Source organism: Caldicellulosiruptor bescii DSM 6725, from assembly GCF_000022325.1.
Lineage (GTDB): Bacteria > Bacillota > Thermoanaerobacteria > Caldicellulosiruptorales > Caldicellulosiruptoraceae > Caldicellulosiruptor > Caldicellulosiruptor bescii.
The window spans coordinates 625,515-740,857 of the sequence record NC_012034.1 but is presented as its reverse complement, the minus strand read 5'-3'; the positions used below and the strand labels follow the sequence as shown (position 1 = coordinate 740,857).

Below are 115,343 nucleotides of genomic sequence, written 5' to 3'. Positions count from 1 at the left end.
CTTTCATCATTGTCAACAACATACAGGTAATAAATCTCGTCTGGTTCAGGTTTCAAGCGTCTTAGCTCCTCTATTGTCTGCTCAACTGTGAAATGTGTCTTGAACGCGATAAAATCAGTTGTCATTATTGCACCAACACTGTTTTCTGGATATTCCATAAGTTCTTTGACTTCTTCTGATGCTTCCTTTTCCATTTCGTTTAGAAGCTCTTCTGCTCTTTCCTCTTTTATCTCGTCTAAAATATCTGCAACCTCATCAGCCGGCATTTTCTCAAGTACATCCGCTGCCTTTTCAACAGGAAGACTCTCTAAAACATTTCTCTGTGCTTCAACCTCAAGCTCTTCCAAAACATCTGCAGCCTTTTCCTCATCCAGAGTCGAAAATATATAAGCTTGCGTCTTTTTGTCAAGTTCTTCAATGATGTCTGCCAAATCCGAAGGATGCAAGGTGGCAAGCTTTGAATATGTGGTTGAAAGCTTTAAATCAAGCCTTGGCGATGCAAGCGGCTGTACATCGTCCCATAAAATAAGCCGCGAAGGAATGTTTTTACCAAGCGGTTTTAAGACTTTTTTCAGGGGCTTTGCAAGACCAAGCCTTCTCAAAAGTCCTTCAAGACCAATATCTACAGCTATTACATAAACACCTGTAGAAAGTACTGCAAGTCTTATATCATTTACCCTCACAACCTTTCTGCCGTTCATATCAACAATCTGCTTGTCAAGTATATGACGAACAAGCATAATGGTATCTTCTTTTTTCACATCGATTGGCTTTAAGTTCCTTGTTTCAATCACGTATTGCCCTTTTTCCTTGTAGATTATGAAAAACGAAAAATCAACAATTTGAGTTTGACCGCCACTTTTTACCTTTGCAGCAATTACTTTGGGTCTTATATAACTTGCATCAACAACCAAGTCTAAAAGCCTTCCCACAACCTTCTTTTCTTCTGAAAAGACCTTGTTGCCGATTACTCTGCTAAGATAAAAGCTTGTGACGTTTGGCATTTTAGCACCCCTCCTTTTTTGAATTTTTTTGTGTCATTTGGTGGAGGGGTGCTAAAAGCCTTTAAAATCTATTTGCAAGAAGGTGCATTTATCCCTTCATTTTTTCAAAACAGAGAAAAATTAGCACCCCTCCACATTCCAAAGTACAATTGCTTTTTGTTGTCCAATCCTGCTTACTCACAGGACCAGAATCCATCTTTTCTCTCAACTCCTTCTTTAAGAAGAATTTTTGCAATAGCAAAATTTTATACATTGATATTAGAAACAAAAAGTGCTTTCACCCAAAGCTTAAAAACGAGGTGAAAGCACACTTTACGCCCTTTTAAAGCTACCTCGTACAAGCTTTGGCACTACACGGCATAAAAAGCTGCATTAGGTTATGCCTTGGTTTCGGCAAAACCTGTTCACCAGCTCAGATTGTCTCCAATCTTTCGCGGCAGCAGCCTATATCCCTGTAGGAGCCTCGCCTACCGAGATATCTTGCAATATTTATTTTTTCAACTTCTATTTTAGCACAATTTTTTCATTTTTCAAGCCTTTTTCGGCAAAAATCATATGTTTTCTGGGCTATTTTTTTAAATTTCTTCAATTATCTCTTATTTTCTCTAATATAAAATCAAACATCTTGTTTTTTTCTATCACATCAGGATGCAAAATCGGTTTTGCAAGAAGACTTTTAATCCCTTCTGGGACCTCAACACCTGTCTTTGCATACAAAATCTCTACCGCTTCAAACGGGTCAATATTATTATATTCACCATCAAACAAAGCGTTCAAAACATCTTTTGCAAACTTGTAAGGATTTGCAGTTTGAAGTACAACCGTTTTTGTACTATCAAACGTCTGCTTCTGGTATTTTCTGTAAACATCAAACCCAACAGCAGAATGCGGGTCAATAAGATAGTCATACTCGCGGTAAATAATCTTTATACTACTTCTTGTCTGGTCATCTGTGGAAAAATCACCCCAGAAACTTTCCTGAATCTCTTTTAAAACTTCTTCTTCAACTTTGAAATACCCCTCACTTTTTAAATCCATCATGTATTTTTTTACTCTTTCTGATTCTTTTGTTATTAAATATAATAACCTTTCTAAATTACTTGCAACAAGAATATCCATTGAAGGTGAAATTGTTTTGTAAAACTCTCTTCTTCTATCATATAAGCCTGTCCTGACAAAATCAGCAACCACACTGTTTATGTTTGAAGCAACAATCAACTTATTTATAGGAACTCCCATAAGTTTAGCAATAAAACCTGCCAATATATTGCCAAAATTGCCTGTCGGAACAACAAAGTTTATCTTTTCACCTTCAGATATATCACCAGCTTTTAAAAGCACCAGATAGCTCCAGATATAGTATACAATCTGTGGAAGAAGCCTACCAAAATTTATTGAGTTCGCAGACGTAAAGAAAAACCCCAGATTTTCAATTTCATCTATGCATTTTTTGCTTGTGAAAATCTCTTTCACGCCAGATTGGGCATCGTCAAAATTGCCTTTTATCCCAGCAACAAAAGTGTTTCTGCCTTCCTGAGTTGTCATCTGTCTTTTCTGAACCTCTGACACACCCTCAGATGGATAAAACACAACTATCTTTGTTCTATCAACATCCTTAAACCCTTCCAAGGCAGCCTTGCCAGTATCGCCTGACGTTGCAACAAGTATGAGTGCCTGTTTGTAAAAACTTGGCATTGATTTTAGTAAAAGATGAGGTAGCACCTGTAAAGCAACATCTTTGAAAGCGTATGTCGGACCGTGCCAAAGTTCAAGTGCAAAAAGGCTACTGTCAAGCTTTTTTAAAACAACAACATCTTTTGTGTCAAACTTGCCATTACTATATGACTTGTCAATGCAATCAATAATCTCTTCATTTGTAAAATCAGTAAGATAGAGCTCAAATATATATTTTGCAAGATTTGCGTAAGATTCTATACTTTTTATCTTACTTAAGTCAAGATGAGGTATGAAAACAGGGGTGTAAAGTCCCCCATCCTCGGCTATCCCCCTGTAAATAGCCTCTTTTGCTTTAACCTCTTTATTACCTCTTGTACTTACATAACGCATTCATTTCACCTCAAGTCTTACTTTATTCTCTCTTTTTCAAGAAGTTTTTCATTTAGCTTGTACGATAGTACCATCAGACTGTCAATCAGATGTACATTCTCAACAACCACATCACCTTTTACTTCAATCTCTTTTGCAGTAAAATTCCAAATACCCTTAATCCCACCTTCAACCATTATATCTGCAACCTCTTGTGCAACATCTGCTGGCACACACAGAACACCTATGTCAACATCATTCTTTTTGATAAAATCTTTAAGCTTGTCAATATGTTCAATCTTTATATCGCGGATAGTTTTCCCTACCTTTTGGGGGTCAATGTCAAATAGCCCGATGAGCCTGAAACCCTTTTTATAAAAGTTAGCATAATTTGCCAATGCCTGTCCAAGGTTACCTACTCCCACAATAACCATTTTAAAATTTCTGTCAAGCCCCAAAATTTTTACAAGATTCTCATAAAGAACCTGTGTGCTGTAACCATATCCTTGCTGACCAAACCCGCCAAAATTGTTAAAATCTTGCCTTACCTGAGAGGCTGTATAACCCATTCTCTGGCTTAGTTCTGATGATGATATTCTCAAAACATCATGGTTTAAAAGGTCTTCAACATACCGAAGATACCTCGGCAACCTTCTTATAACCGCAAGTGAGATGTTCTTTTTTTTGAACAACTTTTCTCCCCCTTATCTTCTTTTGATATTTTTTTGACATACTTTTTCTAAATTAAAAGCCTGTTTCAATTTTAAAACAGGCTGTTATCTTCTTTTTCCGTCATATCGTTTATTATACTCGCTAAGCTTTTGATTACTATCTTTTAAAAACTTTGAAAGTTTTGCTTCAAAATCATCTTTAGACCTCTTTTTTTCATTTTCTCTTTTCGTTGTTTCATTTACTCTCTTTATTGACAGACTAATTTTACCATCTTCTTTTACATTAATAACCTTTACTTTAACAGTTTGATTTTCTTTCAAATACTTTTTAATATCTTCAACATACTCGTCTGCCACTTCTGAGATATGAACAAGCCCAACTTTCCCACTTGGAAGCTCAACAAACGCACCAAACTGTGTTATGCCCTTTACAATACCTTCTAATATTTGACCTCTTTTGATTGACACAAAATAGCCTCCTCTACTCCTTTTTCTTTTTGTTTTTATCTATGAACACAATCTCATCCTTGCCAACAAGACCAAGCTTTTCCCTGGCTACTTGCTGAATATAGTCTTTTGTACCAACATACTGCGCAAGTCTCCTTAGATATTCATTTTCTTTTTTGACTTTTTCTATCTGAGAAATAACTTCCCTCTGCTGAGCCTTTACCTGTTTTAAAATCATTTGCTGCTTAAAAACTGTAGTAGCAGAATATACAAAAAAGGCTATTACAAATATAAGCACAAAAATTCTCTTGAGAACTTTAAATAATTTTTTCACGGCTTGTCTTCCTTTTTGGAAACTCTCAAAAGTGTAGTTATATTCTATCACAATTCATCTTTTATTAAAAGATAAAACTTTGTTCACCTTTTTTAAAAATCCTTTATAAAGAGGCGAAATTGTATTTTTATAAACATAAATACCGCAAGCTACTGATAAAAAGGTGTACCATTTAAGAGTATAAAAATTTATAAACATAAGACCTGCTATTAATACTGCTGTGGACAAAATTGAAGATATAAAAAATAAGATTTCTCTGGTTCGGCGCTTCAATATTCTTTTAAAAAAGAATGAATCAAATACAATTCCTACTGCAAACCCAAGAAAAAAACAGCTTGTAAAATCAGAAATTTGACTAAATATGCTTTTTGGCAATCTTTCTCTCCTCTCATTTAAATAGTCGCGAAAACAGTCCTTTTTTTGTACTTTCACCATACTCAAGTGAATAAATCTGTCCTTCTATGAATACCTCACCTGTCTCTGTATTTATTTTATTTATTCTAAGGTCAAACCCTTTTATTACAAGCAACTCATCATTGACAATCAAGATGATATTGTTCTCATCAAAGCTCTCAACATCATCAACACCATTTATTGTTATCCTTTCTCTGTTTTCAATAAGCACACTGTGAATTTTAGATTTTAGATTTTTTCTTTCATCCATTACCATGTGGCATCCTTCAAAAATATTCTCAGCATCACAATAATTACTATATTTCTTCTGACAGAAAATTATGTCAAAACCTATTTTGAAAATCTTATTCCATCATTTCATACATTGAACTTGCCAGATTCTTTTGGACCTTTTCATCAACACTTGTCACTTTGCATTTGAAAACCCTGTCACCAAAGTGCACCTCAATGACATCTCCAACTTTAACATCTGTTGACGGTTTTGCTACTTTTCCGTTCACAAATACTCTTCCCGCTTCACATGCTTGCTGAGCCAAAGTCCTTCTTTTGATAATTCTCGACACTTTCAGATATTTGTCTATTCTCATTTTTTTAAGTCCCCACCTTCTTTAAAACCTTTTCGAAAAACGATAAAAGTAGTGAAAAATTTATGGCTGCAGCTAAAAAATGGCTGCAGCCAAATTAACAGCAAAAAACTTATATCCCTCTTTTTTATAAAACCCTATTTCGACCAAAAAAGTTACTTTGCAACAGCATCTTTCAACATCTTACCTGCTTTGAACACAGGTACCTTTGTTGCTGGAATCTTTATCTCTTCTTGAGTTTGAGGATTTCTACCAACTCTTTCTGCCCTCTCTCTTACCTCAAATGAACCAAAACCAACGAGCTGAACCTTTTCCCCCTTAGAGAGTGCCTCTGTTACTGCATCTACAAACGCATTTAGTGCCTTTTCAGCATCCTTCTTTGTAAGACCGCTCTTCTCCGCCATTGCCGAAATCAATTCAGTTTTGTTCATTCTTTCTTACCTCCTCGCGTATTTTGTGATATTCTAAATATTTCTATTCTATATTTATATCAAAAATCCTTCTTTTTTCAAGCCTTTTCTAAACTTTTTTTGCCTCTTCCCAAAATTTGTCCATATCTTCAAGGGTCATTTCATTCAATATTTTGCCTTGTTTGAAGGCACTTTCCTCTATATAAGAAAATCTGGTTATGAACTTCTTAACTGTTCTGTGCAAGGCTTCTTCAGGGTCAATATTAAAAAACCTTGCTATATTTACAACTGCAAAAAGAATATCTCCAATTTCCTCTTCTATTTTCTCCTTTTTTTCATTTTTCGACAGACACTCCTTTAACTCTTCAAGTTCTTCATATGCTTTATTTAGAGCACCTTCATAACTTTTCCAATCAAATCCCACTTTAGCTGCTTTTTCTTGAACCTTATAACTTCTCATAAGAGCTGGAAGATGTTTTGGAATTCTTTTCATGCTGTCTGTAACCGTTTCAACTTCTTTTTCATTGTTTTTGACTTTATCCCAGTTTAGAAGAACCTCTTCAGCGGTTGAAAAGTTGTCGCTACCGAATACATGTGTATGCCTTCTCTTCATCTTCTGGCAGATGTCATAAATAACCTCGTAGATATCAAATCTACCATTTTCCTGTGCAATTTTGGCATGAAACACTACCTGTAAAAGCAGGTCTCCAAGTTCCTCTTTAAGTTTTGTAAAGTCTTTCTCGTCTATGGCTTCAATAACCTCATATGTCTCTTCGATCAGGTACTTTTTAAGACTTTCATGTGTCTGCTGTTTATCCCACGGACATTTGCTCCTTAGTATGTCCATTATTTCTACAAGTTCCTCAAAACTTGCTTTCATCTTCCGATCTCTCCTACACCAGATTTTTATATGCTATATTATACCACTATTTTTAGAAAGAAGCTGTGATTTTTTGATAAGGTATTTTCTCTTAGTTGCAAGTCCTCCTCTTATATGCCTCTCTTGCTTATTTCTTTCTAATATAGTTCTTACCTGCCTGTAAAGCCCTTTGTCAATGTACATAAGCCTTCTCGTGAGGTCATTGTGAATTGTGGACTTTGACACACCCAGAGTCCTTGCAACCTTTCTCACTGTTGCATTGTACTTAATCATAATTTCTGCTGCCAAAATCACTCTTTTTTCAATATCCTCCTTCAATGTCTTGTCCTCCAGAACATTTCTCTTACTTAGGATTATATGCTATATTTCAAAGAAGCTTTCCCTACAAAAGAGTAATAGTCAAGTTTTTGTCAAACTTTATGTTTGAATTTTCAGAGCTTTTTTGATACTATATATTAAAATCTGTGTTAATATGGGTGATAAAATATGAATGAGATTGCTATAAAGCAAAACTTAGCACCAAATGTATGGCTCATGGGTATATACTCCCCACAGGTTGCAAAAAAGGCAAAACCTGGTCAGTTTGTTATCTTAAGAGTTACAGAAAACGGTGAAAGGATTCCTCTTACAATTGCAGATTTTGATAGAGAAAAAGGAGTTGTATACATTATCTTTCAAGTTGTTGGAAAGACAACCTCACTTTTGGCCCAGCTAAATATAGGTGACATGATTATTGATTTTGTTGGTCCGCTTGGCATACCATATGAGCACAGCCCGGAAGATAATGACTACCTCTTTATTGCAGGTGGACTTGGAATACCAGCAATATTTTCAAAAGTAAAGATGCTTCACAGTGAAGGCAAAAATATAGATATCATCATTGGAGGAAGGTCAAAAGAAAATGTCTTTTTTGAGGATGAGCTAAAAAAATATTGTAATAATCTCTACATCACCACAAACGACGGTTCCTATGGAAAAAAAGGATTTGTGACGGATATCTTGAATGAACTTTTAGAAAGTGGCAAAAGGTATGATGAAATATTCGCTGTAGGACCAGTTCCAATGATGAAGGCAGTTGTTGATATAACAAAAAGGTTTTCAATCAAGACTTTGGTAAGTCTCAATCCAATTATGGTGGATGGGACAGGAATGTGCGGCGGATGTAGAGTGAAGATTGGAAATGAAGTAAAGTTTGCCTGTGTTGATGGTCCTATTTTTAACGGATTTGAAGTTGACTTTGATGGACTTATGAAAAGAAATTCCTACTATCAAGATGTTGAAAACATTTCGTACAAGGAACACAAATGCAAAATTGGATTGGGGGAGTAGAGAAATTGGACGTATTGAAAAGAGTTCCAATTAAGGAACAGGAACCTATTGAGAGGATACACAACTTTGATGAAGTGTGCTTGGGCTATACACCTGATGAAGCTGCTATGGAGGCACAAAGATGTCTTGAGTGTAAAAATGCACCGTGTGTAAAAGGCTGTCCTGTTGAAGTCAAAATTCCTGAATTCATCCGGCTTATAAAGGAAAAAAAATTCAAAGAAAGCTACTTGAAAATACTTGAGACAAATCTTCTTCCTGCTATATGCGGACGGGTATGCCCACAGGAAACTCAGTGCGAACAGAACTGTGTTCGTGGAATAAAAGGTGAACCAATTGCTATTGGCAAACTTGAAAGGTTTGCGGCTGATTGGTTTAGACAAAACTGTGAATTTGAATTTTCAAAGCCCCAGCCAAACGGCAGAAAGGTTGCAATAATTGGCTCTGGTCCCGCAGGACTTTCATGTGCTTCATCCTTGGCAAAGATGGGATATGAAGTTACAATATTTGAAGCATTCCATAAGCTTGGCGGTGTTTTGTACTATGGAATACCTGAATTTAGACTTCCAAAGGAGGTTGTTGAGTGGGAGATTGAAAATCTAAAAAAGATGGGCGTTGAGTTTAGAACAAACATGATATTCGGCAAGACATTTGATTTAGAGGATTTAAAGCAGGAAGGATTTGATGCTGTATTTATAAGCTCTGGCGCTGGACTTCCAAATTTCCTGAATATTGAAGGTGAACTTTTAAACGGTATATACTCAGCAAATGAATTTTTAACAAGGATAAACCTCATGAAAGCATACAAGTTCCCTGAATATGACACACCAATCAAACTTGGCAAGAAGGTCGGTGTAATTGGTGGCGGTAACGTTGCAATGGACGCAGCAAGAGTTGCAAGACGGCTTGGAAGTGATGTTTATATCCTCTACCGAAGAACTGAGGCTGAGATGCCTGCAAGAAAAGAAGAGATTCTGCATGCAAAAGAAGAGGGGATAAAAATAGTTGAGCTTGTAAGTCCTGTGAGGTTCATAGGCGACGAGTCGGGTCATGTCAGAGCTTTAGAACTTGTAAAAATGAAGCTATCTGACCCGGATAGCTCTGGCAGACGAAGCGTAAAACCTGTAGACGGTTCAAACTTTGTGTTCGAAGCAGACAACTTCATTGTTGCAATTGGACAAAGTCCAAACCCACTTGTCAAAAAAGCTATACCTGACCTTGAGTTAAACCCCAATGGCTCTATCAAGGTAGATGAAAATCTTATGACAAACATTGAAGGTGTGTTTGCAGGAGGCGACATTGTCACAGGCGCAGCTACTGTCATTCTTGCAATGGGGATGGGAAAAAAGGCTGCAGAGAGTATTGACAGGTATTTAAATGCTAAAATGAATAGTGAATCTTAAACTTACAGCAATATGCAATAAAGGCTGCCTTCTTTATTTTTGAGTTGGCAGCCTTTATTATTAAATTTAGTATTTTGTAAGATATGAGTCAATCTCCCATTGATGTACTTTTGTTCTGTAATCATCCCATTCAAGCTTCTTTGCTTCTAAGTACTTTTCAAAGATGTGGTCTCCAAGTGTCTCTTTCATAAGAGCGCTGTTTTCAAACTCTTTGATTGCCTCTTCTAAGCTTCCTGGTAGGCTTCCAATTCCACGTTTTGCTCTTTCCTCTTCGCTCATTACGAAGATGTTTTCTTCAACTGGTTCTGGTGGCTCAATCTTGTTCTTAATGCCGTCAAGCCCAGCTGCTAAAACAGCTGCAAATGCAAGGTATGGATTTGCTGATGGATCAGGATTCCTTAGCTCAACCCTTGTTGCTTGCCCTCTTTTAGCTGGAACTCTTATAAGCGGGCTTCTGTTCTTTGGTGACCAAGCAATGTAAACTGGTGCTTCATACCCTGGTACTAATCTCTTGTATGAATTTACAAGTGGATTTGTAACAAGCGCAAACTCTCTCGCATGTTTCATAAGACCACCAATGAAATAATATGCCTCTTTTGAAAGCTGGAGCTTATCATTTGGGTCTAAAAATGCATTCATGCCGTCAGATACCCTTGCAAGAGACATATTTGTATGCATTCCAGAACCATTGATTCCAAATATCGGCTTTGGCATAAATGTTGCATGCAGACCATGTCTTTGTGCAATTGTCTTTACAACAAGCTTGAATGTCACAACATTGTCAGCTGTGTAAAGTGCGTCGTCGTATTTAAAGTCAATCTCATGCTGGCCAGGTGCAACTTCATGGTGAGATGCTTCTATCTCAAATCCCATCTCCTCTAAAGTCAATACCATGTCTCTTCTTGCATCCTCACCCAAATCAACTGGACCCAAATCGAAATATCCTGCATTGTCATGTGTTTGCAAAGTTGGATTTCCATTTTCATCTGTTAAGAACAAGAAAAATTCAAGCTCAGGCCCAACAAAAAACTTAAATCCCATTTCTTCAGCCTTTTTGAGCATCTTCTTTAACACACCGCGCGGACAGCCAGGGAACGGTGTTCCATCTGGAAGATAAACGTCGCAAATTAATCTTGCAACTCTATTTGGTGAAGGTCTCCATGGGAAGATTGTAAATGTGTTGAGGTCTGGTCTTAAATACATATCTGATTCCTGAATTCTTACAAAACCTTCAATTGACGAACCATCAAACATAATTTCATTGTTGAGAGCTGCTTCTAACTGATCAACTGTAATTGCAACATTCTTTAAAATCCCAAAAATATCGACAAACTGAAGCCTTATGAATTTTACATCTTGATCCTTGCATATGCGAATGATGTCTTCCTTGGTGTAATTCTTCATTACTAAATTCCCCTCCATTTAAAAATTTTTTATAATGCTTGTTAAATAAACAAAAAAGGACAAAGACGCCCACTTTAAACTTTAGGACGCCTTTGTCCTTTCAATTTTATTATATTATATTCTTCGAAAAAATGCAACTACATTTTTATAATCTTTCATACCTTATTTAAACAAGCTGTGGCTGAGCATCTTCAAAAACAAGTTTTCTGAACTCTTCGCCCGTGAGCTTTTCTTTTTCTAAAAGTGCATTTGCAACCTTGTGAAGCTTATCAATGTTCTGTTTTAGTATCTCTTCGGCCTTTTTATAAGCCTCTTCAATAATGCTTTTTATCTCCCTGTCTATTTCAGCAGCAACTTCCTCTGAGTAGTTCCTTGCAAGCGCAAGGTCTCTTCCTAAGAACACTTCTTCCTGCTCTGTTCCGAAGGTCATAGGACCAAGTTTGTCAGACATTCCATATTTTGTTACCATGTCCCTTGCAATCTTGGTTGCTCTTTTTATATCAGATGCTGCACCTGTTGATACATCTTCCAAAACAAGCTTTTCTGCAACTCTTCCACCAAGAAGGGTTACAATCTCTCTCATCATATCAGATTTTGATGCGTAGAACTTATCTTCCTTTGGAAGATACATAGTGTACCCACCGGCATACCCTCTTGGTATAATTGAAACCTCATGAACAGGTTCAGAATCAGGAATCATAGTTCTAACAATTGCATGCCCTGCTTCATGATATGCAGTAAGCTTCTTTTCTTTTTCAGTATAAACTCTGCTTCTTTTTTCAGGCCCCATCAACACCTTTGCTACAGCTTCCTGAACCTCTTCCATGTTAATCTGTCTTTTACCCTTCCTTGCTGCCAAAAGTGCAGCCTCATTCAAAAGATTTTCAAGGTCAGCACCAGTAAACCCAGCTGTTATCTTTGCTATTTGAGATAAATCAACATCTTCACCCAGAGGCTTGTTTCGTGCATGGACTTTTAAAATCTCTTCTCTTGCCTTTGCGTCTGGAACATTTACAACAATCTGCCTGTCAAATCTGCCAGGTCGCAAAAGTGCAGGGTCCAATATGTCAGGTCTGTTTGTTGCCGCCATTACAATTATTCCTTCATTTGTTCCAAACCCGTCCATCTCAACAAGAAGTTGGTTTAAAGTCTGTTCTCTTTCGTCATGACCTCCGCCAAGCCCTGCTCCCCTGTGACGACCAACTGCGTCAATCTCATCTATAAACACAACACATGGAGCATTTCTCTTTGCTTGGTCAAAAAGGTCTCTCACTCTTGCTGCGCCAACACCAACAAACATCTCAACAAAGTCAGAACCCGATATGCTGAAAAATGGAACTCCTGCCTCGCCTGCAACTGCTTTTGCTAAAAGGGTTTTACCTGTTCCAGGCGGTCCGACAAGCAAAATCCCTTTTGGAATTCTCGCACCAAGTTCGATATACTTTCTTGGATTTTTGAGAAAATCAATAACCTCTTTGAGTTCTTCTTTTTCTTCATCTGCACCTGCAACGTCTGCAAATGTGACCTTCTTTTTGAGGTCCTGGATTGTCTTTGCACGCGATTTTGTAAACGACATTATCTTGCTGCCGCCACCCTGGGTCTGCTGTAGCATGAATATCCATACAAAAATCATCAGTCCTGCAAATATAAGCATTGGCAAAAAGGTCGAAAGCCACCATGGAACCTGCGGTGGTTCTTTTGTCACTATTTGAATCTTCTTTGCCTGAATGGCTGGCTGTATCTGGTCTAAAAACTTATCTGGAGATGGTACAAACACATTGTCAAACTTGGTGCCGTCTGCATACTGTCCAGACACATTGTTATAGCTCAAAACAATCCTTGTCACCTTGCCATCGTTTATATCGTTTATAAGCTCTGAATAAATTACCTCTCTTCTTTCGCTCAAATTTGAAAAGAACTGATTGTACGAAAGCCCTCCACTAAAAATATCTACAAGTAACAAAATCACAAGAGCAATCAGAATATAAATTGTTGCAGTTTTAAATAGGTTCCTCAATTGTAAATAGGCACTCCCTTCAAGTATTCTAAAATTAAATTTTATTCTATTTCTATTCCAAAACGCCTATATAAGGCAGGTTCCTGTAAAGCCCTGCATAATCAAGTCCATAACCAATTACAAATTTGTCTGGTATCTCAAACCCCTTGTAATGTATCTCTACATCCACCTTTCGTCTACTGGGCTTGTCAAGCATGGTACAAATTTTTAAACTTCTTGGTTTTCTCCCCCTCAAATATTCGGTTATATATCTTAAAGTCAAACCTGTATCAACAATATCCTCAACCAGCAAAACATCCTTGTCTTCTATGCTTGTGTCAAGGTCCTTTAGAATTCTTACAATCCCAGATGAAGATGTTGAGTTTCCATAACTTGACACTGCCATAAACTCTATCTTAACAGGGATAGTTATCTGTCTTAAAAGGTCTGCCATAAAAATTACCCCACCTTTTAAAATGCATACCATCAAAAAGTCGTCACTATCTTTATAATCTTCAGAAATTTTTTGTCCAAGCTCTTTTACCTTTTGTTTTATCTGCTCCTCAGTAATTAAAATCTCTTTTACTTTGAGCGATATGTCTTTCACTGTCACTCTTCTCCTTTCACTTTTGCAAATTGTATTTCCAAGAAAATATTTGTATTTGGTTTGATTTTATACTTATGGTTTATAGTAACTATATTTGAATAAATATCAAATATTACAATCACTTCACTGCCTTTTGCAAGAAGTAAAATGGAACTTCGTCTTCGTTTGGGAATTTTTTTGTCAATGAACCACTCTTTTAATTTTTTCTTACCCGTTTTGAAATAGATAAAATCACCATCTCTTCTCGTTCGAAGATAAAGCTTTTCCTGCGTAATATGCTGTGCATCAATGTATATATTCTTTGGGTTTTCTATCCTGTAAGTAGGCTTAACATTGAACTTAAAACTTTTATAAAATACATGGTTTTCTTTGTCTAAAGATATTTCAAAACAAAAAGGACTCTCTTCCGATTTTCTATAAAATACCAGCTCGTCATTTTGTCTTTCAACAACTAATTCATTGTATACCTTTTTCTTACCTGATGAAAGAGAAGCAAGCTCTTCAATCTCTTTTAAGATATCATACGAAATTGGAGCGTTAAAATATTCAAGTATCATTTTTATAATTCTTCTTCGCAAAAATGCCGGAAGATTTTTTGCTTTTTCAATATTGAAAACATAATAAGCATCTTCTTTTTGAACATATTCCTGAAAATATTTCTGAGCAAGTGCTTCTATCTGGTCACTCTCTTCTCTTATTATTTCGATTGTTCGAAAAATTGTATTTAACACACTTTCTCCAAATTTTTCTTTTATAAGTGGTAAGATTTCGTTTCTTACTATGTTTCTTTTATATTTAAGACTAAAGTTTGTCTTATCGACAACAAATGGAACGTTATTAAGTTTGGCATACTCTTCAATCTCTTCCCTTGAAATATTTATAAGAGGTCTTGCAACAATATCACGCACAGGCGGCACAGATGCAAGACCTTCCAAGCCACTTCCTCTGAACAGGTTCAAAAAGAAGGTTTCAACCACATCGTTTTTGTTGTGCCCCAGAAGTATTCTGTCAATGTTCAGCTCTTCTGCTACTTCATAAAAAAAACTATATCTTGCGCTTCTTCCTGCTTCCTCTTCAGAAAGTCCTTTTTCTTTTTTTAGTTTAGCAACATCAACTTTTCGTGTAATACATTTAATATTATACCTCTTGCAAATCTCAATTACAAATTTCTCATCATCATCTGCCTCTGGTCTTAGCATATGATTAAGGTGTGCAACAGTTATATCCAAGTTGTACTTATCTTTTAGCCTTAAGATGCAATCAAGCAATACCATTGAGTCAACGCCGCCAGAACATCCTATTAACACTTTAAAACCTTTTTTTAGCATCCCATATTTCTCTATGTTACTCTTTACCTTCTCCAAAAACTCCACTTTAAATTCACACCTCAAAGTTAAAAGCTAAACTACTATATTGATACGCTTTTTAAAACATCTTCAAACTTCTTTATCTTTGCTTCTTTTTTCCATTTTTCAAGCAAGCTCTGATAATACTCATCCTTCTTCTGACTCTCAATTGTTGACTTTATCTCATCCTTGACCTCGTTGAGAGAGAGTTGCTTTTTATCTGTTACCTTTATAATGTGATACCCGTAACTTGTTTTGACAATATTGCTTATCTCGCCAATATTAAGAGAAAATGCAGCATCCTCAAATTCTTTGACCATCTGTCCTTTTCTAAAATACCCAAGGTCTCCACCTTTTTGTTTTGTGTTCTCATCTTCAGAATACTTTTGTGCGAGCTTTTCAAAGTTCTGCCCGTCTTTTATCATCTGCAAAATCTCTTCAGCCTTCTTCTTTTTTGCAGCTTCCTCTTTTGAGTCATTTACCTTAAACAAAATATGGCTTGCTTTTACCTCAACAAAGTCTGATTTATGTGAACTATAATAGTTTTCTACCTCAGCATCTGTCGCTTTTTGATTTTTAGTTATCTCATCATACAACTTTGAAACGATCTTAGATTTTATTACCTGGTCCTTATATTCGTTCTCGGTTGCACCAATTGTCTGAAGATATTGCCTGAACTCAGCACCTGATTGAGAATCTGACTTGTATTGCTCAATTTGCTGGTCTATTGCCTTTTTTTCTGCCGAAGTCAAAGTAATATTTCTCTTTCTTGCCTGCTGAAGCTCAATTTGTCTTATTATAAGACCATCCAAAACATTCTCTTTTATCTGCTGCTCATATGTCTTATCTCCAACCTTTTGTGATAAAAATGTTTTGTCAATTCCATAGTAGTTTATTTGTGACCTATAGTTAATAGCAAACTCCTTTTTTGTTATTTTCTCGCCATTTACTATAGCAACTGCTCTGTTTTCATCTACGTACTTTACTATTTCAGGTGTCACACCAATAAGAATTATAAGAAGTACAACTGCTGCAATAGAAAAAAGCACAATTTTAGTTCTTTTATCCATACATCCCTTCTCCTTTGTTAAAAGTATTTTTTGATAATATTAATATTATAAAATAATAAAGGACTAATTTAAAGCACCCCAATTGTAAAAACTTTTTTAATTTTCTTGTAAATCTTCTAAAATAGCTATTAAGGTATCAAACCAGTTATTTGCAATCAAGAGCTGTAACATATCATCCCTGTTTTGTAAATATGAAAGTCCTTTCCTTAAAAACTTCATCTTTGCAGCTTCAAGCATTTCTTTGTTCAAAAACTGAAGTTTAAAAAGACTTTCTTGAAACTGCAAAATACTTATTATACCTGCTTTTTTGCACAAACATTTCAAATATGCAACCTTTATCAGATTATCAACCTCCTTTGGCACATCCCCAAACCTGTCTATTAGTTCATCATAAATATCGTTTACATCATCTTTTGACTCAATTGACGAAATCTTTTTATACATATTAATTCTCTCTTTTTCATCATCAATGTAACTGCTACTAATAAATGCACTTACTTTTACATCTATTTGAGGTTCAATCTCTGGCTGTATATTTTCACCTTTAAGACGCCTTATCTCTTCTGAAAGAAGTCTTATATACATATCATACCCAACACTGTTTATATGCCCATGCTGAAGTTTTCCAAGCAAAGACCCAGCACCTCTTATCTCAAGGTCCCTCATGGCAATTTTAAAACCAGCCCCAAGTTCTGTAAACTCTTTTATTGCAGCAAGTCTCTTTTGTGCCTGTTCGGAGAGCACCTTGTCTTTTCTAAATGTAAAATATGCATATGCAAGCCTTGAAGAACGACCTACCCTCCCTCTTAGCTGATAAAGCTGAGCAAGACCAAGTCTATCGCTGTCTTCCACAATAAGTGTATTGACGTTTGGCATGTCAACCCCAGACTCTATGATTGTTGTGCACACAAGCACATTGTACCTGCCTTCAATAAAATCAAGTAACACTCTCTCCAACTCTTCTTCGGGCATTTGCCCGTGAGCACATGCAACTTTTATACTGTCGTCCACAAGATTTTGAAGTTTAGCAGCCACCTCTTGTATATCTTTTATCCTATTGTAAAGATAAAATACCTGACCCCCTCTTGAAATTTCTCTTAAAATAGCTTCTTTTATTATCCTCTCATTGTACTCAAGCACAAATGTCTGCACAGGAAACCTGTCTTCCGGCGGGTCTTCAATCACGCTCAAATCCCTGATTCCTAAAAGTGCCATGTTAAGTGTCCTTGGTATGGGCGTTGCGGTGAGGGTTAGCACATCAACATTTGTTTTTAGCTTTTTAATCTTCTCTTTTGCTTCCACGCCAAACTTGTGCTCTTCATCAATAATCAAAAGACCAAGGTCTTTGAACTTAACATCGCTTGACAATAGCCTGTGCGTTCCAATTACAATGTCAATTGTGCCTTCCCTCAAACCTCTTACTATTTTCTTTTGCTGCGTCTCACTTTTTAAACGTGAGAGAACCTCAATTGTTACTGGAAAATCTTTCATTCGTGCAGAAAATGTCATGTAATGCTGCTGCGCAAGAATGGTTGTAGGAACAAGTACTGCCACCTGTTTTGAATCCATCACAGCTTTGAATGCTGCTCTCATTGCAACCTCAGTCTTGCCATAGCCAACATCGCCGCAAAGTATTCTATCCATCGGCTTTTCACTTTCCATATCCCTCTTAATCTCTTCTATGGCCTGAAGCTGACCTTCTGTCTCTGTATATGGAAACTTCTCTTCAAACTCTTTCTGCCACAGCGTATCTTTTGAAAATTTAAAACCCTTCCCAAGCTGCCTTTTTGCATAAAGCTCAACCAGGTCTTTTGCTACAATCTCAAGAGATTTTCTTACCTTTTGTTTTTGCTTTTGCCACTCTTGTGACCCAAGCTTAGATAGTTTTGGCTGTACATCGTCTGTTCCAATATACTTTTCAATCACATCCAAGTTTGTTGTTGGGACATACAAATAAGAAGAGTTAGCATATTCAAGTTTTACATATTCTTTTGTTGTACCCTCAACTGTAATCTTTTCAAATCCCAAGAATTTGCCAATACCATGTGTTCTGTGAACGACAAAATCACCTGGTTTTAAATCCTCAATTGTATAAAAAGCATCCTTTTTAGATTTTATCCTCTTTTTTGTCTCATTTTCCTTCTTCTTTTCAAGGTGGAAAAACGAAAGATAAACCAATTTGAGATCTTGCACTTCAATACCCTTTTCAATAGACCGGGCTATTAAATACACTCCCGTTCTTTCTACTTCTGGTTCTTCAGCCTCAGAAAACTGTATATCTTCTTTTAAAAGTGCATCTGCCAAGTCCTCAAGTGATGTTCGACTTCCTGTAAAGATGTTTATGGTATATCTTTTGGACATGTAATACTTCAAATCGTCTATTAAAACTTCCTTCTGCCCATTATAAGAAGGAAGCTCCCTTAAAAAATTGAAAGAAATGATATCTTTGAGTTCAAGCTCCTTTATAGCTGAGACAAATGTTTGAAGAATTATCGACCTCGAAAGCTTTTCTAAAACTTCGCTCGTGGTAAAATAACACTCTGCCATTTTTGGAAGCACAAATCCTTTTTCTAAAAGGTCTGAAAAGATCTCTTGTGTCTCTTGTTCGAAAGCTTTCAAGCTATTGTAGACTTGACTATACTCGTCAACAAAAATAAGACATTCACTAAAAATATCAATAACTGATAAAAATTGCTGATAGTAATATGGATACAGCCTTTCAACATCCAGCCGAATTCCTTCTATCACTTCTTTGAAAGTCTCTTCTAAATTCTTTCTGCTCTCTTCTTTCAGCTTAGATTTCGTTTTTTTGTAGTCATCTTTTATATGTTTTAAGCCCTCTGAAAAGTCTTCTTGTAAATCCCACTCAATTGCCTTGTAAATTTTAATACTATCTTTTTTTTCAAAAGATTTTTGGGTTTCAACATCAAAAAGTCTAATTGTATCTATGGTATCTCCAAAAAACTCAATCCTCACAGGATATGTGCTTGCCACAGGATATATATCAACTATGCCACCTTTTTGAGAAAACTGTCCTTTCTTTTCCACAGTTTTTACTCTTTCATACCCGAATGTTAAAAGCTTTCCTATAAGGGTTTCAAGCTGAATGTCAAGACCTTCTGTGAGAAGAATGCAATCAAGCTTCAAATCTGTGTACTTTTCAAAAAGGTTCTGGGCAGTTAATATGAGAACATCAAAACCATCCTCAAAAATCTTTACAAACTGCTCTATTCTGGTAATTTCAGAATCCCTACTCTTTGCAAAAGATACAACATACGGATTTTCTCTTTCCTGCAGGTTCACTACACTACTAAAAAGGTTTTTAAACCTTCTTTCCCACTCAAGTTTTGCTCTTTGAGTTGTTATAAACAACGCCTTTTTGTTAAATTTTTCACATAAATACTTGACTACAAGCGCTTTCCCCATCTCACCAACGCCTGTGACAACAACAGGAAGGCTTTTTTTGGCAACAATCTCTTCAAGAGTTTTAAAACTATCAAGCCTTTCTAAAACCTTTAACAAAGCCTACACCACCACATCCCCGTTTATATAATTCATTGCCCTATCTATATCACTTTCAAGCAAGATTTTTATGCCGTTTGATGCTTTTTCAATTGCTCTGAATATCTTTTCTTTTTCACCATCTTCAAATTCAGACAAAACATATTTTACCATATCATATTTTGGAACACCAATACCTATTCTGATTCTTGGAAATTCTTCTGTACCAAGGCACTGTATTATTGATTTTATACCATTGTGCCCTCCATCAGACCCTTTTTTCCTCATCTTCACAACTCCAACATCAAAGGCTATATCATCGTAAATCACAATAAGCTTTTCAGGCTTTATCTTATAAAAGTTTACTGCCTCTATGATACTTTCTCCACTTGCGTTCATATATGTCATTGGCTTTAAAAGCAAAACTTTTTTACCGGCATATTCAAAGCTGCCAACCAAACCTTTGAACTTTATTTTGTCAACTTTGGTGTTAAAAAACTGTGCTAAATAGTCAATCGCTAAAAAACCTGCATTGTGTCTTGTAAATGTGTATCTCTCACCAGGATTACCAAGCCCTGTAATAATATAGTCCAACTTTTTCTCACTCCTTTTTTATTTACAAAAACAGGCTGCCTTTTAAACCATGTCAAAAGACAGCCTTTATTTATCTTCTTTGAAAGCAATTTTTATCTGTTCCCTTTTGTGCTTATATATTCATCAAAAAGGGTAGAAATAGCCACATCCTCGTATATTCTTGTTATTGCTTCAGCAAAAAGGCTTGCAACAGACAACACCTTTATCTTATCTATCCTTTTTTCAGGCGGAAGAGGAATGGTGTTGAGCACAACAAGCTCTTTAATAGGCGACTGTTGTATTCTCTCAACAGCAGGTCCGGATAAAACCGGGTGCGTACAGCATGCATAAACTTCCTTTGCACCATAATCCATAAGAGCCTGAGCTGCAGCAACAATAGTACCTGCTGTATCTATCATATCATCAACCATCAAACATGTCTTGTCTTTCACATCACCAATTATGTTCATAATCTCGGCAACATTTGCTTTGGGTCTTCTTTTGTCAACTATGGCAAGCGGCAGGTCAAGCTTTGTTGCAAAGTTGCGTGCACGTGTCACACTTCCAAGGTCTGGCGATACAACAACAGCATTCTCTAAGTTCACATTTTCCATAAAATATTTTGCTAAAATCGGAACACCAATTAGATGGTCAAGTGGTATATCAAAAAACCCTTGAATTTGAGGTGCGTGAAGGTCCATAGTTAAGACCCTATCTGCCCCTGCAGATGTTATCAAATTTGCAACAAGCTTTGCTGTTATTGGGTCGCGTGCCCGTGCTTTTCTGTCCTGTCTTGCATATCCATAGTATGGTATCACAGCTGTAATTCTTCCTGCCGAAGCTCTTTTGAAAGCGTCAATCATGATTAAAAGTTCCATCAGATTTTCATTCACGGGATGACAGGTTGACTGGACTACAAAAACATCTGCGCCGCGCACAGTTTCGTTTATTCTAACTGATATCTCACCGTCTGAAAACCTGCCAATCTCTGCATCACCAAGCTTCTTGCCCAGGTGACTGGCTATCTCTTCTGCAAGCTCCTTGTTCGAATTACCAGTAAATATTTTTATCTCTTTACCATGTGTTATCACTTTCTTTACCCCCAGCACAAAAGTTAATTTTTCTACCCTTTCCCCACGCAAACTATATTATAACACAAAATATTTAATAAATTTATCTTAAAATGTCTACAAAATATATTCATTTTATTATTTATTATTGTGGCTTTCATACATCTTCTTGCGCTTTAAAACCCAGCCTTCTTTTATAGTCTGCCTTTCACGGGCAATCGCAAGAGCATCTGCAGGAACATCATCTGTGATTGTAGAACCTGCCGCAATGTAGGCGTTCTTCCCAATTTTAACAGGTGCTACAAGATTCGAGTTGCAGCCAATAAACGCATTGTCTTCAACCACTGTTCTGTGCTTTTTATACCCATCGTAGTTTACAAATATGGTCCCGCAGCCCAAATTCACATTTTCGCCTATGTCAGCATCTCCAATGTATGTAAGATGAGCTGACTTTGTGTTTCTGCCCACCTTTGAGTTTTTCACCTCAACAAAGTTGCCAATCTTGACTCCTTCTTCCAAGATGCTGTTTGGACGCAAGTGAGCATAAGGTCCAACCTTTACATTGTCTTTTATCTCAGAATCCTCAATCACCGAAAACCACACATGACACTTATTACCTATTTTTGAATTCACAATGTATGAGTTCGGTCCAATTACGCACTCTTCTCCTATTGTAGTGTTGCCAAGTATGAATGTGCCGGGATATATCACTGTGTCTTTACCTATCTGCACATCTGGATGAATGTAGACAGAATACATATCTATCATTTGAACACCTTCTGCAAGGTGCTTTTTATTTATTCTTATTTTCAGCTCCTGCTCAGCCAAAAAAAGCTCATACCTTGAGTTAATGCCCATGACCTCAAAATTATCATCACATAGGACTTTTACTACCTTCTTACCTTCTCTATTCAGTATCTCTATGCTGTCTGTAAGATAATACTCTTGCTGGCTGTTGTTATTGTCTATCTTTGTTAAAACACTTGCAAGTGCATTTATTTCAAAGCAATAAAAACCTGGATTTATTTCTTTTATTCTCCTCTGCTCGTCTGTTGCATCCTTCTCCTCGACAATCTTTAAAACATTACCATTCTCATCAGAAATTATTCTCCCATAACCATACGGATTTTCGAAGATGGCAGTCAAAAGACAGAGCGATGCGTTCTCCTTCTTTCTTTTTTCAGAAATTCTTTTTAGTGTATCTGCTTTAATAAAAGGTGCATCTGCGTAAAGAACAAATACATCTTCCGCCTGCTTTGAGAGCTTGTCCATTGCACACATCACCGCGTGGGCAGTCCCAAGCTGCTTTTCTTGATGAGCAAATTTTATATTTCTGCCATCTAAAACCTTGCAGACATCCTCTTTTTTGTTGCCGACAACAACTACTATCTCGCTATTTTCAAAGTTTTTCTCAATCTCGTCAATCAGATAAAGTATCATTGGTTTTCCCATTATTTTTTGAACAACCTTAGAATACTTTGACTTCATTCTTTTGCCTTCACCAGCAGCAAGTACAATAAACGTTTGTCTTTTCATTTCAAATCACCTTCACTATTTTTCTTCAAACTTTATCACCTCTATCCCTGCTTCTTTAAATATCTGCTGGCTCATTTCATCTGGATACGAACCTTTATATATAACCTTCTTTATCCCTGCATTTACTATCATCTTTGCACATATTACACAAGGATATGTTGTTGTGTAAATTACACTTCCATCTATCACAACACCCATTTTTGCTGCCTGGATTATAGCGTTTTGTTCTGCATGAAGTCCTCTGCAAAGCTCATGTCTCTGCCCTGAAGGAACATTTAACTTTTCTCTTAAGCACCCAACCTCGTCACAGTGAGGAAGACCTGTGGGTGCTCCATTGTAGCCTGTTGCAAGAATCCTTTTGTCTTTTACAATCAAAGCTCCAACCTTCCTTCTGAGGCAAGTGGAGCGCTCTTTTACTATATCCACAATCTGCATAAAGTATTCGTCCCATGTAGGTCTCATCTTAAAATTCCTCCATCCACCTTCTCTGAATCTTTCCCAAACTTTCACCGTTACTTTGTACCAAACAGTCTGTCACCGGCATCACCAAGCCCGGGAACAATATAGCCGTGGTCATTTAGTTTTTCATCAACTGCTGCGCAGTAAATCTCAACGTCAGGATGGTCTTGAGTTAACCTTTCAATGCCTTCTGGTGCTGCAATGAGGCACATGAGTTTTAAACTCTGAGGATTGTATCTTTTTATATAGTCAAACGCGGCAGACGCAGACCCCCCTGTTGCAAGCATCGGGTCAAGCACAATTATGTCTCTTTCGTGGACATCCTGTGGAAGTTTGCAGTAATACTCAACAGGCTTTAAAGTCTCAGGGTCTCTGTAAAGACCAATATGCCCCACCTTTGCAGCAGGAATTAACTTTAAAAGTCCATCCACCATGCCAAGCCCGGCGCGCAGAATGGGCACAATTGCAAGTTTTCTTCCAGAGATTACTTTGCACTTTGCAACTCCAACAGGTGTTTCAATTTCAACCTCTTTTAAAGGTAGATTTCTTGTAACCTCATACGCCATGAGCATTGCTATCTCTTCAACAAGCTCTCTGAACTCTTTAACCCCTGTGTTTTTGTCACGAATTAAGGTCAGCTTGTGCTGAATCAAAGGGTGGTCAAATACGTATACATTTTTCTTGTACTCTACCATACTCTTTACTCCTTTCTAATAAATTTGTGATAATTTTACTATTTCTGGTCATTCTCTATAAGATGTATCTTATCAATCCTTCTCTGATGCCTTCCACCTTCAAAGTTTGATGCCAAAAATGCATCTACAATCTCACATGCAAGCCCTTCACCGATAACCCTTGCACCCATCGCAAGGATGTTTGCATTGTTATGAGCTCGTGCAGCTTTAGCAGAAAATGTGTCATGACAAAGCGCAGCTCTAATTCCCCTTACTTTGTTTGCAGCAATAGAGATTCCAATTCCTGTCCCACAGATGAGTATACCAAATGTAAACTCTTCGTTTTTTACTGCCAGCGCCACATCCTTTGCAATGTCCGGGTAGTCGCAAGACTCTTGAGAGTACGTCCCAAAGTCCTTGAACTCAATCCCTTTTTTCTCAAGATGTTTCTTCACCGCCTCTTTCAAAGAAAATCCTGCATGGTCAGAACCTATTGCAATCTTCACTTTTAAATTCTCCCCTTTCAAAAAATTCTTTATAGTAATGAACAAAGTGATGGACTGTACCTGTTTGCAATTTCAAGAGAAAGATGATAACTTTCAAATACACCATGCTGCTCTAAAATTGAACTTACTGTCAAAAGCGCAACATCCGGGTGATTATTCTCTTCGCTAAGATGTCCTAAATAAATCCTTCTTGTACGAGCAAGATTTAGTCTTAAAATCATCTGAGCTGCCTGTTCATTTGAAAGATGACCTTTATCGCTTTTTATCCTCTGTTTAAGATAATATGGGTAAGGTCCGAACATCAGCATCTCAACGTCGTGGTTTGATTCAAGTAAGATAATATCTGAAAAATCTATCATTCTGGCAACGCTGTCATTTACATGTCCAACATCTGTGCAAATTGAAACTTTTTTGTCTTTGAAATAAAAACAAAACCCCATCGGATCAGATGCATCGTGAGGTATTGAAAATGTATCAATTCCAATACTTCCTACCGAAAAGCTTGTACCTGTATCAATTAATTTGACATAGCTTTCGTCAACTTTGCCAAGAGAGTTTTTTATACTTTCCCATGTTTTGTAATTTGTTATAATGGGAACATTGAGCTTTCTAAAGTAAACGCCCGCACATTTAACATGGTCGTAGTGGTCATGTGAAAGTAAAATTGCATTAATTTTCTTATTAAATCCAATTTTTTCGAGCGCCTCTGCAAGTTTTTTAAAGCTTACACCAGCATCAACTATTATTGATGTATCTTTGTACGAAATCAAAATGCTATTTCCACTGCTTCCACTGTACAGCGGACAAAAAAGCATTTCATCCGACATTATTATCTTTCCCCTTTTATCTTATGTTCTTGAAACTTTTGCACCCAGTTTTGAAAGCTTAAAATCTATATTTTCATAACCTCTATCCACATTTTTGGCATTGTAAATTACAGTTTTCCCTTTTGCTGCAAGCCCTGCAACAATTAATGCAGCACCTGCCCGAAGGTCCACAGCAACAACCTCAGCACCTTGAAGGCTCTCAACACCTTCAACAACGGCCACTCTCCCCTCAACCTTAATGTTTGCTCCCATCTTTTTGAGCTCATCCACATACTGGTATCTATTTTCCCACACACCTTCTGTAACAATGCTTGTACCATTACAAAGACTCAATAGCACTGTCATCTGAGGTTGAAGGTCTGTGGGGAAACCTGGGTACGGCATTGTCTTTATGCTCGAACCTCTAAGTCTTTGCCGGCAAATAACTTCGATGCTGTCTTCATAAGTTATAACCTCTGCCCCCATCTCAATAAGCTTTGCTGTCAGCGACTCTAAATGCTTAGGAATCACATTTTTTACAATTACATGTCCCTTTGTTGCACATGCAGCTATCATATATGTCCCTGCTTCTATCTGGTCAGGAATAATTGCATACTTTGTTGGATAAAGCTTATCCACTCCTTCAATCCTTATAATGTCAGTACCTGCGCCCTTGATTTTTGCACCCATACTGTTCAGAAAATTTGCAGTGTCAACAACATGCGGTTCTTTTGCGGCATTTTCTATTATTGTGATGCCTTTTGCCTTGACAGCAGCAAGCATAAGATTGATTGTTGCACCAACAGACACAACGTCCAAATATATCTTTGTTCCAACAAGCCTGTCTGCATATGCTTTTATCATACCATTTTCTATTCTAACATCAGCACCAAGCGCTGTAAAACCTTTTATGTGCTGGTCAATTGGTCTTGAACCAAAATTACACCCGCCTGGCATGGCAACCTCCGCCCTGCCAAACCGGGTAAGAAGTGCTCCAATGAGGTAATATGAAGCTCTTATCTTCTTGACACTTTCATATGGTGCTACACAGCTATGCAGATTCCTCGCATCTATTTTAAGAGAATGATTGTCATACTCTATCTTTGCTCCAAGCCTTAGCAAAATGTCATCCATTGCAAACACATCTTCAATTAAAGGAAGGTTATCTATAACACTTTCCCCGTCAGCCATTAAAGCTGCGGGAATTACAGCAACTGCAGCATTTTTTGCGCCATTTATTATAACCTCACCATATAAAGGATTGCCACCTTCTATCACAAGTTTTTCATAAGCTTCTTTCAACTCTTGCACCCTCTCTTTTCAAAAAGCTTTTATTTATCTTCCCATTCTTTTATATTATATTCTTTCTTGTGAAATCTGAAAAGAAGAATATTCTTTTCATCAAGCCAATTGAAAATATCAGCGGAAATGAAAAAGTAGTGTGATTTTCTAAAAAATGATATAATAAGAATAAGCCAAGAAATTATAGCCGAAGGGGAAACAAAAGATGAAAATCGGAGTTGTTCAAATGAAGATCTCAAATAGTATCGAAAATAATCTTCTCAAAATTGCAAATTTTTTAGAACAAGCAAAGGTCGAAGAGATAGACTTAATCTGCTTTCCTGAAATGGCGCTGACTGGCTATAATATTGAGCTTTTAAAATCAATTAATTTGAATGATATTATTTTGCCTGCTCTTGATAAAATCTCTCAACTTGCAAGCAAATACTCAGTTTGTTGCATAATTGGACATCCATTTTACGAACGTAAAGAGTTAAAAAATTGTGCATCGATAATATTTCCTGATGGCAGATGCGAAAAATATTACAAGCTTCACCCAACTGAGATTGAAAAGAAAATATTTTCTAACGGAAAAAATCCACTTGTTTTTAAATACAAACACAAGCGTTTTGGCATAGCCATCTGCAGAGACCAGAATTTTTATAATATATTCAAAGAATACAAAGATAGGGGATGCGTCGGTGTATTTATTTTAGCTGCACACTATTACAGTCCGAAAGAAGCACGCTGGAAAATAGACAAAAATAGAAGTATCCCTATTACAAGAGCCGTTGAAAACGGATATTATGTCTTTTTGGCAAACGCAACAGGTGCTCATCTTAACATGATAAGTCTTGGTCATAGCCTGATTGTAGATAGAAGCGGATGTATTATATGTGAGGCTGATGAGGCAGGGGAATATCTTTTGTCTGCAGAAATCTAAGTCCTATATCTCAACCAAAATAACATCTTCACCAATCTTTTTTATTCTTTCCCATGGAATTACATAATCTTTTTCTTTTGAGAAGATGTTGCCCACAGAAAATGGTGCCGGGACAACTATTGCATCTATTTTTCCAGTTTTAACATTAACCTCTAAATCACAAACCTTACCAAGCTTTTTTCCATCAGAGATGTTTATTACATCCTTTTCTCTCAAATCTGATGACTTATACATTTTCTTTTATCACTTTTCAAGCACTGTTGTCTTTTATTATTATATGCAAAAGTTTTCTTCATGTGAAAATTTCATTTTAGCAAAAAGCCGCAGGTACATTCTATATTTGCCTGCGGCTCTATTAGCATAAGTAATTAAATTCAAATCTCGGTTATGATTGGAATTATCATTGGATTTCTTCGTGTTTTTTCAAACAAGAAATTTCTCAGATTATCTTTTAAAATTACCTTTATTGCATTGGGCTCAGTAATATCGTTCTTATTACAAAAGTAAAGAACGTCCTTTATTACTCTTTTTGCCTCTTCAATCAGGGGCTCAGATTCTCTAATATATATAAAACCTCTTGTGATTATATCAGGACCTGAGATGACATCTCTTGTTGCCGAATCAATTGTGAGCACAACAATGAAAAGCCCGTCCTGGGCAAGATGACGTCTGTCGCGCAAAACAACATTTCCTACATCTCCAACTCCAAGTCCGTCAACAAGAACATTGCCTGCCTGCACCATTCCAACAACCTTTGCACCGTCTTTTGTAATCTCCAAAACCTTCCCATTTTCTAATACAAATACGTTTTTTTCTCCAAGCTCCATTGCGAGCTTTGCATGATGTATCAAGTGTTTGAATTCTCCATGCACAGGAATACTGTATTTTGGTCTTGTAAGATTGTGTATAAGCTTTATCTCTTCCTGGCAGGCATGACCTGACACATGAATGTCATCAATATCTTCATATATAACCTGCGCTCCCTGTTTAAACAAATCATTTATTACTCTATTTACAAACTTCTCATTTCCAGGAATTGGCGCTGCTGAGATTATAACAACATCTCCAGGAATAATTCCTACCTTTTTGTGCTCGGCAGATGCCATTCGTGAAAGTGCAGACATAGGCTCGCCTTGACTCCCTGTGGTGATAAGAACAATCTTGTTCAAAGGATAGTTGTCAAGCTCATCAACATCAATCAGCATTCCATCTGGCATCTTCAGATATCCAAGTTCAAGTGCTTTGTTCACAACATTTACCATACTTCTTCCCAAGACGCAAATCTTTCTTCCCTGCTTTTCAGCTGAGTTTATGACCTGCTGCACTCTGTGAATATGGGACGAAAATGTTGCAACAATTACTCTTCCTTGAGCCTGAGAGAATATTCTGTCAAATGTAGCGCCAACAGTCTTTTCAGACAATGTAAAACCGGGCCTCTCTGCGTTGGTAGAATCGCACAAAAGTGCAAGAACACCTTGTTTGCCAAGTTCCGCAAACCTTATTAAGTCAATTGACTCACCCTCAATGGGCGTAAAATCTACCTTGAAATCGCCTGTATGGACTATAGGACCAAGCGGTGTGTGTATAGCAACAGCAACAGAGTCAGCAATCGAATGTGTTGTCCTGATAAATTCAATGCGCATATTGTTAAAGCTAATTACATCTCCTGCCCTAACAGTAAACAACTTAACAGTGTTCAAATCAATACCAAATTCTAAAAGCTTTATCTCAACAAGCCCAAGAGTAAGTCTTGTACCATATATCGGAACGTTTAAATCGCGTAGGACATATGGTATTGCTCCAATGTGGTCTTCATGACCGTGTGTTAAAATCAAAGCCTTTACCTTTTCTTTATTCTTTAAAAGATATGATATGTCAGGTATTACAAGATCAACGCCAAGCATCTCATCTTCTGGAAATGCAAGACCACAGTCAATAACAACTATTTCGTCATTTACTTCTATCACTGTCATATTCTTACCAATTTCATTTAATCCACCAAGAGGTATAATTCTAATTTTGTGTTCTTGTTTCTTCTTCATAAAAAATTCCTCCAAAAAAAAATCAAATGTAAAAAAGGTAAAAAGGCATTTTAAAAAAGCCCTTACGAAAATGGCTTTCGCAAGAGCTTTTTTGAAGAATTTAAAAATAAGTCATAAAATAAGCATTCTTTTATGCTCTTTTCGGCTTTGCCTGAAGTTTTTTCTTTCTTGTGGTGAGCTCCCAGTCAAACCACAGTGCTGTTGCTATAAATATAGAAGAATAAGTACCTGATATAACACCAATCAAAAGAGGAAACGCAAATTCTTTTATTGCCTGAACACCCATGATATAAAGAACGACAAGAACTATAATGACACTCATTGCTGTTGCAATTGATCTTCCTATTGTCTGGTTCATGCTAAGGTTCACAAGATCTTTGAGTTCCATCTTCCCTGCTATCCTTCTGTTTTCTCTTATCCTATCAAATACAACAATAGTGTCGTTTATAGAATAACCAAGGACAGTAAGGATTGCCGCTATAAAAGTAGAATTTAGTGGAATTTTAAAGAGAGTATATACAGTCAAAACAATCAACAGGTCATGAATCAGTGCTGCTACAGCAGTTGTACCAAACCGGAACTCAAATCTGATAGCAATATAAATGAGCATCAAAATTGATGCAATCACAACCGCCCATATTGCCTGAGATTTTAGCTCAGATGAAATAGTAGCTCCTACATTCTGATAAGAGATCAAGTCTTCTTTCTTAAGATTATACTTTTTAGCTATTTCACCAAAAAGCTTATCTCTTGTCTCCTTTGAAAGCTCTGTCTTCTTTTTGCCATGAACCTCATGTGCATTAATCATTATCTTTTTGCCATCCTCAACTTTTCTGACAATAGGTGTCTGGGTCCCTGTAATCTGCTTTGTCAACTTTTCAAGCTCGGATATCTCTTGAGCTGTCGGAACCTTATGAAGGTTTATCTCCAAAACTGTACCACCTGTAAAGTCTATGTCATAGTTAAGACCTTGTACAAAATACGAAATCAGCCCAATTACCATAACCAAAATTGAAACTATATAAAAGTATTTTCTTTTCCCCATGAAATCAATCTTGGTCATTTAAGCATCCACCTCCCTGGTTTTCTTACCGCCATACCACCTGATATCTTTGAAAAGTCCTGTATTTATAATTGAAGTAAGCAAAAATCTTGTAACAGTGATTGCTGTGAAGAACGATACCACAATACCAATTGTGAGCGTCCATGCAAAACCTTTAATAGGACCTGTTCCTAAGAACAAAAGAACAATTCCTGCTATTATCGTTGTCACGTTAGAGTCAATAACAGCATTAAGCGCTCTTTTAAAACCTGCATCCATAGCAGCTCTTAATGTCTTTCCACTTCTCAGCTCCTCTTTTAATCTTGCAAAGATCAAGATATTCGCATCAACTGCCATGCCGGCAGACAGAATTATACCTGCTATACCAGGGAGGGTCAAAGTTATCTTTGCATACCCCACAATTGCAACCAGAATAACTATATAAGCAACTAAAGCTATATCTGCAACAAGCCCTGGCAGTCTGTAGAAAATTATCATGAACAGGAACACAAGCAAGATTCCAATAATTCCAGCCTTTAAAGTTGATTTAAAAGCCTCATTTCCAAGTGAAGGTCCTATAGCCTTGCTCTCTATCACATTCAAAGCAAATGGCAGTGCACCAGCTTTTATCTGCTGAGCAAGTGTTTTAGCCTCTTCCAGATCTTTCATACCTTCAATCACAGCTTCACCATTGTCAATCTCTGCTCTAACAACAGGATTTGAAATGAGCTTGCCATCAAGATAAATTCCAATGTTCTGACCCAAATATTTTTTTGTCCCTTCTGCAAACTTTTTTGTTCCCTCTTTGTCAAACTTTAGTGCAACAACGTATCCTGATGTTGTCTGCTGTGCATATGCATCAACAACGTTTCTACCTGAAACAATCAAATCTCCAGAAGGTCCCTTGAACTCAATCAAAGCTGTTCTTCCTATATATTGTATAGCTTCATCAGGGTCTTTGACACCCGGAATTTCTACCCTTATTCTCTTTGACCCCTGAATTGTCGCCGTTGCATCATAAAAGTTTCTCATGTCAAGCCTTGTTCTGATAAGCTGCAACGCTGATTCCATTTCTCTTCTTGTTGGATTCTCTTTTGCTGCCTCATATACAATGTAAACGCCGCCTTTCAAATCAAGCCCATACCTTATAACTTTTTGGACTGACGGGATGCTTGCAGTTCCAATTTCCAGCCCAAAAAACACTATGTAAAATGCAAAGGCTATTACTAAGCATCCTATCAGAAACTTTGCTAAGCTTTTATTTTGCATAACCCTTTCTCCTTTCTTTTTAGAAGGTTAAGAAAAAACATGTAGAAAATTTAATATATACTCAGACAAATACTCATTCAGTAAAATTATAATCTTCTACTTGATAAAAAGTCAACAAACAAAATTTAATAATCTTTTATCTTTTTATACTCATTGCTAAGCTCTATATACTCCTTTGCAGAAATTGCAATCTTTTCAATCTCCTCTGGAGTGAGCTCTCTTATCACTTTAGCAGGTCTGCCAAACACAAGGGTATTTGGCGGGATAACCATGTTTTGAGTTATAAGACTTCCTGCTCCAATCAAGCTATTATCACCTATTTTGCTTCCGTTCATAATGATAGTCCCCATTCCAATTAAAACATTGTTGCCTATCTCACAACCATGAAGAACTACATTGTGACCAACTGTAACATTGTCGCCTATTATAACAGAGCAGCAGTGATCTGTGTGAATTGTCGTAAGGTCCTGTATATTTGTATTCTTTCCAATTATAATTCTATTCTCTTCACACCTTAAAACACAACCAAACCATACACTTGAATTTTCTCCAATTTCGACATCGCCTATGATAACCGCATTTTCTGCAACAAAAGCAGAAGGCGCAATTTTAGGTGTTTTGCCTTTATAAGAAATTATCATTTTAGCTTCTTATCCCCTTTTCCATAAGATAAAGCTTTATAGCTATTGCATTTTCCACCCTCTTTCTTTCAAGTTCGCATCCAACAACGTAAGATTTCTTCACATCACCGTTCATATTATAGTTTGCAGCAGCACATCCGCCACTGCAGTAAAACCTCGCCCAGCACTTTGAACATTCATCTTTTTCATACACTGTATTTTTCTTAAACTCCTCAACCAAATCAAGTCTTTTTATGCCTTCAAACACGCTTCCTAACTTGAAACTTGGTTTGTCAACAAACTGGTGGCACGGAAATATATTACCCTCAGGGTCAACTGCTACATACTCAAACCCGGCACCGCACCCTGAAAGTCTTTTTGAAACACATGGACCACCTGTAAGGTCTATATTGAAATGGAAGAAGCTAAAGCCTTCTCCTTTAAATTTCGCATTTATATACTCCTCAGCCAAGATATCATACTCTTCTTTTATCCTTTCGATGTGACTCTCACGTATCGCCCAGGGACTGCTTTTGTCCAGCACAACAGGTTCAACCGAAATTTCTTTTATCCCAAGGCTGTATAAGTGTAAAACGTCCTTTGAAAAATCCAAGTTCTTTGCTGTAAATGTTCCTCTCACATAATAAGTTTTCCCATTTCTTTTTTGGATAAACCTCAAAATGTTGTTTGTGATTTTGCTATAGGTGCCATTACCGTTTCTGTCAATCCTCATAAAGTCATTGACTTCAGGTCTTCCATCATGGCTGAGTACAACATTTTCCATGTTCTGGTTTAGATATTCAATTATATCGTCTGAAAGGTTTGTTGCATTTGTTGTCAGTGTAAAAGATATTTTCTTGTTATACTTCTTCTCTTCTTCTCTTGCATATTCAACAATCTTTTTTACCACATCGAAATTCAAAAGTGGCTCTCCACCAAAAAAATCAACCTCTAAGTTCTGTCTTGAACCAGAATTTTGAAGCAAAAAACCTATTGCCTTTTTGCCAACATCAAAGCTCATAAGTTTTCTTTCTTGTTTGAAACTACCACTTGATGCAAAACAGTACCTGCACCGAAGGTCACAGTCGTGAGCAACATGAAGGCACATTGCCTTTATAACCAGATTTCTTTTTTCAATCAAATTCATATCCTTATAAGTATCCTCAGAAAACAGAACTCCTTGTTCAATCAAGCTTTTTACTTCAAAAACTGCCTCAGCTATCTGCTGTTTATCAAACTCAAGTGCATCTTCTACTCCATCAAAACTTCCATTTTCTTTGTAATACTTTATTACCTCATAAGCAACACTATCAACTGTGAAAATTGAACCTGATGCCACATCCACTACAATTTTGAGTCCAAACTTCTCAAACGTATGAACCATCTTTTCCTATTTGTCTTCCTCCTGCTTTATCACATTTTAAATTAAAAAAGTTTTGCGCAGGGCTGCCCTCAAAAAAATTTTTTGACAGCCCACTCACAGAAGATTATTTTCTGTTTTTGCAAATTTGGTTTCCAACAGTACAAGATGTCTTGCAAGCTGACTGGCAGGATGCCTGGCACTCACCACAGCCGCCAGAAACAACTGTTTTTGAAAGAGCATTTTTTACAACAACCTTTATATGCTTCATAAAGCCTTAAACCCTCCTTTTAAAGTAAGAAGTTTTTAAACTTATTCTTCTTTCGTAAAAATATGCGTCATACGCATAAACAACATATAGTATTTTACCACAAACTATTTTACAATACAATTTTGTCAAAAGAAAAAGGGCAAGGTTTTTCCCTCGCCCTTTATTAGGCAGTATTTTTTATCCTCTGTTTTTCTTTATCTCCTCTAAAATTTCGGGAGCCTTGCCCGCACAGCCAAGAACATTTCTAAGCTTGTGTTTTACCATCTCTTTTATTGCATCTCTGCCATCTTTGAGATACTGCCTTGGGTCAAAATGGTCAGGATGCTCATAAAGGTGTTTTCTGATAGCTGCGGTCATTGCAAGTCTCAAATCAGTATCAATGTTAATCTTTCGCACACCAAGCTCTGCTGCTTTTCTGAGCATATCCTCTGGTACACCTTTTGCACCTGGAATATTTCCTCCATACTTGTTACACATCTCAACAAATTCAGGCAAGACTGTTGATGCACCATGAAGAACAATTGGAAAATCTTTTGGAAGCTTTTCAACAATCTTCTGAAGTCTTTCAAAATCAAGCCTTGGATCGCCTTTAAATTTGTACGCTCCATGGCTTGTTCCAATTGCAACAGCTAAAGAGTCAACACCCGTTCTTTCAACAAATTCTGCCGCCTGGTCAGGGTCAGTAAACGCCGCTTCATGCTCTGCAACCTTCACATTGTCCTCAATTCCGGCAAGCTTGCCAAGCTCTGCCTCCACCACAACCCCGCGTTCATGAGCATATTCAACAACCTTTTTTGTAAGAGCAATATTTTCCTCAAAAGGAAGCCTTGACCCATCAATCATAACAGAAGTAAATCCACCGTCAATACAAGCTTTGCAAATTTCAAAGTCCTCGCCATGGTCAAGATGAAGGGCTATCGGAAGATCTCCAGAATCTTCCAAAGCTGCTTCAACAAGCTTGATAAGATAGATGTGCTTTGCATACTTTCTTGCACCTGCTGAAACCTGCAAAATAAGCGGTGCCTGTTCCTCCTTTGCAGCCTCAACAATTCCCTGGATAATCTCCATGTTGTTGACGTTAAATGCACCTATTGCGTACTTGCCTTCGGCCGCTTTTTTAAACATTTCTCTTGTGGTAACTAACGGCATTTTAAATTACCTCCTCAAAGTTTTTGTTTTAAATATCAATATCCTTTCCATGAAGCTTTAGAAAGCTTATAAAGCTTTCTAAGCTTTTGTTGACAATAAGCTCAGGCGGAAATTCATATTCACACACAAGTTTTTGAGTAATTTCACATCTGCCAATGTCTGCTTTGTAGTGTGCATCTGAGCCCATAGCAATGTACACACCATATTTTTTGCACAGCTTTAAAATTTCTATGCAATTTTCTTTACTTTTTTCACGAACATAAAACGAAGAGTTGTTTATCTCAATTGCTTTTTTATATTCCTTTGCAGCAAGCACAACCTCTTCTTTGTCAATTTCATATAGCGGATTCCCCGGATGCCCTATACAGTGTATATACGGATTTTTGATAGCACCAATGAGTGCCCTGGTATGGTCAGAAACTGTCCCACTCGGGATACAAACATCATGCAGGCTTGCAATCACAAAATCAAGCCTTTTCAGGGCATCTTCCGGGATATCTATTCTGCCTTCGTAGTCAACAATATTTGCCTCGCACCCTCTAAATACCATTATACCATTTATTTTTCTCGGTACCACAATTAGATTGTAAAAATATAAACTGCTACACGACCCTGGCATCTCAGGGCCGTGGTCTGTAATACATATCCCTTTCAAACCTTTTTTCTGTGCCTCAAGTACCATCTCTTCCAAGTTATTGTAAGCATGACCGCTTGCAATGGTATGACAGTGCGTCTCAACTTCCAAAAACATCTTTCTCTCAGCTCTCATCAAAAATTTTTGTCAAATACATTAATCTTTAATCTCTGCAAGTTTGTTCTTCAAAATATCAATCTTTTTCACAGGAGTTGGGTCATTCTGATAAAGTGTTGCAAGATAAAGCGATACATAGTCGCCTAAGTAGATTAGAGAAAACATTCTTGCAAGTCTTGAATTTCCGATTGAGTATATATCATTTACACCAGACACAACACCCTTTATAAGGTCTTTTGTAATATCCATTCTGATTGCATTTCTCTTGTGGTCTTCTGTGTCATGGAGCATTACAATTTCAAAAAGTCCAAGAATATGTTTTGGCGACTCAGTTCCAACTATCTCGTTGTGGTTGAGTTCTGAAAACACATTGAAATATGCTGGTGATTTTGAATTTTCACAAATCTGACCCTTCCATCTCTCTGCAATGACCTCTGTGGTTCCACTAATGCCATATATGATTGGGAGCTTATTCCAAAGTTTTAGTGTAAGTCTCTTTGCAAGGTTTTTCTCTTCCGGCACCTCTGGTTTATATCTTTCTCTCAAGTCACTTAAAACCTTTACTGTCTCTTCTATCTGGTCATCAACAGGTTCAATCAAACCAAGTTTGACAAATAGCATCAAGAGTGGAATGAATGAGTATCCAAGTGCAGCTCTTGGCTGAAGCCCGCTTGGAATTGTGATTACATCAAATCCGTCTTTTTCGGCAAACTCTTTTAACTTTCCGCCTGTTGTGATTGCAATGATTTTTGCTCCTTTTGCCTTTGCATCCTGGTATGCAGAAAGTGTCTCTTCGGTGTTACCTGAGTAGCTGGACGCTATAACAAGAGTTTTAGAGTCAACATACGCAGGAAGTACATAGTCTCTGTTAACAATCACAGGAATTTTGCACTTATCAAGGACAAATACTCTCAAAAGGTTTCCACCTATTGCTGAACCGCCAAGACCTGTAATCACAACCTTATCTATATCTTCTGCTTTTACATTCACGCTAATATTTTTGCCTATTTCGTATGCTTTTTGAATTTGCTCAGGAAGATTATAAACTGACTCAAACATACCGCTTGGGTCATTCTGTGCAATTGTCTCTAAATTATCAAGCATTTTCCCAGACTCCTTTCTTTAAAATTTTCTATTTCATAATATAACAATTTTTCAGTTTTTTCAACTTTATAACCACACAAAAAATAGGAATTTATAACCACACAAAAAATAGGAAAGCACCACTTCTAAAGAAGTTTAAAACCTTCTTGTGGTGCTTTCCTATTCTATCTGCTTTTTATTCTTCTGGCACAACTGACGGGTCTATTAAGCTCCAGAAAGCAAATTTTGGTTGATAATCTTTGTCAAACAAAAGTGGAAAATCACCTTGAAGCCATGAATAGTCATCTTTGAGTCCCCAGAACGAAACACTTGTTACTACATTTTTGTATTTTTTGAACACATCAAAAAGATCTTTTAACTTTCTTGCCTGCTGAATCAAAAGATATCTTTTTGTTTCTTCATCTATGTCTTCACCATATTCTTTTGCCACACTTATATCAATTTCTGTGACATGTATCTTAATACCAGGAATGCTGCTAAAAAGTTTTATAGTTTTTTCTACCTCTTCAACGCTTGGCCAGCTTACAGAAATATGACACTGAAGACCAACACCATGAATGGGTATTCCTTTTTCTCTTAGACTCTTTATTAGCTTGTAAATATATTCTCTCTTTACTGGATTTTCTGTGCTGTAGTCATTGTAAAAAAGCTGAGCGTTAGGGTCTGCCTGATGAGCGTATATGAACGCTTTTTCGATATACTCTGGACCCAATACATTAAACCAGTCACTTCTTCTAAATCCATCTGGCTCATTCTCATCAATAGCTTCATTTACCACATCCCATGCATATATTCTCCCCTTGTATCTTGAAACAACTGTCTGGATATACTTTTTTAGCCTCTCTAAAAGTATCTTTTTGTCTTTTTCACTATTCGTCAGCTTTTTCCCTGTCTGAGGGTTTTCAAAAAACCAGTTTGGGGTTTGCTGATGCCACACAAGTGTGTGACCACGAATAGCTATATTATTCTTTCTGCAGAAATTAAGATACTCATCAGCAATTGAAAAGTTGAAATTGTCCTCTATTGGTTCAAGTGCTTCTGGCTTCATCTCATTCTCTGCTGTAATGCTGTTAAAATGTCTCTTTATGAAAGCAACATCAACTGGATTTGTCAAAGCCCTGTATGGTACAGCAACACCAATTTTAAAGTAGTTTTTGTATTTCTCTCTCAAAGAAGGTAAATCTAAATCAGGTACAGCTGAATACCATCCATCATCTGAAATTGTAAAGTTGTCGATATAGTAATAGGAAATATCTGAGAGGGGTCTTATGAAAATCACAAAGTCTTTTATCTTTGAATCCAAAGAGGGCGTATAACTTGCAAATACTTCTGTCCACTTATTCTTTGGAATGGTTACCCTCCCAAGCACAATCTCTCTCATATTCTTTCCACTTTCCAGAAACCTTATACCAACTGCAAAATTTAAACTCTTTAGAATGGATTGATGCATATAAAAAGATATTGAATAACTTTTCCCCTTTTCAAATGTTCCTTTTACAGGCAAGATAACTGTTGTGTTTTGTCTTTTAACTGTTTGCTGAACTTTTATGCTATATGTACCTTGGTAAGCTTTTTCTTTTGAAATGGATAATTTACATTTTTTATCTTGAGAGATAAATCCTGCTATACTTTTATCTTCAAAGTTTTCAAATTTTATTAGATGAGATTTGTCAGCAACTTTGAGTGTAAAAAGGTCAACGTAAAAATTTGTGGTTGAGGTTGGCACATATACCTTTAGCCAAACTTTTTTTATCCCTTTTTGCTCAGTCAAATTTAAATTTGCATCAAGTTTTTTCCAACTTTTTGGAATAATAATTTTTTCACACAGCAGTTTGTTTTCTTTTCCGCTTTTTGTCTCAATTTCGCTACTCACAACAAAACGCTGCATTTTGCTTGACTTGTGATAAACATATAGAGTAATTTTATATTCATTTGCATAATCTATAAGATTGGTTACATCAAGCAAAATTCCATCATCTATTTGCTTTCGGCCACTTGCAAGAAGTGAAAAGGTCCCTTCTGCTGCTGTTGTATTGTCAATCCTTAAACTCATAGATTTTCCTGACGCTTTAAATGGTGCTATAAACCTATTTTCAAAATTATACTCCACAAAACTCTTTTTTGTTTCTCCAATGACTCTACTAGTTTTAGTAGTTTCTATACCAATTAAGGTTACAATCAAAAATAAAATTACTAAAATCAATACTGAAAACCTTTTCAACCTTTTATAAAGACAAACACTCACTTAGTACCTCCTCCTCATGCATATTCTGGAAAAGAAAGCATGTCGGAAATCACCATAGCTATACATCCCAGCACCACAGCTCTGTCTTTCAGTTTTGAAACCTCTATCTTAAGATTATAAAACTGGGCGATAAAGGATCTCTGGTTAATTACTTCCCTCAATTTTTCTAAAAACAACTCTCCAAAAAATGATGCCTTATTACCTATAATTACCATTTCAGGATTAAAAATATTTACAAGATTTGCCACGCCTATCCCCATCTTTTCAGCAACCTCAAGTATAGCCATTCTGCAAACTCTGCTTCCTTCTTTTGCTGCTTGTATTATCCGAGAAGGAGTGATTTCATCTACATTTTCCCAGCTTATATACCTATCCTCTACTCCTTGTTTTACAAGCTTTTTTATAACACTCAAAAGTGCCCTCTCGGATGCAAAGTTCTCAAGACAGCCAATATTGCCGCAGCTGCAAACATCGTCCTGAAAGTTGATAGTGGTATGTCCAACTTCACCTGCAAATCCTGCAGCACCTCTGAAAAGTTTGTTGTCGATAATAATTCCTGCACCAAGCCCAATTCCAACACTCAAATAAATCAAATCACTAACTTTTCCCCACTCACCAAACCACTTTTCGCCCAGTGCGCCTGCATTTGCTTCATTGTCAATATAAACAGGGAGGTTGAACTTTTGCTGAACAATTGACCTCAAAGGGACATTTTGCCATTTCAAATTGGGAGCAAGAAGGACAGTTCCAGACTCTTTTTCTATAATACCTGGAACACCAATTCCAATACCTAAAATCCCTTTTGGAGTTTGTGGCGCCTTTTTTACTGATTTTTCAATCAGGTCAAAAAGAAGCCTTAAAAGTTTTTCCTTATCCTCACCTATTTTCATGTTGGCATATTCTTCAAAAATAACTTCTCCCACAAAGTTTGAGAGAATAATATGAATATAGTCAACACCTAAGTCAATTCCGATGATTGAACCTACATCTTTGTTTACCTGTAAAAGGACAGGTCTTCTTCCGCCTTTGGACTTACCGTATCCTTTTTCTACTACATACCCTTCTTTTATGAGCTCATCGGTGAGGTTTGAGACTGTTGCTTTATTTAAATCTACAAGTTTCGATATCTTTGTACGAGATATTATCTTGTTGTCCAAAATTGTTTTCAAAACCAAAAGCTTGTTTATTTGCTTTAGTAGCGTGTGGTTACCCATCCTGTCATTTTCCTTTGCTAATTAAGCTTTGCAAATTATTATACAACAAAAATAGGTTGCGGGAAAACAGTTTTTGACGCTAAAACAACTTCTTATCCTTTTACTGCACCTGCCATCATACCTTTTATAATTTTGTCCTGACCCAAAATATACGCAATCAACATTGGCAAAAGCGATAATGTTAAGAATGCCATGATAGCTGGTATGTCTGAACCATACCTCGCCTGAAAATCCCAAATGCCAAGTGGGAGTGTCCTTTTATCTGGCGAACTTGTTAATACTAAAGCAAAAACAAACTCATTCCAAAGGTATGTCCCATTGTATATGCCAACTGTAATTAAAGCAGGTCTCGAAAGAGGAAGAAGGATATCAGAATACAATCTAAACATGGAACATCCATCTATTTTAGCTGCTTCTTCAAGCTCAATAGGAATCTCTCGCATAAACTCTGTCAGGATAAATATTGACATAGGCAAACTTAATGCTACATACGGCCCAATTAATGCAAATATAGTATCATATAACTTAATTTTATTAGTAAGAACATAAATTGGGATTAAAGTAACATGAATAGGAATTGCCATTCCTGCAATTATAAGAGAATACAATATATTATTCAGAGAAAATTTCATTCTCGCAAATACATACGCTGCCATTGAAGATATAATAAGTATTAAAATTACTGAAATTGAAACTGCAATAACACTATTTTTGAGGTAGTTAAAAAAACTACCATGAATTACAGTTGAATAGTTTCCAACAGTAGGCTGTTTTGGTATTTGCCATGTGTTACCTTCAAGTAGCTCTGATTGTGTTTTTATAGACGTAAAAAACATAAACAAAAATGGCACATCTGCAACTAATGTCCATATAGCTAAAAATATGAAATACCATTTTTTAATTTCTTTTGCAAAACCCATTATAGTATTGTACCTCCTTTTGGCGCAAACTTAAAATTTAAGCTTCTTTTTTCTTTGTCGCAAAATATGCTAAAATTCCTGCTGTTGTAATTATTATGAACATTGCCGAAGCAATTGTGCTGCCATATCCCATCTTAAATGAGGCAAAAGCGTTTTTATACATATAAGTTGCCATGAGTTCTGTTGCGTTTGACGGTCCGCCCTCTGTCATAACATAAATCAAATCAAAATATTTAAGAGAACCAATCAAGGATAAAATACAAGCAGTCTTTATGGACGGAGCTAAAAGAGGAAGTTCTATTTTCCAAAAATACTGACCTTGTGTTGCCCCGTCTATTCTTGCTGCTTCGTAAAGTTCATGAGGAATGTTAGAAATTGCAGCTATAAAGAATATCATATAAAAAGGTATATATTGCCAACATATAACAGCAACAACAGAGTAGAAAGCTACATTTGGATCACCCAGCCAATCTTGATTTAAAAAGTCAAGGTGTAAAAAGTTAAGTATTCCAGCTAAAAGCCCAAATGATGGATCATATATATATTTAAATAGTACACCAATCGCCACTGATGACATTAACATCGGAAGATAAAACAGTGACTTAAATGCATCAAACTTTTTGCCACCTCTATCAAGCATTACTGCTATCAATATTGCAATTGGCATTTCAATTATTATAGAAAAAAATATAAATTTAATATTATTACCAAATGCGTGCCAAAATATCGAGTCATGTATAAGATCAATCCAGTTTTTAAAACCAAGATATAATTTTTGAGGAGAAACACCGTCCCATTCGTACATACTGAGGTCAAAAGACATAATTATTGGCCAAATTATATAAACTCCAATAAGAATTAAAGCAGGAGCCAAAAACAATAAAATGCCTAAATTTTGCATTAGTTTTGATGCCTTATCTCTCTGCAACTTTAACTTCACTCCCCAAAATTAAGTTTTAATTTAAACAGTTTTATAGAAAATTGAATTGGTATTAGCCATGGAGATTTACTTTCCATGGCTAATACCAATTTTCTTTATCAGTATAAAATATTTAATTCTTACTTCTTGAAATATTCCTTAGCAGCTTTCTCCATTTTTTCTGCAGCAGCTTTTGGTGTAATTGTCAAGCCAAAGAGAGATTGCACAATATCCTTATGAGTCTCTGCAAGTTGTGGTGGAAGGTATTGATCCCACCAAAGCTGAATACTCTTTGCTTTTGCAACTATGTTGTAAACCTTTTGAAGCATTGGATCAGAAAACTTTAATCCTTTTACAGGAGGAATTTGTCCATAGTTAATTCTCTCTTTTACAGCCTGATCATCAATCAAGTATTGAATCATATTGAATGCTTCTTTTGGATACTTACATGTAGTTGTCACAGCATAGTAGTTTGAAGACGCCATCCCAACTAAACTTGTTGGATCTCCTTTCCCACCCTTAATCGATGGGAATGGGAAGAAATCAAGATTCTTTTCATAAAATTCTTTCTTTTCAGCCTTTACTATAGGTATCTGCCAAGTTCCCATTAATTCCATTGCAGCTTTACCAGAGTATAAAAGCATTCTTGATTGTCCCGTATCCCAGTCAAGTCCATTAAATCCTTTTGGGAATGCCCCCATTTTGACCAAATCCTGAAGCATTTGACCTGCTTTCACAAACGGTTCATCTGCAAAGCTACCACCTGTTCTCTCAGCAGCTTTTTCAAACGCTGAAGCACCACCTAATTTATTTACCAAATTCCAGTACCAGAAACAACCAGGCCATTTTGTTTTATTAGCAAGAGTTATTGGAGTTATTCCTTTTGATTTTAATACCTTTACAATATTTAGAAACTCATCATAAGTCGTTGGTACTTTCAAATTGTATTTTTTGAATATTTCCTTATTGTACCATACAAGCGCAACACCAGCGCCTTCAACTGGAACTGCCCATATCTTATTGTTATAAGTAATTGGCCCAAATGCTGCATCAACAAATCTGCTCTTATAATTTTTCTCGTTCATATAAGCTGTAATATCTTTTACCTTACCAGCCCTTACATATTCAAAGAAAGGACCGCCACCCCATGTAACAAATACATCTGGTGCCTGGTTAGAACCCATAGCAATTTTCAATTTTGTCTTGAATGAATCATTCTGTAGCGGAACTACTTCAACCTTAAAGTCTGGATGCGCTTTCAAAAATCTGTTTACTTGGTTTTGAATCATTTGCTTTCCGACAGCATCAGTTGTGATGTGCCAAAATACAATCTTCTTTGTTCCACCAGCTGAGCTGAAAGCCTTTTCAGATGGTGAAAAAACTAAAACTAAGCTCAACATAAAAACAACCAAAGTTACCAACGCTACAATTTTTCCAAGCCTCTTCACATTAAATCACTCCTTTTGGTTTATTTCTTAAACAAACTATTTATATATTTCGCTGCAAATTTTAAAACTCCTTCTTCGATTTTTTAATCTTTTGTTAATTAATATTAAATAATTTGTCATCTTTCAATATATTTTTGTTGTATTTTTATTAGCTTCTGTAATGAAATATATAACTTTATATTGTTAAATGCTAACAATTTCAAATGAGCTTTTGAAGCTGATTTTTTGGTTGAAATGTTTTATAATCTAAATTAGATATTTCAATATACACTTTTGTTGAGGAGATTTTAAAACTATGAACAAAACAATAGTAAAACTTTTTACCATTCTTGCGTTCTTGCTTGTACCTATGTATATCATAACTACTATTGTTAACAACGTTAAGATAAAAAATGAGATTAAATCTTCTTCTAATCGTCAGTATTATATAACAGCCCCAAACAAAATTTCTGATAATAGATCATACATTTCGACTTCTGTATACAGTAAGCCGTATGAAAATCAACAAATATATGGAAATATTACTATCTCTGACAATGTTTACGCTCAAAAGGTTTCAGATTCCATTTATATTGTAAGTAGTAAAAATTCAAATGGGATCACTACTCAGAAAATTTACTATAAAAATAAGGTTTCTGCATCTGAGATGAAATATTATAACCCTGTTATTAGTTTTATCAAGTCTCAAATCTTGATGTCAAATGTCTTTGAAAAAGGAATTTATGATGTGTACATTGAAAAAATTGACGTAACATCAAAGTATATAAATGCTGCTGTAATGTTTTATCCTTTAGAAAAGATTGAAAGCAATAAAAGTTCTTTAATTGACGGTGAAATGATTGTCCTTACAGTCTATGTCGATAGAAGTAAAAAACCAGAAGAATATTCGCTCTTATCTGTGATAAAAGACCACAGCCCAAACGACTTTTTTAATGTGTTTTTAAAGTCGGTTTATAAATTTACTGTGATAAAGAAAGGAGACGAGGATTAGAAAAACGCTATGAAACAAGAAGATGTTTCGCAATTTCTTTATAACGTATATAACAAGCTCTATGAATATTGGGGCCCTCAACACTGGTGGCCTGCTGAAACCAAATTTGAGATGGTCATTGGTGCAATCTTAGCTCAAAATATCTCTTGGAACTCCGTGGAAAAGGCTATTTGTAATCTAAAAAGAGCAAATATCCTGTCAATTGAAGGAATTTTCCAGACTTCTGATGAAATGTTGTCTGAATTAATCAAACCTGCAGGTTATTATAACCAAAAAGCCAAAAGGTTGAAGGAATTTTGCAACTTTTTAAAAAGAGAATTTAACTCTGACTTAGAAAAATTGTTTGCTCTTGATATCTCAAGTTTGAGACAGGTTCTACTTTCTCAAAAAGGTATAGGATTTGAAACAGCTGATAGCATAATTTTGTATGGTGCTGAAAAACCCATCTTTGTGGTAGACAGTTATACAAAAAGACTTTTTTATAGACTGGGGTTAATAGAAAGTGAAAAAATATCATACAATGATTTACAAGCAATTGTCATGACTAACCTAACTCCACAAACCCAGCTTTATAACGAGTTTCATGCACTTATTGTAAAGCATTGCAAAGAAATTTGTAAAAGCAAAAAGCCAATTTGTAACAAATGCTGTTTAAAATTAATTTGTAATTATTATAATGAAGAGTAATTAAATAGAAGGCTGTTCAATAATGAGTTTTAACAGCCTTCTTGAGACTATAAATAATTTTGTGTAAAGTATAATGACCTCCTTCTTGGTAAGAATCAGAATATAAACAAAAATATCCAAGAAGGAGGTTTTTTGTTATGGAGAATGTTTTAACAAAAGAGCAGCTCTTAGAGTTTATAAGAAAAAATAATATTCAGAGCGTAAGTGATATTTACGAAAGTTTAAAAGACCTGTTCAAAGATGTACTTCAAAGCTTTTTAGAAGCAGAAATTGAAGAAACTCTGGGTTATGAAAAATATGATATTAAAAACAAACAAACTACTAACTCTCGAAACGGATATACTCAGAAAACCGTAAAAACAAAATTTGGAGAGATGGAAATTGATATTCCAAGAGACAGAGAAGGTGAATTTGAACCTAAGATAATTCCTAAGTATAAAAGAGATATCTCTGAAATTGAAGATAAAATAATAGCTTTATATTCCAGAGGGATGACAACAAGAGATATTCATGAACAAATAAAAGATATCTATGGTATTGAAGTGTCTGCTGAGATGGTAAGCAAAATTACAGAAAAAATAGTACCATAGAATAAGAGAATGGCAAAATAGACCATTGGAAAAGATATATCCGTTTATTTTCATGGACGCGATCCATTACAAGATAAAAGATGAGGGTAAAATTGTGAATAAAGCTACCTATGTTGTTTTAGGGATTAACATTGAGGGATATAAGGATGTTTTAGGAATATGGATAGGAGAAAGTGAAAGTTCTAAATTCTGGCAAGGTCGATTGAATGATTTAAAGACAAGAGGAGTAGAAGAAGTCCTGCTGTTTTGTGTTGATGGTCTTACTGGTTTGAAAGAAGCAATAGAAGCAGTGTTTCCAAAGAGTGATATTCAAAGATGTATAATCCACCAGTTGAGAAATTCATTTAAGTATGTTTCGTATAAACACATAAAAGAATTTTCAAAAGATTTCAAGAGAGTATACCAGGCAACAAATGAAGAAGAGGCATTTGAGAATTTTTGTCAAATAAAAGAGAAATGGGGGAAACAATATCCTTATGCATTTAGAAGCTGGGAAAGCAACTGGGAAATGCTGACCTCGTTTTTTAAGTTTCCCCCAGAGATTAGAAGAATAAATTTATACAACAAACATTATAGAAGGTGTTCACAGACAGTTTAGGAAAGTTACAAAGTCAAAATCAGTGTTTCCAAATGATATAGCTTTAGAAAAGATGCTTTATCTTGCGACTAAAAATGTTGTAAGAAAGTGGACGCAAAGATACAGAAACTGGGATATGATATTAAACCAGCTTTTAATAATGTATCCTGAGCGGTTGAGAGAATATATAAAGTAGAAGCAATCATTTGTTCGCGTTTTTTTAACTGCTTCTATAGAAGCAGTTAAAAAAACAAATAAAAAAAAAGATAATATAACCCAGTATTAAATTTTCTCCATGAAGTTAAAAATTTATGCATAAAAAATATTGAAATGGAAATACTAAAAATAGAAAGTTGGCAATAAAATTTTGAATGATTACTTACCAAGAAGGACGGCTTATCTTAAATACACAAAATTATTTACACACCCAACTGTTTAAATTTTCTTTTAAATACACGTGGAATAATTTGTAATCCTATATAGTAACATTAATGGTATAATTATTTATTCAACAACTTACTTTAATATAATAGCATTTAATGCACTCCGAATATCTATCAAAACAGTGTTCTTAGTATTTGGAACTGAAATAGCACCACCTTCTGCTTTTATTACCCTTCCTCCATCACCTGTATCAATTACAGTTTGTTGAGGAACATTGATGACCAAATTCACCGTTGGAAGACCTTGCTTGACAGCTCCAAGGTCCGCAAATGCTTCAACTACATCATTTTTTGTCACAGCCTGATTATTTATCTGCAGAACTCTATTTGATATTTCATTACCAAATGCATCCTTTTCTACTTTTGACCAACTTCCGCGGGTATATTTATATTCAATTGTTACATTCGGTGGAAGATACATTGTTATACTATATTTTTTATCTCCGACCTTTATCAATTTGATACCTACAGGGTCCCATTTTGGAAGCTTATCAGTCTTAAAATCTCCAGCAATGTAAATATTGTCATTATCAGGAGTATAATCTGGAACTGTTACGTTAAATGTAACAGGTATTCCACCATCTACTCCTAATAGGAATTTCTTTACTGTAAGAGTAAATATTTTTTGTCCATCTGCTGAAATAGCACCAAATCTTGCTCTTGCTCTCAACTCAACCTGAAGGTCACCTTGTGTTGGCCTTGTAACCACAACTGTACTACCATTTATTGTTAATACAGATGAATTACTGCTCTCCCAGTCAATATTAAATGTCAGTGGATAACTATTTCCCTCGTACACCACATTGTAAACATATGATGTAACAACTGCGAAGTTAGAAGTTATGTTTTGAACTGTATCACCTTGAGCCAAATTTAAAAATGTCTCATCTATAGAGTTGTATGTTATATAGTTAGCTGCTTCAACTATTAAGTTTTGTGGCAAGTCAACAATATTTAATGTAAACTCAACATTAGGTCCTGTTATTTCACCTATCTTGGCATTTGCAATAATTTTAATTGTCTTTCCTATCCACTCTCTTGGGATATCTATTTTGTGGATTGTGCTGTAATCGGTGAGACTAACCAACTCGCTATCATTGCTCACATCAATTATTTTGTAGTAAAGCTTGGCTGAAAGTGGATTTGCATTTGGTGTATATGGTGTCCATGTAAGATGAACTGAAGTTCCACCAATTACAGAGCCGTTATTTGCAAAATCTACTGGTTGGATATTTGTCAAATCTTTTTCTGTAAAGAGCCAGCCGTTTAGGATATCAAGGAAAAATTTTGTTTTTAGAAGATTATCATTAGATTCTTTAAATTCTTTCAGGTCAATATTATCTCCACCCTCTTTAAATTTAACAACTGAACCTTCTTTTGCACCATTCCATGCCCATGATAGGTTCCCAAAACCACCTATTATAATCTTAAATCCATATGGTATCGAAAAATCATTGTAACTATTATCATATAAATAGGTATATGTTGCATCTGGGACTCTTATAAATTGATACTTACCATCATTAGGGTTCCATTCATTATTTACTCCTACAAATTTAAAAGAATTTTGCCCTACTAAACTATCAGGCCCATTTGGAAAATGAGTGCTGTCAATTACAAGTTGAGAATTTTTGAAGAACCAAAACTTAACTGTCTGACCATCTGTAACATTAAGAGGTATGTTAGTATTATTATCTGCTACTTTTGGAGCGCCTGTACACCATATACTACCATTTATAACTGCTTTGAACTCATAAGAACCACCAGTTTTAAAAGTATACTCACCATAATAAAGTCCCGGAGTTGAGGTTTCACTCAAAACAATATTAGAGCTGTCAAAATTCCAGTTACCAGCATCCTGCCAGTTACCTACAATTTTTATGGTATCTTGTGCTCTTGCTTGCTGTGGAAAAACACTTAAGAACAACGAAAATACAAGGACAATACTTACCAGCAGAGCAAGAGACCTTTTTAATAGCATTCTCATCCTTCTCTTGACCTCCTTCTATTTATTTTGTTTTTTGGGGTGAATACCCAACCCTGCACACCTATCCATCTCACTTAGAGATTGGATGGTGCGCAAGGTGGGCAAATAATCTTGCCTTATTTATCAGCCCAGTTCAAAACTGTATCGCTGACTATCATCTTTCCTCCGCCTTCATCTTTAACTGTTAGTTTCCTATTCTCTATCTCTTCTTTATTTGCACCTTTCTCGACTGTAGTCCAGCTACCTCTTGTGTATTTATATTCGAATGTTTCACCTGCGTTAAGTTTAACAGTCACAGTATATGTCCCATCTTGCAATCTTACAAGTTCTATTGCTCCATCCTTATCTCCTGGATTCCAATCAGAAAGTCCAGCTTTCCCAAACGAACCTGCCAAATAGATAACATCATCATCTGTCCCATGTGGTACCTTTACTTTAAATGTGACTTCAATATTTCCATTACCATAAACTTTTGGAACTGTTACTGTACTTGAGCTTTCTAATGATACAGGGTCCTTACCGGTTACCTTAGTAAAACCTTGTGGAAATTCATTGCTCTTGTATGCAACAAACATAGAAATTGGTGCAACCAATGCCTTGCCAGCAACAAAGTTTGTAAGATTCTTAATTGGTGTTGTGCCAACTTCATCTCCATTTGCAACAACTACCCAGTTTCCTTCTGGCAGTGTGACCTCTTGTACTTTCTTTGTTGAGTTGTAAACAACTATAATGTCATTCCATGTATCTTTTGGATATGTGAGTCTAAAACCTAATGTTCCTTTCGGTGTTTGGATAAATGTAAGATATTTCTGTATGTCTTCTGCAGTTGTCATCCTGAAAGCTGGATGAGCTTTTCTTAATGCAATTAGCCCCTGATAGTACTTGAAAGTGTTGTACCACTTTACTTTAAGGTTCCAGTTGTACTTATTAATTTTATCGCCCGCATTGTATGAGTTATGATTCATATATTTTGTTCGGTTGAATTCAACTCCACCATGCAAGAATGGAACACCCTGTGCTGTCAAAACAATTGCATTCGCAAGTCTGCCCATTTTATCCTTGATGTAATCTGGTTCATTTGGCACACTCTTTTGAAGTTTATCCCAAAGAGTTAGGTTGTCATGTGCCGAAACATAGTTTATGCATTCATCCGGGTCTGCAGCAAAATCACCAAGACCACCTTGAATGCCTCTTTTGAGATCTTCAAGCCTAAACGAGTAATTCCCTTGCATGAATCCCTTAGATTCATTGTCAAGGTTTCCTCTTATTGCCTCTCTTATTCTGTCGTTAAAAAGTCCTATGTGAAGGCCTGCCTGATTAAATGAGCCTATTTCCATTCTAAGTGAGCTATCAAGCGGTGTTGAACCTGCAAGCCAGCCCTCTCCATAGATTACTGCTGATGGATTTATCTTTCTTACTTCTTCTTGAGCTTTTGCCATTGTAACTCTATCTATTGCTGCCATTAAGTCAAACCTGAAACCATCTATGTGATACTCTTTTGTAAGGTATGTCAAGGTATCAATTATAAACTTTCTTACCATAGGTTTTTCTGTTGCAATTTCGTTACCACAGCCTGATGCATTGGAGTAGTTCCCATCTTTGTCTTTTCTGTAGAAGTATCCTGGTACTATCTTGTCGAATATTGAGAATTTTGCATCACCTATCTGAAATGTGTGATTAAAAACAACATCCTGGATAATGCCTATGCCAGCCTTGTGCAGTGCCATGACCATTTGTTTGTACTCTTTAATCCTTACAATTGTGTTTGGATTTGTAGCATAGGAACCTTCAACGTTTTGATATAAAACTGGGTCATATCCCCAGTTATAGCCTTTGTCAGGATTTGTCTCATCTATTGAACCAAAGTCATATGTTGGAAGCAGATGTACATGGGTTATACCAAGCTCTTTCAAATGGTCAATACCTGTTTTTACTCCATTTGGTCCTTTTGCCCCTGTTTGGGTGAAGCCTAAGTATTTGCCTCTAAACTCTGGCCTTACACCACTTGAAGCATCTATTGTAAAGTCTCTTACATGCGTCTCATAAATTATCGCATCCTCTTGATTCTTTAGAGTCACAAAAGTATCTTTTTCCCAGCCGACAGGGTTTGTATCTTTTGGATCAAAGATTAAGGTTCTTTCAGAATTTGCAGATGTTGCTCTTGAATATGGATCTGGCACAACATATTTTCTGATTGTATCGTCAGTTATAGAGTTAGAAGCATGCCAAACTTCATACTGGTAGTATTTCCCTTTCAAATCTCCATTTATCTTAAGATACCATGTTCCGTTGAAAGACTGCTGCATTTCATACTCTTTATACTTGGTAGTCTTATAATCATCGTAGAGTCTTAGTATAACTCCAATTGCTGTTGGAGCCCAAAGTCTGAACGCTGAATAAGCTTTTGTATATGTGCATCCTAAATCATTGCCTTTGTAGTAGTACTTTGGATTGTCTAAAATATTTCTTGCCTGTGCAACTGTTGGTTTGAAGCTATCTTTTGACACAACATAAGGAACCTGTGGTTCTAATTCATCTTCAGTTGTGATTTTAAAAGTGTCAACCTTTGTTATCTTCTCATTACCTGTATAAAGCTCTTCAATAACCTTGTCATTTCCCATTCCATCTGGATACCACTTTGCAGATGTACCATCCCATGAGGTAAACTTGAACTTAGCACCAATTACAACACCGTCTTTGCCAAGTTCTTTTACAAGTTCATAGTAACCTTTCTCTGCATTCCATGTCATTTTCCATGCAGGAAGCGGTTTGTACTTTCCTTCGGAAGATGCTGTTCCGCCCCAGTCGTTCATTGTTCCAGAGACATATACATCTAGCTTGCCAGAGGTGTCTGTAAATTTAAAATCACCTGCACCAGGTTTTAATATAAATTTCACTTTTGTGCCACCATCAATGAGTTCATACCCAGCTTCTTCTGGTTTAAAATTCTTATTTATCTTAGGCAAAACTGGCTCAACTTTTTTGATAGGAACTTCTTCATAAAAGGCTGTAACTTTGAACCCTTGAGTCCTGTTATTTGAAAGGATATCTGCCTTCTTTGCAAGCTTTACAACGATGGTATTAAGACCATCAATAAAAGCTGTCATTTTTGGAGTTTTCTGAGGCTGAGATGTATAGATTTGCTCTTCACCTTCTATCAGCCAAACCTCTTTTGAACCGCTGATTCCTGAGATGAACCTGTCAACAGCAACATCTTTTGCTTCCCAGTTACCTTTTCTAACTATGATACCTACTTTTGTCACCTTTCCAGGAAGTTCAACTACTGCTTTTACACCAAAGTCATCTTTGGAAGTAAACTCATAAGCTTTGCCTTCTGCACCCACTGGCTCAACAGGCCATATCCACAAATTCCAGCCTTGATAGTCTTCATTGTATCTGTAGTAGTGAATGATGAGAGTTGTTTTTTCGTCTGCTCCAAGAATGGTGAGTGGGAAAACAAGAGTAGTGAAAAATATGAACGCTAGCAAAATGCTTATAAAACGTTTGCTTTTAAAATACTTTGCCATCTCTCTTACCTCCCAATAAATTTAATTATTTTTTTTTTTGAAACAACCCACCTAAACAATAATTTCGAAAATCCAAAAACCTCTTTTGTGAATGCAAAGGTTTGCTTTAACTTTGTAATGATTATATATCTTTTTATTAAAATTGTCAATATGCTGCAATTTGAATAAATTAAAGACTTGAATTTATGAAAAGTAAATAAAAAAAGGCAATCTCCACTCACTGTGAAGACTGCCGTATAGAAAAGTTGCAAAATTTATTTTACTTTCTATTCCCATTTGAAAAATATCCTGAACAAAAGCTGAGCAGCTTCTGCACGAGTTGCAAACTTTCGAGGCAGTATTTGATTTTTGCTATTTCCTTTTATTAAATCATTTGCAACCAAAATAGAAATACTATCTTGAGCATACAAAGATATATCAGATGAATCAGAAAATTTAGTTGCAAGGCTACTTTTTGTTTTTACAATTGGTTTGTTTGCAACCTCCAATGCTCTTTTAACAAGAACCATCATATCTTGCCTTGTTATATAATCTTCTGGTTTAAACTTATTCGCATAACCTTTTGCAATGCCAAGTGCTTTTGCAATTGCAACTTCACGCCAGTAGCTGCTATCTTTTTTGACATCCTCAAAGTTCGAAGAATACTGAGCATCAAGGCCAAGAGCATTTACCAGCCACTTGACAAACTCTCCACGCTTTATATACTCTTGAGGTCTAAAACTACTTTTGTCAACACCACTTATTATATTTCTTGCGGCCAGGGAAGACACAGCTTTTTCAGCCCACGAATAATTTTTTAAGTCGTCAAATTTTTTGGTAACATACCCTATTGCAAACTTGCTAAAACCATTCACATTTGCAATCACACATTTCGATGTCCTTACATATTTACTATTTGATAAAATCTCTGTTTTCCCGTCCTCTTTTATATGAAACAAAACCAAGTTTTCAATACCGCTCAGCTCTTCTATTCCAGGAGTATAAGCAATAGATATTTTTATAGAATTTGTAGGTCTTTCAACATTCACCTTTTTCAAATCTTGATAAAACCCAATTTCATATATTGGTCTTTTCCCAACTGCCGCACGAATCTCTGAAGGTATATTAGAATTTTCTACTTTTTTTATCAATATCTCTATTTGCTTGTTCTTGTCTATGTTCTTTTCCTTTAATAGGTCAGCTGGAAGTTTCAAATCTAATTCATCTGTATCAACTAAAACTTCCTGCACATCAAAAGAAGCTGTAAATACTTTCGATGGAAGCACAATATTGTACTGTACTAAAGGCTTGCTGTTTTTTAAATCCAACGTTAAAATTTTGTTTTTTGACACCTGCATCTGCAGTGCTTTTTGTACTAAAGACTCATCTAATCTAACGTCTAATCTTCCCTCTGACAGCTGATATATTTTGGGCCTAATTATCCCACTATTATCAATTGTAATTTCAGGCAAAGCAGCTTTATCAGTTTGTTTAATATCTTCCTTTTGAGATGGCTGTACACCTGCCTGTTTTTCAGCTTCTTTGAAATTAGGGATTAAAATCTCAGGAAACGAATTAGGTAAAGATGGTTGTTTCCTTACTACATTGAAAGTTTTTATATCGACAATAGAACCTTTTCCAGTAACAACTGTGTAAGTACCCTCAGGCAAGTCTGCTGGTAAAGTAAATTTGTCACTGAAGTTTTTCCCCTTCACTGTATTTATATAAAGTATGGTAGAATTTGGTCTCAACACTTTGATAACAATCTCATCAAACATCGTTTGCCCAGAAATTACAACGTCTTCACCTGGATTTTTATCAGGTATGGAATTTAAAATAACTTCCTGGGCAGAATATCCCACAGACAATAAAGAGAACAAAAACACAAAAACAAGCAATAGACTTGAAGCTATCCTTGTTCTTTTTTTCATTACTAAAATCCTCCTTTTGGGATTATAGCCTTATAAAACCTTTAAAATCTGCCCGGTAACCACTAAAAATAGTTGCCGGGCGGTTAAAACCTCATCGAAGCTCAACAGGCTCAGCAAGACTATTTGGAACAGAAAGGCTTGTGTCAAATTTGTCAAATACAAATACTTTTACCCTGTAATCAGGGCTAAGATAATCATTTACATTAAAGTATGCCTTGAAATCTTCAGCATCTATTATATCTTTTTCAATAGCAACAATTGAAACAGGAGTTGTCCCTTTAAGTAGCTCAAATACAATGGCCTCTTTCCCCTCATGCTGGATACCTTCTGATTGTTTCACTGTAACACTCGCAACAATTCCTTTATCCTTTTGCAGATTTGCATTTAAAATTTCAAATTCACTGTCAGCAACCTTGAAAAATTCAACATCGTCAAGGTTGCACCATGTACCTCCTGCATTCTCTGAATCTGAATAAAGCCCTATTGTAACACGTCCGGTCGTAACCTTAATGTTTGCAATCACCATTCTGTGCCACTCAGCGACCCATGTAGTTGGCATATTTATTCTCAATTCTTCTCCACCATAGTCTTTTACAAACAGGTAGTTAGCATTCTGACCGCCTCCTCCATTTGCAAAGGCTCTGAAAATGTATATACCATTTGGTATATTCTCAATTGTTTGATATGTGACCACCTTGTAAGGTTTGTCACTCCAGTGAGTAAGCTGCGCTGTCCCAGAATGCCCACCACTTTCAGTTTTGACTGCATTTGTATTTCCTTCGCTTATCCAATACTTTAGTCCTTCTTCAAAACTGTAATTTTTTACAAGGTTTTTGCTGTTGATAACCTTGACTTTGGCATATGCTTTTAGAGTTGTGCCTTCTACAGTACCAGTCACAGTAAATTCACCAATCGCTGAGTATTTACTCTCATCAATAGCTTCCCATGTAACATTTGCCTCAGAGGATGTATCATCATCATAAACCACCATGACAGTTGGCGGAAGCTGTGGCTTTTGCCCTACCTCTGTTGTAATATCTAATCTTTGAACACTCACTATATTCTTTTCGATATCTGGGTCCTGCCGATAGAACATAACATCGTCTATTGCACACCAAAAACCTGAATCAGCGGGAGTTAAAATAAAATTGTGTCCACTGTATAATTAGTATTGAAATAATCACCAAAGGGGGTTCACGATTATGGAGAAAAATGAAATTTTTGAGACCGCTAAAAATATGGCTATCGAACAAGTGCTAAATATGTATTGCTTCCTGTGATGATCCTACTCGCCCAGCTCTAAAACAGCTTTTAGAAAACTTGCTCGATTGCTTTATGTTATCAGAAAGAACTGTTTACCTTGCTAAAAACGAAAACGACAAAGGCAATGGCTTCTATGAAAGAAAACTTGCAACACCTGCTATGTAGTTTGAAATCTCTGTCCCTCGCAGACGCCCTTAGAATTTCCGACCTTCTATTCTCTTCTTTCCGCTACAAAAGAGTTGATAGCTTATCTACTTCCCTGCTTATGTCGCAAGTACATCAATGGTTACTCTTGAGCGTTCTCTTGTCCAAACTCTTAAAAGCATGAATTTGCCTTATTCTGAAGACGAAATCGAAAAAATCAAAAACGATCTAAAAAACGAGCTTCAACTCTTTAAACAAAGAGAACTTCCTGAAAGTACTTTTGCTCTCATCATTGACGGTTATTCAAAAGCGAAATTAAAGATAACTCAAAAGCTAAACAAGCTACTTGCTATGTTGTCCTCGGTATTGATTTAGAAGGCAAAAAAGATATCTTCGTATTCTGCCCTTTCTTCGGCAAAGAAAACAAAGCCGATTGGATGAGAGTCTTTGACGACTTAATTACAAGAGGTCTTAAAAAAGTCTTAATAGTCGTAAGCGATGATTTCCCAGGTATAATCGGTGCTGCTTGGCTCGCTTATCCCCTTGCCGACCATAAGCTTGTTCACCTTCAACGCAATGTTAGAAAACAATAGTCTTGAGATGATGCTTCTGTTTTCAACAAAGAACTTGATAAATTAAGAACTTCCTCTTCTGACTTCGATGAAGCAGTTTTAAAGTTTAAAGAACTTTGTAATCAATATTCCTCAAAATACCCCAGATTCATAAAGGGTGTTTGCGAAAAAGCAGAGTTCTATCTTGCACATATGAAGTATCCTGAAGATTTAAGAAAGCATATCTATACTTACCTGTGCAGTAGAAAGTGTTAACAGTATAATTGAAAAAATAAGAATAAACTCAGGCGGTTATTTTCAATCTGTAGAAATTTTAGAAATAAACATTTACTTACAAAGAGAAAACTTGCATCGTGGCAAGTGGAAAAACGGAATACCTATTCTTAAAAAATGCAGTTACAATATATTACAGCTCTACAATATGCGCTATTGATGTGGAAATACAAAATTCTTGACAAGTCTCGCTAAAAAAAAGCCTGTCCATCTTCCTTAGCACCTTATAAAGTGGACAGGCAACAAGTTTTTTTAGTGTTTATTTTGCTTTGTAAAAGCAGCGTTTTGGTGACTCTATCAGCCCTTCACTTTTTAGTTCCTTGATAACTTTTTCAACCTCTTTTTTGTCAAGCCCTGTCTTTTGAACAATATCCTGAGTTTTCATCGGCTCTGGAGAACTCTTCAAAGCCTCTAACACCATCTCTTTTGCGCTCATAAAATCCATCTCCCTTCCAACATTAATTTCTTACAATATCTTCTGCTTTCAATAATTTTTTATACCACCATTTTTCTTCTTTATAACAGCATCTTCACCTTAAAGTGATATAATTATATATGTAAACTCTGCAAAAGAAGGAGATGATGAGCATGAAAAGCTTATTATCTTCTTCATACATTTTGATGTTTGATGAGTATTATTCTTTTCAGCCAAGACTTAAAGAGATGTGCATTTGCATTGACCTCAAAGACCTTTCTTCAACTAAATACATGTGCTCAAAAAAGGTGCTTGACTCAATCTCAGAAAAGATAAAAAAAGTTGAAAATTCCTTGTTCTTTCTTGGTGCTGGCGAATATCATCACTTTACATATATGCTGTTAAAAAAATTTGATAAAACCCTTTCTTTAATAGTCATAGACAAACACGTTGACTATTCAGATACATACCAAGGATTTATAACATGCGGTTCATGGTTAAAAGATGCAGCAGGATTAAATCAAATTGTCGAAATCTTTGTTCTCTCAGAGGAGAAAAAAAATGTGCACAACAGTAAAATCAAAATTTTTTCACCACTTGAATATAAAAAGATAAAACCTCACCTACCGGTTTATATAAGCATCGACAAAGACATCTTGACAAAGTCCTCAATAAACACAACTTGGGACCAGGGACACTGCCAGCCAAAAACCTTAATTGAAATAGTTTTGCATTTTACGTCATCTTTTGAAATAGTTGGAGCAGATATTTGTGGTGAACCACCCGCACATTTTTTCTTACCCGAACACAAAAAAAGCGAGAACATAAATATACAACTTCTTTCTTTGTTCACAGCAAAATCTCAAAGTATTGTTGCATGAAAAAAGCTGGAAGGAAACTCTTCCAGCTTTCATTTGAGAATATCAGCTTTATTCGCTGAACATATATTTGTTCAAAATCATCTCAAGAAGCTCTTGCTTGCCAGATTTATTTTCTATCTTGTCAAGAGACAGAGCATATTCCTCTAACATCTTGAAGTTTGCTTCACCGCTTACAATCTTAGCACCGATTCCTTCTTTGTAGCTCTTGTATCTCTCATCTATAAATTTATCAAATACGCCATCTTTAACAAGCTTATACGCAATCTTGAAGCCTTTAGCAAAAGCATCCATGCCAGCAATGTGACCAATGACCAAGTCTTCAAGCTCAAAAGAACCTCTTCTTACCTTTGCGTCAAAGTTAAGTCCACCTTTGTCAAAACCACCAGCTTTAATAACCTCATACATAGCAAGTGTAGTAAGTCTTACATCTGTTGGGAACTGATCTGTATCCCAGCCCAAAAGCAAATCGCCCATGTTAGCGTCAATTGAACCAAGCATGTTGTTTATTCGCGCAAATCTCAACTCATGGTGGAAATCATGTCCTGCTAAGGTTGCATGGTTTACCTCTATGTTGAGCTTGAAGTATTTGTCAAGATCATACTTTTTCAAAAATCCATAAACATGAGCCGAATCAAAATCGTACTGATGCTTAGTTGGCTCTTTTGGTTTTGGTTCTATTAAAAACTGTCCGTCAAAACCTATTTCCTTTGCATACTCAACCGCCATATGCAAAAATCTTGCAAGGTTATCAAGTTCCAATCCCATATCTGTATTTAGAAGTGTCTCATAACCTTCCCTTCCGCCCCAGAACACATAGTTTTCGCCGCCAAGCTCTTTTGTAACCTCTAACGCCTTTTTCACTTGCGCTGCTGCATATGCAAAAACATCGGCATTGCAGGATGTTGCAGCACCATGAACATATCGCGGATGTGAAAATAGGTTTGCTGTTCCCCATAATACTTTTGTCTTGCTGGTTTTCAAATACTCTTTTATTAAAGAAACAATCTCATCCAAATTCTTATTTGACTCTTTTAAATTTTCCCCTTCAGGTGCAATATCTCTGTCATGGAAGCAGAAAAATGGTACATCTAACAGTTCAAAAAATTCAAATGCTGCCTCAACCCTTGCTTTTGCGTTGTCCATTCGGTTTGAAAACTTATCCCAAGGACGAACAATTGTAGGTTGTCCAAACGGATCGCTTCCTGTTGCACAGAATGTGTGCCAGTAAGCAATAGCAAAACGAAGGTGGTCTTTCAAAGGCTTGCCGTCAATGATTTCGTCAGGATTGTAGTACTTGAAAGCAAATGGGTTGTCCGACTGTGGTCCTTCATATTTTACTTCTGGAATGTCTTTGAAGTACTTCATTTTATAACTCACTCTCCTTCTATAATAAATCAGTTTTTTAACTAAACCTTATTTTTTAAACATGCCAGTACGTGTACTTAGTTTGTTTATTAAACAAACTAATATCTATAATATATATTCTTCATTTTTTCAAAAAATCCTTCTTTCAAGACAAAGATTATTTTGCAAAAAATAATGGCAGATTGTCAGTTCAACTTGCACGATGAATGTTTTTGTTTATAATATAACTATAAATTAAATAGAATTTAGATGTAATATGAGGTGATACAAATGGAAAAAGAAGTTTTGAACTTTGAAGAAGCAGCTGAGTTTTTGAAAATTTCTACTAAAACACTCAATCAAATTCTAAAAGATGAAGATATACCAGCAAGAAAGATAGGCAGAGAGTGGCGTTTTTCTAAACATGCTTTACTTGACTGGCTTGGAAGAGGATCATCAAAAGATTATTTTAAGAACCAGACCATATCTCGTTTTGAAGAGACAAGAAAAGGAAAGACTGAAAACCTCATTTCTCATGCAAAAGAGATTCTTGACACAATCTCTCGCGAAAGGTCTATTACCATTGAAAATCGAAGGTTCGATTTCCCAGAAAATGTTGAAATGGAGGTCAAGATTAAAAGAAGAATGGACACCATAAAGTTTGAGCTCGAATTTGAATGGCAAACTGATGAGAAAGGAGAGAATGAAAGTGAAGAATGGAAAGAACAATCTTGAGGAAAAGAAAATTCTTGGTATACCGTGGAATGCTTTTATATTCGGTTTTGTAAGTTTTCTCAATGACTTCTCAAGTGAACTGACAATAAGGGCTCTCCCTCTCTTTTTGAAAAACGTTTTAAATGCAAAAACCTCTGTAATAGGTCTTATTGAAGGTGTGGCAGATTCAACCGCAACAATCCTAAAAATCTTTTCAGGGTATCTTTCTGACAAGCTAAATCAACGAAAGTGGCTTGTAACCATAGGTTACGGCCTTTCTGCACTTTCAAAACCACTTTTATATTATGCCAATAACTGGGTATTCGTATTGATTATAAGGTTTTTGGACAGAGTTGGAAAAGGTATTAGGACTTCTCCTCGTGATGCCTTGATTGCGAACACAACAAAAAAAGAAGAACTTGGAAAGGCATTTGGATTTAACAGAGCAATGGATCCGGCAGGGGCAATTTTAGCTTTGATTGTGGGCAGTTTTATAATATACTTTACCTCTAAAAACGCCTTAAAGCTAACGCAACACTTGTTTCAGATTCTTGTTTTAGTGTCAATTTTTCCAGTCTTTGTTGCGCTTTTTTTAATAATTGCATTTGCAGTAGATACTAAAAACCAAAACCCATCGGCAGCAAAGGTCAACCTATCATTGAAAGGATTTGATAAAAAGTTTAAACTATATCTTTTGACTATTTCAATCTTTACCCTTGGAAATTCTTCAGATGCTTTTTTAATCCTGCAGGCTCAAAACAGAGGATTGACAGTTTTAGAGATATTTTTGATGCTGGCCGCCTTCAATTTGATAACAACTCTTAGCGCTTACCCTGCTGGAATTTTGTCAGATCGAATAAAACGCCAATATTTGATTGTGATGGGCTGGATTGTATATGCCTTGATATACTTAGGCTTTGGACTTGCAACAAAGACATATCAAATAGTTGCTCTGTACATTTTGTACGGTCTTTACTATGGACTTACAGAGGGCGTTGAAAAGGCACTTGTTGCAGATTTAGTTCCCCCTGAAAAAAGAGGTACAGCTTACGGTCTTTACAACGGCGCTGTCGGAATTTTCGCATTTCCAGCAAGTTTGGTTGCAGGATTTTTGTGGCAATATATAAGTCCTTCTGCACCTTTCATCTTCGGCGCCATCCTTGCTATTTTTGCCTCAGTGATGCTACTGAAGGTAGTGAACATGAAGCAAGAATAATTTTAAGTTCAAAAAAATGAGAGGGGCTATTTCTTACGCGCCCCTCTTTTTATTCGCTTACTTTTTCACCTTTTAGTTTTGCACCTTCTTTGTATTCAGAAGGGCTGTAGCCAGTGTAGCGTTTAAAAAGTCTTGAAAAGTAGTGTGGGTCTGGAATACCAACCTTATCTGCAACCTCGTATGTTTTAATGTCGGTTGTGAGCAAAAGCTGCTTTGCCTTTTCTATTCTATACTCATTTATAAAGTCGGAAAGGTTTTTTCCTGTCTCTTTCTTGAACAGTCTGCTCAAATATGAAGGACTTACAAAAAATTTCTCTGAAATATCGCTGAGGGAAATCTCGCTTGAGTGGTAGTTTTCTTTTATGTAATCTATCACCTTTTTTATTAAACTGCCCATTTTGTTTAGGTTGTGTTTTTGGACTTCTTCAATTGTACGCTGGATAGATATTCGCAAGATGTTGCTGAGTTCTGACAAACTTTTGCATTTTATAATCTCATTAAAATAATCAAAATTTTCAAACATCTCTGGATTATCAGGTTTATTTATGGCCGAAGAAAGCTGAGCTTTTATCATATTTATTTCAATGAGCAGAAGATAGTAAAAATTGAAGATATACTGTTTATCTGCTTTTGACTTTTTCAAGGTCTCTTCGAGCTCAAGCAAGATATTATTTATGTTTGAATAATTTCCATATCTGACACTCAACAAAATTTCATTTTTCAGATTTTTCAACTTTCTATCATCCACATACATGAAAAAGTGAGAAAGGTCCTTGTAATATATGATATCTTCTTCATCAAAATAAAATCTGTAATTTATTGCATCTATGCATTCTTTATATTTGTCTGGAAGCTGCACTAATCCCCTGCCCCACGTACTTACTGCAAATGTCAAATCAATATTAAAACATTCCATTGCTGCTTTTTTTAGCTGGCTCAAAAGTTCAAAGAATTTCTTCTCTTCTTCTTTATCAAGTTCCTTCTTTGAGTTTACAATATACACTGCTTGAGAGTTATTTAAATAAATAGTATAGATGGTAAAATTATTGCTCAAAAAATCATTTAGCATATTTGAGATTCCCAAAAGGTACAAATGAGTATTCTGTCTTCCTCTTTCTTCTTTTGTACTGCACTCAGCTAAAATCATTAAAAATATATCAATTTCAATCTCATAAAGAGATGCCATCTGAAGAATCTCGTCCTCATTTGAAATCATCTCAAACATGACATTGAACAAAAAATTTTCTCTCAAGATTGGTAATTTTTCTTTCAAAATGTTATTTATCTTTTCTACCTCTTCTAATATTGTTTTTTCTTTTTTAATCTCGTCTATAGCTTTTTGCACAACATTTATTATATCTTCTACCTTGGTTGGTTTTAGAAGAAAATCAAAAGCACCACATTTTATAGCTCTCTGTGCATATTCAAACTCTCTGTAAGCTGTTAAAATTACAATCTTGCAATGTGGTATAATCTTTTTAATTCTTTCTATGAGTTCAATACCATCCATATTGGGCATTTTAATGTCTGTAATGACAATGTCAGGTTTTACTTTCTCGATCACCTTTAGAGCATCATCCCCGCTTGAAGCTTCACCGCTAATTTCACAATCTAAATCTTTCCATCTTATTACATTTCTAATTCCTTTTCGAATAAGCATGTCATCGTCAACTATTACAATTTTATACATTTACCTCTTCCCCTTCGCCAGAAAATTCTTGCAAACTTTCTTCTACCGCTTTTGAAAGCGCATCTAATAGAATTTCAATTTTTATAGTAGTACCCCTCTGTGGCAAGCTTTCAATTGAAAAGTTTGCATCCCTGCCATAAATGAGCTTTAGTCTCTTTACCACATTGACAAGCCCTATTCTTGTATATGACCTTTCATACTGATCAAGCAAAACCTCACTGTTATCTTCTAAATTTTGGCGTATCCCCTTTAATTTTTCAGGTTGAATTCCTATACCATCGTCTTTTACAATTATGGCGAGCTTATCGTTCCAAATATAACAACCCACAAATATTCTGCCAAAACCTTTTGGACGTATACCATGAAAAATGGAATTTTCTACAAGGGGCTGTATAAGAAGTTTGGGAATTCTAAGTTTTAAAGCTTTTCTGTCTACATCCACTTCAAGTTTCAAATTCTCTTCACCAAAATTTATCTTTAAAATAGATACATATGAAGATATGTATTTTATCTCTTCCTCTAAGGTTAAAAACTTCTCTTCTTTAAGATTCACCTCTAAAAGCTTTGAAAGTGCAATGACAACATCGCTTATTTGAGATACGCCGTTTAGCTGTGCAAGCCAGTTAATCGATTCTAAAATATTAAACAAAAAGTGTGGATTTAGCTGGGTTTGCAAAACTTTTAGTTCTGCTTCTTTTCGTGTTATCTGTTCCTTGTAAATCGAATTTATCAGATGATTTATTTTTACCACCATACTGTTAAAGTTATCAATTAGAATACCAAGTTCATCCTTTCTGTCAAGATTTTCTATCGTCTTGTATTCGCCTTTTCTTATTCTCTTTGTTGCTTCTACAATAGCATTAATTGGTTTTAAAAAGTCCATTGAAAGCATTATTGACATTGCTGATGTTATAACAAACGACAAAAAACACAAAACTATAAGCCACATCCTGAGTTTGTCTATATCCCTAAATAATATTTTAACTGGAATAGACGTAACTATGTACCATTCTACTTGTTTTATTGGCAGAATATTTACAATATATTCATTCGAAGTGTATGTAACAATTCCATTTTTATTTCTTATTTGAGACATAAATTTGAGGACTTTTTCTTTATTTATTTCACCTTTTGTTGAAATAAATATGCCATTTCCCACCACTGAAATTGCCTGACTTTTTTCTGCAACAAGTTCAGAAAATGTCTTGTCAAATAGCTCTGTGTTTATCATGACAGCTAAAATTCCTTCAAACTTTAATGTTTTAGGATTGTTTATACATCTTGTTATTAAAACTGCCGCTTTGTTTTCTTTGTCTTTTTTCAGTAATGTTACATACCAAATAGGTTTCCCATTTCCCATTTCAGCTATTTTATATACTTTTTCTAACGAAATTTGAGAAGGTATTATTTCATCAAGTCCTATTTCTTTTGAAGTGTTATCAACTATACACAGCTTTTTTTCTTTTGTAAATACTCCTATCGACTGTACATCTAAATGTCCTAAGATTATCTTTCGAAACTTGTTTGTAAGTGAAGTGACATCATCATAGTAATCCATATTTTTCATTGATTTGTCCAAAACATTGTATAATTCTGTTTGATACAAAATATCCTGAGTTATGCTATTTAACTCGTTTATCTTGTCAACAATGCGAAGCCTTGCTGTCTTTATAACATCAGAAGTGTATCCTACATATTTTTTGAAAATCAAATCTGACGAAATTCTAAAACTCAAAACCCCAATAAGAATTATCGGGATAAATATTTGAATATATGATACTACCAAGAACTTCTTGTATATGGAAATTTTTCTGTAATATTTTATTAAATTTCTAAAAATAAGTTTTATTTTTAACATTTTCATTCACCTAATTTCTCCATATTCTCTTTCCACGCCTTGACTGCTCTTGCCCAAAATAACTTTGAAGAAATGGTTCCTTGTAGATAATAAGGAATATTTTTTGTTATTACCTCTTCCCAAACCATTCTATCAACAAAATGGTCAGGCGGTGCAACAAGCACATCAGCTTCTTTTATAAGCCCTTCCACCTTTGAACGCAGAGAATTTTTGACATTTGGCGGATTCTTTATCTTTACATTTGAAATTAATCCCGTTCTTTCCACAAATATTCTTGCAATCTTTTCAGAAGACAAAAATTTTAAAAGTTTTATTGCACTGTTTCTTTTTTCTATGTCTTGCCATGCTTGACTGCTGACATAAAACGTTCCTGCACCAAGACCGTAAATTAAATGTTTTTTGCCTTTCTCATTAGCCTGAGGAAAAATGTATATGTCAACTGTTTTTGGATCACACTTTGGTATGAACCATGAACCCTGAACTATCATTGCAGCTTTTTTTGTCAAAAACAAATCATTTCGCTGTTTACTTGTAAGTGAATAGTAGTTTGCTGGAAATGCACCTGCCTTGTATAGAACTTTTAAATAGTCAAGAGCTTTTATGTAAGGTAAGGAAAATTCACCGTTTTTGATAGGGTTTTCAACTTCATACTTTGTCCCTATAGAAACAATAATGTTTTGGTATATATATGTTCCTTCTGGCTGCGCATTGAAAGCAATGGGAATTATTCCTTTGCTCTTTAGTATTTTTGAGACACTTATCAAATCATCTAACGTTTGAGGAACTTTTAAATTGTATTTTTCAAATATATCCTTGTTAACAAATAGGCACTCAACTATTGTTTCAAGCGGAACGCCATAAATTTTACCATTGAAAGTCACATATTTCCACATGTTAGAATAAAAACTCTGATACCACTTTACATCTTTTTTTAATATATTTGTTAATTCAGCTATTTGTTTTCTTTTAATTAGTAAATCTCTAACAGAACCTGGAAAAAGACCAAAAACATCAGGAGGGTTTCCAGATGCAAAATCTGTCTGAAGTTTTATCAAAAAATCATCACCAAACAGAGATTCGTTTACAATAGTTACACCAGGATTCTCTTCCTGAAACTTTTGAAGTACAAACGAGAGTGTTTCAGCATAAGGGTCACTCCCACCCCATGGACTTAAAAATCTTATTTTCGTATTAACTTCTAACTCTTCATTTTCAATAGTTACACTTTCTTCTATTGTCTTTTGCGTATTCAAAATGAGTACAATTATTAGCACCAGAGTAGTTACAAGTGGTACTAAAAAACTTATTGATAATAAACGCCTTTTATTGAATGAGTCATTCATAAAAAATCACAACCCTAAAGATTTTAAATATAAACACTTTTATTTTTATTTTAGCTCACAATAATATAAAATTACAATCCATTTTTTCTTAATATTAGAAGCAAACGGGATATCGGTACTCTAACTTCGCACCGATATCCCGTTTGTAAATTTTCTGAATTTATTTTTTATTTCTTTCTTCCTGTCTTCTTCAGAAATTCATCATACTGCTTCTGTGCCTCTTTTATAATAATGTCAACACCTGCTTTCTTGAACTTGTCAATTGCCTGTGGAATGTATTTATCAGGGTCTACACTCCCTGTCTCAAGCATTGGAATATACTGCTTCCATACGCTCTTGCATGCTGCAACCTGTGTTTTTACTTTTGAGTCATCAAAGTTGAATCCAAGGCTAAGAAGAGGCAGTGCCTTCTTGTTATACTCTTCAAAGTTTTTCCATTTGTTAGGATCTTCATTTTCATAAATATAGTTTATAAATTGATTTCCAAACATCCAGCCAAGACCTGGGCTATAGTCTTTTGCCTTTGGTCCTGGAGCTATGATTCCTCTTGCTTTATCTTTAAATACATAGTGCTGACCTTCAATACCAAAGTTTACAAGGTTGTTAAGATACTTGTCTGTGTTGAAAAGCTCTAAGAACATTAAAGCTCTTTCTGGATTCTTTGACTTTGCGTTGATTGCCTGCATAGAACCTATACATTCTCTTGTTGACATAACAGGTGGTGTTATATCTATCTGTTTCCATTCATAACCTGTTGAAATAGACATCTCAGCATCTTTTCCTGGCTTGAGCGACTGGGGCATTACAAACACTTTACCAGCTTTTAAATCAGACATCCAGTCTGTAACACTTGCTGCATCTTTTCTGATATAACCTGCCAAGTAATATTTTCTTACTGTCTTAAAGAGAGCTTTTGTATTTGGCTGTTCAAGTTCATTAACAATCTTTGTGCTCTTATTATTCGGATAAAGTGATACAGGAACATCATCGTCTACAACCTTGTCCCAGTCTAAAAGGAATCTTGGCGACTCACCAGCATATGCTCCAAGTGGATATACACCTGGCTCTTTTTGTTTGATTACCTTAAGATATGGCTCTAAATCTTCTAATTTCTTAACCTTTTTAAACATGTCTTCTAATTTATACTTCTTTACCAAGTCCATTCTAACAATGAATCCCCAGTTATGAGCCTTCTCCTTGTTTGCTGGAATTGCATACAGAATTCCGTTAATGGATGCACCTTTTATGAAATCATCGCCAAGAAGCTTCTTTGTCTTTGGTGCATACTTAGAAAGAAGGTCGTTTCCGGGCTTATTGAGCGGCAAAAATGCACCTTTTGCAACGTTAGTTCTGTAGTTGTTTGTCCAGATTGCTGTAAAACAGATATCAAATGGCTCACTTGCTGCAATCTTTGTCTGGAGCTTATCATTATATTCGCCCCAGTCAAACATTGTCATTTTGATTTCAGCATTAAGCTTTGGTTTGATGTACTCATTTACTTTTTGATTGATTAAATCCCAGTCTTTTTGAGGTGTTCCAATGACATACCATGTAAGCTTAACATAAGGAAGTTTTGAAGAAGATGCACCAAATCCCGTCACTACACCAATTACACTTGTGAGTACAAAAGTCACAACAAGCATGACTACGAAAAACTTTTTGAGATTCACATAAATCAACCTCCCAATTTTAATTTTTTTGTATATAAGCCTCAGCATGCTGCTTTTTTTATAGCAGCTCTGAAGCTTATAGCCGCATTAATACAACCACACATCAGCCCTTAATGGCACCTATGGTAAGACCTTTTACAAAATAGCGCTGGAAGAAAGGATACGCTAAAACTATTGGCCCCATTCCAAGTACTGCCATTGCCATTCGCGCAGACTCTGTTGGTAGGTCGGTAGGAACAATACCCGATGCTCCAAGCTTTCCTGCAATTTCTGCTAAATACTGAATCTTTTGTTGAACTCTATACATCATATATTGAAGATTATAAAGTTTTTCAGTATCTATCAACATGAATGGTAGCCACCAGTCATTCCAATATGTGATAGCTGAAAATAATGCTATTGTCGCAAGTCCAGGTTTTACAAGCGGTATAACAATCCTAAAAAATGTTGTAAATTCCCCTGCTCCATCAATCTTTGCAGATTCTATAATAGAATCAGGTAAAGACATCGAAAGATATGTTCTAAAAATTAAAACATACCACATATTCATTACATACGGTAAAATTAATGCATAAATAGTATTTTTTAAGTGAAGAATATTTACACACACTATATACCATGGAACAAGACCTGCATTGATTAACATTGTGAAAAAACCAAAGAATGTGAAGAATTTTCTGTATTTAAAATCTTTTCTGAATAGAATATAAGCGTACATTGAAACTACCAACACACATAGCACTGTTCCAACAATAGTAACCAAAATAGTAATACCATACGCATGCCAAATTGCTCTTCCCTGAGATAAAACAAAATCATATGATTTTGTACTAAAACCAACCGGCCAAAATCTATATCCAATTTGTCTAATTTTGTTATCATTACTAAGCGAAATTGATATAACAGACCACAGCGGAATTAAACATGCAAGAGTTACAATTCCAAAGAAGATGTGTAAAATGGCTTCTGATAATGCAGAAATCTGTAAAAATCTGCTTTTTGAATGCATACTATATCATCCCCTTTCTTTGCTGTTTGTCTATAAAAGTTCTTAAAACAACGCTTTTTCTGGGTCAAGTCTTCGAACAATAAGATTTGATGTAAGAACCAAAATAAACCCCATTATCGACTGATAAAAGCTTGCAGCAGACGCCATTCCTATATCGTTCATACCCATAAGAGTTCTATAAACATAAGTGTCAATAACATTTGTAACATCATAAAGTGCACCACTGTTCATAGGAAGCTGATAAAAAAGTCCAAAGTCTGCATAAAATATTCTACCTATACCCAAAAGAACAAGAACAACAACAAGCGGTGACAAAAGCGGAATTGTAATATGTTTTATCTGCTGCCATTTTGATGCACCATCAATCAAAGCTGCTTCATAATACTCAGGATCAATTCCTGTAATTGCTGCTAAATATATGACTGCATTGTAACCAGTATATTTCCACAAATTTGCAAGTATTAATATCACCGGCCACGGTTTTGTTTCAAAATACCATGCAATTGGTTGTAAACCCAACTTTGGAAGAACCATTGTATTTAAAATCCCTAAGTCTATACTCAAAAATGCAAATGCCATATACGCAACAACAACCCAAGACAAAAAATATGGTAAAAACATTACTGACTGGTAAAATTTTGCCATAAATCTTGATCTCATTTCGCTCAACGCAACAGCAGTTGCAATTGCAGCCAAGTTCCCAAAGACTATAAAAGCAAAGTTGTAAAGAAGTGTATTTCTTGTTATAATAAACGCATCAGGTGTTTTAAAAAGAAATTCAAAATTCTTTAAACCCACCCACGGACTTTTAAGAATTCCTACATCATAGTGCACATCTTTAAATGCTATGATAAGCCCAAACAGAGGTAAGTAAGAAAATGCTATTAAAAGAACAACCCCCGGCAGTGCCATCAAGAATAGAGGAAAGTTTTTATTCAATTCTCTCAAAAAACCGCTTCGATATGTGCGCTGATTGTTTGCCATTTCTGATGCCGTCTCCTTTCTCAAGTTGTTTATTGAAACTTTTGAATTGTTCTTTGAACTTTTCAATTATAGTTTACAACCTATATTTTTCAAAATGAATTGAAAAAATTGCAGTTTTTTTGTGAAATGTTGATATTAAAATGTGCAATATTTTGTCATATTGAAGGGTCAAAATAATATAAAAAAGCTGCCAGCATTTAGCCAGCAGCATTTGTTAAAACTTTTTCAAATTCATGTATCATAGCTTGCCTGCTAAGTTCAAGAGATTATAGAGAATTGTTGCCACCTCCCCTCTTGAAACGCTCTTATTTGGTTCAAATGTTCCGTCTGAATACAGGTCAACAATACCGAGCTTAATTGCTAACTTCACGCTTTCTCTGTATTGAGGATTTATAAGTTTTTCATCAGCAATTGGAACATCGTCTGTATTAACTTCTATCTTACCAGTCAATCTTTTATACACTTCAATTGCCAAAGCTACTGCTTCTTCTCTTTTTAAAATATTTTCAGGAAAGAATTTATTCTCTTTTATTTCAAACAATTTGTTTTTATACGCCGTATAAACTACATCTGAATACCAGTTGCCGCTTTTCACATCAGAAAATCTACCATCGTATTTTTCAATTTTCAGGTTCAGTGCCCTGACACAAAGTGCAGCAAATTCAGCCCTTGTAATGTTTTTATCTGGCAAGTACTTAAATACTGAAATTCCTTTTATGATTCCTTTAGAATAAAGCTTGTCTATAACATCATAAAGGCTATTTTCAAAATTGATATCCTCAAAAAGGATATTGGTAAATCTAACATTATCTATATACATTTTCCCCTTAAAATCGCTATTGCCATCTGCTATGACTACTATTATATCTCTCAAGAGTGTGTCTGGACTCAGTACTTTATTATCTTGTATCTTGTCTAAGTCAAAAAATACATTGAACTTATAAATTCTGTCTTCTATCTTTTTTGCACTTGACAGTTTTGCAAGGTCAATATTAAAACTGTCTTGTACCTGAGCCCAGTAACCTAAGGAAGGTGGTGAAAAAGCTAAAAATATCTGAATCATACCTTTTGAAGCCCTATCTGGTTTCAAATAAAAATCAAAAGCCAAATATTTATTATTTCCCCTTTCTACATTTATGTCTTTAAGTATAAGCCTTGCAGCTGTTGCCCAGCCATCTTGTGGTTTTTTCTCTGGATACTCAACATTAAAAGATAGCGCTTTTGAACCATTCGCACTTTCGATAGTAATAGGACCTTTCACACCAGATGGTCCATCCCAATCCCAGCCCTGACGAGTGTCATCTTCAAACGTGGATGGTAAGACTTTTTCGCCTAAAGGTGCATTTTCTCCTTCTTTTATTTTGTTATCTCTCTTAATTGGCTGATAAGCAATTCCTTTTATCCTTGCCCTCACATACTCTCCAGAAATACTAAGCTCTTCTATGTCCCACACCTTATCATCACCAGGGTCAAGTGGTGTGGCATCATGCATACCATTTATATATGGAACAAAAGCAGCTGATGTCTCATTTTTGTTTGACAGCGACCAGTTCACCCAGCTAATATAGTTTGAATTTAAATATTCAAGCCACTTATCTGCTTCATCAAGATACGGTCCACCATCACCGCTTGCCAAACTTGTTCCCCATTCACTCACGAAAATTGGCACGCCATTTTCAAACGCATTTTTCATGTTTTCAAAAACATATCCATCAACTTTGTGAGTTCCAGAGTAAAAATGAACTGAATACATAACATTCTTATCATTTATAGGGTCTTGAATTGCAAAGTCAGGTCTCTGACTCCAGTTTGGCGAACCTACAATTATAATGTTCTGATTCCCCAAACTTCTGAGCATTTTTATGATGGGCTGTGCATAAGCCTTTACTTTTTTCCAGCCATCCAAGCTATTTTCTACTCCCGGTTCATTTGGATTTGGTTCATTGCAAAGTTCATATATTATGTGATAGTCATTGGGAAAACTTGTAGCTATCTCTTTGAAAAAGTCTTTTGCCCCTTTATAAATTTCTGCGTTCGGGTCACCGGGATTTAATACATGCCAGTCAACAATTACATACATGTCATTCTCAATAGCAAGCTTAATCCCTTCTATAACTTTTTCTTTAATACTTGGGTTTGAAGCATATCCGCCTTCACCCACATACATCGCAAGCCTTATAACGTTGCACTCCCAATCTTTTGAAAGAGCTTTAAATGCATTTTTGTTTATAATATCACCATACCACTGAAGTCCATGTGTACTCATACCACGAAGCTGAATTATTTCTCCTTTCTGGTCAGCTAAATACTTTTTTCCGTCCTTTTCAATAATCTGCAGTCTGCCGGCAACCGATGGTTTTTTAACTACCTGATTGCCAAGAAGATGTGGATATTTTTCCTTTTCATACAGTATGCTCTGGGCAAATACAGGTAATATTTGTAAAATGGAAACAATCAAAATCACTACCATCATGAGTGCACAAAACTTTAAAATAATTTTCCTCATAATGCAAATCCCTCCTATGTAATCGTTATCATCTCGTTATAAGTTTAATATATTCCATGCTCAGAAAGTTTTAAATTAAAAAAATTTCATATCTGTTTGAAATTTTTGACCTGCTTTTTGTAGCATCTTGTTCTAAGATAAGGTAAAAATTTTGCAAAAAATAAGGCTCCTGCCCCACCAAAAATCTTTAACTATTTTAGGGACACGGAGCCGCGAAAATTTCTTTGTTATTTTACAACATCAACTTTGATGTGAAGTTCTCGAAGCTGTTTTGGTTCAACCTCAGAGGGTGCATCAGTCAACGGGCATGACGAATCTTTTACCTTCGGGAAGGCAATTGTATCTCTGATAGAATCTAAACCTAAAAGCAGCATGCAAAGCCTATCAAATCCATAAGCTATACCACCATGCGGTGGTGTACCATACTTGAAAGCTTCAAGCAAAAAGCCAAACCTGTCCTGTGCCCTTTCCTCTGTAAATCCAAGTGCTTTGAACATCCTCTTTTGAATCTCTGGTGAGTGAATTCTAATAGAACCACCGCCAATTTCTGTTCCGTTTAATACAATATCGTAAGCCTTTGATCTTACTTTCGCCGGATCTATCTCTAAAAATTCTAAATCTTCATCCATTGGCGATGTAAACGGATGGTGCTTTGCAACAAACCTACCCTCTTCTTCTGAATATTCAAAAAGTGGAAACTCAACCACCCATAAGAGATTAAATTTAGACTTGTCAAGAAGATTTAGCTTTCTTGCTATCTCAAGTCTCAAGTTCCCAAGAACATCAAAAACAATTTCATCCTTGTCAGCAGAAAATAGTAGCAAATCTCCAACCTCTGCTCCAAGTCTCTTTAGAATTTCATTTATCTCCTCTTCTTTTAAAAACTTGACAATAGGGGACTTCAGACCATCACTTTCAACTGCGATCCATGCAAGACCTTTTGCTTTAAAGTTTTTTGCAAACTCAACAAGCGCATCAATCTCACGCCTTGAAAATGTAGCTGCACAACCCTTTGCATTGATGGCTCTAACAGACCCACCCTTGTTTGCTGCATCAGAAAATACTTTAAATTCGCAGTTTTTCACAATGTCAGTAATATCAACAAGTTCCATTCCAAATCGTGTATCTGGTTTGTCTGAGCCAAACCTTTCCATTGCTTCCTTGTAGGTAAGCCTTGGAAGAGGAAGTTTCAAGTCTATCCCCAGCATCTCTCCAAAAATGGCCTTAAGCAGTTTTTCATTTATCTCAATAACATCGTCAACATCAACAAACGACATCTCAATGTCAATCTGAGTAAACTCAGGTTGTCTGTCTGCTCGCAAGTCTTCATCTCTAAAACATTTTACAATCTGAAAATATCTGTCAAACCCTGCAACCATCAAAAGCTGTTTAAAAAGCTGCGGTGACTGTGGGAGTGCAAAAAATTTTCCCGGAAATATTCTGCTTGGAACTAAGTAGTCTCTTGCACCTTCTGGAGTGGATTTTGTGAGCATGGGTGTTTCTATCTCTATAAACCCATTTTGAGAAAGAAAATTTCGCACAACCTGATAGAGCTTGTGTCTGAACATCAAATTCCTCTGCATATCAGGTCTTCTTAAATCCAAATACCTGTATTTTAGCCTTACTGCTTCATTTACATTTATTCCCTCTTCAATTGGAAAAGGGGGTGTTTCAGACTTGTTAAATATCCTCAGTTCTGTTGCTCTTACTTCTATCTCTCCTGTTTTTATTTTAGGGTTTACTGTCTCAGGTGGTCTTTTCTCCACAATACCCCTAACTCCGATACAGTATTCGGACCTTAATGAGTCGGCCTTGTCTAAAAGTTCTTCTCCCATCTTCTCATCAAATACAACCTGTACAATACCTGTTCTGTCCCTCAAATCAACAAATATTATCCCGCCAAGATCGCGTCTTGTATCAACCCAACCTGTTAATACAACCTCTTTTCCAACATCCTCAAGTGATACTTCTGCACAGTATTTTGTTCGTTTAAACCCTTTAATACCTTCCACACCCATCACCTTCTTTGAAAATTTTTAAAGTTATAAAAATGTCCTTGTTATTTTTGAAGTTTTTCTTTTAAATACTCGCAAATATTTTCTATTTCTACTATTTCCTCTGAAGATGTCTTCATATTTCTAACTTTGCAAACACCCTTTTCAATCTCATCATCGCCAATAATTATAGAAAACTCGCAGCCAATCTTATCAGCATATTTCATCTGAGATTTTAAGCTTCTTCCCATCTCTTCAACTACGGTTGAAATTCCTTCAAATCTAAGCATCCTTGCAATCTCAAAAGCTTTTTTGATACCATTTTCCCCTATTGTTGCCACAAACACTCTCGGCACCTGCGATCTTGCAGGAAGAAGACCATTTTGCTCAAGCAGCATCAAAAGTCTTTCAACACCAATTGCAAAACCAATTCCAGCAATAGATGGTCCACCTATCTGCTCTATTAAATTGTCGTACCTTCCACCGCCGCAAATTGCAAGCTCTTTATCAGAGACAGTGGCAACAATCTCAAAAACTGTTTTTGTGTAGTAGTCCAAGCCGCGAACAATAAATGGGTCAACCTTGTATGAAACCATAGCTGAATCTAAGTAAGTTTTCACACTTTCAAAATGGCTTTTACAATCATCACAAAGATAATCTATTGGTTTTGGTGCGTCTTTTGTAATCAGCTTGCAACCCTCTTCTTTACAATCCAAAATTCTCATAGGATTTTTGTCAAGCCTTTGGTGGCATGTATGACAGAGCTTTTGAGAATTTGCCGAAAAATACTCTTTTAAATTTTTCACATATTCTTTTCTGCATACAGGACATCCGATGCTGTTGATATTCACAGTAATATTGTCAAGCCCAAGGCTTGTAAAAAAATTGTAAGCAAGTGAAATTACCTCTGCATCTGTTACAGGCGAAGAAGAACCAAAATTCTCAATTCCAAACTGGTGAAACTCTCTAAACCTTCCGCCTTGAGTATTTTCATACCTGAAAGCTGAAATAATGTAGTAAAATCTCTGTGGCATCGGACGTGACGCAAAACCATGCTCGATAAATAGTCTTGCTGTTGATGCTGTCCCTTCTGGCCTTAAAGTAATGCTCCTTCCACCCTTGTCCAAAAAGGTATACATCTCTTTTTGGACAATATCAGTAGTATCGCCCACTCCTCTTTGGAAAAGCTCTGTGTACTCAAATGTGGGAAATCTAACTTCCTGATATCCATAAAGCTTGCAAACCTCTCTGAATTTATTCTCAACATATTGCCACATATAACTTTCCTCTGGAAGCACATCCTTTGTTCCTTTTGGTGCTTGGATTTTCATTTCCTTCTCTCCTCAAAATAATTAAAAAGATTAGAATTTGCAATATTTAAATTATATATTAATTCAATTCGGGGTTTCAAGTGATGAGACCTAAAAAATAGTCAGAATGTAGTAATACTTAAACAAAGCTTGCTAACCAAATTCCCACACCAGTTGCAACTATTCCAAAAATGATAGAGACAAGTACATAAATAAAGGCTTTCATTTGTTTTTCTCTCTTTATATACCTTGATGTCTCAAGCATAAACGTAGAGTATGTAGTGAACCCGCCAAGAAGACCAATCATCAGAAAAAGTTTGTATTCACTCGAAAGATGCTTTGTTGACAAATATCCTATTAAAAAGCTCCCTATCACGTTTATAAACAATGTAGCAACAGGATGGTCTTTATCCATTACCTCTCTAAATATTTTCCCAACTATATATCTCAAGATTGCTCCAATTACTCCGCCAACTCCAACAATGAGATAGTTCATGCTGCCTCGTACTCCTCTTTTTGCTGTCTTTCTAAAATAACCCTTGCAAGTTCAAAGCCAAAAATTGACGCTAAAAGCCCAAGTACAATGGATAAAAGTGGATAGACAATGGCAGCTGTAAATTCTCCTTTCATTAAAAACCTCACAATTTCAAGTACAAATGTAGAAAAGGTTGTAAAGCTGCTTATAAAACCTGTTGTTATCATATGTCTTAAGGCGGTTGAAATCTTTATATGTTCTACGGTGATTTCCGCAACAAAACACAAAACAAAACTGCCAACAACGTTTATAAAAAGTGTTGAGAATGGAAAGCTGCCAATACTTAGCTGAGATATAAAAAATCTACAAATAGCACCAAAAAAAGCTCCAATAGCAATTGCAACAATGTTTTTCATACACCTTTGCCCCCTTGATTAAAATAAAAGAAGTTAGCAGAAAATTAGACCTATAAAATACAAAAACTCCTACAGATGTTGCTCTTTTGCAGCATCTGTAGGAGTCATCAGCCCTCATTGGCATTTGTACGGCGGACTCCATCGCCACTTTTAATATTATATCATCGAACACAGTGGATTTCAATATAGACTTTTTGTGACTCTTCCTACTTCTCATCCTCAGGTTCAATGTGAATTGTAATATGTGAATTTGGCAGAGCTGATTTTATATCATTTTCTATCTGGTCACAGAGATTGTGAGCATCTATTAATGTAGTTGAATTCTCCATTCTAATATGAACATCAATCTCGCGCCTGTCGCCGCTCTTTCTTGTTCTGAGCTTGTGAAAGCTTGTAACCTGGGAGTATTTTCTTATTATATTTTCAATTATCTCAATCTCACTTTGAGGAAGACTCTTGTCAACAAGGTCACAGAGAGCTTTTTTTGTTAAATCAACAGAAGCTTTTATTATCATCAAAGCAACAACAATGGCAATTATTGGGTCTATAATATACACATGTGTAAGTTTTATTGCAACAAGCCCTAAGAATACTCCAAACGAGGTAAATACATCTGTGAAAAGATGCATAGCATCAGCTTCCAAAGCCACAGAATCTGTTTTTTTAGCTACCTTAAAGAGTTTTGAGGATATAAAAAGGTTTACAACGGCTGAGATTAGCATAACCAAAAGCCCTGCTTCTATCTTCTCAACTTCTCCACCCTTCACAATCTTTTTTATTGCCTCATAAATAATCATAGCTGCTGCTAAAAATATTAATATTGCCTCAAATGCACCAGAGACATTTTCAAACTTGCCATGACCAAAAGGATGGTCATTGTCTGCTGGTTTTCTTGCCTGTCTGATGGAAAAATATGCAACCAAGCTTGCTAAAAGGTCAATGCCAGAGTGAATTGCTTCTGATATAACAGACACAGAACCCATTATGCTACCTGCAATAAGTTTGAATAAAACCAAGGCTGTATTAGAAAAAACTGATAAAAGTGCCGCACCCTGCTTTTCCATATACTTTAACAAAACTCCTTTCATTATAATAATCTTTTTTGCCAAAACTTTTAAAACAATAAAAAAATCCTGCCAAGACTCATGTTTTGTATAAAAAACATGGGTCCCGCAGGATTTTTTTATCCCTGCTGCCTGGTAAAATCCCAGGCCCGAAAAGAGCCTTTTACCTGCTCTTTTCTGACCACTTCAAAAATATTTAAATTTTCCATAACTATTTGAACTTTATTTTAACATCAAAGAGGTCTTTTGTAAAGACTTTATTGGCATCTGAAAAACTATTTATGGTTGTAAAAAGAAGCTTTTCACAAATGATTTCAACCATGTTAATAGGCAAATCAACAAATGGTGTCACGTTATATATGCATATATCTTTAAGAGGAAGAAAATCAACACAAATCTCGGAAAGAAAAAAGAACTTCTTCAAAAATTCAAAATCTTCTACCACTCCTTTTTCAGGATAGCACACTATTCCTCTTTTTAACTCATAAGCTGTCTTGTCTAATTCTCTGAACACAAACACTATATCTACATTTTCAAACAATTTCTCTTCTTCCCAGCAATTTATTATAACTGTTCCGAACTCTCCCAAAAGTTCATCAGCTATTTTCATCTCTTGAAATGAAGCAAATGAAGTATAAAGAATATCTGTATTTTCCGCAAGTTCATATAAAAGTCCATTTTTTTTAGCTTTTTCAAGTCCAATTATTCCTATTTTTCTATTTTTTAAACGTTGACCGTACTTTTTTAATATTTCTCTTACAATATAATATGCAATAAAACAATTAATGTGAACATTTTCCTCATATACCCAGTCAAAGTGTATTACTCTTCCTCCTCTTTGCTGGTCAATAAAATATTTTATTTTTTTATGTTTTTTTGAAATCTTTTCTATTTTCGGAAATATAAAAAATTCTAACCTCATCTCTATTCCATTAATTAGCCTTATATACTCTTCGAACTTGGGTTTTGAATCTGCAACTAAAAGTCTTCTTAAAAATAGAGGAAAAAATCTGGCATATTCTGGAAGAAAAATCCTGCTTTCACCTTCTAACACAAAAGTAACAGTATAAATTTTTATCAACCCAAGAAAATATCTTCTATTAATAGAATATTTCTATCCTGGGCTTAAAATCAATCTCTTTTATGAGCTTTTCTATCTCTTTTTGGCTCATATCTTCCAATTTTTTGCCTGTCAGAGCAACTAAAATAGCCTCAACAACATTTGTTCCAAAAGACCTTCCATCAAACTCAGGTGTTGTAGTAACAAGCATCTTTAGTTTTCTTCTTTTAAGCTCTTCAACATCCTCTTTTGTAATGGTATTTGTAATGATTATCTTTCCTTCCAAACTATCTGGCATGTACTTTTGAATGTATTTATAATCTCCCGCAATGATGTCTGCTATTCCAAAATATTTCCAATACTTCTTGAGCTTTTTAGGGTTTTCTTCTTTTTTGTCATCATTAGGATACAACATGTTAAAAGGTAGCTTTATTATAAATGGGACAAGCAAAGCTGCAAGATAGTAAAATACCTTGAGACTCTTTATCATTAGTGGAATTCCTAAGGCAAACAGGGCATCACCAAGCAAAAGCTTGCATCCAGCCTCATATAGTCCTTCTGCAAGCTTGTATCTATCAAGCGCACACACAACAAGCGCAGTTTTTCCTTTGAAATCTATTATGCTGTTGTCTTGAAGATATTTTATAACCCATTTTTCAAATGTATTTTTAACTCCTGTACCGTCAACAAGAGGAGTTTTTTGAGCAGCATTTTTTATAGGAATAGCCTCTCTTATGACATAATTTTTACCTCCACCGTATAGTACAATGTCAATTCCTCCCATACCAAAGGCGTCCACTTTTCCATCCAAAGACTTTATAATTTCTATTGCCTTTTTTATATCTCCATCTGTCCCAATTCTTTCAATCTCAAAGTCAATACCCATTATTTTAGTCTTTGTTTTGTGATTCCTCTTGCTTGAACCAATGCTGACACTCACTATCCTTTTCATGCAAAAAACATCTCCTTTTCCTTCTTGCTACTTCACAATAGAATCTAAAATTCTCTTCAGCTCTTCAACATCAACTTCAACATCATGTTTGAGCGGGGATTTTCCCAGAGGTATTGTAATGACCTCACAATCAAGAAAAGCTTTGAACCAGTTTAGTCTAAAGTCCGAACCCATGGCAATTACAATGTCAAACATTTTAAAATTATTTATATATTCACCCATGATGTTCAAAAGCTGAGCAGCAGAAAGGGAGTTTATAAAACTATTTCTCTCCTCTTCTGTCATTAAAAGATAGTAGTTTATTCCGTAACTTTTCAATACCTGCTCTACCTCATGCTTGTTTTTTACAGGAAATCCGATTGCAGCAATATTTTTGCCCTTGCGTACTTCTCCAAGCCCTTCAAGCTTTGAGATAAAAGACCTATCTATTTTCAGCTTTTCGGCAACCTCAATCTGCGAAAATCCTTTTTGACGAAGGTCCAATATCTTCTTGACTTCATCCACTATTTTTTGAAGACTTATGACCTTATCACCAACCCTGTAAAAGTCCATTTCTTCATCCCACTCAATTTTAGTATTTGTTTTATTTTATATTATCACAAAAGCCTCTTTATGTTAACATTTTTGTGCACACAGTTTTCAAAAAAATTTTAGCTTAGTAGTTTTTTAATATCCTCTTCAGAAACTTGTGAAAAGTCAACATAAAACTGTCCAACTGCCCAAAATGGCTCGCTACTTACAATATAAAAGATACCATCACATTCTTTTTTCAGCTCTTTTAACGTCGAAGGTGCAATTACCGGTGTTGCAACGTATATTTTTTTAGGATTTAGTTTCAAAAGAAACCTTATGCATGCTTTTGTTGTTGCGCCTGTTGCAATTCCATCATCCACTATTATTGCCACTTTGTTTTCCAAGCTTTTATATTCGATAGAACCCCTGTACTCAATAAGCTGGTCCTTCAAGCTTTCTAAGAGTCTTTTCTTTTGGTGTTCTATATATTCGTCTCTCATAAAGAAATATTCTACATATTCATTATTTAAAACCACATCTCCATTTATATCCACTGCTGCAATAGCAAATTCCCTGTTAAAAGGTGCACCAATCTTCTTTGCCAACACAATATCCAAGGGTATTTTAAGCCTGTCGGCAATTACTTTCGCGACAACCACACCACCTCGTGGAATTGCAAAAAGTATAACATCTTGTCTTCCTTTAAATGCTTCTAATTTCTCAGCTAACTTTTCTCCAGCATCAACCCTGTCTCTAAAAAGCATTATCAAAACTCTCTCCTTTATTAAAGAACTTTCTCTTTGACTTAAAAAATAAAAAAAGGCACCTAAATTTATTTTACCACATTGGGTGCCTTCTAAAAATTGCTTTCATTTTGACATTTATATTTTTCAATAAATTTTATAAGTTCCTCAACACCCAAAGGCCTACTTATAAAATACCCTTGAACATAGTCACATCCCAGTTCTTTTACAGCTCTGTAGTGTTCCTCTGTTTCCACCCCTTCTGCCACAACCTTTAACCCCAATTTTTTACATAGTTTTATTATCGTTTCTACTATAAAATACGTTTCGTCCTTTTCTATATCTTGAACAAAGGACTTATCAATCTTCACAGCTTGTATTGGCAATCTTCTCAGATAATTGAGTGAAGAATAATCGACACCAAAATCATCTAAGGCAAAGGTTATGTTGTATTTTCTTAGCTGATTTATCACTTCAATTGCATAGTCAATATTTTCAATTGCCAATTTTTCTGTTATTTCGAATTGAAGTTTGACATTCGCTAATCCTTCATTTTCTAATATTTGAATTGTGGAACGAATAAATTCTCTATCACTAAATTGCTGTGGTGATATATTGATTGAAATTATAAATTCATCAGTAATATATCTGCTTAACCACTTAGCTACTTTTAGGGACTGTTCCAATACAATATTGCCTAACTCCACAATCAAACCACACTTCTCAGCAACCGGAATGAATTCCAATGGCGATACAAACACCGACTTTAAATAATGCCATCTCAAAAGAGCCTCAAACCCACAGATTTGGTTATTCTTTAAGTTTATAGTTGGTTGATAAAATACTACAAACTCATTTAAGTCCAATCCATTGCGAAGTTCTCTTTCAATTATCCCTTCCTTTAATGTTTGAACCTCCAAAGAAGGTTTAAATATCTCATACTTATTCAAACCCTTCTCTTTTGCTCTGATTAAAGCTAAATCACATTTCCTTATAACGTTCGCCGTGGAGTCATTAACATCCTCTATTGCAGTTGCTCCTACATTGTAACTCACCTTTATCAAGTTTCCATTAATATTGTATGTCACCAATAACTTTTTTAACAAATTTTCAATAAACTCAGATACGTTATCTGTCTTGCCTATTATTGCAAACCTATCAGATCCTATCTTAAATATTTTATTTTCTTTTCCCAATATCTCTTCTATCCTCTTACTTATGTGGATAATCAGTTCATCTACCAAGTCATATCCATACATAACATTTAACTTTTCTAAATTCCTCACTTCCAAAAAGATCAAATATGTACTCATATTATCTGCTTGACTAATTCTTAAATTTAACCATCTCATAAGTGAATTCTTGTTTGGCAATTTGGTAAGCTCATCATAAAACGCCAAAAACTCAACTTTGGTTTTATAATCTTTTATCATCTCATCTTTTTGTTTCAAAATCAAATCCTGTTTAGAAATTTTGAACCTGAGATTCTCGCTTTCTGCACTCATTTTATAGAGATCTTTTTCATATCTGTGGATTTTTCTGTTTAGTCTCTCTATCGCATCTAAGCTAAAACCTATTGAAAGAAAAATTCTTTTATTGTTCTGCGCACTTTCTATCTTAGAGTTGTACCATAAGAATGTCTTTTTTACTCCATTCACGTCTCTAATAGGATTGACATAATATTTAAACACTTCACCACTTATTAATTTGTTATAAACCCATTCCATCTCTTCTTTTTCTTTGTCATCAATTAAAACATCCAACCACTTTTTGCCTTCTATCTGGTTAGGGGAATAGCCTAACAATTTCTCGCCATTTTCCTTGTATTCTAAGATTATTCCTTCCTCGTCCCATACCACTACAACATATTCATTCATATTACCGAAATAACCTTTAAGATTCTCAACAAAAAATTTAACCTTATTGTTTTCTATCAACTCTTTATCCCTCTTCTTTTCAAAGCCCATACAAATACCCCCGCTGCAGAGCACTTACTGTCTTTTAAATCTGTTGATGTAGTTTTTTATATTGACAAATATACTTATCTTCGAATTTTTTGTCTCAACTTCTTTTATAACCTTTTCAAATCTTTTGGTCCACTTTTCAATCTCTAAATTTTTCACAATAAAATCTCTTGCCCCTTTTAAAAGAGCTTTTCTTACTACATCCTCCTCACCTTTTGAACTTATGATGATTACTGTTGCACTTTTATTAAATTTCAAAATCTCTTCCATTGCACTTATACCATCAAGTTTTGGCATCTCAATGTCCATTGTAACCACATCAGGCTTAAATCTTTTGTAAAGCTTTACAGCTTCTATTCCATCTTCTGCCTCTGCTATTACTTTGCCACCCAGTTTTTCTTCTATAAACCTTCTTATCACCTTTCTCCACATAGGAGAATCATCAACAATAAGAAAGGTCACCTTTTTCATTACTTAACCTCTCTCATCACAAGTTTTATTTCATCTATATGTGTGCAATGTTTTTTTCCAGAATCTGAACACCTTCATTGTAGATATTCTCTAACACCCCAACAATTTCTTGAATACCTGCAAAGTGTTGTTTTACCTGGTCTGATAACTGATTTTGATAATGTAGCACAGAGCTAATTAGTCTGTGAACAGATTCAAATTCATCGGTTATTTCATTAGTTCTATTTTTCAGCTCTTCCAATTTATTTACAAAAGTATTAATACGGATACTGTTTGTATTAATATCCTCAACAATATTTGAAATGGTCTTGTTAACTTCTTTCAAACTCTGTTTGCCACTGTCTGCAAGCTTTCTCATCTCGGATGCCAACAAACTAAATGCCATAGAATCTTTCACTTTATTAGCTTCAATCTGCGCATTTAATGAAATGAAAGAAATCTCCTTTACAATATCGCTAATAATCTGCGTTACTTTGCTCATATTTTCAATATGCACCGAAAGATTAACAACATTTTCTAATAACTCTTGCATTTGACCCAAAAGGATATTTATATCCTCTACAGACTTTGAAACCTGAACTCGACCATTTCTTATATCATCTTCAACTTTATTTGATCGTTGAGTCATGTCCTCTAAATTCTTTACCAGGACCTCATTTATCTCATCCACTACTACCTTAAATGCTTCCGCAAGCTCCTTAACTGAGTCAAATACAGTATGCAACTGTTCTTTAAACTCACTGTTGTGACTATCTAACATTCTTCTACTTTCCTCTATTTCTTTTTGTAGGTACTGGTTTTCAGATTTAAGCTTAGATATCTCATTTTTAAACTGTTTTTCTATCAAGTCAAGCTTACTTTTATATACATTAACAAATTCCTTAGGTATTCCCTTTTTTACTTTCCCTGAACTCACAAATTCAATAATTTTTTTTATTTCATTGGACTTTTTCATAAGTAACAATTTTTCAGCAATTATTATCATCAGCATTATTGCAAAGAGAAGATATATATACAATTCCATTTAAATCAACTCCATACTATTTTTGACCTTTCTATTAATTTCCTAATATCTATTATTTGTATAAACTCACCATTTCTTTCTACTATTCCTTTCAAAATCTCTCCTGATGAAATTGAAGAAACATTTAATTCTTTTTTTATCTCCTCAGGAAGCACACTCACAACTTCTCTTACATTATCAACGTACAGCCCAAATGTCAATTCATCATTGCCAATTATTAGAACTTTGTGATTATTACTTTCACTCTTTTCAACCCCCAGTAGTTTCCCAAAATCAACTATTGTTACAACATCTCCTCTCAGATTCATAAGCCCCATTACATGTTCAGGTGCAAACGGTATTGTGGTTACATCTGTTGGCCTCACTATCTCCCTGACAAACTCTACTTCAATTCCATAAGTAACATCTCCATATTCAAATGAAACAATCATTTGGTAAGAATCTTCATCAATACGTTGGTCATCATCATTTATTCTGAAGTTTGTAAATCCACCATTTTTGTCATCTTCTTGATTTCTTGCAAATTCAGGTTCGTTTGATGTTTGAAAATCATCATTATTTTTTATTCTTCCTTGAATAGCTGTATCTGATGAATGCTTTGAACTGTCTATTCTCTTCAATTGTGCTATGTATGAGGTATAATCAATACAGCTTTGTTCATTATTCTCCAAATTATCTGCCAACTTTCGAATTATATCTATTCCTTCAAAAATAGCATTTATAACATCACTGGAAGGATATATCTCATAGTTTCTCATCTTGTCCAATAAGCTCTCCATTTCATGAGAAACGTTGATTATATCCTGCAGACCTAAAAAGTTTGCGCCTCCTTTTATTGAATGAATTTCACGGAATATAAAATTTAGTGTTTCATAGTTAGCTGGATCTTTCTCAAGTTGCAGGAGAGCATCTTGAGCATTCTCAAGATGCTCGTATGTTTCAACAATAAAATCTTTTTTAAGCTCTTCAAGTTCTGCTGCACTGAACAATTGGTCAGTCATTACAATCCCACCTCTGTTAACTTCTCATTTCTATCCCCAAAAATTTTTGAACATGTGAAATCAATTCCTCGCTTGTCACAGGTTTTTTCAGGTACAGATTTGCACCCGCTTCTAACGCTTTTTGCTCTTCTGATGGATTTGTTGTTAGCATAATAACTGGTATTCTCTTATACATCGGGTTTTTCCTTATTTCTCTGGTAAGCTGCAGACCGTCCATCTTTGGCATATTGAGGTCTGTAATAACAAGGTCAATCTTCTCGCTTAAAAGTATTTCCAATGCAGCAACACCGTCTATTGCTTCTTTTACATCAAACCCTTTTTTCACAAGTGTTGTTGTTACAATTTTCTTTACAACCGGCGAATCATCAACAACTAAAATTTTCGGCATATCTTTTCGTACCCCCCATTATTCTTTATTTTTACATGGGTTTTCTGAAAGCTATGTTGTTGTCAAAATAAACAATTTCAAAAGCTTTTGTGATTCTTAGGATACTCTCTGAATGTCCTAAAAAGATATAACCACCCGGATTTAATGCATCATAAAAATATTCTACAACCTTTTTTCTTGACTCTTCGTCAAAGTAAATCAAAACATTTCTACAAAATATCACATCATAATTTCTCATAAGCCTCATCTTACTCTCATCATAAAGATTCAAGTACCTAAAAGTTACCAGCTTCTTTATCTCATCTTTGAGCTTGTACATTTTATCTACAGGGCTGTACTCAAAATATTTAAGTTTTATATACTCTGGAACATCTTTCAAAGACCGTGGCAAGTAAATAGCATCTTGCGCAAGCCTTAAAACCCTTTCTGAAATATCAGTTCCAAGTATCTCAATGTCCCAGTCATCAAAATATTCAAGCCTTTCTTTCAAAATTATTGCAATAGTGTAAGGTTCTTCACCTGTTGAACATCCTGCACTCCAAATTTTTAACCTAAAATCACCTTTGCTTGCTTTTCTATTCAAAAGTTCAGGCAAAACATCTTTCGAAAACATGTCAAGTTGCGGAATGTCTCTGAAAAAATATGTTTCATTTGTTGTAATCAATTCCAATAATTTGTTAAGAGCATTTCTGTCAGTCTCAATTCTTTTTAAATACTCCCAAAAATCTGTTATCGCTAAATTATCCATTGCTATTTTCAATCTTTTTTGAATATAGCTTTTTTTATCATCGGAAAAGTACAATCCTGTAATTTTGTATATAAAATCTCTTATAATATACCACTCTTGATTATTCAAGACAATTTCTGTTAGCATTTTGCTCCTCCTTAGCCTCCAAGCAGGTCCTGAGCTTCAATAGAAATCTCTATATTAGGATGGTCAGCCAAATATTCTAACTGTAATCTAAATGGTTCTTTATCATTAATTTTTCTTACAAGTTGTAAAAGCTTGAGAATATGAACATCAGATAAATACTCATTTGCAAGCTCATCTTTAATTAGAGCCACAACCTTTGCATCGTCAGGTCTTAGTTCAACCATACATTCAAGCATCAAAAGTCTTAAGTCATCGCTTTTGACATTGAAATATTCTTCATAAATTCTATCAAATAACTCCTTCAAGTTTAGTTCTATCACAGTTTTTAAGACCTCTGGTAAAAGCTCTCCTTCTTTTATCATCTCTGGCAACACATCTGCTGCCTCCTTGATACCATTGTATCTCATAATCTTCAACCCGCTAAGCTTTAAGATATTATCATCACCTTTGAATATCTCTCTCATATATTCAACCAGTTTTGACTTATTAAAATATTTAAACACTCTAACTAATTCTCTTTTCTCTAAAGTATTCGATGCGTAATAGAGTTTTATAGCGCTTAGAATAACTGTTTCATCAAACACCCTACTCTTTATAAACCTTACAAAATCCTTATCTTCTATGCTACCCATATAGTTAAAAATCTCAAATTTTTGTGTATCAGAACCATATATCAAAATGGTTTTTATTTCATCAAAAAAGCTTGTATTTGATAAAACTTTTTCAACTTTTTGTTTATCTGACTTTATATAAATCGAATATATGGTATCTAAAACCTTTATCCTCAGCTGTGTTGAAAGCTTTAAATAAAGATTTACTGCATCCTCCACATTCTCAAGGGTACCATTTTCTTTCACCATGTCAAAAATACTGTCAAAGATGATATCCTCAATCTCCCATGGCAGATTTAAAACCTCTGAAATTAGTTCTCTATTGTTCACTTTTTTTATGCTCTCAATTATTGTCCACTGTACCCACAGATGAGCAGAAGGTAAAAACTCAATTACCTTTTTGAGAGCTTCAACATCCCCAATATTGCCAAGTGCCTCAATGGCCCCCTGTACTACATTTACATCATCATCTGATAACCTTTTCAATAAAGTATCAACTGCTTCTTTGTTTTTAAGAGCACCTAAAATATCCACTACAAATTTCCTAACATTTTTATCTGGATTTTCCGCCTCTTTGATTATTGCGTGAATATTATCATTACCTATTTTACTTAAAACCTCAAAAGCAAAAACCCTAACCCTTGCTTCTTCATGGTCTAAAAGCCTCAATAATTTTTCAACAGTATAACTGCCACCTATTTGTTTTAAAGCTTCTGTAATGTGCTCCTCAATCATTTTATTGTTTGTTTTTATAAAAAGATCTATTAATCTATCAACAATTTCAGGTTCCTTAAACTTTGGTGCATTTTCAATAGCTTCTTTTTGTAATAGATAGTCATCTGAATTTAGCATTTCAATTATTTCCATAGCTGAATTCATCTTCTGTGCCCCACTCCTTTTAGTTTTAATTAGACCATCTGAATAACTCTTTCAATTAGCTGTTCTGGTTCAAGCAAAAGTACAACCTTCCCATCACCTAAGATTGTTGAACCAACAACTCCTTTTACATTCCCGACAAACTGATCTAAAGGCTTTACAACCACATCATATTCGCCCATCAGCCTATCCACGATTATTCCTACCTTGCTTTCTCTATATTTTACTATTATTCCAAAATAGTAACTTCTATCATCTTCACTTTTCTGATATCCAAGTATTTCCTGAAGACTAAAAAATGGTACTATTTCCCCTTTAATACTGCATACCATTTTACCAGTTATAGACTTTATTGAATCTTTTCTTATCTTTACTGTCTCAACCACTTTTTCAAGCGGAAGCAGATACAATTTATCCCCAGCTAAAACCAGCAATGTCTTTATTATTGCAACAGTGAGAGGAATTATCATCAAAAAGCTTGTACCTTTATCTTTTTCTGTTTTAACCTTTATCTCTCCTTTTAGCTCACTTAAATTCTTTTTCACAACATCCATTCCAACGCCTCTGCCTGCCACATCATTAATCTTATCAGCAGTAGAAAAACCTGGTAAGAAAATAAACTCTATTATTTCATCATCTGACATTCTCTCAATCTCATCCTTTGTCACAATACCTTTTAGCAGAGCTTTTTCTTTTACTTTGTCAATGTCAATACCTTTGCCATCATCTTCAACATTTACGTAGATATTCTCACCTTCTGCATATGCTTCTATCAAAATCCTTCCCTGAGGTCTTTTTCCCTTAGCAATTCTTTCTTCAGGCTTTTCAATTCCATGATTTACACAATTTCTCACCAAGTGAACAAGTGGGTCGGTTATCTTTTCAAGTATAATCTTGTCTATTTCTGTTTCTTCACCTTTTATGATAAGTTCAACCTCTTTCCCTTCTTTTTGAGCAACCTCTCGAACAATTCGCGGAAGCTTTCTCAGAACATTTTTTATAGGCAAAAGCCTCAAACTTGTTATTCCTTCCTGAATATCAAATGATATTCTTTCGAGTCGTAAAATTCCTTTTTCAAGATTTGAAATTAAGTTACTAAGCGTTTTATCTTTTATGTTTGTTTCTTTGAATGCATTTAATATCTGATTCAATTGAGATTTACAGGTAATAAGTTCGCCAGCAAGATTTGTAAGATTATTGAGCTTGTTTATATCTATTCGCACTGAATCAATTCTTTTAATATCAATTTCTTTAAGATTCTTAATTCCATCCTCAAAAGTCCCCGTCTGATCACTCTCAGACTGGTTTACAATTTTGTCCACTTCTTCTGTTTCTGTTACCTCTAAATCCTCTTTTATTAGTTTTTGTATAAAGAAAATTTCCACTACATCCTCAGTTTTACAGATATCCTCTACATCCTGCCGTAATGCATTTATTTCAATGTCGCCTTCAATAAAAAATAGATATTCATTTACTTCTTCACTAACATGTTCCTGCTCTACATCCGGAATTGTTAAAAAAATATTGTATTTTTCTTTAAGAGCTTTATATATCTTTGCCATAGATGGAGATTTAAACTCAGCTTCTGGCTTTAATAAAAACTCTATTTTGTATATCTTTTTCCCCTCATCTAAAAGTTCCATGAGAAACTTCTTTTCTTCATAATTCATCTTCTCAACCCTGCCCTTAAAAATCTTTCTCATGAAAATATAGAATTTATAGCCCCTGCAATACTTGTGCAAGGCAAAATCAAATCAGCAATCCCCTGATCAATTACAGATTTTGGCATTCCAAATATAATAGCAGTGGACTGATCCTCAGCTATTATAAAACCACCAAGTTTTTTGATAAATGCAAATGCTTTTGCGCCATCATTGCCCATTCCTGTCAGCATTATTGCAACAAGTCTGTCTTTATAATGATTGGCAAGTGAAAACCCAACATAATCAACAGAAGGCTTGTATATCAAATCATTTGGACCATCAACTATATTTATTACAGTTCTGCCACCAGAGATTATTAGTTCCATTTGCTTGCCACCTGGTGCAATGTAGACTGTATTAGGTTTTACAAATTCACCCTTTTCAGCTTCCTTTATAAAATGCGAACTTCTTTCTGAAAGGGTTGAAGCAAGTTGTCGTGTAAAGTTTGGTGGCATATGCTGAACAATAAATATTGGTACACCTATATCACTTTTAATATAGGGTATTATCTCACCAAGAGTTTTTGGTCCGCCTGTTGAAACACCAATAAATATAGCATTTGGCTTTACTAATGGTTTTTTTGAAACTGAAATAATTTTAGTAGTGTTCAAAGAACCTACTTTTTTGCCAAAGACATTCGCTTTTGCTGCATTTAATACTTTTTTAATAATTTCATTTTCTATACTTTCAAGCTCGCTTGAGTAGGCAGAAGGCTTTGGAATAAAATCCACCGCACCAAGACTCAAAGCTTTTAGTGTGACTTCAGCACCTTTTTGGGTAAGCGTTGATATCATCAAAACAGGTGTTGGACATGTTTGCATTATTGCTTTCAGAGCCTCAAGACCGTTTAATACAGGCATTTCAACATCCATTGTGACAACGTCTGGGCGAAGGGAGGCAACCTTTTCGATTGCCTCCTGCCCATTTGTTGCATAATCTATAACCTTTATAAAAGGACTTTTTTGAAGTATTTTTATTAAAACCCTTCTCATCAAAGGGGAATCTTCTGCTACTAACACTCTTACCATCTTTGAATTTCTACTCTCCCGTATGGTTTAGTAAAAGTTTTATTGTGTATTTGTGTTCAAAAGTTCCTCTTTTAACTCCTCAATTTGAATTACCTCATTTGATGTTAATATCTTTGACATGTCAAGAAGAATTATTATCCTACCATTAATTTGACCAACACCTTGTAAGTACTCAGTGTTGATTCCCCTTATAACAGGTGGTGGGGGTGTTATAGCATCATTTGGAAGTCTTAAAACCTCCGTAACTTCATCAACAATTCCGCCTATTGTCATATTGTCAAGGTTTATGACAAGGATTCTTGTTTGTCTTGTTCTTTCTGTCTCTGGAAGTCCAAATTTTTTTCGCATATCAATTATAGGCAGTATTTCTCCCCGCAGACTTATTATCCCTTCAACAAAAGATGGTACTTGTGGTATTTTGGTAATGTTGGTTGTTCTGATAATCTCTTTGACCTGCATTATATCAACACCGTACTCTTCATCCCCAAGTTTGAAAATGACAAGCTGCTTTTCATCAGTGAGTTCATCTTCTTCTTCAAAATCTTCAGCTATATCTGCTTTTAACAATTTTTTTCTTTCTTCTTCAATCATATTACTCAATCCTCCTCTTTTAAACTAACCCCGCTTAAATATTTTTAAGCTCTTCAGCAAGATTAGCAAGTTCCTGAGCTGCCTGAGCAATCTGAGATATTGCTTTTAGCTGTTCTTGTGCCTGGGTTGCTGCACTTTGAGCTGCTTGTGATGCTTCTTCTGCTCCTCTTGCTATCTGCATGGTTCCTGCTGCAATCTGGGTTAAAGCTGCTTCTGCATCCTGTGCCATCTTAAGTAGCTGCCCGCCTTCAGCTAAAACTTTTTCAGTTGCAATCCTCACTCTCTCAAGCGAAATGGTAATTTTTTGTGCTTTTTCGTTTTCCTGTGTAGATGTCTTTACTGCATTTTCTACATCCTCATACACAATTCTTACTTGGTCGCCAATATTTCTCACCATTTCTTTGATATTTCCAATAGCTTCACTTGACTGCTGAGCAAGCTGCTTTATATCTCCTGCAACAACTGCAAATCCCTTTCCATACTTGCCGGAACGGGCCGCTTCAATTGAACCATTGAGTGACAGCAAGTCTACTTTTGTTGTAACATTTGAGATTGTATCAATTATCTTTTCAATGTTTCTAATTCTTTTCTCAAGTACTCTCACACTTTCCAATGACTGTTTGTTCTTTTCAACCGATTGGGAAACACCCTCAATCAATCCTTCTACGTCTTTCCTGTTCTTTTCTAAAATTTCTTGAAGCTCTTTTGACAACTTTGTAACATTTTCTAATCTATCAACTATGTCTTTTTGCATGTTTTTAAGATTCTCTGTTGCCCTTTGGGATTCTTCACATGCAGCTGCTTGTTCTTCAGAAGCTTGCATTATTTGTTCAAGCGCTGAAGAAATCTGATAACTTGCCTTGTGTGACTCTTCTACCATAGCAGCAAGCTCAGAAGACGCTGCAGCAAGTTCTTCTGCATTTTTCTGAGTTACAGTTGTAGATTTTAACTCATCTGCCATTTCAGCAAGCATAGTTATTGCATTGTTAATCTCGTTCAATGCTTTTGTCTGTTCAATTAACGATGCATTTGACTCTTCAGTTGCAGCTGCAGTTTCCTCAGCAGCTGCTGCAATCTGCTGGCTTCCGCCCCTGACCTCGCTTGATGCATTCATCATGTTCCTTGACAAAACCCTTATTTCCTTCATGGCTTCGACAATTGTATTTATAGCATCCTCTATTTTCTTCAAATCCTCTGTAACACCTTTTGCCTTTTCAGCTTCTCCTCTGACAAGTGTTCCGACGCTTCTTATGTCTTGAGCTACAACATTTACATCTTTTTGAATATCCTCTATGATGTTTTGAATCTCTATAGCAGCTTTATTTGTTATCTCTGCTAAGCTTCTTACCTCATCTGCCACAACTGCAAACCCACGACCATGTTTTCCTGCCCTTGCAGCCTCAATCGCAGCATTGAGTGCAAGCAAATTTGTCTGGTCAGCAACCTCCATTACAGCTTGGGCAGTATTTTTAATTTCATTTGCCTGTCTTTCAAGTTGCAAAACATTCTCTGCAGACTCAACAGAACTTTGAGCAGATATTTCAATTCCTCTTATGACTTCTTCTATCTCATCTGAAATACTCTGAATAAGCGTCTGAAGGTTTGCAATAGAGTTTGAAAGTTCAACTGCTTTTTCATCTGAAACCTTTGCAACCTTTTCAATCTCCTGAATAGCTTTTAAAGATTCATTAGCAGCTTTTGATGCTTCCTGAGCCGATGCTGCAATCTCTTGCACTGCAACCTGAAGCTCATTTACATTACGTGTTGCCTGGGCTACAGCCGCCTGAGTTTCAGCTGATGCTGCAGCCAGCCTCTCGATTATTGTGTTTTTCTTCAGCTCATCTCTTCTTTCTTTTCTCTTAGTTGAGTCAAAAATACTGGTACTGTAAGATTGGCTCTGAGAAACATCTTGAATTTGGTTTGATGCAGCAGGTTGAGCGCCTGCTTTCAAAGGATTTCTCGGTGTCTGTAATTTTGAAAGTTCCATTCCACTACCTCCCCTTTATTTTTGAATATATAATACCACAATGTTGTGGTTTTGTAACTTTTTTTTTTTTTTTTTTTTTTTTTTTTTTTTTTTTTTTTTTTTTTTTTTTTTTTTTTATGTTATACAAATATATTCAATCCTTAACCACAATAATATTAGCATTTTATAGATCAATGCCAATTAATCAAACTAAAACAGAAATATTTAAAAATAAATTGCAATTTAATTATCAAGTTATCTTTACTGATAAAAATACCACCAAAAATAAGTAGGTGTAAATGGAACCTACAAAATTTTTGGATTAAAAATCAATCAACACCACCCTTGCAGGTGCACCGTCGCAGTCTTTTAGTTTTAGTGGCAGTGCTGCATACCTGTATTTCCCTTCACACACCTGTGAAAGATCCAATCCTTCAATAACCACTACACCATTTGACAGCAGACTCTTGTGTACAGCAAAATCATTTGAAGCAAATTCTTCTATTGAAAGATAATCTATTCCTACAACTTTAACCTCTCTTTCTATGAGAAACTCGGCTGCTTCCAAAGTCAAATAAACATACTTTTCATAGAACTCTGAACTCCTTTTAAGATACAGAGAATTTTTGGTCTTGAAAAATATCCTATCACCATACTCTATATTCTTGCTTTCAAGAAACTCTCTGGTTATCTTATTATCTTCATGTACCTCGAAAACCTTGACTTCTCCAATCAGGTATTCCAAAGGAATCTGGTCAACTGTTTTACCATCCTTTATAAAATGAGATGGTGCGTCAATGTGCGTCCCTGTGTGGGATGAAAGTATTAACTTGCTTACGTTTGCCACATCTCCTCTTTCAATACTATAAACCCTTGATATCTGCGGTTTTGGATCATCGGGAAAATAAACCATATTATTTGAAATTGGAATACTAACATCTATAATCCTCAATTTCAAACCCTCCTTTAAACTTAACATTTTCAAAAATAAGAATAATAAAAAGGGGCTTTTGCTTAAAAGCCCCTTTTGCTGACAAACATTTTAAACTTATATTTGGTATTTTGCTTTTTCTTCCCTGATTAGATTAATTACAACCTCTATTGCTTTCTCAATTTCAACTTCAAAAGATTCCTTTGTTCTTCTATTTCTAATCTCAAGTTTTCCCTCTGATATTTTCTTTCCAACAGTAACTCTAAACGGAATTCCTATCAAATCTGCATCCTTGAACTTAACACCTGCTCTTTCATCTCTGTCATCAATCAAAACCTCAACTCCATTTCTCTGAAGGTTTTCATAAATCTCAAATGCAATCTTTTTCTGATTTTCATCTTTTACATTTACAGGCACAATAATTACCTCATACGGTGCAACTGTAATTGGCCAAATTATACCATCTTCATCGTGCATCTGTTCAATGATAGCTGCAGCTGTCCTGTTGATACCAATACCATAACATCCCATTATCATGAGCTTCTTTTCGCCTTTTTCATCTGTGTACACGCAGTTAAATGCCTGTGTATATTTAGTGCCAAGCTTAAATATATGTCCAACCTCAATTCCTCTTTCAATTGTCACCTTCTGAGAGCGACATTTTGGACAAAGGTCGTCTTGGGTTATATTCCTGAGGTCTGTAAACTTTGTTACTTTAAAATCTGAAAGATTAACATTCTTTATATGATAATCTGTCTTATTTGCACCCACCACAAAGTTTTTGAGATATTTTACTTCATTGTCTGCGTACACATCTATCGAAAGACCAATTGGACCGGCAAATCCTACTTTTGCACCTGTAATTTTCTCTACATCCTCTGCCGATGCAAGTTCAAGGTCTGTAGCTTTTAAAAGATTTTTTAGCTTTGTCTCATTTACCTCTCTATCTCCCCTTACCAGCACTGCAACAAACTTGTCATCTGCCTTGTAAATCATTGTTTTTACAAACCTTGTGCTGTCGATGCCAAGAAAACTCACAAGCTCCTCAATTGTTCTCACATTTGGAGTGTAGACTTCCTGTTTTTCTTTTGGCTCCTCTTTGTTTTCAACAGGCTCATCCAAACACTCTGCCTTTTCCAAGTTTGCAGCATATCCGCAAGCTTTACAATATGCAATCTCTGCCTCACCAACAGATGATGGAACCATAAACTCGTGTGAGCTTGCCCCGCCCATTGCACCTGTGTCTGCCTCGACAATCTTTACATCAAGCCCGCATCTTTTGAATATCCTCACATATGCATCATACATCTTTTGGTATGATATGTCCAAGCCGTTCTCATCAATGTCAAAAGAATAAGCATCCTTCATTGTAAACTCTCTGCAACGCATAACACCAAACCGCGGTCTTCTCTCATCACGAAACTTTGTTTGGATTTGATACAAAATTTTAGGAAGGTCCCTGTAAGATGAAATCTCGTTTCTGACTATATAAGTAAATGCTTCTTCGTGAGTGGGACCCAAACAGTATTCCCTTTCGTTTCTATCTTTTATCCTAAACATTTCAGGGCCAAATACAGCCCACCTACCCGACTCTTCCCAAAGTTCTTTTGGCATAAGTGCAGACATATGAACCTCTTGTGCACCGCTTCTATCCATCTCTTCTCTTACAATGTTTTCTATCTTTCTTAAAACTCTGTAACCAAGTGGAAGATAAACATAAATGCCAGAGGAAAGCTGTCTCATAAAACCAGACCTTAGCATAAGCTTGTGTGATTCTATCTCTGCATCTGAAGGTGTCTCTTTCAAAGTTGGCATAAAAAGCTCTGAAACTTTCATCTTCCTTTGTTACTACCCCTTTCTAAACCTTAGTTTTTTAGCTTATAAAAAGTTTTTCAATAATCTTTTTTCTCATCGCCCTCTCTAAATCCCAGTGGCGAAGAGGTTTTGTCTCTGTCACAATCCTGAGTGTATATTCTATCCAGTTTGTATCCACAATCCCTACAATTTGTGGTGGTGTTACAATATCATCTTTGAACTCCTCTTCAATCTCTTTAAAAACCTCTTGTAGCTTCAAAGACACCTCATCAAAGTTCATTTTTGTATTAAGCTTAACATCCACAATCGCCTTTGAGTTATGCCTCGACCAGTTTGTAATGGCACCTATGGAACCATTTGGAATAATATGGATTGAGCCGTTGTAGTCCTGGATTATTATTGTCTTTATTCCCATTTCTTTTACAGTGCCGCTTCTTCCATCGATAGTCACATAATCACCGACAGAAAGCTGGTCTTCTATAATTAAAAAAAGACCTGCTATGACATCTTTAATCAAACTCTGTGCACCAAAACCTATCGCAAGTCCACCTATCCCTGCAACAGCCAAGATTGTCTTGATTGAAACGTTAAAGTTTTCAAGAATGAGCACAATCACTAAAAAGTATATAGAGTATTTTAAAATACTTTTGAAAAGTGCTGCAAGAGTATCTATTCTTTTTTGATTTATAGGAAATACAGAACTTCTCTGTTTTTTCTTCCATTTTTCAAGCATTCTATTAGAAACTTTCAAAAATAAAAAACCAATAATTAGGATGACCACAGAGTATATGATTTTGCCACTGTATTTCAAAATCATATCAGATATTTTCCCAATACTCAAATACATCACCCTCCCAAAAACTTCTCAAAAAGCCTTTTCTGAAAAAGGTCGTCTTTTGCCATAAGCTCGGGATGCCATTGCACACCTACAAAAAAATTTCTGTCTTTCTTCGAAATTGCCTCTACAATGCCATCCATTGATACTGCCTCAATTTCAAATCCAGGTGCTACTTCTTCTATTGCTTGATGGTGAAAAGAGTTTACTAAAATCTTTCGGCCCCCAAAGATGCAAGCAAATAACCCTCCAACAACCTCTACAGTATGATATCCATATATACCATCAAGATTCTGGTAATGAGACATAGAGGATTTTCTCTCTATGTCCTGTATCAAAGTCCCACCAAACGCAACGTTCATAACCTGCACTCCTCTGCAAATTGCCAAAACTCTTCTACTCATCTCATATGAAATTTTCATTGCCTCAAGCTCTATTCTATCTCTCAAAAGATTGATTTTTCTTATTCCTACTTGAGGTTCTCTGCCATAAAATTTAGGGTGAACATCTTCACCTCCGCAAAAAAGAACATACTCACACATCTGTATGTACTCTCTTAAAAGATCAGTTGATAAAACACTTATAGGGAAAATTATGGGTTTTGCATTTAGCATTAAAAGTATTTCTATGTACTCATTCATAACATAAAGTTTTCTATTCTCTGTATCAAACCCGCCAAATATAAGAACCTTCATTGGACTTACCTTATTCACTTTGAGTTCTTCAATTTCCATTCTATGATTCTCTTTGCCACTTCTTTAATAGGCATCTGGTGGTCCATGCTGAGCTTTTGAAGTTTTTTCATTGCACTTTCCTCATCAAGCTTTAGCTCCTTCATCAAAATCCCTTTTGCCCTTTCAACAAGCTTTCTTGTCTCCAAATCATCCTGAAGCTTCCTTACTTGTTCTTCTAACTTTCTTAATTTCATCCAATTTTTAGCAATAGTCTCAACAAAGGATATGAACGACCACTTATTAAATGGACTGTACAAAAAAATATTAAACTCATCATCCTCTAAGATTACACTTTCTATATTAGACCTTTGTGCCTGGTTTGCCAAGATGACAACAGGACATATTCTGTCATTTTTTAAAATATCTATCATCTCCACCATACTGCCAACACTAAATCCATACTCCATAATAACAATATCTGGTTTTAATACCCTTATCTTTCTCAGACAATCTGCAAAGTCCGAAGCAGCGTCAGCAATGGTATAGCCATTTTCAATAAGAGCATTTTTTACAACAGAAAATAATCTTTGGTTTTTTATAGCCAGAATAACCTTGAACATCTATATTTTTGCCCCTTACCAAGCTTATTTAATAATTTTAACACACTCCTTTTTCTTTTTCTATAAAAACATTACTAAACCTTTTTGGACTAAATTAATCAGTTTTTCCACTATAGTAGTATCGAACTGACTTCCAGCACACCTTTTCATTTCGCTCAACGCCGCCTGTTTATCAAAAGCTTTTCTATAGGGTCTGTCAGAAGTCATTGCATCATAAGCATCTGCAACAGCTACAACCTTTGCAAGAAGGTCTATCTCTTCATCTTTCAATCCAAACGGATAACCTCTGCCATCCACCCTTTCATGGTGCTGAAGCACAACCTTTTTAATTCTGTCCGTAAACTCTAAATCTTTTAAAATGTTGTAACCTATTAAAGGATGTTTTTGGATTTCTTTATACTCATGATCTTCTAAAGAACCTTTCTTGTTCAGTATATCCTCTTTCACACCAATCTTTCCTATATCATGAAGCAAACACGCAACCTTTAAAACGTTTTTTTCTTCCTCTGAAAGCGAAAGCTCATCAGCAATTTTTAAAGCAATACTTTGCACTCTTTCGCAATGTCCTTTCGTATACACATCTTTGTACTCAATCGCTTTGGACAAGCATAAGATTGTTTCATAGAAGAACCTTTCAATTTCTTGATTTTTCTTTTCAAGTTCTGCCTTTGATTTATTTAATTCTTCAATTGTGTCTTTCAGTCTTTCGTTCATGTAAGTGCTTTTCTCATACAAATCTTCTATTTCTGATTTCTGTTTTTTGAGATTTGAATAATAAATGGCATTTTTTATGGCTATAGTAATAAAATTGCACAGGCTGATATAATATTCAACATCTTCGCTTGAAGTGCTTTTGCATTCAATTCCATAAAAACAAATACCTTCACATCTCTCTTCTGAAACAATCGGAATAGCTACTTTTACCAAGTTATTATTTACTATTTTGTAAGCAATATTAATATCCTCTTTTGCTCTGCTCAGAAGAAGATGTTCATGAACATCTTTTTGCCCAAACTGACCCAAGATTTTGAATTTTTTATCATCACCATCATGATAAATGCTTATACGAGAAAATTTCAAACTTCCATGGCTATACTCACCTATAACCTCAACTATATTTTCTACATTCGAAAGACTAATAATCTTAGTCGAGAGCTCAAAAAAATTTTTAAACCATTCATTTTTTTCTCTTAAGTCCCTTTCTGTTTCAATTAATCTCTTTACAATATTTGTCATTTCTTTGTTCAGTCGAATACTATCAATGTAGTTCTTTTCAATACTATCTTTTTCCTCTTTTAGCTTTTTAATTATGACTTTTTGTTTTTTCTCAAATACTCTATATCTTTTCAATATACTGCCATATCTGAGAATATAAAATACTGTAAAAAATGCCACTGCAAGGAACAGTGTTACAATTTTAAGATATTCAATGACAGGTTTTTGAATATGTATGAAAATCTCAGCAACCTGAACTGCCAGGGGAAAACATATTAAAAAGAAGAGAAAAAACTCAAAAATCCTCATCCATAAATTCTTTTGTAGTTTCAATCTTCAGTCCCCCTGTCAAAAAAGTCACACACCTTATTATTTCGACAAAAGGTACAAAAATCCTTTAAACAAAATGACAAAAAAAGAGAGCCAAACATGGCTCTTTAAGCGTTAAACAAATCTTTTACTCTTGGATATATACTATTATAAAGTTTATAAGTCCTTCTATATACTTCAAATAAGTCTTTATTTGGATTACAGCTTTCAACCTTCTGAATCATAACATCGCAGGCTTCTTCGACCTTATTATACTCTCCGGCACCAACTGCTGCCAGAATAGCCGCGCCAAATGCAGGTCCTTCTTTGGAATTCAGTGTCCATACATCCATCTCAAATATGTCTGCCTGCATCTGTCTCCATAGCTTGCTCTTTGCACCACCACCTGAAACTCTGACTTCTTTTACCTCAATACCCATCTCATTCAAAATATCAAGACAGTTTTTAAGCGAAAATACAACACCTTCCATAACAGCTCTAATAAATTCCCTTCTTGTGTGTTTTGCAGTTATTCCAAAGAAAATACCTTTTGCGTACGGGTCCAAAATGGGCGTTCTTTCGCCCATCAAGTATGGCAAGAAAACAAGCCCATCTGACCCTGGATTTGCAAGTTCTGCCTCCTGGTCCATCAAAATGTATGGGTCTTTGTCAATAAACTCAAACGCAGCCTTTTCGACGTGAGCAAAGTTGTCTCTAAACCACTTGAGAGAAAGCCCGGCACCTTGAGTTACACCCATCACATGCCATTTTCCCGGCACTGCATGACAAAATGTATGAACCCTTCCCTGTGGGTCAATCTTAAGCTCGTCAAGATGGGCAAAAACAACACCAGACGAACCTATTGTAGAAGAAATCACACCCGTCTTTACTATGCCATTTCCAACAGCACCTGCTGCTTGGTCCCCTCCACCTGCAACAACAAGCGTCCCTTCACAAAGACCTGTAATCTCACTTGCTTGCCTACTCACTTTTCCAGTAACCTCTGGTGACTCATAGACTTTCCCAAGAAGATCTTTGTCTATCTCAAGCTTTTCAAGAACTTCATCAGACCAGCACCTGTTTTTAATGTCCAAAAGCTGCATGCCAGATGCATCTGATACATCTGTTGCAAACTCGCCTGTGAGTTTAAATCTTATATAGTCCTTTGGAAGCAAAATCTTGTAAACCTTTTCATAATTTTGGGGTTCATTGTTTTTTACCCACAAAATCTTTGACGCTGTAAAACCTGTCAGTGCAGGGTTTGCTGTTATTTCAATAAGTCTTTCCTTGCCAACTTTTTGTGTAATCTCATCACATTCTTTTGCCGTTCTCTGGTCACACCAGATTATTGATGGTCTTATGACATTGTAGTTTTTGTCAAGCATAACAAGCCCATGCATCTGCCCAGTAAGTCCTACAGCTTTGACTTCTTTTGGGTCTACCTTTGACTTTTCAAGCACAGCTTTAATTCCTTTTACGCTTGCATCCCACCAGTCTTCAGGGTTTTGCTCAGCCCATCCAATCTGAGGCTGATAAAGAGGATACTCAAAAGTTGCTGTTGCCAAAATGTTGCCTTTTGAATCAGTTAAAATAGTTTTTGTACCAGATGTTCCAACATCAATTCCAATAAAATACATTCAAAACACCTTCCTTTCTTGAATTTTTGTCTTGAAAATATATTTTATGCAGATTGTCTGATTATAAGCTGAGTGTCAAGAATATATTCACTTTCAAATTTTTTGTTCGGGTTATCTATTTTTTCAAAAAGAATATCACAAGCTGTCTTTGCCATAAGGTCAATTGGCTGGCGAACTGTTGTAAGTCTTGGCATTTTGCTGAGCTGAAGCCCTACTAAATCCACATCGTCAAACCCGACTACTTTCACATCATTTGGGACAGACATTCCCATCTCATCTAATGCGTACATACTTGCATATGCCATAAGGTCGTTTGCTGCAAATATGCCATCTATTTTTTTGTTTTGTAAAAGCTTTTTTGTATTTTCATATGCCTTTTGAAACATAAAATCTCCCTCGATGACAAGTTCTTCATCAAATTTTATTCCAAAGTCTTTTAATGCTGCCTTATACCCCTCATATCTTGCAACACTTTCAAAAGACTCAAGCGGACCTGATATATGTACAATTTTCCTGCAACCTTTTTCAATAAGGTACTTTGTTGCAATGTAGCCACCCTGCAGGTTGTTTACATTTATCCTCGGAACATTTGTAAATTCAGTATTGTTTTCAGCAAGAACAACTGGAACATTGTTAGCATGCAAAAGCTTTAGTGCTTGTTTATCAATACTTTTATATCCAAAAACTATAACTCCATCCACTCTACCTACCAAAAATTTGAAGTAGTCAATATTATCTATCAGCTGACAAAATATAGCCCCGTACCCGCGCTGGGTTATATATTTGTTGAGTAACCCCACAACTTCACTGTAAAACCAGCTACTGAGCTGTTGGATTATGATTCCTATTGTATCTGTCTTTCTTCTTGCTAAATTTTTGGCTGTCACATTTGGAGTATAATTCAAAGCTTTAATAGCTTCCAAAACAGCCTTTTTCTTTTTCTCAGAGACGTTTGCTGTTCCATTTATAACTCTTGACACAGTTGCCTTTGAAACACCAGCTCTTTTTGCAACATCCTCAATCGACGGCAAATGCTCTGCCCCCTTTCATTTTCCTTTTTAATTTTATCAAATACAGGAATTGTAAGCGATTTCGATTATTCTTTGTTATATACTTTATCACATTGGTAGTTGGTTTATCAACAAAATTTTAAAAAATAGCAAGTTAGGGTATTTGAATTTATAACTATATATTACAAAAACATCTATTGACGTTTCTTTTTTTTTTAATAAAATCAAAATAAAGGTTATGGAGGTGATTAAGATGGAAAGCAAATGGCTTCCAATTGGAAGTGTAGTCGTTCTAAAAGGTGGAAATAAACCATTAATGATTTATGGTCGAAAACAGTTTAATTCACGAACAGGGCATGAATTTGATACTACCTTAATTTATTCAAAGATTTGCCTTAATTATATCATATTTGGTTTTTATTTTCAATCATTGCATTCATCCCCGCCCTAAAAGGACGAGGCTTTCTGCAAAGTTTCGTGTAAATTTTGCTATTGAAATTTCGTAAATTTATGAATATAATGAAATGTAAATTGAATATAAGCTAATAGTAAAAGTCCATCCTTCGGGGCGGGGTGAAATTCCCCACTGGCGGTAAAAGCCCGCGAGCAAAAGCCTTTCTGGCTTTTGCAGAACCGGTGGAATTCCGGTGCCAACGGTTACAGTCCGGATGGGAGAAGGAGTGGATGTGTAAGGAAGATTTCTTATACATCTTGTTAAAAGCCCAAAAAGCCTCGAAGGTGGAAAATCCACTTTTGAGGCTTTAGTTTTTTGTTCATCAAATTACACCTTAGAAAGGAGGAAGCATTTGAGAGCTCTTTCACATAGCTACTACATGAACATGGCACTTGAGCTTGCAAAGAAAGCTTCTCCTTTGGTGCTGCCTAACCCAAGAGTGGGATGTGTGATTGTAAAAAATGGAACTGTAATTGGAAAAGGGTATCACCAGAAGTATGGTGAAAAACACGCAGAAGTTTTGGCAATTGAGGATGCAATAAAAAATGGATACTTGCTCAAAAACGCAACAATGTATGTTACATTAGAGCCATGCTGTCATTTTGGTAAACAGCCGCCTTGTACAGATGCAATTATAAAAAGTGGAATTAAAAAGGTTGTGGTTGCCACCAAAGACCCAAATCCTCTTGTCAATGGCAAGGGCATACAGATATTAAAGCAGCACGGAATAGAAGTTATAGAAGGTGTGCTGCAGAAAGAAGCAGAAAGTATTAACAAGGATTTTTTTAAGTACATGAAGACAGGCATTCCCTATATCGCTATAAAAGTTGCCCAGAGTATTGATGGCAAAATTGCAACACCTTCAAATAAGAGGTTTTTGTTTAACACTGAAGAGGAAAATGTCTTTGTGCACAGTCTTCGTCAAAAATATATGGCAATTTTGGTGTCAGTAAATACTGTAATTTCAGATAACCCAATTTTAAATGCAAGGTATGGCCAGATTGTAAGGCAGCCTACAAGAGTTGTGCTTGATTCAAAGCTTCGAATTCCTTTAGAATGCAATATTGTAAAAACTGCTGACAAGTATTCTACCTACATTGTGTGCAGTGAAAATGTAAATGATATTCAAAAAATAGACCTTCTTTCTCAAAAAGGAATAAAAATAATCTTTGCAAAGTCCTCAGAAGATGGTCATCTTGACCTTTCAGATGCATTTTCAAAACTTGCACAGCAAAAGATAGTATCAGTCCTTGTTGAGGGAGGAAGTCTACTGAACTTTTTTCTTTTGAAACAAAGAATTGCAGATTACTGGTATTCATTGATATTCAATGTTTTTATTGGTGGGCAGGACACAAAAGGTGTAGTTGGTGCGGAAGGCTTTGAGGACTTTTTCCCAAAGCTTGCAAATACAAAAGTCACAACATTTAAAAATTCTACTATAATCGAAGGAGATATAAGTTATGTTTAGCGGTATTGTTGAAGAGGTTGGCAGGGTTGTTCTAATGAGAAAAATTGATGATATTGTAAAGCTGAGTATAGAAGTGAAAAAGATAGATGCAAAAATTGGTGACAGTATAGCAGTTGATGGTGTGTGCCTGACTGTTACAAATATTTCAAATGGAATTTTTGATTTTGACCTGTCACCTGAAACAATTGAAAGGACCACACTTAAATTTTTAAAAGAGGGGATGCCTGTAAACCTGCAACCTGCTTTGAAGATGGAAGACAGAATTGGCGGTCATATTGTTCTTGGTCATGTGGACTGTATTGGCACAATCTGTATGCAAAAAATTCAGGGAAAAAGTAGAATAATTGGAATAAAGCCGTCTGAAGATTTTAAAGGTCTTGTTATCAAAAAAGGTTCTGTTGCAATTGACGGCATTTCTCTTACAATTGTAGATGTCTTTGACACATACTTTACAATATCTTTGATTCCACACACCATTGAAAATACTACCTTGAAGTACAAAAAGGTAGGTAGCTGGGTAAACATTGAGTTTGACTACATTGCAAAGATTGTGAAAGAGAATTTGAGGTGATAGACATGTATGAGTTAAAAGATGTAATAGAAAATCTTAAAAATGGAGAATTTGTCATAGTATTTGACAGCCAAAACCGTGAAGATGAGGCAGATTTAATTCTGCCCGCTCAGTTTTCAACACCTGAAAAGATAAGTTTTGTTTTGAATCACGCAAAAGGAATGTTCTGTGTTGCGATAGATAAGGAAATTCAAAGGCGCTTGAATTTGTATGTTCCTTACAATACTCAAAACACCTGTACCTTTACAGTTACTGTTGACCACAAAGATACAAAAACAGGTATAACTGCTAAAGAGAGAAGCAAAACATGCAAAGAACTTGCAAACCCAAAAGCAGTGCCATCTGATTTTAAAATCCCTGGTCATGTAAATCCTGTTGTTGCGCATGAAGGGGGGGTTTTGATAAGAAAAGGGCACACAGAGGCAGCTGTAGAACTTTGTAGAATCTCAAAGCTTTTTCCTGCTGCGGTGATGATTGAAATCTTAGACGAAAAAGGAGATAGTCACAACAAAGAGTATGTAAAAAGCTTAGCAAAGAAATTTTCAATACCCATTACTACAATTGATGAGATTGAAAAATATATTCTACTTAGCCAGCCTACAGTGCAAAAAGAAGCTGAAGCAGAGCTTCCAACACAGTATGGAAAGTTTAAGATTTTTGCTTTTAAAAATCATTTTTCTCAAAAAGAACATGCTGTGCTGATAAACCAAACTTTTAACCCAAGCCAGCCTGTAAATGTCCGAATACACTCATCGTGTAAAACAGGAGATATTTTTCACAGTTTAAGGTGTGACTGCCATCAGCAACTTGAATTTTTCTTGCAGTTTATGGCAGAGAACAAAAACTGCATGCTCATTTACCTTGACCAGGAAGGAAGAGGAATTGGATTTGCCAATAAGATTAAAGCATATGCATATCAAGAGCAAGGCTTTGATACCTATGAGGCAAACAATTTACTTGGCTTTGACGATGATTTGAGAGATTACTTCGATGCTCTGCATATTTTAAGGTTCTTTGGTATAAGCAAAATTAATCTTGCAACATCCAATCCTGAAAAAATTTCTTTTTTGCGGGATTGCGGAATTGAAATTCTGAAGAGGATAGCTATTCCGGTTTCTGTAAATCCATATAACAGGAAATATATACATTCTAAAATGTTAAAGAAAAAGCATGAAATCTTAATAAAAGGAGAGGATAGCTTTGAGAACTTTTGAAGGAAGCTTTTGTGGAAAAGATTTAAAATTTGCAATTGTCATTTCAAGGTTTAACTCATTTATTACAGATGAGCTTTTAAAAGGATGCTTGGATGGTCTTAAACGGCATGAGGTGGACAGTGAAAATATCGACGTATATTACGTACCAGGTGCTTTTGAAATACCACTTGTGTGCAAAAAGCTTGCAAAGTCAAAAAAATACAATGCAATAATTGCACTGGGTGCAGTGATTCGCGGCAGCACACCACATTTTGAGTATGTGAGTGCAGAAGTCTCAAAAGGTATTGCAAACGTCTCTTTAGAACAAGAAGTCCCAGTTATATTTGGTGTTCTGACATGCGACACAGTTGACCAGGCAATCGAAAGGGCAGGTACAAAAGCAGGAAATAAAGGGTTTGACGCAGCCATGTCTGCCTTAGAGATGGCAAATTTGATGAAAAATATTTCTTCATAAGAAGAAAAAGTTGGCTCTTTGATTGGGTCAACTTTTTTTATTACACTTTTGAAAATGACACTTGGTCATTTTGGAAAGTATTTCATTTGAGAGAAGCAAAAACATGGTTTTATAATGAAAATATATTAAAAACCTAAATGAAAGAGGCGGGATTTTTATGAAAAGTTTATTAAGATTTTGGGTGTTTGTTGTTACAATTATAATTCTATCTTTATTTATAGTTTCACCTTCGTTTGCATCTGATATTAAAAAAGAAGAAGCTCTATTTTTTGATTCAAATGGCAACCCCTCTTATATTACTATTATTAACAAAAGTTCAGTAGCATATCTTTCTCCCTATGAACTTTCAAAGGTACTGGGTGGAAATTTTGCTTTCGATCCAAAAGACTATAACTTTCTTCAGTCAAAGCTTATTGTTGACCAAAATGAACTTATATTCAAGCTCGATAGCAATGTGGTGACATTCAATGGAAAAAACTTTTATATGGACGGACCAATACAAATCATACAAAATAGAATTTGTGTACCTTATTCTACTTTCAAAACTTACTTGAATTTATTTGAATATCGTCATTATACATCAGGAAAACGAATGATATTCAAGCCAAACGGAAACTACATAGTCTACAGTGTTCAAAGCGGTGACTCTCTCTGGATATTGTCTCAAACTTTCGGAACATCTATTGAAACTATTAAAAACCTCAATAGCCTTACAAGCGACACACTCTATGTTGGACAAAAGCTAATTGTAAAAAAGGTAAGTATTAACCCTGTCCAAATTACTGGAATAATAAAGTGGTGGACATATGTAAAAGCTTTTCCATCTTCGTCAGCACAAAATCTATTTTATCTTACCCAGGGACAAATTGTAAACATCATTGGAAAGCAATCAGAATTCTATAAAATTTCATCAGCAAAAGGAACTGGCTTTGTTTCAATCTGGGCAGTAGATATAAAACAAGATATTTCTGACGTCTCAAAACCAAGTAGCTATTTTTATTCTTATATACCTGTTGATACTTCAGGTGACTATGTAAGCTATACATACTACAAGGTGCAAAGTGGAGATACAATATGGTCGATTGCAGTAAAATTTGGAATACCCGACTATGAACTTATGTCGGCAAATAATTTGAATGAAAACTCATACATCTATGCAGGACAAACCTTAAAAGTGCCTGTTCACACAGTTGCTGTGCATTTAAATGAGTACGGAGTTGAAATGCTCGACTGGTTTTCGCAGGGAAATTATGTATTCCCAATCGGCAGCGTTGGCAAGTTTATTGACATCCAGACAGGAAAATACTTTTTTGCAAAAAGGACAATGGGGGCAAGTCATGCAGATGTTGAAACTTTGAGCTTTAAAGACACTCAAATCATGAAAGAGATATTTGGTGGAAGCTTTACATGGGAAAGACGTCCGTTTATACTTGAAATAAATGGTAGAAGAATAGCCGTGTCAGTTTCTGGCATGCCACATGCAGGGGTGGACGGCGTTCCTTACAATCAAAATGTTGCAAACAGAAGCGGTGGATATGGCTACGGTCCAAACCTTGATACAATTGTAAATGGAATGGACGGACACTTCGATGTATATACATTCAACGGTCTTCGTCACAAAGACAATCAAATTGACCCTCAGCATCAGTTGACAGTAAGTATTGCAGCAGGCTTGAGGTAAGGTAAAGTAAGTTGGGGCTGTTTCAAATGAACAGCCCCATTGAAATAATAGCCATTTTATATCTGCGGCTGGGGCAGCATTCCATTTTGTGCAAAGCTGTAGTACTCATCTTTTGCCACTATAAAGTGGTCATTTACAGCAACACCTATCGTAGAAAGAGCATTAACAATCTTCTGAGTTGTCTTAATGTCATCCATTGAGGGTCTTACAGAACCTCCAGGATGATTGTGAGCCAAAATTACACTGCTTGCATTGTACCGAATAACACATTCAACAACTTTTCGTGGATACACAACAGCTTCTTTAACTGTACCCTCAAAAAGTGGCACAGAATATATCACATTTAACTGGGTATCAAGGCAAATAACATAAAACACCTCATTTTTCCTTCCCACAAACAAACTCTTTATGTACTCTGCTGCCGCTTCTACATTTCTTAGCTGAAAGGTTTTTCTATTTTTATCAGCAAGATATCTTCTTGATATTTGCGAAATAAGAGATATCAAAATGGCAGAATTTTCTCCGACGCCTTTTACCTTTTGAAGTTCTTTTGGGTGAGCTTCAAATACATTTGATATACTTCCAAAAGTTGAAATCAACCTGTGTGCAATCTCATTTGTATCTTTCCTTGGAATGCTGAAAAATAAGAGAAGTTCTAACACCTGATGGTCTTCAAAACCATCAAGCCCTTGTTCAATAAATCTTCTTTTGAGCCTTTCTCTGTGCCCTTCATGCAGGTTACAAGACAAATCCATACACTCTCCCTTTAAAATAACTTTTCTTTTGAATTTTTTAATCACATTTTATTTTGATTATATCATTCTTTTCAATAAAGAATAATAACCCATGAATTTTGGGTATTAAGTATCTTAAAGAAAAAAATTTTTGTTGCTTTAATTTTACAATAATGTTATAATTGAATTTGTGTTTTGTATGTTTTTTATAACTTATTAGTCTCTGTTTTGATAAAATTGCTCACAGTATTTTCTACTAACACTTATTTAAATTTTGTAAACATTTCTCTTTTCTATAATATAAGCTCTAATGGGGGTGCCAAATATGATAAAAAAAGTAAAATCTACTATTTATCTATCTGATATAAAAAAATTTGAATCAGGAGAGCATTTTGAAAGTTATAAGTTCTTGGGAAGCAAGGTTGTAAACTACAGAGGCAAGGTTGGAACAGTTTTCTGTGTGTGGGCACCAAATGCTAAAAGCGTATCTGTTGTTGGAAATTTTAATAATTGGCGCGGTGAAAACCATAAGATGATGAGAGTTTATGGAAGCGGATTTTGGTGGCTATTTGTAGAGGGCATTGGTGAAGGAGAGCTCTACAAATATGAAATTATTGGTGCTGATGGGAAAAGGGTTTTAAAAGCTGACCCGTATGCAATCTATTCTGAGAAACGTCCCAATACAGCATCAATTGTCAAAAACATCCCGGACTATGAATGGCATGACCAGGAATGGATGGAAAAAAGAAAAACGACTCCACCATATGACAAGCCCATCAATATCTATGAGGTTCATCTTGCATCATGGAAAATGAAAAAGGATGGAAGCATAGAGAAGGCTGGCGAGTTTTATAACTATCGTGAACTTGCTCACATGCTGGTAGACTACATAAAAGAAATGAATTATAATTACATTGAACTTCTGCCAGTTTTAGAACATCCTCTTGACATGTCATGGGGTTACCAGCCAACAGGTTACTTTTCTCTCACATCACGTTATGGTAGTATTGAGGATTTTATGTATTTTGTTGACTATATGCACCAAAATGGAATTGGAGTAATAGTTGACTGGGTGCCAGCTCATTTTTGCAAAGATGAGCATGGACTTTATAGGTTTGACGGAACATTTTTATATGAATATGAGGATGAACTTTTGAGAGAAAACTACACATGGGGTACAGCCACATTTGACTTCGCAAAACCCCAGGTTCAAAGCTTTCTTATCTCAAGCGCCATGTTTTGGTTTGATGTTTATCACATTGACGGAATAAGGGTAGATGCTGTTTCTCACATCATCTATATGAACAACAACCAGAAAAACAGGTATGGCGGACATGAAAACATAGAAGGAATTGAATTTATAAAAAAGCTTAACAAGGCAATATTCTCAAAATATCCAAATGTCCTGATGATTGCCGAAGAGTCAACTGCATTTCCTCTGGTCACATATCCAACATACGATGGAGGGCTTGGCTTTAATTACAAGTGGAACATGGGATGGATGAACGACACCTTAAAGTACATGCAAAAACACCCAGATGAGAGAAAACAGCATCACAATCTTTTGACATTTTCTATAATGTATGCATTTTCTGAAAACTTTATTCTGCCGTTTTCACACGACGAGGTTGTCCATGGAAAAAAATCTTTGCTTGACAAAATGCCAGGTGATTACAATCAAAAATTTGCAAACCTAAGACTTCTTTACGGTTATATGTACACTCATCCGGGCAAAAAGCTCCTTTTCATGGGTGGTGAGTTTGGTCAGTTCATTGAATGGAGATTTTATGCTTCGCTTGACTGGCTACTTTTGGACTACCCCATGCACCGCATGCTTCAGCACTATGTTAAAAGTTTAAACAGATTTTACTTAGAAAACAAAGCTTTGTGGGAGCTTGACCATAAAATGAATGGTTTTAGATGGATAGATGTTCACAACTGGGAGCAAAGTGTCATATCATACTTGAGAATTTCCAAAGAACCTGATGATTACCTTGTTGTCATTTGTAACTTTAGTCTTGCTTCATATGAAAATTACAAAATAGGCGTGCCAAAAAAAGGCATTTATCTGGAAGTATTTAACAGTGATAAAGCTGAATTTGGTGGTAATAATATAGTAAACACAGAAAAACTTAAAACAATTGATGAAGTGTGGCATGGGTATAACCAGTGTATAGAATTTAGGCTTCCTGCACTTTCGTGTTTGATTTTCAAGCCAATTGAATTTTTCAATGCTCAAGAAGAAAAGAATCAAAATGACAACAATATTCAGATATAGGGTGGTGATTAAAATGAACGGTCCCAAGCGTGAGATTATAGCAATGATTTTGGCTGGCGGACAAGGAAGTAGGCTAAAAGACCTCACCAAAACAAATGCAAAGCCTGCTGTAGAGTTTGGGGGAAAGTATCGGATTATTGACTTTACTTTAAGCAACTGTGCAAACTCATCAATCGACGTTGTTGGCGTTCTTACTCAGTATCAACCCTTTACATTGCACTGTCATATCGGAACTGGAACTGCATGGGATTTGGACCGCACAAAAGGAGGTGTATACCTCCTGCCACCTCATACAAATGACAGTGGCGGAAATTGGTATAAAGGCACTGCAGATAGTATCTACCAAAATATGAGCTTTGTGGAGCTGTTTTCACCTGAGTATATTTTAGTACTGTCTGGCGACCATATCTATACCATGGACTATCAAGAGATGTTTAAATTCCACAAGGAAAAAAAAGCTGATGTGACAATTGCATGCATTGAAGTTCCTATTAAGGAAGCTTCAAGATTCGGAATTATGAATACAAAAGAAGATGGTAGAATATATGAGTTTGAAGAAAAACCAAAACATCCAAAAAACAATCTTGCATCAATGGGCATATACATCTTTAACTGGGACAAATTAAGGAAATATTTGAAAGAAGATGCAAAAGACGAGGAATCTGCACATGATTTTGGAAAAAACATAATTCCCAAGATGTTAAAAGGCGGTGAAAAATTATTTGCATACAGGTTCAAAGGTTACTGGAAGGATGTGGGGACGGTTGAGTCTTACTGGGAGGCAAATATGGACCTTTTGAATGAAGAGTGTAAATTAGATGAACCAAGTTGCATATTAGATTTGTACAATGAAGAGACAAAGGTTTATACATCATCAATTGCATATCCACCTCAGTACATAGCCCCTTGTGCAAAGGTCAAAAAGTCGATGGTAGTAGAAGGTTGCAGCATCTGGGGTGAGGTTTACAATTCAGTTTTGTCATACAACGTGTACGTAGGCCAAAATGCCAAAGTTGTAAGCTCTGTTTTACTTAGCAATGTCTTCATCGAAGATGGTGCTGTGGTTGAAAATGCAATTGTGTGTTCAGGGGCAAGAGTTACAAAAGGTTGTAAAGTTATTGGAAAAACAGGAAAAATTGCAGTTGTTCCTGAAAACAAAAAGGTAACTTCTGACATCATAATTTCAGAACAATAAAGTGGAGGAGATAAAAATGCTTACAAATTATTTAGGTATTGTAAGCCTTACAGAAAATGATAGTAAACTTAAAAGTCTAACAGCAACAAGACCTTTAGCGTCAATTCCTATATTCGGCAGATACAGGGTTATTGATTTTGTGCTTTCAAATCTTGTCAACGCAGGCATCACAAACGTGGGTATTTTGGCTCCCACCAAGTCCAGGTCCTTGATAGACCATGTTGGAACAGGCAAACCCTGGGACCTAAACCGCAAGGTTGACGGTCTTTACATTTTCAATTATTCATATGAACCGCCTTCCATAAGTGACATAAAACTTTTGAAAAGTAATATAGAATTCTTACTTCGTAGTAGAAAGGAAATGGTAATTTTTGCTTCATCATATATGATTTGCAATATTGATTTTGAAGATGTAGCAAGGTTTCATGAAGAAAGTGGTGCAGATGTAACAGTTGTATATAAGAAGGTTACCAATGAAGATGAACTTTTTTTGGATCTTTCAACAATCATGGTTGACCAAAACTCAAATGTAATTGGAGTCGGAAAAAACATAGGAAGGCGCACAGCTGTAAATATATCTTTGGATATGTTTGTGCTTAGTAAAGAATTCTTGATTGAGTGCATTATGACATGTCTTGAAAATGGTAACTGTACAACATTTAGAGATTTTATCTACAAAAATGTCCAGAATATTAATGTAAAAGCTTATGAGTTTAAAGGATATGTAGGATGCATAAACTCCATCTCCTCATACTTTAAAGTATCAATGGACATGTTAAATGTTGATATTCAACGTGAACTTTTTTCAGAGGAAAGACCTATTTATACAAAGTCCAACGACTCACCACCAACAAGGTATTTTTCCACATGTGAGGTTGAAAACTCATTTGTGTCGAACGGATGCCTGATTGCAGGCAAGGTAAAAAATAGCATAATTTCAAGAGGAGTTGTAATAGAAAAAGATGCAATTGTTGAAAACAGTATAATATTTTCAAAATGCGTTATTAAAAGAGGCACTATATTGAAAAATGTGATTTTAGATAAAAACGTAATAATAGATGAAAATACTACACTCATTGGGCACAACAAAAATCCCCTCGTGATGGAAAAACAAAGCTTTATTAATTTCAGTCAGTTAAAAGAGGTGAAAAGAATATGAAAATTTTATTTGCAGTGTCTGAGGCATTTCCTTTTGCTAAAAGCGGAGGCCTTGCTGATGTAGCATATTCTTTGCCAAAGGCATTAAGAAACCTTGGTGTTGATATAAGAGTCATTATGCCAAAATATAGTGATATACATCCTGATTTTACAACAAAGATGAAACATATATGTCATTTCACTGTACCTGTTGGATGGCGAAATCAATATTGTGGAATAGAATACCTAAATTTAGATGGTGTACCATTTTATTTTGTTGACAATGAATACTATTTTAAAAGACCTGGATATTATGGATATTATGATGATGGAGAAAGATTTTCCTTTTTTTCAAGGGCTGTATGTGAAGCAGTGTATCATCTTGACTTTGATGTGGATATAATTCATGTAAATGATTGGCACACAAGCGTTATACCTGTCTTACTTAAAGCTCATTACGGACATTCAGATAAACATAATAAAATAAAAACCATTTTGACAATACACAATCTTAAGTACCAAGGTATTTTCCCAAAAGAAGTTATGTATGACCTTCTTTCACTGCCGGATGAGTATTTTTCTGAAGATAAGCTAAAATTCTATGATGCTATATCATTTTTAAAAGGCGGTATAATATACTCTGATAAGGTCGTAACTGTGAGCAGGACATATGCAAACGAAGTAAGAACACTTTCTTACGGCGAAGGACTACACGGACTTTTGTCTGGGATTGGAGAAAAATTAATAGGCATTATTAACGGAATTGACTATGAAGTTTACAATCCTGCAACAGATAAGTTAATATTTGTAAATTATGATTCTAATACATTTGAAAATAGAAAAAAAGAGAACAAATTTAGACTTCAGCAAATGCTAAACCTTCCTGTTTCAGACGAGATTGTTCTGATTGGTATGGTTTCAAGGTTAACAAAAGAAAAAGGAATTGAGCTTATAGAAAGAATTATAAATAAGCTTTTGACATTACCAGTTCAGCTTGTAATCTTGGGTGCTGGTGACTATCATTATGAACAAATGCTAAAACAATATGCAGGAGCGTTTCCTTCAAAGGTTTCGGCAAATATTTGTTATAGCGAAGAACTTGCACGAAAAATTTATGCCGGTTCTGACATGTATCTTATGCCATCTTTAACAGAACCTTGTGGAATATCTCAGCTCATTGCAATGAGATATGGAAGTGTGCCGATTGTCAGAGAGACAGGTGGACTTAAAGATACAGTAAAACCTTATAATCAGTTTACAGGTGAGGGTTGGGGATTTTCGTTTGCAAACTATGACCCTGCAGAGCTTTTTGCCACTATAAAATATGCACTTTCAATATATAATGATAAAAATCAGTGGAGAAATATTGTCCATCAGGCAATGACACAAGACAATTCGTGGAATGCTTCAGCCTATGAATATCAAAAGGTTTATGAAAGCCTTTTAAATTCATAAAAATTTAGACTCAGGAGGATAATTTTTTATGATAGGTGGAATTAAGGGTCTTTCAAAAGAAGAACTTAAAGAAAAAATAAAGCAGGATTTTCAGCGAAAGATTATATCCCTCTTTGCAATTGATCCAAAAGAAGCAACAACTTATCAGCAATATCTTGCTCTTGGCGAGGTTATAAAAGAATATTCTTTCGAAAGATGGCTTCAGACAAACAAGTATTACAAGCAAAACGATGTAAAACAGGTGTATTATTTTTCGATAGAGTTCCTTCTTGGTAAACTTCTTGTTAACAATCTTATAAACTTAGGGATTCGTGATGTATGCAGAGAAGCTTTGAGTGAACTTGGCATAACTCTTGAAGAGATTGAAGAGGCAGAAAGAGAACCAGGACTTGG

Annotated in this window: 101 protein-coding genes, 2 pseudogenes and 3 riboswitches (2 of these 106 cut by a window edge); of the genes and pseudogenes, 21 read left to right on the top strand and 82 right to left on the bottom strand. The window is 35.5% G+C overall.

The window, feature by feature from the left end; translation table 11 throughout:
• From ATHE_RS03270 to ATHE_RS03215, 11 genes are all read right to left on the bottom strand, one after another.
• Positions 1-1,004, bottom strand: the 5' portion of a protein-coding gene (locus ATHE_RS03270; RefSeq protein WP_013430891.1) for a magnesium transporter. 250 nt of this gene lie to the left of the window's left edge; only the first 1,004 of its 1,254 coding nucleotides appear in the window; the start codon lies at positions 1,002-1,004; its stop codon lies off the left edge, out of view.
• Between the two features lie 325 nt (positions 1,005-1,329).
• Positions 1,330-1,486: riboswitch (M-box (ykoK) riboswitch) on the bottom strand.
• 103 nt (positions 1,487-1,589) lie between these two features.
• A complete protein-coding gene (thrC, locus tag ATHE_RS03260; RefSeq protein WP_015907227.1) occupies positions 1,590-3,071 on the bottom strand; it encodes a threonine synthase in 1,482 nt (493 codons plus the stop codon).
• 17 nt (positions 3,072-3,088) lie between these two features.
• Complete coding sequence (locus ATHE_RS03255; protein ID WP_015907226.1) at positions 3,089-3,742, bottom strand: redox-sensing transcriptional repressor Rex; 654 nt, start codon at positions 3,740-3,742, stop codon at positions 3,089-3,091.
• An 84-nt stretch (positions 3,743-3,826) separates the two neighbouring features.
• Positions 3,827-4,189, bottom strand: coding sequence for a S1 RNA-binding domain-containing protein (locus tag ATHE_RS03250; protein WP_015907225.1), 363 nt, complete (start codon positions 4,187-4,189; stop codon positions 3,827-3,829).
• A 13-nt stretch (positions 4,190-4,202) separates the two neighbouring features.
• A complete protein-coding gene (locus ATHE_RS03245) occupies positions 4,203-4,502 on the bottom strand; it encodes an FtsB family cell division protein (protein WP_013430895.1) in 300 nt (99 codons plus the stop codon).
• Positions 4,503-4,556: 54 nt separating this feature from the next.
• Complete coding sequence (gene yabQ, locus ATHE_RS15245) at positions 4,557-4,937, bottom strand: spore cortex biosynthesis protein YabQ (protein ID WP_333782364.1); 381 nt, start codon at positions 4,935-4,937, stop codon at positions 4,557-4,559.
• Positions 4,891-5,166: a YabP/YqfC family sporulation protein gene (locus tag ATHE_RS03235; protein WP_015907223.1), complete on the bottom strand. Its 276-nt coding sequence runs from the start codon at positions 5,164-5,166 to the stop codon at positions 4,891-4,893. Before ATHE_RS03235 ends, yabQ begins: the two co-directional genes overlap by 47 nt.
• Positions 5,167-5,260: 94 nt before the next feature.
• On the bottom strand, positions 5,261-5,503 hold the full coding sequence (locus ATHE_RS03230) for an RNA-binding S4 domain-containing protein (protein ID WP_015907222.1): 243 nt from the start codon (positions 5,501-5,503) through the stop codon (positions 5,261-5,263).
• 152 nt (positions 5,504-5,655) lie between these two features.
• The gene (locus ATHE_RS03225) at positions 5,656-5,931 is read right to left on the bottom strand and encodes an HU family DNA-binding protein (protein ID WP_015907221.1); all 276 of its coding nucleotides are present in this window, start codon (positions 5,929-5,931) and stop codon (positions 5,656-5,658) included.
• A gap of 88 nt (positions 5,932-6,019) precedes the next feature.
• On the bottom strand, positions 6,020-6,790 hold the full coding sequence (gene mazG / locus ATHE_RS03220; protein ID WP_015907220.1) for a nucleoside triphosphate pyrophosphohydrolase: 771 nt from the start codon (positions 6,788-6,790) through the stop codon (positions 6,020-6,022).
• 33 nt (positions 6,791-6,823) lie between these two features.
• The gene (locus tag ATHE_RS03215) at positions 6,824-7,108 is read right to left on the bottom strand and encodes a sporulation transcriptional regulator SpoIIID (RefSeq protein ID WP_015907219.1); all 285 of its coding nucleotides are present in this window, start codon (positions 7,106-7,108) and stop codon (positions 6,824-6,826) included.
• Positions 7,109-7,276: 168 nt separating this feature from the next.
• Here ATHE_RS03215 and ATHE_RS03210 point away from each other — a divergent pair, with 168 nt between their 5' ends.
• Positions 7,277-8,119 (top strand): sulfide/dihydroorotate dehydrogenase-like FAD/NAD-binding protein, encoded by an 843-nt coding sequence (locus ATHE_RS03210; protein WP_015907218.1) that lies wholly within the window; start codon positions 7,277-7,279, stop codon positions 8,117-8,119.
• On the top strand, positions 8,095-9,519 hold the full coding sequence (gene gltA, locus ATHE_RS03205) for an NADPH-dependent glutamate synthase (RefSeq protein ID WP_015907217.1): 1,425 nt from the start codon (positions 8,095-8,097) through the stop codon (positions 9,517-9,519). The genes ATHE_RS03210 and gltA overlap by 25 nt, the downstream gene beginning before the upstream one ends.
• 66 nt (positions 9,520-9,585) lie before the next feature.
• Here gltA and glnA read toward each other — a convergent pair whose 3' ends face one another.
• The 14 genes from glnA to ATHE_RS03135 form a co-directional block, all read right to left on the bottom strand.
• Entirely contained in the window at positions 9,586-10,923 is a 1,338-nt protein-coding gene (gene glnA / locus ATHE_RS03200) for a type I glutamate--ammonia ligase (protein ID WP_015907216.1), read from the bottom strand.
• 166 nt (positions 10,924-11,089) lie between these two features.
• Entirely contained in the window at positions 11,090-12,940 is a 1,851-nt protein-coding gene (gene ftsH / locus ATHE_RS03195) for an ATP-dependent zinc metalloprotease FtsH (protein ID WP_015907215.1), read from the bottom strand.
• A 52-nt stretch (positions 12,941-12,992) separates the two neighbouring features.
• Positions 12,993-13,526 (bottom strand): hypoxanthine phosphoribosyltransferase, encoded by a 534-nt coding sequence (gene hpt, locus ATHE_RS03190; RefSeq protein ID WP_015907214.1) that lies wholly within the window; start codon positions 13,524-13,526, stop codon positions 12,993-12,995.
• A 2-nt stretch (positions 13,527-13,528) separates the two neighbouring features.
• Positions 13,529-14,899: a tRNA lysidine(34) synthetase TilS gene (gene tilS, locus ATHE_RS03185; RefSeq protein WP_015907213.1), complete on the bottom strand. Its 1,371-nt coding sequence runs from the start codon at positions 14,897-14,899 to the stop codon at positions 13,529-13,531.
• 35 nt (positions 14,900-14,934) lie between these two features.
• Positions 14,935-15,942 (bottom strand): peptidylprolyl isomerase, encoded by a 1,008-nt coding sequence (locus tag ATHE_RS03180; protein ID WP_015907212.1) that lies wholly within the window; start codon positions 15,940-15,942, stop codon positions 14,935-14,937.
• A gap of 96 nt (positions 15,943-16,038) precedes the next feature.
• Positions 16,039-19,464 carry a transcription-repair coupling factor gene (gene mfd, locus ATHE_RS03175; RefSeq protein ID WP_015907211.1) on the bottom strand — a complete coding sequence of 1,142 codons (3,426 nt, stop codon included), beginning with the start codon at positions 19,462-19,464 and terminating at the stop codon, positions 16,039-16,041.
• Between the two features lie 3 nt (positions 19,465-19,467).
• Positions 19,468-20,037 carry an aminoacyl-tRNA hydrolase gene (gene pth, locus ATHE_RS03170; RefSeq protein ID WP_015907210.1) on the bottom strand — a complete coding sequence of 190 codons (570 nt, stop codon included), beginning with the start codon at positions 20,035-20,037 and terminating at the stop codon, positions 19,468-19,470.
• Positions 20,038-20,129: 92 nt separating this feature from the next.
• A complete protein-coding gene (locus tag ATHE_RS03165; protein WP_013403879.1) occupies positions 20,130-21,107 on the bottom strand; it encodes a ribose-phosphate diphosphokinase in 978 nt (325 codons plus the stop codon).
• A 117-nt stretch (positions 21,108-21,224) separates the two neighbouring features.
• On the bottom strand, positions 21,225-22,622 hold the full coding sequence (glmU, locus tag ATHE_RS03160; protein ID WP_015907209.1) for a bifunctional UDP-N-acetylglucosamine diphosphorylase/glucosamine-1-phosphate N-acetyltransferase GlmU: 1,398 nt from the start codon (positions 22,620-22,622) through the stop codon (positions 21,225-21,227).
• A gap of 15 nt (positions 22,623-22,637) precedes the next feature.
• The gene (locus ATHE_RS03155) at positions 22,638-23,084 is read right to left on the bottom strand and encodes a deoxycytidylate deaminase (protein ID WP_015907208.1); all 447 of its coding nucleotides are present in this window, start codon (positions 23,082-23,084) and stop codon (positions 22,638-22,640) included.
• A gap of 50 nt (positions 23,085-23,134) precedes the next feature.
• Entirely contained in the window at positions 23,135-23,776 is a 642-nt protein-coding gene (gene upp, locus ATHE_RS03150) for a uracil phosphoribosyltransferase (RefSeq protein ID WP_013403882.1), read from the bottom strand.
• A 38-nt stretch (positions 23,777-23,814) separates the two neighbouring features.
• Entirely contained in the window at positions 23,815-24,261 is a 447-nt protein-coding gene (rpiB, locus tag ATHE_RS03145) for a ribose 5-phosphate isomerase B (protein ID WP_015907207.1), read from the bottom strand.
• A gap of 29 nt (positions 24,262-24,290) precedes the next feature.
• Positions 24,291-25,088 carry an MBL fold metallo-hydrolase gene (locus ATHE_RS03140; RefSeq protein WP_015907206.1) on the bottom strand — a complete coding sequence of 266 codons (798 nt, stop codon included), beginning with the start codon at positions 25,086-25,088 and terminating at the stop codon, positions 24,291-24,293.
• Between the two features lie 21 nt (positions 25,089-25,109).
• Positions 25,110-26,369 (bottom strand): UDP-N-acetylglucosamine 1-carboxyvinyltransferase, encoded by a 1,260-nt coding sequence (locus tag ATHE_RS03135; RefSeq protein ID WP_015907205.1) that lies wholly within the window; start codon positions 26,367-26,369, stop codon positions 25,110-25,112.
• A gap of 205 nt (positions 26,370-26,574) precedes the next feature.
• Between ATHE_RS03135 and ATHE_RS03130 the strand changes: the two genes are divergently transcribed.
• The gene (locus ATHE_RS03130) at positions 26,575-27,291 is read left to right on the top strand and encodes a carbon-nitrogen hydrolase family protein (protein ID WP_041727071.1); all 717 of its coding nucleotides are present in this window, start codon (positions 26,575-26,577) and stop codon (positions 27,289-27,291) included.
• A 3-nt stretch (positions 27,292-27,294) separates the two neighbouring features.
• On the opposite strand, the gene ATHE_RS03125 is transcribed toward ATHE_RS03130, so the two are convergent.
• The 15 genes from ATHE_RS03125 to ATHE_RS03060 form a co-directional block, all read right to left on the bottom strand.
• Positions 27,295-27,525: a YlmC/YmxH family sporulation protein gene (locus ATHE_RS03125; protein ID WP_015907203.1), complete on the bottom strand. Its 231-nt coding sequence runs from the start codon at positions 27,523-27,525 to the stop codon at positions 27,295-27,297.
• 140 nt (positions 27,526-27,665) lie between these two features.
• Positions 27,666-29,333, bottom strand: a complete 1,668-nt coding sequence (locus ATHE_RS03120) for a ribonuclease J (protein ID WP_015907202.1) — start codon at positions 29,331-29,333, stop codon at positions 27,666-27,668.
• Positions 29,334-29,463: 130 nt separating this feature from the next.
• Complete coding sequence (gene secF, locus ATHE_RS03115) at positions 29,464-30,396, bottom strand: protein translocase subunit SecF (protein ID WP_015907201.1); 933 nt, start codon at positions 30,394-30,396, stop codon at positions 29,464-29,466.
• The gene (gene secD / locus ATHE_RS03110; protein ID WP_015907200.1) at positions 30,397-31,644 is read right to left on the bottom strand and encodes a protein translocase subunit SecD; all 1,248 of its coding nucleotides are present in this window, start codon (positions 31,642-31,644) and stop codon (positions 30,397-30,399) included.
• A 125-nt stretch (positions 31,645-31,769) separates the two neighbouring features.
• Positions 31,770-32,285 carry a gamma carbonic anhydrase family protein gene (locus ATHE_RS03105; RefSeq protein WP_015907199.1) on the bottom strand — a complete coding sequence of 172 codons (516 nt, stop codon included), beginning with the start codon at positions 32,283-32,285 and terminating at the stop codon, positions 31,770-31,772.
• Between the two features lies 1 nt (position 32,286).
• Positions 32,287-33,648, bottom strand: coding sequence for a thioether cross-link-forming SCIFF peptide maturase (scfB, locus tag ATHE_RS03100; protein ID WP_015907198.1), 1,362 nt, complete (start codon positions 33,646-33,648; stop codon positions 32,287-32,289).
• Between the two features lie 103 nt (positions 33,649-33,751).
• The gene (gene scfA / locus ATHE_RS14235; protein ID WP_013289901.1) at positions 33,752-33,895 is read right to left on the bottom strand and encodes a six-cysteine ranthipeptide SCIFF; all 144 of its coding nucleotides are present in this window, start codon (positions 33,893-33,895) and stop codon (positions 33,752-33,754) included.
• A 177-nt stretch (positions 33,896-34,072) separates the two neighbouring features.
• Entirely contained in the window at positions 34,073-35,044 is a 972-nt protein-coding gene (gene fba / locus ATHE_RS03095) for a class II fructose-1,6-bisphosphate aldolase (protein WP_013289899.1), read from the bottom strand.
• A gap of 28 nt (positions 35,045-35,072) precedes the next feature.
• The gene (locus ATHE_RS03090; RefSeq protein WP_015907197.1) at positions 35,073-35,795 is read right to left on the bottom strand and encodes a phosphatase; all 723 of its coding nucleotides are present in this window, start codon (positions 35,793-35,795) and stop codon (positions 35,073-35,075) included.
• A 39-nt stretch (positions 35,796-35,834) separates the two neighbouring features.
• Positions 35,835-36,899, bottom strand: a complete 1,065-nt coding sequence (locus ATHE_RS03085) for a bifunctional phosphoglucose/phosphomannose isomerase (RefSeq protein WP_015907196.1) — start codon at positions 36,897-36,899, stop codon at positions 35,835-35,837.
• Between the two features lie 175 nt (positions 36,900-37,074).
• On the bottom strand, positions 37,075-39,144 hold the full coding sequence (locus ATHE_RS03080; protein WP_015907195.1) for an endo-1,4-beta-xylanase: 2,070 nt from the start codon (positions 39,142-39,144) through the stop codon (positions 37,075-37,077).
• Between the two features lie 14 nt (positions 39,145-39,158).
• On the bottom strand, positions 39,159-40,358 hold the full coding sequence (locus ATHE_RS03075) for an ROK family transcriptional regulator (RefSeq protein ID WP_015907194.1): 1,200 nt from the start codon (positions 40,356-40,358) through the stop codon (positions 39,159-39,161).
• A 92-nt stretch (positions 40,359-40,450) separates the two neighbouring features.
• Positions 40,451-41,278 carry a carbohydrate ABC transporter permease gene (locus tag ATHE_RS03070; protein WP_015907193.1) on the bottom strand — a complete coding sequence of 276 codons (828 nt, stop codon included), beginning with the start codon at positions 41,276-41,278 and terminating at the stop codon, positions 40,451-40,453.
• A 37-nt stretch (positions 41,279-41,315) separates the two neighbouring features.
• Complete coding sequence (locus ATHE_RS03065; RefSeq protein ID WP_015907192.1) at positions 41,316-42,206, bottom strand: carbohydrate ABC transporter permease; 891 nt, start codon at positions 42,204-42,206, stop codon at positions 41,316-41,318.
• 131 nt (positions 42,207-42,337) lie between these two features.
• The gene (locus tag ATHE_RS03060; protein WP_015907191.1) at positions 42,338-43,645 is read right to left on the bottom strand and encodes an extracellular solute-binding protein; all 1,308 of its coding nucleotides are present in this window, start codon (positions 43,643-43,645) and stop codon (positions 42,338-42,340) included.
• A gap of 295 nt (positions 43,646-43,940) precedes the next feature.
• Here ATHE_RS03060 and ATHE_RS03055 point away from each other — a divergent pair, with 295 nt between their 5' ends.
• The 3 genes and pseudogenes from ATHE_RS03055 (at position 43,941) to ATHE_RS14230 (ending at position 46,686) form a co-directional block, all read left to right on the top strand.
• Positions 43,941-44,636 carry a hypothetical protein gene (locus ATHE_RS03055; RefSeq protein WP_015907190.1) on the top strand — a complete coding sequence of 232 codons (696 nt, stop codon included), beginning with the start codon at positions 43,941-43,943 and terminating at the stop codon, positions 44,634-44,636.
• 9 nt (positions 44,637-44,645) lie between these two features.
• A complete protein-coding gene (locus ATHE_RS03050) occupies positions 44,646-45,323 on the top strand; it encodes an endonuclease III domain-containing protein (protein ID WP_015907189.1) in 678 nt (225 codons plus the stop codon).
• A 137-nt stretch (positions 45,324-45,460) separates the two neighbouring features.
• Positions 45,461-46,686, top strand: a pseudogene (locus ATHE_RS14230) (IS256-like element ISCbe6 family transposase).
• Positions 46,687-47,006: 320 nt separating this feature from the next.
• Here ATHE_RS14230 and ATHE_RS03035 read toward each other — a convergent pair.
• From ATHE_RS03035 to ATHE_RS03015, 4 genes are all read right to left on the bottom strand, one after another.
• Positions 47,007-48,920 (bottom strand): carbohydrate-binding module family 20 domain-containing protein, encoded by a 1,914-nt coding sequence (locus tag ATHE_RS03035; protein ID WP_015907188.1) that lies wholly within the window; start codon positions 48,918-48,920, stop codon positions 47,007-47,009.
• Positions 48,921-49,036: 116 nt separating this feature from the next.
• Positions 49,037-52,447 (bottom strand): type I pullulanase, encoded by a 3,411-nt coding sequence (gene pulA, locus ATHE_RS03030; RefSeq protein WP_015907187.1) that lies wholly within the window; start codon positions 52,445-52,447, stop codon positions 49,037-49,039.
• 266 nt (positions 52,448-52,713) lie between these two features.
• Positions 52,714-54,357 (bottom strand): S-layer homology domain-containing protein, encoded by a 1,644-nt coding sequence (locus ATHE_RS03020; RefSeq protein ID WP_015907186.1) that lies wholly within the window; start codon positions 54,355-54,357, stop codon positions 52,714-52,716.
• A gap of 91 nt (positions 54,358-54,448) precedes the next feature.
• Entirely contained in the window at positions 54,449-55,453 is a 1,005-nt protein-coding gene (locus tag ATHE_RS03015; RefSeq protein ID WP_015907185.1) for an Ig-like domain-containing protein, read from the bottom strand.
• A gap of 106 nt (positions 55,454-55,559) precedes the next feature.
• On the opposite strand from ATHE_RS03015, the pseudogene ATHE_RS03010 reads away from it, so the two are divergent.
• A pseudogene (locus ATHE_RS03010) lies at positions 55,560-56,791 on the top strand (IS256 family transposase).
• A gap of 77 nt (positions 56,792-56,868) precedes the next feature.
• Here the strand turns inward: ATHE_RS03010 and ATHE_RS03005 are convergent.
• Positions 56,869-57,045, bottom strand: a complete 177-nt coding sequence (locus tag ATHE_RS03005) for a helix-turn-helix domain-containing protein (protein ID WP_015907184.1) — start codon at positions 57,043-57,045, stop codon at positions 56,869-56,871.
• A gap of 152 nt (positions 57,046-57,197) precedes the next feature.
• Here ATHE_RS03005 and ATHE_RS03000 point away from each other — a divergent pair, with 152 nt between their 5' ends.
• Positions 57,198-57,905, top strand: a complete 708-nt coding sequence (locus ATHE_RS03000; protein WP_015907183.1) for an arginase family protein — start codon at positions 57,198-57,200, stop codon at positions 57,903-57,905.
• Positions 57,906-57,953: 48 nt separating this feature from the next.
• On the opposite strand, the gene xylA is transcribed toward ATHE_RS03000, so the two are convergent.
• Positions 57,954-59,270: a xylose isomerase gene (xylA, locus tag ATHE_RS02995; protein WP_015907182.1), complete on the bottom strand. Its 1,317-nt coding sequence runs from the start codon at positions 59,268-59,270 to the stop codon at positions 57,954-57,956.
• Between the two features lie 270 nt (positions 59,271-59,540).
• Between xylA and ATHE_RS02990 the strand changes: the two genes are divergently transcribed.
• The gene (locus ATHE_RS02990; protein ID WP_015907181.1) at positions 59,541-59,984 is read left to right on the top strand and encodes a helix-turn-helix domain-containing protein; all 444 of its coding nucleotides are present in this window, start codon (positions 59,541-59,543) and stop codon (positions 59,982-59,984) included.
• Positions 59,959-61,179, top strand: coding sequence for an MFS transporter (locus ATHE_RS02985; protein ID WP_015907180.1), 1,221 nt, complete (start codon positions 59,959-59,961; stop codon positions 61,177-61,179). The genes ATHE_RS02990 and ATHE_RS02985 overlap by 26 nt, the downstream gene beginning before the upstream one ends.
• A gap of 49 nt (positions 61,180-61,228) precedes the next feature.
• On the opposite strand, the gene ATHE_RS02980 is transcribed toward ATHE_RS02985, so the two are convergent.
• From ATHE_RS02980 to ATHE_RS02810, 35 genes are all read right to left on the bottom strand, one after another.
• Positions 61,229-62,869, bottom strand: coding sequence for a response regulator transcription factor (locus ATHE_RS02980; protein ID WP_015907179.1), 1,641 nt, complete (start codon positions 62,867-62,869; stop codon positions 61,229-61,231).
• The gene (locus tag ATHE_RS02975) at positions 62,862-64,733 is read right to left on the bottom strand and encodes a sensor histidine kinase (RefSeq protein WP_015907178.1); all 1,872 of its coding nucleotides are present in this window, start codon (positions 64,731-64,733) and stop codon (positions 62,862-62,864) included. Before ATHE_RS02975 ends, ATHE_RS02980 begins: the two co-directional genes overlap by 8 nt.
• A complete protein-coding gene (locus tag ATHE_RS02970; RefSeq protein WP_015907177.1) occupies positions 64,730-66,070 on the bottom strand; it encodes an ABC transporter substrate-binding protein in 1,341 nt (446 codons plus the stop codon). Before ATHE_RS02970 ends, ATHE_RS02975 begins: the two co-directional genes overlap by 4 nt.
• Positions 66,071-66,237: 167 nt before the next feature.
• Positions 66,238-67,740 carry an ABC transporter substrate-binding protein gene (locus ATHE_RS02965; RefSeq protein ID WP_015907176.1) on the bottom strand — a complete coding sequence of 501 codons (1,503 nt, stop codon included), beginning with the start codon at positions 67,738-67,740 and terminating at the stop codon, positions 66,238-66,240.
• A gap of 103 nt (positions 67,741-67,843) precedes the next feature.
• Positions 67,844-68,749, bottom strand: a complete 906-nt coding sequence (locus ATHE_RS02960) for a carbohydrate ABC transporter permease (RefSeq protein ID WP_015907175.1) — start codon at positions 68,747-68,749, stop codon at positions 67,844-67,846.
• 42 nt (positions 68,750-68,791) lie between these two features.
• Positions 68,792-69,733, bottom strand: a complete 942-nt coding sequence (locus ATHE_RS02955) for an ABC transporter permease (protein ID WP_015907174.1) — start codon at positions 69,731-69,733, stop codon at positions 68,792-68,794.
• 238 nt (positions 69,734-69,971) lie between these two features.
• Positions 69,972-72,239, bottom strand: a complete 2,268-nt coding sequence (locus ATHE_RS02950; RefSeq protein ID WP_015907173.1) for a cellulase family glycosylhydrolase — start codon at positions 72,237-72,239, stop codon at positions 69,972-69,974.
• Between the two features lie 227 nt (positions 72,240-72,466).
• Positions 72,467-74,257, bottom strand: a complete 1,791-nt coding sequence (aspS, locus tag ATHE_RS02945) for an aspartate--tRNA ligase (protein WP_041727064.1) — start codon at positions 74,255-74,257, stop codon at positions 72,467-72,469.
• Positions 74,258-74,298: 41 nt separating this feature from the next.
• Complete coding sequence (gene hisS / locus ATHE_RS02940) at positions 74,299-75,564, bottom strand: histidine--tRNA ligase (protein WP_015907171.1); 1,266 nt, start codon at positions 75,562-75,564, stop codon at positions 74,299-74,301.
• Positions 75,565-75,682: 118 nt separating this feature from the next.
• Complete coding sequence (gene crcB, locus ATHE_RS02935) at positions 75,683-76,039, bottom strand: fluoride efflux transporter CrcB (RefSeq protein WP_015907170.1); 357 nt, start codon at positions 76,037-76,039, stop codon at positions 75,683-75,685.
• Entirely contained in the window at positions 76,036-76,434 is a 399-nt protein-coding gene (crcB, locus tag ATHE_RS02930; RefSeq protein WP_015907169.1) for a fluoride efflux transporter CrcB, read from the bottom strand. Before crcB (ATHE_RS02930) ends, crcB (ATHE_RS02935) begins: the two co-directional genes overlap by 4 nt.
• A gap of 91 nt (positions 76,435-76,525) precedes the next feature.
• A riboswitch (Fluoride riboswitch) is annotated at positions 76,526-76,589 on the bottom strand.
• A gap of 51 nt (positions 76,590-76,640) precedes the next feature.
• On the bottom strand, positions 76,641-77,498 hold the full coding sequence (locus ATHE_RS02925; RefSeq protein WP_015907168.1) for a cation diffusion facilitator family transporter: 858 nt from the start codon (positions 77,496-77,498) through the stop codon (positions 76,641-76,643).
• A 211-nt stretch (positions 77,499-77,709) separates the two neighbouring features.
• Positions 77,710-78,579, bottom strand: coding sequence for a hypothetical protein (locus ATHE_RS02920; RefSeq protein ID WP_015907167.1), 870 nt, complete (start codon positions 78,577-78,579; stop codon positions 77,710-77,712).
• 19 nt (positions 78,580-78,598) lie between these two features.
• Entirely contained in the window at positions 78,599-79,510 is a 912-nt protein-coding gene (locus ATHE_RS02915; RefSeq protein ID WP_015907166.1) for a hypothetical protein, read from the bottom strand.
• Between the two features lie 27 nt (positions 79,511-79,537).
• Complete coding sequence (locus tag ATHE_RS02910) at positions 79,538-80,062, bottom strand: helix-turn-helix domain-containing protein (RefSeq protein WP_015907165.1); 525 nt, start codon at positions 80,060-80,062, stop codon at positions 79,538-79,540.
• 98 nt (positions 80,063-80,160) lie between these two features.
• Positions 80,161-80,787: a phosphoribosyltransferase gene (locus ATHE_RS02905; protein WP_015907164.1), complete on the bottom strand. Its 627-nt coding sequence runs from the start codon at positions 80,785-80,787 to the stop codon at positions 80,161-80,163.
• A 92-nt stretch (positions 80,788-80,879) separates the two neighbouring features.
• The gene (locus ATHE_RS02900) at positions 80,880-82,733 is read right to left on the bottom strand and encodes a GGDEF domain-containing protein (protein WP_015907163.1); all 1,854 of its coding nucleotides are present in this window, start codon (positions 82,731-82,733) and stop codon (positions 80,880-80,882) included.
• 24 nt (positions 82,734-82,757) lie between these two features.
• On the bottom strand, positions 82,758-83,201 hold the full coding sequence (locus ATHE_RS02895; RefSeq protein ID WP_015907162.1) for a response regulator: 444 nt from the start codon (positions 83,199-83,201) through the stop codon (positions 82,758-82,760).
• 34 nt (positions 83,202-83,235) lie between these two features.
• The gene (locus tag ATHE_RS02890) at positions 83,236-84,225 is read right to left on the bottom strand and encodes a methyl-accepting chemotaxis protein (RefSeq protein ID WP_015907161.1); all 990 of its coding nucleotides are present in this window, start codon (positions 84,223-84,225) and stop codon (positions 83,236-83,238) included.
• Between the two features lie 5 nt (positions 84,226-84,230).
• The gene (locus ATHE_RS02885) at positions 84,231-85,226 is read right to left on the bottom strand and encodes a chemotaxis protein CheW (RefSeq protein WP_015907160.1); all 996 of its coding nucleotides are present in this window, start codon (positions 85,224-85,226) and stop codon (positions 84,231-84,233) included.
• A 16-nt stretch (positions 85,227-85,242) separates the two neighbouring features.
• Positions 85,243-85,614 (bottom strand): response regulator, encoded by a 372-nt coding sequence (locus tag ATHE_RS02880; protein WP_015907159.1) that lies wholly within the window; start codon positions 85,612-85,614, stop codon positions 85,243-85,245.
• Positions 85,615-85,645: 31 nt separating this feature from the next.
• Positions 85,646-86,488 (bottom strand): CheR family methyltransferase, encoded by an 843-nt coding sequence (locus ATHE_RS02875; RefSeq protein ID WP_015907158.1) that lies wholly within the window; start codon positions 86,486-86,488, stop codon positions 85,646-85,648.
• Between the two features lie 11 nt (positions 86,489-86,499).
• Positions 86,500-87,978 carry a HEAT repeat domain-containing protein gene (locus tag ATHE_RS02870; protein ID WP_015907157.1) on the bottom strand — a complete coding sequence of 493 codons (1,479 nt, stop codon included), beginning with the start codon at positions 87,976-87,978 and terminating at the stop codon, positions 86,500-86,502.
• Positions 87,979-88,007: 29 nt separating this feature from the next.
• Positions 88,008-89,645 carry a chemotaxis protein CheA gene (locus ATHE_RS02865; protein WP_232422000.1) on the bottom strand — a complete coding sequence of 546 codons (1,638 nt, stop codon included), beginning with the start codon at positions 89,643-89,645 and terminating at the stop codon, positions 88,008-88,010.
• A gap of 29 nt (positions 89,646-89,674) precedes the next feature.
• Positions 89,675-90,706, bottom strand: coding sequence for a protein-glutamate methylesterase/protein-glutamine glutaminase (locus tag ATHE_RS02860; RefSeq protein ID WP_015907155.1), 1,032 nt, complete (start codon positions 90,704-90,706; stop codon positions 89,675-89,677).
• A gap of 39 nt (positions 90,707-90,745) precedes the next feature.
• The gene (locus tag ATHE_RS02855; RefSeq protein WP_015907154.1) at positions 90,746-91,297 is read right to left on the bottom strand and encodes a chemotaxis protein CheW; all 552 of its coding nucleotides are present in this window, start codon (positions 91,295-91,297) and stop codon (positions 90,746-90,748) included.
• Between the two features lie 34 nt (positions 91,298-91,331).
• The gene (locus ATHE_RS02850; protein ID WP_015907153.1) at positions 91,332-93,284 is read right to left on the bottom strand and encodes a methyl-accepting chemotaxis protein; all 1,953 of its coding nucleotides are present in this window, start codon (positions 93,282-93,284) and stop codon (positions 91,332-91,334) included.
• 301 nt (positions 93,285-93,585) lie between these two features.
• Complete coding sequence (locus ATHE_RS02845; RefSeq protein WP_015907152.1) at positions 93,586-94,215, bottom strand: cyclase family protein; 630 nt, start codon at positions 94,213-94,215, stop codon at positions 93,586-93,588.
• A gap of 96 nt (positions 94,216-94,311) precedes the next feature.
• The gene (locus ATHE_RS02840) at positions 94,312-96,030 is read right to left on the bottom strand and encodes a proline--tRNA ligase (RefSeq protein ID WP_015907151.1); all 1,719 of its coding nucleotides are present in this window, start codon (positions 96,028-96,030) and stop codon (positions 94,312-94,314) included.
• A gap of 37 nt (positions 96,031-96,067) precedes the next feature.
• A complete protein-coding gene (locus tag ATHE_RS02835) occupies positions 96,068-96,856 on the bottom strand; it encodes a mechanosensitive ion channel family protein (protein ID WP_041727062.1) in 789 nt (262 codons plus the stop codon).
• Positions 96,856-97,578 carry a gamma-glutamyl-gamma-aminobutyrate hydrolase family protein gene (locus ATHE_RS02830; RefSeq protein ID WP_013430979.1) on the bottom strand — a complete coding sequence of 241 codons (723 nt, stop codon included), beginning with the start codon at positions 97,576-97,578 and terminating at the stop codon, positions 96,856-96,858. Before ATHE_RS02830 ends, ATHE_RS02835 begins: the two co-directional genes overlap by 1 nt.
• A complete protein-coding gene (locus tag ATHE_RS02825) occupies positions 97,554-98,138 on the bottom strand; it encodes an ANTAR domain-containing response regulator (protein ID WP_015907149.1) in 585 nt (194 codons plus the stop codon). Before ATHE_RS02825 ends, ATHE_RS02830 begins: the two co-directional genes overlap by 25 nt.
• Positions 98,139-98,198: 60 nt before the next feature.
• The gene (locus tag ATHE_RS02820; protein WP_015907148.1) at positions 98,199-99,686 is read right to left on the bottom strand and encodes an HD-GYP domain-containing protein; all 1,488 of its coding nucleotides are present in this window, start codon (positions 99,684-99,686) and stop codon (positions 98,199-98,201) included.
• Between the two features lie 104 nt (positions 99,687-99,790).
• Positions 99,791-101,299 (bottom strand): xylulokinase, encoded by a 1,509-nt coding sequence (gene xylB, locus ATHE_RS02815; protein ID WP_015907147.1) that lies wholly within the window; start codon positions 101,297-101,299, stop codon positions 99,791-99,793.
• Between the two features lie 44 nt (positions 101,300-101,343).
• Entirely contained in the window at positions 101,344-102,330 is a 987-nt protein-coding gene (locus tag ATHE_RS02810) for a LacI family DNA-binding transcriptional regulator (RefSeq protein ID WP_015907146.1), read from the bottom strand.
• A gap of 232 nt (positions 102,331-102,562) precedes the next feature.
• Between ATHE_RS02810 and ATHE_RS02805 the strand changes: the two genes are divergently transcribed.
• The 6 genes from ATHE_RS02805 to ATHE_RS02775 all read left to right on the top strand — a co-directional run bounded on the left by ATHE_RS02805 (position 102,563) and on the right by ATHE_RS02775 (position 108,151).
• Positions 102,563-102,760 carry a DUF4176 domain-containing protein gene (locus tag ATHE_RS02805; RefSeq protein WP_015907145.1) on the top strand — a complete coding sequence of 66 codons (198 nt, stop codon included), beginning with the start codon at positions 102,563-102,565 and terminating at the stop codon, positions 102,758-102,760.
• Positions 102,761-102,864: 104 nt separating this feature from the next.
• A riboswitch (FMN riboswitch) is annotated at positions 102,865-102,993 on the top strand.
• 122 nt (positions 102,994-103,115) lie between these two features.
• Positions 103,116-104,231 carry a bifunctional diaminohydroxyphosphoribosylaminopyrimidine deaminase/5-amino-6-(5-phosphoribosylamino)uracil reductase RibD gene (gene ribD, locus ATHE_RS02795; protein ID WP_015907144.1) on the top strand — a complete coding sequence of 372 codons (1,116 nt, stop codon included), beginning with the start codon at positions 103,116-103,118 and terminating at the stop codon, positions 104,229-104,231.
• On the top strand, positions 104,224-104,802 hold the full coding sequence (locus ATHE_RS02790) for a riboflavin synthase (RefSeq protein WP_015907143.1): 579 nt from the start codon (positions 104,224-104,226) through the stop codon (positions 104,800-104,802). Before ribD ends, ATHE_RS02790 begins: the two co-directional genes overlap by 8 nt.
• A gap of 5 nt (positions 104,803-104,807) precedes the next feature.
• The gene (gene ribB, locus ATHE_RS02785; RefSeq protein ID WP_015907142.1) at positions 104,808-106,016 is read left to right on the top strand and encodes a 3,4-dihydroxy-2-butanone-4-phosphate synthase; all 1,209 of its coding nucleotides are present in this window, start codon (positions 104,808-104,810) and stop codon (positions 106,014-106,016) included.
• Complete coding sequence (gene ribH / locus ATHE_RS02780; RefSeq protein WP_015907141.1) at positions 106,003-106,470, top strand: 6,7-dimethyl-8-ribityllumazine synthase; 468 nt, start codon at positions 106,003-106,005, stop codon at positions 106,468-106,470. Before ribB ends, ribH begins: the two co-directional genes overlap by 14 nt.
• 157 nt (positions 106,471-106,627) lie before the next feature.
• The gene (locus tag ATHE_RS02775) at positions 106,628-108,151 is read left to right on the top strand and encodes a LysM peptidoglycan-binding domain-containing protein (protein WP_015907140.1); all 1,524 of its coding nucleotides are present in this window, start codon (positions 106,628-106,630) and stop codon (positions 108,149-108,151) included.
• Positions 108,152-108,207: 56 nt separating this feature from the next.
• Here ATHE_RS02775 and radC read toward each other — a convergent pair whose 3' ends face one another.
• Complete coding sequence (gene radC, locus ATHE_RS02770) at positions 108,208-108,906, bottom strand: RadC family protein (protein ID WP_013430992.1); 699 nt, start codon at positions 108,904-108,906, stop codon at positions 108,208-108,210.
• 304 nt (positions 108,907-109,210) lie between these two features.
• On the opposite strand from radC, the gene glgB reads away from it, so the two are divergent.
• The 5 genes in view from glgB to ATHE_RS02745 are tightly spaced (at most 28 nt apart) and all read left to right on the top strand, a layout consistent with a single transcriptional unit that may run on beyond the window.
• Entirely contained in the window at positions 109,211-111,163 is a 1,953-nt protein-coding gene (gene glgB / locus ATHE_RS02765; RefSeq protein ID WP_015907139.1) for a 1,4-alpha-glucan branching protein GlgB, read from the top strand.
• A 13-nt stretch (positions 111,164-111,176) separates the two neighbouring features.
• Positions 111,177-112,358: a glucose-1-phosphate adenylyltransferase gene (locus tag ATHE_RS02760; protein ID WP_015907138.1), complete on the top strand. Its 1,182-nt coding sequence runs from the start codon at positions 111,177-111,179 to the stop codon at positions 112,356-112,358.
• Between the two features lie 16 nt (positions 112,359-112,374).
• Positions 112,375-113,517: a glucose-1-phosphate adenylyltransferase subunit GlgD gene (glgD, locus tag ATHE_RS02755; protein ID WP_015907137.1), complete on the top strand. Its 1,143-nt coding sequence runs from the start codon at positions 112,375-112,377 to the stop codon at positions 113,515-113,517.
• Entirely contained in the window at positions 113,514-114,950 is a 1,437-nt protein-coding gene (gene glgA / locus ATHE_RS02750) for a glycogen synthase GlgA (protein ID WP_015907136.1), read from the top strand. Before glgD ends, glgA begins: the two co-directional genes overlap by 4 nt.
• A 28-nt stretch (positions 114,951-114,978) precedes the next feature.
• On the top strand, positions 114,979-115,343 hold the 5' portion of the coding sequence (locus ATHE_RS02745; protein ID WP_015907135.1) for a glycogen/starch/alpha-glucan phosphorylase. The gene runs 2,098 nt beyond the window's last position; 365 of the gene's 2,463 nt are visible here — the first part of the coding sequence; its start codon is at positions 114,979-114,981; the stop codon falls past the right edge of the window.

Coding starts and splice junctions, on each gene's coding strand:
- thrC (WP_015907227.1), bottom strand. CDS start 3,071: ATGCGTTATGTAAGTACAAGAGGTAATAAAGAGGTTAAAGCAAAAGAG.
- yabQ (WP_333782364.1), bottom strand. CDS start 4,937: ATGGTGAAAGTACAAAAAAAGGACTGTTTTCGCGACTATTTAAATGAG.
- ATHE_RS03235 (WP_015907223.1), bottom strand. CDS start 5,166: ATGGATGAAAGAAAAAATCTAAAATCTAAAATTCACAGTGTGCTTATT.
- ATHE_RS03230 (WP_015907222.1), bottom strand. CDS start 5,503: ATGAGAATAGACAAATATCTGAAAGTGTCGAGAATTATCAAAAGAAGG.
- ATHE_RS03225 (WP_015907221.1), bottom strand. CDS start 5,931: ATGAACAAAACTGAATTGATTTCGGCAATGGCGGAGAAGAGCGGTCTT.
- mazG (WP_015907220.1), bottom strand. CDS start 6,790: ATGAAAGCAAGTTTTGAGGAACTTGTAGAAATAATGGACATACTAAGG.
- ATHE_RS03210 (WP_015907218.1), top strand. CDS start 7,277: ATGAATGAGATTGCTATAAAGCAAAACTTAGCACCAAATGTATGGCTC.
- gltA (WP_015907217.1), top strand. CDS start 8,095: ATGCAAAATTGGATTGGGGGAGTAGAGAAATTGGACGTATTGAAAAGA.
- glnA (WP_015907216.1), bottom strand. CDS start 10,923: ATGAAGAATTACACCAAGGAAGACATCATTCGCATATGCAAGGATCAA.
- ATHE_RS03180 (WP_015907212.1), bottom strand. CDS start 15,942: ATGGATAAAAGAACTAAAATTGTGCTTTTTTCTATTGCAGCAGTTGTA.
- glmU (WP_015907209.1), bottom strand. CDS start 22,622: ATGAAAAGACAAACGTTTATTGTACTTGCTGCTGGTGAAGGCAAAAGA.
- ATHE_RS03155 (WP_015907208.1), bottom strand. CDS start 23,084: ATGAGACCTACATGGGACGAATACTTTATGCAGATTGTGGATATAGTA.
- upp (WP_013403882.1), bottom strand. CDS start 23,776: ATGGTAGAGTACAAGAAAAATGTATACGTATTTGACCACCCTTTGATT.
- ATHE_RS03140 (WP_015907206.1), bottom strand. CDS start 25,088: ATGTCGGATGAAATGCTTTTTTGTCCGCTGTACAGTGGAAGCAGTGGA.
- ATHE_RS03130 (WP_041727071.1), top strand. CDS start 26,575: ATGAAAATCGGAGTTGTTCAAATGAAGATCTCAAATAGTATCGAAAAT.
- ATHE_RS03125 (WP_015907203.1), bottom strand. CDS start 27,525: ATGTATAAGTCATCAGATTTGAGAGAAAAGGATGTAATAAACATCTCT.
- ATHE_RS03120 (WP_015907202.1), bottom strand. CDS start 29,333: ATGAAGAAGAAACAAGAACACAAAATTAGAATTATACCTCTTGGTGGA.
- secF (WP_015907201.1), bottom strand. CDS start 30,396: ATGACCAAGATTGATTTCATGGGGAAAAGAAAATACTTTTATATAGTT.
- secD (WP_015907200.1), bottom strand. CDS start 31,644: ATGCAAAATAAAAGCTTAGCAAAGTTTCTGATAGGATGCTTAGTAATA.
- ATHE_RS03105 (WP_015907199.1), bottom strand. CDS start 32,285: ATGATAATTTCTTATAAAGGCAAAACACCTAAAATTGCGCCTTCTGCT.
- scfB (WP_015907198.1), bottom strand. CDS start 33,648: ATGGTTCATACGTTTGAGAAGTTTGGACTCAAAATTGTAGTGGATGTG.
- scfA (WP_013289901.1), bottom strand. CDS start 33,895: ATGAAGCATATAAAGGTTGTTGTAAAAAATGCTCTTTCAAAAACAGTT.
- fba (WP_013289899.1), bottom strand. CDS start 35,044: ATGCCGTTAGTTACCACAAGAGAAATGTTTAAAAAAGCGGCCGAAGGC.
- ATHE_RS03090 (WP_015907197.1), bottom strand. CDS start 35,795: ATGTTTTTGGAAGTTGAGACGCACTGTCATACCATTGCAAGCGGTCAT.
- ATHE_RS03085 (WP_015907196.1), bottom strand. CDS start 36,899: ATGCTTGATAATTTAGAGACAATTGCACAGAATGACCCAAGCGGTATG.
- ATHE_RS03075 (WP_015907194.1), bottom strand. CDS start 40,358: ATGGGTAACCACACGCTACTAAAGCAAATAAACAAGCTTTTGGTTTTG.
- ATHE_RS03070 (WP_015907193.1), bottom strand. CDS start 41,278: ATGGGTTTTGCAAAAGAAATTAAAAAATGGTATTTCATATTTTTAGCT.
- ATHE_RS03055 (WP_015907190.1), top strand. CDS start 43,941: ATGAACAAAACAATAGTAAAACTTTTTACCATTCTTGCGTTCTTGCTT.
- ATHE_RS03050 (WP_015907189.1), top strand. CDS start 44,646: ATGAAACAAGAAGATGTTTCGCAATTTCTTTATAACGTATATAACAAG.
- ATHE_RS03035 (WP_015907188.1), bottom strand. CDS start 48,920: ATGAGAATGCTATTAAAAAGGTCTCTTGCTCTGCTGGTAAGTATTGTC.
- pulA (WP_015907187.1), bottom strand. CDS start 52,447: ATGGCAAAGTATTTTAAAAGCAAACGTTTTATAAGCATTTTGCTAGCG.
- ATHE_RS03020 (WP_015907186.1), bottom strand. CDS start 54,357: ATGAAAAAAAGAACAAGGATAGCTTCAAGTCTATTGCTTGTTTTTGTG.
- ATHE_RS03015 (WP_015907185.1), bottom strand. CDS start 55,453: ATGTTCTATCGGCAGGACCCAGATATCGAAAAGAATATAGTGAGTGTT.
- ATHE_RS03005 (WP_015907184.1), bottom strand. CDS start 57,045: ATGAGCGCAAAAGAGATGGTGTTAGAGGCTTTGAAGAGTTCTCCAGAG.
- ATHE_RS03000 (WP_015907183.1), top strand. CDS start 57,198: ATGAAAAGCTTATTATCTTCTTCATACATTTTGATGTTTGATGAGTAT.
- xylA (WP_015907182.1), bottom strand. CDS start 59,270: ATGAAGTACTTCAAAGACATTCCAGAAGTAAAATATGAAGGACCACAG.
- ATHE_RS02990 (WP_015907181.1), top strand. CDS start 59,541: ATGGAAAAAGAAGTTTTGAACTTTGAAGAAGCAGCTGAGTTTTTGAAA.
- ATHE_RS02980 (WP_015907179.1), bottom strand. CDS start 62,869: ATGTATAAAATTGTAATAGTTGACGATGACATGCTTATTCGAAAAGGA.
- ATHE_RS02975 (WP_015907178.1), bottom strand. CDS start 64,733: ATGAAAATGTTAAAAATAAAACTTATTTTTAGAAATTTAATAAAATAT.
- ATHE_RS02970 (WP_015907177.1), bottom strand. CDS start 66,070: ATGAATGACTCATTCAATAAAAGGCGTTTATTATCAATAAGTTTTTTA.
- ATHE_RS02960 (WP_015907175.1), bottom strand. CDS start 68,749: ATGCATTCAAAAAGCAGATTTTTACAGATTTCTGCATTATCAGAAGCC.
- ATHE_RS02955 (WP_015907174.1), bottom strand. CDS start 69,733: ATGGCAAACAATCAGCGCACATATCGAAGCGGTTTTTTGAGAGAATTG.
- ATHE_RS02950 (WP_015907173.1), bottom strand. CDS start 72,239: ATGAGGAAAATTATTTTAAAGTTTTGTGCACTCATGATGGTAGTGATT.
- aspS (WP_041727064.1), bottom strand. CDS start 74,257: ATGGGTGTGGAAGGTATTAAAGGGTTTAAACGAACAAAATACTGTGCA.
- hisS (WP_015907171.1), bottom strand. CDS start 75,564: ATGAAAATCCAAGCACCAAAAGGAACAAAGGATGTGCTTCCAGAGGAA.
- crcB (WP_015907170.1), bottom strand. CDS start 76,039: ATGAACTATCTCATTGTTGGAGTTGGCGGAGTAATTGGAGCAATCTTG.
- crcB (WP_015907169.1), bottom strand. CDS start 76,434: ATGAAAAACATTGTTGCAATTGCTATTGGAGCTTTTTTTGGTGCTATT.
- ATHE_RS02925 (WP_015907168.1), bottom strand. CDS start 77,498: ATGGAAAAGCAGGGTGCGGCACTTTTATCAGTTTTTTCTAATACAGCC.
- ATHE_RS02915 (WP_015907166.1), bottom strand. CDS start 79,510: ATGAAAAGGATAGTGAGTGTCAGCATTGGTTCAAGCAAGAGGAATCAC.
- ATHE_RS02910 (WP_015907165.1), bottom strand. CDS start 80,062: ATGGACTTTTACAGGGTTGGTGATAAGGTCATAAGTCTTCAAAAAATA.
- ATHE_RS02905 (WP_015907164.1), bottom strand. CDS start 80,787: ATGCTTTTTAGAGACAGGGTTGATGCTGGAGAAAAGTTAGCTGAGAAA.
- ATHE_RS02900 (WP_015907163.1), bottom strand. CDS start 82,733: ATGGGCTTTGAAAAGAAGAGGGATAAAGAGTTGATAGAAAACAATAAG.
- ATHE_RS02895 (WP_015907162.1), bottom strand. CDS start 83,201: ATGAAAAAGGTGACCTTTCTTATTGTTGATGATTCTCCTATGTGGAGA.
- ATHE_RS02890 (WP_015907161.1), bottom strand. CDS start 84,225: ATGGAATTGTATATATATCTTCTCTTTGCAATAATGCTGATGATAATA.
- ATHE_RS02885 (WP_015907160.1), bottom strand. CDS start 85,226: ATGACTGACCAATTGTTCAGTGCAGCAGAACTTGAAGAGCTTAAAAAA.
- ATHE_RS02880 (WP_015907159.1), bottom strand. CDS start 85,614: ATGCCGAAAATTTTAGTTGTTGATGATTCGCCGGTTGTAAAGAAAATT.
- ATHE_RS02875 (WP_015907158.1), bottom strand. CDS start 86,488: ATGCTAACAGAAATTGTCTTGAATAATCAAGAGTGGTATATTATAAGA.
- ATHE_RS02870 (WP_015907157.1), bottom strand. CDS start 87,978: ATGAATTCAGCTATGGAAATAATTGAAATGCTAAATTCAGATGACTAT.
- ATHE_RS02865 (WP_232422000.1), bottom strand. CDS start 89,645: ATGAATTATGAAGAAAAGAAGTTTCTCATGGAACTTTTAGATGAGGGG.
- ATHE_RS02860 (WP_015907155.1), bottom strand. CDS start 90,706: ATGGTAAGAGTGTTAGTAGCAGAAGATTCCCCTTTGATGAGAAGGGTT.
- ATHE_RS02855 (WP_015907154.1), bottom strand. CDS start 91,297: ATGATTGAAGAAGAAAGAAAAAAATTGTTAAAAGCAGATATAGCTGAA.
- ATHE_RS02850 (WP_015907153.1), bottom strand. CDS start 93,284: ATGGAACTTTCAAAATTACAGACACCGAGAAATCCTTTGAAAGCAGGC.
- ATHE_RS02840 (WP_015907151.1), bottom strand. CDS start 96,030: ATGAAAGTTTCAGAGCTTTTTATGCCAACTTTGAAAGAGACACCTTCA.
- ATHE_RS02835 (WP_041727062.1), bottom strand. CDS start 96,856: ATGTATTTGAGTATTGGGAAAATATCTGATATGATTTTGAAATACAGT.
- ATHE_RS02830 (WP_013430979.1), bottom strand. CDS start 97,578: ATGGAAATTGAAGAACTCAAAGTGAATAAGGTAAGTCCAATGAAGGTT.
- ATHE_RS02825 (WP_015907149.1), bottom strand. CDS start 98,138: ATGTTCAAGGTTATTCTGGCTATAAAAAACCAAAGATTATTTTCTGTT.
- xylB (WP_015907147.1), bottom strand. CDS start 101,299: ATGTATTTTATTGGAATTGATGTTGGAACATCTGGTACAAAAACTATT.
- ATHE_RS02805 (WP_015907145.1), top strand. CDS start 102,563: ATGGAAAGCAAATGGCTTCCAATTGGAAGTGTAGTCGTTCTAAAAGGT.
- ATHE_RS02790 (WP_015907143.1), top strand. CDS start 104,224: ATGTTTAGCGGTATTGTTGAAGAGGTTGGCAGGGTTGTTCTAATGAGA.
- ribB (WP_015907142.1), top strand. CDS start 104,808: ATGTATGAGTTAAAAGATGTAATAGAAAATCTTAAAAATGGAGAATTT.
- ATHE_RS02775 (WP_015907140.1), top strand. CDS start 106,628: ATGAAAAGTTTATTAAGATTTTGGGTGTTTGTTGTTACAATTATAATT.
- radC (WP_013430992.1), bottom strand. CDS start 108,906: ATGGATTTGTCTTGTAACCTGCATGAAGGGCACAGAGAAAGGCTCAAA.
- glgB (WP_015907139.1), top strand. CDS start 109,211: ATGATAAAAAAAGTAAAATCTACTATTTATCTATCTGATATAAAAAAA.
- ATHE_RS02760 (WP_015907138.1), top strand. CDS start 111,177: ATGAACGGTCCCAAGCGTGAGATTATAGCAATGATTTTGGCTGGCGGA.
- glgD (WP_015907137.1), top strand. CDS start 112,375: ATGCTTACAAATTATTTAGGTATTGTAAGCCTTACAGAAAATGATAGT.
- glgA (WP_015907136.1), top strand. CDS start 113,514: ATGAAAATTTTATTTGCAGTGTCTGAGGCATTTCCTTTTGCTAAAAGC.